This window comes from Micromonospora sp. NPDC051300, from assembly GCF_044455315.1.
Classification (GTDB): domain Bacteria; phylum Actinomycetota; class Actinomycetes; order Mycobacteriales; family Micromonosporaceae; genus Micromonospora; species Micromonospora robiginosa.
Genome location: NZ_JBITEP010000001.1, coordinates 110,658 through 223,043 on the forward strand (window position 1 = coordinate 110,658; position 112,386 = coordinate 223,043).

Genomic DNA, 112,386 nt, shown 5'->3' on the forward strand with positions numbered 1-112,386 from the left:
GCGGGCCCCGATCGCCGGTGTGGTGCAGCCGGGTGGCACCCGGTCGGCGGCGCCGACCGACCTGGCCGGGCTGTTCGGGGCGACCGGCGGTCAGGTGCCGCCGGGCCTCGACCCGTCGGCGTTGGGCGCGGCCGGGTCGGGCGGGCCGCCGGCCGGGGTCGACGACGCCGTGCCGGCCGGTGGCCGGGTCACCGCCGGCACGCCGGTGCTCACCGTGGTGGACACCGGCCGGCTCGGGCTGCTCGCCGAGGTGGACGAGACAGACGTGCTGCTGGTCCGCGCCGGGGTGCCCGCCTCGGTGGAGTTGGACGCGGTGACCGGCGCGACGTACGACGCGACGGTGCGCTCGGTCGACGTGCTGCCCACCAGTTCGGCCCGGGGCGGGGTCACCTACCGGGTCCGGCTGGACCTGGGCCGGGGGCGGTTCGGCGAGGCGGAGGCCGCCCCGGCGCCCCGCCCCGGCATGAACGCGGTGGTCCGGTTGCGGGTGCGCGAGGCGGCCGACGCGGTGGCCGTACCGGCCTCGGCGGTCTTCTCCGCCGACGGGCGGGACGCGGTCTGGGTGCTGCGCGACGGCCGCGCCGACCGGGTGCCGGTGACCGTCGGCGTGCAGGGTCAGGACCTGGTGCAGATCGTCGACGGGGTGCGGGCCGGCGACCGGGTGGTGGTGCGCGGGGCCGACCAGGTGCGCGACGGCCAGGAACTGCGGTGACCGTCGCCGCGATCGAGGCGGTCGACGTCTGGCGCACGTACGAGCTGGACGGGGTGTCGGTGTCCGCGCTGCGCGGGGTGTCGCTCACCGTCGCCCAGGGCGAGTACGTCGCGGTGATCGGCCCGTCCGGGTCGGGCAAGTCGACGCTGATGCACCTGCTCGGCGGGTTGGACCGGCCCAGTGACGGCCGGCTGGTGATCGGCGGCCGGGACGTGGCCTCGCTGACCGCCCCGGAGCTGGCGACGTTGCGCAACGAGACGATCGGCTTCGTCTTCCAGGCGTTCCACCTGCTGGCCCGGACGTCCGCCGTGGACAACGTGGCGTTGCCGCTGGTCTACCGGGGGGTCGGCGCGCGGCAGCGGCGGGAGCGGGCGGCGGCGATGCTCGGCCGGGTCGGGCTGGGGCACCGCCTGCACCACCGGCCCAACCAGCTCTCCGGCGGTGAGCAGCAGCGCGTGGCGATCGCCCGCGCGTTGGTCACCGAACCGGCGGTGCTGCTCGCCGACGAGCCCACCGGCAACCTGGACAGCGTCACCGGCGAGGCGGTGCTGGAGCTGCTGGAGCGGCTGAACGCCGAGTCCGGGGTGGCGTTGGTGATGGTGACGCACGACCAGGAGGTGGCGGCCCGCGCGCGCCGGCGCATCGCGGTCCGGGACGGGCTGATCCAGTCCGACACCACCCATGATCGACCGGGGTCGGGCGGCGGCGGCGGACCTGCGACACTGGAGCACGCTCCCAGCGCGGAGCCCCGGTCCGCGTCCGGAAGCGGGCCGGGGCGCCCGTCCGGTGGCTCCGGTGGCGCCACCGGAGCCACCGGACGCCTTCCGCACCCGGGCGGCGATGCCCGATGAGGGTGGCCGAGGCCTGGCGGGTGGCGCTGGACGCGCTGCGGGCCAACCGGATGCGCAGCCTGCTGACCATGCTCGGGGTGATCATCGGGGTCGCCTCGGTGGTCATCCTGGTGGCCATCGGCACCGGCACCAAGCAACAGGTCGAGCAGCAGGTCGAGGGGCTCGGCTCGAACCTGCTCCTGGTGGTGCCGGGGAAGATCGAGGTGGGCACCGCCCCGGTGGTGTCCCCGCTGGACCTCAAGGACGTCGACGCCGTCTCCCGGGTGGTCGGCGACCCCGGCCGGGTGGCCGTGACGGTGGCGTCCGGGGCGACCGCGCGGGCCGGCAAGCGGTCCGACTTCACCACCGTGCAGGGCGTGTTGGAGACCACCCCGTCGGTGTTCACCCGGTCGTTGCAGCGGGGCCGCTACCTGACCGGCGCCGACGTGGACACCAGCCGCCGGGTGGCGGTGCTCGGCGCCTCGGTGGCCCGGGCGCTCTTTCCCGACCGCGACCCGCTCGGTCAGCAGGTCACGCTGGCCGGCGTCCGGTTCCGGGTGATCGGGGTCTTCGCCCCGCTCGGGCAGAGCCTCGGCGTGGACCGGGACGACGAGGTGCACATCCCGGTGACCGCCGCGCAACGGCTGTGGGGCACCCAGCGGATCGACGGCATCGCGGTCAAGGCGCCCGACCGGGAACGGATCGACCAGCTCGGCGAGCGCATCGTGGCGGAGCTGTCCCGCCGGCACCCGGACACCGAGTTCAGCGCCGTCACCCAGCAGCAGATCCTCGGTGTGCTCGGCGACATCCTCGGTGTGCTCACCGGCGTGCTGGCCGCCATCGCCGGCATCTCGCTGCTGGTCGGCGGCGTCGGCGTCTCCAACATCATGCTGGTCTCGGTGCGCGAACGGACCCGCGAGATCGGCCTGCGCAAGGCGGTCGGCGCCCGGCCCCGGGACATCGGGGTGCAGTTCCTGCTGGAGGCGGTGCTGCTCACCTCGATCGGCGGCCTGACCGGGATGGCGCTCGGGGTGGGCACCGCGCTTCTCGTCGACGCGTTCTCGCCGATCCCGGCGGCGATCACCTGGTGGTCGCTGGCGCTCGCCTTCGGGGTGTCGGCGGCGGTCGGCATCGTGTTCGGGGTGGTGCCGGCGCAGCGGGCCGGGCGGCTGGACCCGGTGGTGGCGTTGCGCGCCGAGTAGGCGATCCGGACGCGCCACCCGTCCGGGCGAAAAAGCCCTGGCGGACGCCCGTCCTGCCATGATCAAAGGACGGAAGGGATCGCGCAGGTCACAGCCGTCCCGCTACCGTACTCATTACACGCGCGTCGCTCGTCGAGGCGGGAGCACCTGCCCGGTGACACGCGCCGGGCACGGGAATGGGTCGGTGAGCCATGGCCGGGTCGCAGTCCGACGCACGGCTGTCGGATGTCAGGTTCCTGACCGTCGCCGAGGTGGCGACGGTCATGCGGGTCTCCAAGATGACGGTCTACCGTCTCGTGCACAGCGGTGAGCTGACCGCGGTGCGGGTCGGTCGCTCGTTCCGGGTGCCCGAGCACGCCGTGCACGAATACCTCCGGGGCGCCTTCCAGGAGTCCGCCTGACCTCTCGGTGGCCGTCCGCCGAGTGCGACGAAAAGGGGCATCGACGGGGGCGCGTTGGTCCTGCTGACGCACTCCGGCTACCCTGGAGCCCGACCGAGATCGCACCCTGGTGTGCCCTGCCCACCTCGCTGGTCCGGTCCGTTGTCCGCAAGCGGGCACGGCGCCATCGTGCGGTGGCGCCTGCCGGTCCGCCCCGCACGTTGCATCGAAAGGCTTTCGTATGGGCTCGGTGGTCAAGAAGCGCCGCAAGCGCATGGCTAAGAAGAAGCACCGCAAGCTGCTGCGCAAGACCCGCGTCCAGCGTCGCCGTCTCGGCAAGTGACCGGGGCCGGGCGCTGACCCGGCACCGGCACCACTTGCCAACTGTCGACCCTCGGAGGCTCAGGTGATCAGGCCGCGGACGTCCCGGCTCGATCCTGCCTGCCGCGCAAGGCGCACGACATGACCCCCGGTGGCACCTCCGGTGCCCCGGGGGTCGTCGTCGTCACCGGGGTCGGCCGGTTCCTCGGCGCGAACGTCGCGGCCCGCCTCGCCGCCGACCCCCGCATCGAGCGCGTCATCGGCGTCGACCCGGCGCCACCCAACCCCGAGCTGGCCGACCTGCTCGCCGACGTCGAGCTGATCCGCCTCGACCTGGACTCGCTCGGCGGCCTGCTCGTCGACCTCGACGTCGACGCCGTGGTGCACCTCGCGCTCGTCACCGCCCCCGATCCGCAGCACGGCGGCCGGGCGGCGATGAAGGAGCAGAACGTCATCGGCACCATGCAGCTCCTCGCCGCCTGCCAACGCGCGCCCCGGCTACGCCGCCTCGTGGTCCGCTCGTCGACCGCCGCCTACGGGGTCTCGTTCCGCGACCCGGCCGTCTTCACCGAGGAGACCGAGCCGCGCGAGGTACCGCGCGGCGGTTTCGGCCGCGACATCCTCGACATCGAGGGGTACGTTCGCGGCTTCCGCCGCCGTCGCCCCGAGGTCACCGCGACCGTGCTGCGCTTCGCGCCGTTCATCGGCTACACCGCCGACACCACGCTCACCCGCTACTTCTCCCAGCCGGTCGTGCCCACCATCTTCGGTCGCGACCCGCGCCTGCAGTTCCTGCACATCGACGACGCGTTGACGGTGCTCTACCGGGCCGTCGCCGAGGAGCACCCGGGGACCTTCAACGTGGCCGGGCCGGGGGTGCTGTCGCTGTCGCAGGCCATCCGCCGGGCCGGCCGGGTGGCCGTGCCGGTGCTGGAGCCGGGCCTGGCCGGGGTGGCCGCCGTCGCCCGCACCATGGGCTTCGGCCGGTACGGCCTGGACCAGGTCGACCTCTTCGTGCACGGTCGGGTGGTGGACACCACCCGCCTGGAGCGCGAGTTCGGCTTCACCCCCCGCTCGACCGCGGCCGCCTTCGACGACTTCGTCCGCGCCCACCACGGCGGGGTGGTGGTGACCCGGGACCAGCTCGCCGCCGCCGAGCAACTGGTGCTGGAGAGCATCCGTCAGGTCCGCTCGACCGTCCAGGAGCGTTCGTGAGCAGCTCGCCGGAGCGGCGTGACGCGCGGTTCGACGTACCCCCGGCGGGGCCCGGGCCGGACGCGGAGCCGGCGCGGCGCAACGGGCACCGGCCGGTGACCGCGCCGGCCGCCCGCCCGGCGGCGCCGGCCGACGAGCCGGACACCTCCACCGACGAGCCCGTCGCCGCGAAGCCGGCGGCCGACCAGCGTGCGGTCGCGAAGCCGGCGGCCGACCAGGGCGCTGCCGCGAAGCCGGGCGCCGACGAGCCCGCCGCCCCGAAGCCGGTCGCGAAGAAGGCCGTCGCGAAGAAGACCGTTGCCAAGAAAGCGGTCGCGAAGAAGGCCGTGCCGGCGTCGGCCCGGGACAGGGCGGCCGACACCGCGACGGCCGGACCGCCGGCCGACACGGCGCCGGCGGTGACCGACCGTCCCGGGGACCACTGGGACCGCCGGGTCGCGCAGGGGCTCGCCTTCCTGCGGCGGCGGCTCTCCGGCGACTACGAGGTGGACGAGTTCGGCTTCGACCCCGACCTCACCGACGCGGTCTTCCACCCGCTGGTGCGGCTGCTCTACCGGGACTGGTTCCGCACCGAGGTCGGCGGCCTGGAACACGTGCCGGCCGACGGCGCCGGCCTGGTGGTGGGCAACCACTCCGGCACGGTGGCGCTGGACGCGTTGATCCTCTCCACCGCGCTGCACGACAGGCACCCCGGGCACCGCTACCTGCGGCTGCTCGGCGCCGACCTGGTCTTCCGGATGCCCGTCGTCTCCGAGCTGGCCCGCAAGACCGGCGGCACGGTCGCCTGCAACCCGGACGCGGAACGGCTGCTCGGCAACGGCGAGCTGGTCGGCGTGTTCCCGGAGGGCTTCAAGGGGGTCGGCAAGCTCTACTCCGACCGCTACAAGCTCCAGCGGTTCGGCCGGGGCGGGTTCGTCTCCGCCGCGCTGCGTACCGGCACGCCGATCGTGCCGGTGGCGATCGTCGGCGGCGAGGAGATCTATCCCATGCTCGCCGACATCAAGCCGCTCGCCAGGCTGCTCAAGCTGCCCTACTTCCCGGTGACGCCGACGTTCCCGTGGCTCGGGCCGCTGGGCATGGTGCCGCTGCCGAGCAAGTGGCTGATCGAGTTCTGCCCGCCGATCCCGACCGCGCACCTGCGCGACTCGGCGGACGACCCGCTCGTCGTCTTCAACCTCGCCGACCAGGTGCGGGAGACCATCCAGCAGACGCTGCACAAGTTGCTCGAACGCCGTCCGGACCCGTTCGGCCCCTGACCGGCGCGGCTCAGGCCCGCTGGCGGCGGCGGTGCAGCGCCAGGCCGGCGGTGACCGCGCCGGCGAGCAGGCCGGCGGCGGCGGTCGACGGCACGGCGATGCGGACGGCGCGGCGCCCGGTGCGGAAGTCGCGGACGTCCCAGCCCCGCTCGCGGGCCCGCCGCAGGAGCGCCGGATCGGGGTTGACCGCGACCGCACGTCCCACCGCGGACAGCATCGGCAGGTCGTTGGCGGAGTCGCTGTAGGCCGCGCACCGGGCCAGGTCCAGCCCTTCCACCGCGGCGAGCTGGGTGACCGCCTCGGCCTTCGCCGGCCCGTGCATCAGGTCGCCGACCAGCCGGCCGGTGTAGGCGCCGTCGACCACCTCGGCCACCGTGCCGATCGCGCCGGTCAGGCCGAGCCGGGCCGCGATCACCCGGCCGATCTCCACCGGAGCGGCGCTGACCAGCCACACCCGCTCGCCCGCGTCGAGGTGCCGCTGGGCCAGCCGACGGGTGCCGGCCCAGATGCGCGGCGCCATCAGCTCGTCGAAGATCTCCTCGGCGAGGCGCTCCACGTCGTCGACCCGCCAGCCCTGCACGAAGGCGAGCGCGGCCTCCTTCGCCTGCGACATGGTGCCCACGTGCTCGGTGGCGAGCAGCCGGAACCGGGCCTGCTGCCAGGCGAACCGGGCCAGGTCACCGGCGGTGAAGTAGTTGCGGGCGGCCAGCCCTCGGGCGAACCAGTAGATCGACGCGCCCTGCATCATCGTGTTGTCCACGTCGAAGAACGCGGCGGCGGTCGGGTCCGGCGCGACAGTGGTCGCCGGGGCCTCCGGGGTCTCCGCCCAGCCGGCGGTGTGTCCGTGGACGTCGGTGCTGACCGTCACCTTGTGGGACTCGGTCACGGGTGACCTCCCTCCCTCGACGGCCCCGTGCGGGCTCCGCGTCGAGCGTATCCGGCTCGCCGTGACGCCCGGGTGTCCGCCGGGAGAAGTGTGGCGGCGGGCTCAGCGGTCGCCGGGACAGCCCGTCGGCGTGGGCCCGAGCGAGTCGCTGCCCGCCGGCACGGGCAGCCCGCAGGCGATCGCCTCGCGCAGCGCGTCGGCACGCCGGCCGACTGCGTCGAGCAGCGCCAGGGAGCGTCGGGTGCGGTCCCGGTCGGCGTGGTCGGGCCGGTCGAGCAGGCCGCTGACCACCCGCCGCTGGCCGGCGAGGAAGGTGTCCACCGCGTCCAGCGCCGTCGGGTCGGAACGCTGCGCGGCCACCGTGGTCAGCAGGCGTACGCCCTGGCGGGTGTCCGCGTCCATGTCGTCCAGGACGGCGCTGAACCCGAGCCGGTCGTGGCGGACCGAGTCGGCCTCGTCGAGCCGGGTCCGGGCGAAGCCGAGGAAGAGCTGCCCCCGGCTGATGTCCGAGTTGGCCAGTGCGAGCTGGGCGCGTTCGGTGGAGCGCTTCATGCCGTAGAGCGCGTCGCCGGGCAGCGCGTTCTCGCTGGCGGCGGAGATGCCGGAGAGGGCGATGGCGCCGGCGGCCACGCCGACGAGGATCGCACCCCGGGCGCGCGCCCGGCGGCCGGTGATGGCGGGCAGCAGCGCGCCGCGGATGCCGGTGGCGGCGCCGGAGGCGGACGCGGACGCGGCGGTGGCGCTCTCGCGCTCGGCGGTGGCCACGAGCATCGCCCGCAGGCCGGTGCGGAACTCGCTGTCGACGTCGACGGTGGGCCGTTCGACGGTGAGCCGCCGGCCGATCTCGACGAGCCCGGTGAGCCCGCTGTCGGCGCGGGACCGGACGTGGTGTCGGCGTCCGCCGTTGGCCTCGTCGAGGAGTTGCGCGAAGCGCTCGGCTCGCCGACCGGAGAAGAGGTCGCTGTCCACCGCGGGCACCCCCTTCCGCTGGTCACGGCCGGGTGGCCGTCATCGTCACCAGCGACCGGTGGCAGCGTGCGGCCGAAGGGCCGACCGGGACGGCCGACCTGACCCGCCGGACCGGGTGGGCCCGGGGGACGCCGGGACAACCACTGGTCGCACCCGGAGAAACGGTTCGCGTGGGTCGCCGGTTACGGCCCGATCGGCGGCGAAATCACCGGGTGTGATCGGGGTCGCGGCGGGTGTCGGAGACACGCCGACCACCGGCGGGTGCGCCGGTGGTGCGGACGGGACGGGACGGGACCGGTCGGGTCAGCCGTGGAAGCCGTCGGGCAGCAGCCGGGCCAGGGCCCGTACCGCGCGGTACTGCAGGGCCTTGATGGCGCCCTCGTTCTTGCCCATGGCACGCGCCGTCTCGGCCACCGAGAAGCCCTGGAGGAACCGGAGCACGATGCACTCCTGCTGCTCCGGGTTGAGCTGCTTGACGGCGGTGAGCAGGGCGACGTTGGTGATGTGCTCGACCACCGCCGCCTCCGGGCTGCCCTCCGGGCCCCGGTCCTCCCGGTCGGCGTCGAGGACGTCGCCGGTGGTCACCTCCAGCCGGTAGCGGCCGGACTTGAAGTGGTCGGCGACCAGGTTGCGGGCGATGGTGACCAGCCAGGCGCCCAGGTCGCGCCCCTGCCAGGTGAAGCTGCCGATCCGCTTGAGCGCCCGCAGGAAGGTGTCCGAGGTGAGGTCCTCGGCGAGCTGGCGGTTGCCGACCCGGAAGTAGACGAACCGGAAGACGGTGTCGACGTACCGGTCGTAGATCAGGCCGAACGCCTCGGCCTCGCCGGCCTGCGCCCGCTCGACCAGCGCCCAGACCTCGGTGGCCGGGTCGGAGGGGTCGGGGCGGCTCGGGAAGCCGGTGGCGGGCGTGGCGGCCGGGACGGCCGGCAGCACCGCGGTGTCGCCGGCCGGGACCGCGGGCAGCACCGCGGTCTCGGCGGCGGACGGCTCGGCGCTCGTCGCCGCCTCGCCGCGCCGCACCTGGGGCGGTGGGCCGGGCCGGGGCGGGGCGCCGACCCGGCCGCCGGCCGGCTTCGCGTTGCCGCCGGGCAGCGCCGGGCGCAGCGGCGCCTCGTTGCCGTGGTGGGTGCGACTGCGCGTCCGCCCAGCGGCCTCGCTACGCGCGGTGAGCAGACCGTCGGCGCGTGGGGCCGGGTCGGCGCGTTCGTTGAGCGGGTTCCGCTGGGTCGGGCCGGTCAGCCCGGCCGGTCGGTCCGCGTAACCGAAGGTGGTCACCGTGCCTCCCCGATCAAGGTGGACAGCGACCGCGCCGGCGCCGCGGGTCCGGGTACGACCCGGTCGGGCACGGCCGGTCCGGGACGTGCCGGCGGGCGGCAGATCCCCTTGAGGTGCTGGTCCAATGCGCTCACGGGCACGGGGGCCTCCTCGGGCTGAGGGGTGTCGACTCACGGCAAATGGGGTGAGCCGACCCGAGTGATGATAGGCCCAACGTCACCCGCGCGTGGCAAGTCCGTTACACAGAGCGGAAGTATTTCCCGTGTGGTCGCACTACCGCCGGACCCGTTGTCCGTCGTGGGCGATTGACTTTCGCCGCGGAACCTGGTTGCGAATGGAAGTCCAGGTCGGAGCGGATTTTCTTTTCGCTCGGCGTGTCGCGGGGGCGACCCGGGGGGTCCGCCCGGACGACGCCTCCGCCGTCCGATGGAGATCCAGATCCCGCGCTCGGGAATCCCACGCTACCTCAATTGCGGTCCCGTGCGACGGACCCGGGCGGCGCTCCGGGGCATGGCCCGGCGGACCCGGCTGTGCCAGACTCAGCCACCGTGCCGGACCCCGCCGAAAGCCCCGCACCGAACCTCGCCGACCGGCTCCGCCGGGCGGCCGTCGACCACGGCGACCGGGCCGCGCTGCACTGGCGCGACCGGACGCTCCGCTGGTCCGATCTGGACACCGCGGTCACCGCCACCGCCCGCGCGCTGCGCGCCGCCGCCCCGCCGTCCGACCCGACGGGGCACCCGCCCCGGGTGGCGGTGGCGTTCGGCAACACCCCCGACTTCGTGGTCACCTACCTGGCCGTGCTCCGCGCCGGGCTGGTCGCCGTGCCGGTCAACCCCGGGCTGACCGGCCGGGAGCTGAGGCACGTCCTCGCCGACTCCGGCGCCGCCGTGCTGGTCGGCGCCGCCGAGGTGACCGCCCGGGTCGACCCGGCCGAGCTGCCCGCCCTGCGCGCGGTGCACACCACCCCGCCGGTCGCCGCCGGCGAGGACCCCGTCCGGTTCCCCGAGCGCGGCGGCGACGACCTGGCCGTCCTCCTCTACACCTCGGGCACCGAGGGGCGGCCCAAGGGCGCGATGCTGTCGCACCGGGCGCTGGCCGCCAACCACGACCAGGTCGGCCGGATCGACCCGCCTGTGGTCGGGCCGGACGACACCGTGCTGCTGGCGCTGCCGCTGTTCCACGCGTACGGGCTGAACTCCGGGCTCGGCGCCGTGGTGCACCACGGTGCGACCGGCGTGCTCGTCGACGAGCCCGGCCCGGACGGGACGCTCGACCAGATCGCCCGACACCGGGTCAGCGTGCTGCTCGGCGTACCGTCGATGTTCCTGACCTGGGCCGACGCGCCGGGCGACCCGGCCGCGGCGCTGACCGGCGTGCGACTCGCGGTGTGCGGCGCGGCACCGCTGCCGCCGGCGGCCGGCGCGCGCTTCACCGAGCTGACCGGGCACCCGGTGCACGTCGGCTACGGGCTCACCGAGACCGCGCCGGTGCTCACCTCCACGCTCGTCGGCGGTGAGCCGAAACCCGGCTCGATCGGCCGCCCGCTGCCCGGCGTCGAGCTGCGCCTGGTCGGGTCCGACGACGTCGAGCTGTGGCGCGACGGGGTGCCCGCCGCCGAGGCCGACGACGACGGGATGGACCTCTCCGACGACCCGACCGGCACCGACCCGGGGCAGATCGTGGCGCGCGGGGCGAACCTGTTCGACGGCTACTGGCCGGACGGGCGGGGCGGGCCCGGCCCGGACGGCTGGTGGGCCACCGGCGACGTGGCCTACGCCGACGGCGACGGCGACCTCTTCCTGGTCGACCGGCTCGGCGAGCTGATCCTGGTCAACGGCTTCAACGTCTACCCGCACGAGGTCGAGCTGGTGCTCCAGACGCACCCCGGGGTGGCCGAGTCGGCCGTCCTGGGGGTGCCGCACCCCCGGACCGGCGAGACTGTCCGGGCGTACGTGGTGCGGGCGGCCGAGGTGTCGGCGGCGGAGCTGCTCGCCTACTGCGCGCGTAACCTGGCCCGGTTCAAGTGCCCGACCGCCGTCGAGTTCGTCGACGCGCTGCCGTACTCGGCGATCGGGAAGGTCCGCAAGACCGAGATCCGCACGGAGGTATCCGATGTCCAGTGACCCGCGGCTCATCCTGATCACCCGGCCCGGCTGCCACCTGTGCGACGACGCGAAGGCGGCGCTCGACCGGGTGGTGGCGGTGACCGGGGACCGCTGGGTGGAGAAGGACGTGACAGGCGACGTCGAGCTGGAGCGCGACTACGGCGACCGGCTGCCGGTGGTGCTGCTCGACGGCAAGGAGCACGGCTACTGGCGGGTCGAGGAGGACCGGCTGCTGCGGGACCTGACCACCCCTCAGCTCTAGCTATCGTGTCCGGGTGACGGAGACACGGCGCCACCTGGTGTGGGACTGGAACGGAACCCTGCTCGACGACCTCGACTTGGTGGTGCGGGCCACGAACGTGGCTTTCGCCAGCGCCGGCGGCCCGGCGGTCAGCGCCGACGAGCACCGGGTGCGGTTCCGCCGGCCGATCGCCGACTACTACGCCGAGATGCTCGGCCGGGCCGTCGACACGGAGGCGTTCGGCGCGCTCGACCGGATCTTCCACGACGCGTACCGGGCCGGGTTGACCAGTTGCGCGCTGGCCGCCGACGCCACCGCCGCGATCGCCGCCTGGCCGGGCAGCCAGTCGCTGCTGTCCATGTGGTTCCACGACGAGCTGGTGCCCACCGTGCACACCTACGGCCTGACCCCGCACTTCCGCCGGGTCGACGGGCTGCGCGCGGCGGTCGGCGGCGGCCCGAAGGCCGAGTGGCTGGAGAAGCACCTGGCCGAGCTGGGGCTCGACGGCACCGACGTGGTGCTGATCGGCGACTCGCTCGACGACGCGGACGCGGCCCTCTCGGTCGGCGGCGCGGCAGTGCTCTACACCGGCGGCCTCTCCGACCCGGCCCGGCTGCGCGCCAGCGGCCACCCGGTCGCCGACACGCTCACCGAGGCGGTGACGCTGGCCCGCGCCCTGCCCTGAGACGCGCCGGTCAGGCGCGCAGGTGGGCCAGGACCGCGAGCACCCGCCGGTGGTGGGTGGTGGCGTCCGGCGGCAGGTCGAGCTTGGTGAAGATGTTCCGCACGTGCTTCTCCACCGCGCCGTCGCTCACCACCAGGATGCGGGCGATCGCGGTGTTGGAGCGGCCCTCGGCCATCAGCGCCAGCACCTCCCGCTCCCGCGGGGTCAGCGCCGACAGCGGGTCGTCGCGCCGGCGCCGCACCAGCAACTGGCTGATCACCTCCGGGTCGAGGACCGTGCCGCCGGCGGCCACCCGGGCCAGCCCGTCCAGGAACTCGTCGATCGCGGCCACCCGGTCCTTGAGCAGGTAGCCGATGCCGCCGCCGGCGCCGCCCGCGGTGTCCAGCAGGTCGTCGGCGTACGACACCTCGACGTACTGCGACAGCACCAGGATCGGCGTGCCCGGCACCCGGCGGCGGGCCTCCACCGCCGCGCGCAGCCCCTCGTCGGTGTGCGACGGCGGCATCCGCACGTCCACCACCGATACGTCCGGCCGGTGCGCCACCACCGCCTCGACCAGGGCGTCCCCGTCGCCGACGGCGGCCACCACCTCGTGCCCGGACTCGGTCAGCAGCCGGATCAGCCCCTCCCGGAGCAGTACGGCGTCGTCCGCGATCACCACCCGCATGGGTCCGGTGTCTATCACGTCCGGGTCCCACGGTGCGGCCTCCGCCGGGCCGGGAGCGTCGCCGGCGGACGTCACCGGGGCAGCTCGGCGTGGATCCGGGTCGGCCCGCCGGCCGGGCTGTCCACCGCCAGCGTGCCGCCGGCCGCCCGGACCCGGTCGGCGATGCCGCTGAGCCCGTGCCCCTTGGCCAGGTGGGCGCCGCCGACCCCGTCGTCGTCGACGCTGATCTCCAGCCGGCCCACCTTCCGGGTCACCTCCACCCGGCAGTCGGTGGCGTGGCTGTGCTTGGCCACGTTCGTCAGCGCCTCGGCCACCACGAAGTAGGCGGTGCTCTCCAGCCCCGGGTCGAGCCGGCCGCCGGCGGTGCCCAGCTCGTCGTCGACCACCAGCTCGGTCGGCACCAGGGCCCGGGCGGCGAGCGCGGCGAGCGCGCTGGGCAGGCCCCGGTCCACCAGGATCGGCGGGGCGATGCCCCGCGACAGGGCGCGCAGCTCGTCGAGCGTCTCCCGGGTCTGGGCGACCGCCTCGTCCAGCGTGCGTCGGGCCGCCTCCGGGTCGGCGGCGAGCTGCTGGCGGGCCCGGCCCAGGTCCATCGCGAGCCGGACCAGGCGCTGCTGCGGCCCGTCGTGGATGTCGCGCTCCAGCCGGCGCAGCGCGGACGCCTCGGCCGAGACCGCCGCCCGCTTCTGCTCCTCCAGCGTGGTGATCCGCTGCCGCATCTCGGCCACGCCGGTGAGCAGGGAGTACGCCACGGCGGCCTGGACCCGGGCCAGGCCCCGCGCCACCAGGGGGAGGGTGAGCAGGGCGAACAGCCCGATCGCGGTGTTCAGCGCGATCCGCGCCCCGGTCCCGTCGCCCATCCCGAGGAGTTCGCTGAGGTCCTGGTCGTCCGGCCCGCGCGGGATGGCCCAGTCGTACGCGCCGTAGAGCGTGCCGGTCAGCGCCAGCGCCCACCACACCAGCATCAGCACGAACGTGGGCAGGGTCACCACGAGCCGGACGAAGGCGTGCAGCAGGTCGAGCCAGGACTGCGGGTCGCGCATCGGGGTGAACACGCGACGCCAGAACCCGGCCCCGCGCGGGGGCGTCAGGTAGACCGGGCGGACCCGGGGGCGGCCGAGCACGCCGGGCAGCCGGAGCCGTTCCAGGTCGGCCAGCCCGCGCGCCGCGTAGAGGGTGCCGGCGAGGACCGGCAGGCCGAGCGTGGTGACCAGCAGCCCGGCGCTGAGTGAGATCCCGGCCACGGCGAGCACGAAGCCGATCAGCGCGAGCGGGAGGCTGAAGATCACGTAGCCGGTGTCGCGGGCGAGTCGGCTCAGGAGGCCCCGGGCGGGCGAGGCGGGGATCGGTACGGCGGTCATGGTTCGAGGCTATGGGCGGGAATCGGCCCGGCCCATCCCGCTCGCCGGCCTCTCCCAGGTGGGGTTCTCCCTACCGGGCGACGTGAGCCGCGCCTCGCCACGCCGATCACGGAGCGCTACCGGGCGCGCGCGATTGGTCAGAGAAGTCGGGATTGAGCAATAATCGCCACGCGCCGCCGAGGAGGCGCGGTTGATCGATCTTGTGGGAATGGAGGGGCAGGTGGAGCCGCGTCGCGAGTCATCAAGATCGCGATTTGTGCACCTCTTCACAAGCGCCTACTCTGTAGTTCCGACGCGCCCTGCTAGCACAGCCGGCAACATCGGTCGCCAGCGGGAGGCCCGAAACGGCCGGCCCCCGACGCCGGTCGAGGATCGCACCGCACGGAGTCTCATGAGTCAGCACCGTCCTTCTGGCGCGCCCGGCCGCACCGGTGCCGTACCGGCGCTACCGGAGCTGCCCGAGGCGACCGTGTCCCGGCTCCCGGAATACCTGCGCGCGCTGCACGCGCTCGCCGACTCCGGTCACGAGACCGTGTCCAGCGAGGGCCTGGCCAGCGCCGTCGGGGTCAACTCCGCCAAGCTCCGCAAGGACCTCTCCCACCTCGGCTCGTACGGCACCCGGGGTGTCGGCTACGACGTCGCGCTGCTGATCGACCAGATCGAGTCGGTGCTCGGGCTCACCCAGTGCCGGGCCGTCGCCCTGGTCGGCGTGGGTAATCTCGGTCACGCCCTGGCCGGCTACGACGGCTTCGCCAGCCGTGGCTTCCAGATCGCCGCGCTCCTCGACGCCGACCCCTCCCGCGTCGGCGAGGAGATCCACGGCCTGGTCGTGCGGCACGTCGACGAGCTGCCCCGGGTGGTCGCCGAGGAGTCGATCTCGATCGGCGTGATCGCCACCCCGGCGCCGGCCGCCCAGGCGGTCGCCGACCAGCTCGTCGCCGTCGGCGTGACGAGCATCCTCAACTTCGCGCCGTGCGTACTCTCGGTCCCGGAGGGGGTCGACGTGCGCAAGGTCGACCTCGCGATCGAGCTGCAGATCCTCTCCTTCCACGAGCACCGCAAGGCGTCGCTGACCGCGCTGCCCGCCACCGGCGGGACCGGCCTCACCGCCCTGCCCGGCGGGCTCGCCACCCCCGACACCCAGGAGGCGATCGGCACGTGAAACTGCTCGTCGTCGGCGCGTCCTACCGCACCGCCCCGGTCGCCGCCCTGGAACGGCTGGCCGTCCCGCCCGCGGACCTCACCCGCACGCTGGACCGCCTCGTCGCCCAGCCGTACGTCGCCGAGGCCGTCCTCGTCTCCACCTGCAACCGGGTGGAGGTCTACGCCGCCGTGTCCGGGTTCCACGGTGGCCTCGGCGACATCTGCGCGGTCCTCGCCGAGCAGGCCGGCTCCCCGCCGGCGGCGCTCGCCCCGCACCTCTACGTGCACTACGACGCCGCCGCCGTCGACCACGTCTTCCGGGTCGCCGCCGGGCTCGACTCGATGGTGGTCGGCGAGGCGCAGATCCTCGGGCAGCTCCGTGACGCCTACCACTTCGCCGGCGGCGCCGACTCGGCCGGGCGGCTGCTGCACGAGCTGATGCAGCAGGCGCTGCGCGTCGGCAAGCGCGCGCACGCCGAGACCGACATCGACCGCGCCGGGCAGAGCGTGGTCACCGCCGCGCTCGACCTCGCCGCCGACCTGCTCGACGGCGACCTGACCGGCCGGCCCGCCATGGTGGTCGGCGCCGGGGCGATGGGCTCGCTGGGCGTGGCCACCCTGTCCCGGCTGGGCGCCGGGCCGCTCACCGTCACCAACCGGGGCGCCGCCCGCGCCGTCCGGCTCGCCGAGTCGTACGGCGCGACCGCCGTGCCGATGACCGACCTGGTCGACGCGCTCGCCGCGGTGGACATCGTGGTCGCCGCCACCGCCGCAACCGAGGCCGTGCTCACCCGGGACGTGGTGACCCGGGCGCTGGCCCGCCGCGACGCCGACCGCGGCCCGCTGGTCCTGCTCGACCTGGCCGTCCCGCGCGACGTCGAGGCGGGCGTCGCCGAGCTGCCGGGCGTCGAGGTGATCGACATCGACCGGATGGCAGGCGTCCTCGCCGACGGGCCGGCCGCCGCCGACGCCGCCGAGGTCGGCCGGATCGTCGCCGGCGAGGTCGAGGCGTTCCTGAGCTGGCTGCGCGGCGCCGACGTCGCGCCGACCGTGGCCGCCCTGCGCGGCCGGGCCGACGACGTGGTGACCGCCGAGCTGCGCCGCCTCGGCCAGCGCCGCCCCGACCTCAGCGACGACCAGCGCGCCGAGGTCGCCCGCACCGTGCACCGGGTCGTGCAGCGCCTGCTGCACCAGCCGACCGTCCGGGTCCGCCAGCTCGCCGCCGAACCCGGCGGCGACCAGTACGCGGCCCTGCTGCGCGAGCTGTTCGACCTGGAGGTGCCGCAGACGTCCCCGGTCGACACCGTCCCCGACGTGGTCGCCACCGACACCGACGGCCGGTCGTCGTTCGACGCCGGCGAGGTCCCGTCCACCGGAGGTGCGCGATGACCGCCCCCCTGCGCCTCGGCACCCGGGGCAGCGTCCTCGCGTTGGCCCAGTCCGGCCACGTCGCCGAGGCCCTCACCGCGGCCACCGGCCGCCCGGTCGAGCTGGTCGAGGTGGTGACCGCCGGCGACCGGTCCACCGCGCCGGTGCAGCGGCTCGGCGTCGGCGTGTTCGTCTCCGCGCTGCGCGACGCGTTGACCGCCGGTGAGATCGACTTCGCCGTCCACTCGTACAAGGACCTGCCCACCGCGGCGGCGCCCGGCCTGCACATCGCGGCCGTACCGCCCCGGCAGGACCCGCGGGACGCGCTGATCGCCATCGGCGGCCGTACGCTCGCCGAGCTGCCGCCCGGCGCGCTGATCGGCACCGGCGCGCTGCGCCGGATCGCCCAGTTGCACGCACTGGGCATGCAGTTCGAGGTCACCCCGATCCGGGGCAACATCGACACCCGGCTCGGCCGGGTGCTCGGCCCGGACGCCGACCTCGACGCCGTCGTGCTCGCCCGGGCCGGGCTCACCCGGATCGGCCGCGCCGACGTCATCACCGAGACGCTCGACCCGATGCTCATGCTGCCCGCGCCCGCCCAGGGCGCGCTGGCCGTGGAGTGCCGGGCCGACGACCACGACCTGGTCGAGCTGCTCGCGCTGCTCGATCACGCGCCGTCCCGCGCCGCGGTCACCGCGGAACGGGCGCTGCTGGCCACCCTGGAGGCCGGGTGCAGCGCACCCGTGGCCGCCTACGGAGAACTCGCCGAGGGTGAGACCGGTGAGGAGATCTACCTGCGCGGTGCGGTGATCAGCCCGGACGGTTCCCGTGACCTCCGACTGTCCCGCACCGGAACGCCCGCCGACGCGGCGGAGATCGGCAAGGCACTCGCCGCCGAACTCCTCGAACTCGGCGCCGACTCGATCCTCGGCCAAGAAGGACACCCCGGCCCGGGGACCCAGCAACTTGGGAGCACAGAATGACCCGCACCCGTAAGCCCGTAGGCCAGATCGCTTTCGTCGGGGCCGGCCCCGGCGACCCGGGCCTGCTGACCCGCCGGGCGCTCGACGCCCTGGTCGAGGCCGACCACGTGGTGTACGACCGGGGAGTCCCCGAGTCGCTGCTCACCTACGTCCGCGCCCAGGCCAGTGCCGACGCCGAGTTCAGCCCCGCCGAGGGCGTACCGGGGGACGTGGCGAAGGTGCTGATCTCCGCGGCCCGCTCTGGCCAGAACGCCGTGCACCTGGTCGCCGGCGACCCGTTCGGCCACGACTCGGTGGTCAAGGAGGTGCAGGCGGTGGCGCGCACCGCCGCGCACTTCGAGGTGGTGCCGGGCGTCGGCCAGGCCGAGGGCGTCGCCACCTACGCGGGCGTCCCGCTGCCGGGCGTCCGGACCGCCGCCGACGTCGAGGACGTCACCGCGCTGGACTTCGACGCGCTCGCCGCGGCCGTGGGCCGGGGCTCGCTGGCGCTCGCGGTGGACGCCGGTGACCTGGCCGCCGTCCGGGACGGGCTGCTGGCCGCCGGCGTCGACGGCACCACCGCGGTCGGGGTGACCGGGGACGGCACCGGCGAGACGCAGTACACCACCACGTCGAGCGTGGACTCCTTCGTCGCGGCGGCGCTCGGCTTCACCGGCCGCGTCGTGCTCACCGTCGGCACGGGCGTCACCGACCGCGACAAGCTGAGCTGGTGGGAGAACCGCCCGCTGTACGGCTGGAAGGTGCTGGTGCCCCGCACCAAGGAGCAGGCCGGCGCGATGAGCGCGCGGCTGCGCGCGTACGGGGCGATCCCGTGCGAGGTGCCGACCATCGCGGTCGAGCCGCCGCGCACCCCGGCCCAGATGGAGCGCGCGGTCAAGGGCCTGGTCGACGGCCGGTACGCCTGGGTGATCTTCACCTCGGTGAACGCGGTCCGGGCGGTCTGGGAGAAGTTCGGCGAGCACGGCCTGGACGCCCGGCACTTCGGCGGCGTCAAGATCGCCTGCATCGGCGAGGCGACCGCGGACGCGGTCCGCGCGTTCGGCATCCAGCCGGAGCTGGTCCCCGCCGGGGAGCAGTCCTCGGAGGGCCTGCTGGCCGAGTTCTCGCCGCACGACGAGATCCTCGACCCGGTCGGCCGGGTGCTGCTGCCGCGCGCCGACATCGCCACCGAGACGCTCGCCGCCGGCCTCACCGAGCGCGGCTGGGAGGTCGACGACGTGACCGCGTACCGGACCGTGCGGGCGGCGCCGCCGCCGGCCGAGATCCGCGACGCGATCAAGTCGGGCGGGTTCGACGCGGTGCTGTTCACCTCGTCCTCCACGGTCCGGAACCTGGTCGGCATCGCCGGGAAGCCGCACGCGCGTACCGTTGTTGCCGTCATCGGGCCCAAGACGGCGGAGACCGCGACGGAGTTCGGCCTGCGGGTCGACGTGCAGCCGCCGCACGCCTCGGTGCCCGACCTGGTGGAGGCGCTCGCCGCCTACGCCGTCGAGCTGCGCGAGAAGCTCGCCGCCATGCCGGCGAAGCAGCGCCGCGGCTCGAAGGTGCAGGGGCCGACCGCCCTGAGGTTCCGCTGACAGGAGGCACCCCCATGCCGTACCCCGAGATCCGGCCCCGCCGGCTGCGCCGCAACGCGGCCGTGCGGCGGCTGGTCTCCGAGACCCGCGTCGCCCCGGCCGAGCTGGTCGTGCCGATGTTCGTCAAGGAGGGGCTGGCCGAGCCGCGGGCGGTCGCGTCGCTGCCCGGGGTGCTCCAGCACTCCCGGGACTCGCTGCGCAAGGCGGCCGTCGAGGCGGTCCAGGCCGGGGTCGGCGGGATCATGCTGTTCGGGGTGCCGGCCGAGCGGGACGAGACCGGCTCCGGCGGCCTCGACCCGGCCGGCATCCTCAACGTGGCCATCCGGGACGTGATCGCCGAGGTCGGTGACTCGACTGTGGTGATGAGCGACCTCTGCCTGGACGAGTTCACCTCGCACGGGCACTGCGGCCTGCTCACCCCGGACGGCGGCGTGGACAACGACGCCACGCTCGCCGCGTACGCCCAGATGGCGGTCGCCCAGGCCGACGCCGGGGTCCACGTGGTCGGGCCGTCCGGGATGATGGATGGCCAGGTCGGCGTGGTCCGCAAGGCGCTGGACGCCGCCGGGCACCAGGACGTCTCGGTGCTCGCGTACGCCGCCAAGTACGCCTCGGCGTTCTTCGGCCCGTTCCGCGACGCGGTGGAGTCGGCGCTGGACGGCGACCGGCGTGCCTACCAGCAGGACCCGGCGAACCTGCGGGAGTCGCTGCGCGAGGTCGAGCTGGACGTCGCCGAGGGCGCCGACATGGTGATGGTCAAGCCGGCGCTGCCCTACCTCGACGTGGTGTCGGCGGTCCGGGCCGCGGTGGACGTCCCGGTCGCCGCCTACCAGGTCTCCGGGGAGTACGCCATGGTCGAGGCCGCCGCCGCCAACGGCTGGATCGACCGGGAGCGAACGATGCTGGAGACGCTGACCTCGATCCGTCGGGCGGGCGCCCAGATCATCCTTACCTACTGGGCGGTCGAGGCGGCCCAGATGCTCCGCGAGCGCTACTGACCGTACGGCCTCCGCGCGCGGGCGGCGCGCAGCGCCTCGCCCCACCAGCTCAGCTCGTCGAGCGTCGCGTCGGCGGCCCGCTCCAGCGGGCCGTCGGCGACCAGCCGGCCCTGCCGGTCGAGGCGGTCCCACGGCGCGGTGAGCACGACGCCGCTGCGGGTGGTGGCGGCATGCAGTTCGGCGAAGACCAGCCGGAGCTGTTCGACCGCGCGGATCCCGCCGGAGCCGGCGCCGTAGGAGACGAACCCGACCGGCTTGGCCACCCATTCCCGGTGGTGCCAGTCGATGGCGTTCTTCAGGGCGGCCGGGAAGCTGTGGTTGTATTCCGGCGTGACCACGACGAACGCGTCCGCGGCGTCGAGTCGCCCGGCGATCGGGCTGGCCGGGTTGCCGCCGGGCGGGGTGTCGGCGAGCGGGAGCGGCACCTCGGCGAGGTCGACCAGGTCGGTGCGGAGGTCGTCGCGGCGGCCGGCGTGGTCGACGAACCAGTCGGCGATCATGCGGCCCATCCGGGGCCGGCGCACGCTGCCGACGAGCACGGCGAGAGTGAGCGGCGGTTCTTGCGTCGTCATGGGCTGGACGCTAAGACTTGAACAATTGTTGAAGTCAAGTCGTCGCGGGGTGGGCATGCTTTCAGTGGGCGAGGTGGCGCGCGAGGCGGGGGTCAGCGGCTCCGCCATCCGCTTCTACGAGCGCCAGGGCCTGATCGAGGCCGGTCGGACCAGCGGCAACCAGCGCCGGTTCGGTCCCGACGCCGCCTGCCGGGTGCGGGTCGCCCGGGTGGCGCAACGGGTCGGCCTCAGCGTCGGCGAGATCCGGGACCTGCTCGCCGCCCTGCCGCCGGATCCCGGGCTGGCGGACTGGCAGCGACTGCACGACCAGCTCACCGCCGAGGCGGAACGGCGCATCGCCGAGCTGCACGCCGCGCTGGGCGACATCCGCTCCGGCCGCCGGCTCTGCGACCTGTGATCCAGGGCTGAGCTCGTCCGGACCGTCCGCGCCGTGCCGCCTCGCCTGTTCACGCCTGGTCACGCACCGGGACGCCCGCCGCCACCGTTCGGTGCGGCTCTTCCGTCACTTCGCCTCGGGCGTACCCGCCGCCTCCCGTTCTCACGCCTTCGGGTCAACTGTTCTCGTAGCGGAGCGTCACATTCGTGCGGCCTGCGGACGTCACCACTCCGCGCCTTTGCTCTGCAGCCATCGGCGCAGCAGGCACGGTCAGTCACCGCTGCCTCGGTGGCTGCAGAGCAAAGGCGCCGTCGAGTGCGCCGGTCACCCGACGCAATAGGCGTGAACTATCCGTTTAGCGGCTTGTGCGGAGCGAAAGCGAGCTATTCGAGTGACGCTGCGCGTCACGCACCGTCAACATCACCGTCCGTGAGATGTCATTCCGGTGGGGCCGGGCCCCGAAGCGCAGGATCGCCGGTGACGTGGCGGGTGGAACGCGTGAGGAGTCCACGGCAGCCGGACACACCCATGGCGTTCCAGCGGTGCTCCGGCGGGCCGATGGGTGGAACGGTATGGGTGTCTGCGGGGGCGTGAGGCACCCCTGGCGTTCCAGTCATGCCCGGTGGGCGTGTGTCGAGGTGTCCGGTGCGACGGCTACGGAATCGAGGGCCGGCGGGTGGGCGCATCGAGGTCGCGGGAGCGGGCTACCCGCCGTACGCCGGGTTTTCCACAGCGTGGACGGGCGGGGTTGGCGAACCGGCGGGAAGGCACGAGGGTGACGGGATGACCGGTCCCACCGACGACGCCGCGATCGACGCGCCCGCCACACCCGACGAGGCCACTCCGGGCGCCGGGCGGGCGGACGACGAACCGCCCGCGCTGCTCACCGAGCCGCTCGACGTGCCCTTCCCGGCCGCCGGGATCGTCCGGGCGGTCCGCCGCCGCGCCGACGCCAGCCAGCGGGAACTGGCCCGGTTCGCCCGCGTGCACCCGGCCACGGTCGGGCGGATCGAGTCCGGTGCCCTGACGCCCAGTCTCGCCATGCTGTCGCGGATCGTCGGCACGGCAGGCTACCGGCTCGTCGTCGTCGACGAGTCCGGCGCGGTGCTCATGCCGATGCGGGACGGGGCCGACCTGCGCGACGGCGCGGAGCGGCGCTACCCGTCCCACCTCGACGTCGTCACCGACCCGCGGCCGGGGGAGTGGTGGGCCGACATCTACGGGCTGGCCCGGCCGCCGGAGACGTTCTACCGGAACCGGGACGTGCGGGACGCGCTGCGCCGGCGCAGCCAGTGGGAGGTGCGGGTGGCCAAGTACCGCACCGTCCCGCCCCCGCCCGACCCGCAACGGTGCGGATACCGCGGCGGCCCGCCGATCCGCTGGTGAGCGAATCGACGGGCCGCCGGACGGTCGACCGGTCAGTCGTCGTTCAGGATCGTCCCCACGCCGGACGGGTCGGCCAGCCGGAGCCCCGGCACGCCGGCCACGTACAGGGTGAGCCGCTCGTCCGCCTCCCGCTTGCGATCACCGCGCACGTTGACCGGGAAGGCCAGCGCCGTCCGGCCCGCGGCCAGCACCCGGCAGCCCACGTACGGGTCGTAGTCGGACCCGGCCTGCGCGGTGGTGCCGTAGGTGGCCGCGCAGAGCAGGGCCGGCTCGGAGAGCGGGCGGGACACGGTGACGGTGAACGTCATCGTGCTGGTGCCCTTGTCCCCCTCGGTCACCGAGGTGTCGGCCACCCGCAGCGCGGCGCGCGACCGGAACCGGGCCACCGTCGGATCGTGGTCGCTGGCGCCCCGATCGCCCAGTTCCGCGGCGTCGGTCGGATAGTCGGCGTTGATGTGCGCCGTCCGCACCTGCACCAGGTCCTCGTGCATCGGGTCGTTGACGAACATGTTGTCGAGCGTCTGCGCCTGCCCGCTGAACGTGTACGAGTACGCCGCCGCCGGCGCGTCCGCGACCAGGTCGTCCCAGAGGTTGTGCAGGCCCGCCTGGTAGAGCGGAGCGAGCTGGTCCGACGGGGTCGGGTTCTGCGCGGTCGCGATCGGGTCGTCGGGGCGGGGGAAGACGTTCAGGTCGCCGCCGTAGACCACCCGCGCGTTCGCGTCGGTCGCCTCCACCGCCCGCACCAGCGCGGCGCCGTACGCGGCCTGCTCCCGACGCTGCCCGACCCGGCTGTCCGGCCCGGACGAGAAGTGGTTGGCCACCGCCCAGAGGGTGAACTGCTCGCTCGAACCCGGGGCGGCCTTGACGGTGAACCGGGCGAGCTGGGCCGCCCGGGTGTAGACGTTGCTGCCGTCCACACCGGTCGACCGGTCCACGTCGGCCGGCAGCACCGCGTTGAACGCCTTCGGGTTCTGCACGTCCGCGTTGGACGGCAGCGCGGCCGAGCGGTAGTCGACCGTCGGCGCGGAGCCCAGCAGCGGGTCGGTGGCGGTCGCCTGGGCCAGCGTCAGCCGGTCGGTGCGGTAGAGGAAGGCCGAGGCGATGCCCCGGGCGTCCGCGCCGGTCCGGTCGTACGCGGCGGCGTAGGCCGGGCCGCCGGCTGCCGCGACGGCCAGCGCCAACTCCTGCACCGTGTCCGGCGCACCGTCGGCGTTGTCGGTGTCGCCGCAGGCCAGGCTGCCGTCGACCACCGAGCAGATGTCCTGGTCCTCGGCCTCCTGCACCAGGATCAGGTCCGGGCTGTGCAGCGAGTTGACGATCTGCCGCGCCTGCGTGGCCAGCTTGGCCGCGTACGCCTCCGGGCTGGCCGGCACGTAGTCGAACGGCGGGCTGACGCCGGGGCAGCCGGAGTTGCCGGCGAAGTCGCAGCCGTCGAACGGGTCGTCCCGGTAGTCGTAAAGGTTCTCCACGTTGTACGTGGCGACCGCTACCTCGCTGGTGCGGTCGGCCGGCAGCGGCGGGTGGTTCTCGGCCGGGTCCGCGCCGCCGGTCAGGGTGAGCTGCTCGGGCTGCACGCTGTACTTGCTGAACGCGTACGAGACGGAGCCGAAGGCGTCCTCGGTCAGCGTGTCGAAGGTGCGCGCCTCGGGCAGCAGCGCCGTGGAGTCACCCGCGGTCGCCTTCACGCCGCCGGCGCCGAGCAGGATCCGCTGGTTGTTGCCGTTGTCGAAGAGCGTGCCCGGGATGTCGTCGAGCGGATGCGCGTCCCGGAACACCCGGCGGGCGTACGGATCCGACCGCTTCATGATCGGGTCCTCGCGGTCCAGCACGTAGATCTCGGAGTCCGCGGTGGAGGCGTAGATGTGCCGGGGCGCGGAGACGCCGCTGCCGGCCCGGACCCGCATCCGCTCGCCCTCGTGCCGCTCCCAGAACCTGTCGGCGGCGTCCGCCTCGGCCGGCGGAACCGCGTCGTCGATGCGGACCGCGGTGTCCACGTCCAGCCCGGAGTCGAGCTTGCGGACCAGTGAGGCGCCGGAGAGCTGGGTCTGGTTGAAGTATTCCGACACCCGGCCGCGGAGCACGACCTCGTCACCGACGGTCGGGGCGTAGCCGCCGATCAGCGTGGTGAACGAGCCCATGAAGACGAAGAGGCCGTCCGAGGTGAGCGGGTCGCCGTCCTCGCTGCCGAGCCGGCTCTGCAGGTAGAAGCCCCACTGGTCGGCCCCGGCCGAGGTGCGGGTCAGCGACTTGCCGGTGATCACGCCGCGCACGTCGTAGAGCGTGGAACTGGTGCCGTTGCCGGTGGCCGGCGCGAACGGCGACCGGTCGGTGCGCCCGCTCTCGTCGTCGCCGGTGCGGCCCTGCACCTCGCCGACGGAGAGCACGCTCGTCGCCTGCACCGCGAGCGTGCAGGTGGCGGTGCCGCCGTCGGCGTCCGTCGAGGTCACGGTGACGGTGTAGCCGCCGGCCGGCAGCCCGGTCGCGGTCAGCGTGGCCTTGGCCGTGCCGCCGGCCGCGGCCGCCGGGGTGAACGCGGTACGGGTGATCGAGCCGCTCGCCGGCGCCGGCACGACCGAGGTGACCGCCAGGTCGGTGATCGTGTCGTCGGCGTCGGTCGCGGTCACTTCGCGGGTGGCGGTGGCGCCCGCCTCCAGGGTCAGCGCTCCGCCGCAGGTGAGCGTCGGCGGCTGGTCGACCGGGCCGCCGCCGTCGACGGTGTGGCTGCCCAACCCGTCGAACGTGTCGGTGGCGAAGCCGGCCCACTGGGCGGCCGGGTCGAACGCGTCCGTGGGGTCGGTGTCGCCGGCGGTCACCGAGGGCAGCCGGCGCAGCGTGTTGTCGGCGGTGCTGGTGAGCCCGGTGCCCCACTCGGAGCCCGGGTCGACGCCGACCTGGCCGAGGGAGTCGACAACCGTCTCGCCCTTGCGCAGCACGATCGCGTCGTCGCCGTTGAACAGCGCGCCGCCGTACGTCTGGTCGGCCTGGGCGAGGATCGCCGGCGCGGCCGACGCGGCGGCGAAGACGAACACGTCCCCGGCGGCGACGGTGCCGGTCAGCGCGACGGTGGTCGAGGTGGTGGCCCCGTTGAAGAAGAGTTGGAGCTGGTAGCCGCCGGCGGCCAGGTCGACCGGGGCGCCGGTGCCGTTGAACAGCTCGACGGCCTTGTTGTTCGACGATCCCTCGACATATTCGGAGATGAACAGGTCGGTGGGCGCGGCGCTGGCCGCGAGGGGTGCGACACCGATGGCCGTGACGGTGACGGCGGCGGTGGTCGCGAGCGCGGCCAGTGTGCGGCGCGGGCGCATGGAGCCTCCACGATGGGTGGGCGGGAACTAACGCACGTTAAGGGTCGTGGCCGTCCGTCGTCCATCCCCCGGGCAGCCGTTTGGTGAACAGGGGTCAGCGATGACTGTCCAGTCGGTGCACCAGCTCGCCGACGTCGACGCCGTATTCGCACCAGTCGCGGTCGGGCCGGTAGCCCAGCTCCGCGTTGACCTTGAGCATCGACTCGTTGACCTGCGCGTTCCAGGTCTGCACCTCGGCCACCTCGGGCTCGGCCGAGCGCAGCTCCAGAAGCATCCGGGCCTTGATGGCCCGGTCGATGCCGTAGCCGCGGTGCTCGCGGACCACGATGGTGTCGTACTGGTCGGCGCGGGTCGGGTGCTGTGCCGGCACCACCACCTCGGTCAACCCGGCCACCTCGCCGGTCTGTTCGTGCAGGGCCAGCACGATGTACGGCTTCATGCCCCGCCGGTGCAGCGTGGCGAGGCTGTCGCGGAGCCGCTCGGGGTCGTAGGAGCTGGGCCGCAGCTCGACGTCGTCCACGTCGCGCACCTCGGCCTTCGCCCGCGCGTACGCCTCGATCAGCTCGTCCGGCGGCCCGCCCGGCCAGAACTCGACGTGGTAGCCGGCGCCCACCTCGGTGGCCATCTCGGTCAGCGCCGGCCAGTCCACCGCGGCGAGGTCGAGCACGCTGCGCGTCTCCACGTATTCGCGGGTGAAGCCCAGCGCCTCGTAGAACCCGACGGCCGGGGTGTCGCCGACCACCTCGACGCCGATCGACTGGAAGCCCTCGTCCCAGACCCGACGGGCGGCCACCCGCACCAGCTCACGCCCGATCCCGGTGCGTCGCCGGGCCGGGTGCGTCAGCACCTCCAGCACGCCGATGCCGCCGAGCAGCAGCACGTGCACGTGCCCGATGAGCGCGCCGGGGGTGCCGTCCGGCGCCGGGTCGTCCTGGGCGACCCAGGAGATCCGTCGTTCGCCGGGCATCACCTCGGAGAGGTATTCCCGCAGGGAGTTCGCCCGCCAGGGAGGATCCTGCGGAAGATCAGCCGCCAGGACCGCGTTCAGCGTGTCCAGCAGCGACGCGATCTCGGCGGACGACGCGGTCCGAGGGTCCCACTCGCGCACCATCACCCGTCTAGCTTGCCGTCAACCGCAGCTCGGGGGAAGGGTTGAGTCCGCGAATGTACGCGCGCCGTCACGTCACGTGCCGCTCGTGCGTCCGTACTCGTCGGCCTTCGTGAAGACCTCCTGAGCGTAACGCCGCACATCGTTGTAGGAGAGGATCGCGCCCCACCAGTCTCCCGGGACGGTCAGGTCGCGGCCGCCCTTGCACAGGTATTCGCCCGCGGCCAGCGCCGCGTCGTCGATGTCGTGCGGGTTCTTCACCCCGTCGTTGTCGGCGTCCGCGCCGATCTCCTGCCAGGTGCTCGGGATGAACTGCATCGGACCGAGGGCCCGGTCGTAGGTCGTGTCGCCGTCGAGCCGGCCCTGGTCGGTGTCGAGGATCCGGGAGCGGCCGCCCTGCCCGTCGAGCGGCGACCCGAGGATCTCCTTCGAGGTGAGGCCACTGGGCAGCAGGGTGGCCCCGCCGAACGAGCCGTGCCGGGACTCCACGTAGCCGATCGCGGCGAGCGTGGTCCAGCTCAACCGGCAACCGCGCTGGCTCTGCGCGAGCACCAGTTCGGCGTAGCCGTACGCCTGCACCGCCACGGCCGGGATGCCGGTGGTGGCGGCGACCCGCTGCGCCCAGCCCGCCAGCGCGTCGGCCGGGCGTCCGGTCGGCAGGGCCGGGTTGGCGGTCGGCCGGCCGGCCGGCGGGGTGCCGGTCGGGCCGACGGTGGCGGGGAGCCCGCTCGGACCGGGCGCTCCGGTGAGCCCCGGCACGGCACCGGTCTGCGGCACGGTCTGGACGGGCGCGGCGCTGGTGGCCTCGACGGCGACCGGCTCCGGCTTGCGCACGGCGGCCGGCACCAGCACCGCGCCGGCCGCGACGGCGGCACCGACCAGGACCAGCAGGAACAGCGCCGGCACGGTGGTGCGCCCGCTCGGTCGCCGGGACCAGGCGCGGGTGGCCCGGGCCGCGCCCACGGCGAGCTGTCGCGGCCGCACCGGGCCGGCGTGCGCGAACGGCACCCGCCGCCGCCGGCCGGCCGCCGGCCCGCCGCCGACCACAGCGGGTTTCGCGTCCGTGCCGTCGCCCGCCGTCGCCTCGCTGTCGTCCTCCGTCTTCGGCTCGCGCTTCGCGGCGGCGTCGTCCTTCGGCTCGCGCTTCGCGGTGGTGTCGTCGTCCTTCGGCTCGCGCTCCGCGGTGGAGTCGTCCTTCGGCTCGCGCTCCGCGGTGGCGCCGTCCTCCGGTTCACGCTTCGCGGTGGCGGCGGCGTCGTCGTCCGGCTCCGCGGCGGCGTCGGTGCTCGCCCCAGCCCGCCTCGCGCCGCTCGGCTCTGCGGTCGGTCGGCCGTCTCCCGCGTTGCCGGCGGTCGCGCCGGGCGGCGGCTCCGCGTCCGCTCCGGGGCGGGCGTTCGCCCCGGCCGTCGCGGCCGGTTCGGGGGCGGGCTCCGGAGTGGACCCCGGTGCGGGATCGGTGGACCTGCCTCGTCGGGGGCGGGGGACCGGCCCGGCGCCGCCGTCGGGCGGCGCGGCGGGTCGCAGGGGCCGGACCGTCGGTCGCCGTTCGCCGTCCACCACCCGACGAGTATCACCCATCCGTGCGACGGCGTCAGGCCCGGCCGTACGCTGGCGGCATGCCCCGGTACGAGTTCCGTTGCCGCGCCTGCGGTGACACCTTCGAGGTCAACCGCCCGATGGCCGAGGCCGGCCGGCCCGCCACCTGCCCGCAGGGCCACGCCGACACGGTGAAGCTGCTCTCCACGGTGGCCTTCACCGGTGGGCGGGGCGGTGCCGGACCGGTCGGCGGCCCGCCCGCCCCGGCCGGTGGCGGCGGCTGCTGTGGTGGCGCCTGCGGCTGCTGACCGGGCTGCGGGGCGCGCGCCGTTCGTGGGAACGTTTGGTCGGAATCTGCCCGACCGTTCTCACGATGCGTGACGAGGCGATCATAGGGCAGCATGAAACCCGACGTCAGCGGGCGGAGGTTCGACGTATGTCGCAACGGATCCACCTCCCCAGCGGGTGGGTGACCTTCGTGTTCACCGACATCGAGGGTTCGACGCGGCTGGCCCGCATGCTCGGCCCGGTCTACCGGCCGGTGCTGACGGAACACCGCCGGCTGCTGCGCGACACGCTCACCGGCACCGACGGCGCGGAGTTGCTGACCGAGGGCGACTCGTTCTTCCTCGCCTTTCCGGACGCGGCCGCCGCGGTGCGCGCCTGCCTGACCGCGCAGCGCGCGCTCGCCGCGCACGACTGGCCGAATCCCGATGCCACCCCCCGGGTCCGGATGGGCCTGCACACCGGTTACGCGGAGCCGCGCGACGGGGAGTACGCCAGCCCTGAGGTGCACCGGGCGGCCCGGGTGGCCGCCGCCGCGCACGGTGGCCAGGTGCTCTGCTCGGCCGCCACCGCCCGGCACGCCGATCCGCTGCCCGACGGCGCGTCCCTGCTCGACCTGGGCCTGCACCGGCTGCGCGGGTTCGACGACCGGGAGCGGCTGTTCCAGCTCGTCGCGCCCGGCCTGGAGCGGCGGTTCCCGCGTCCGCGCACCGCCGACGCGGCGGCGCACAACCTGCCCACCCAGGTCACCTCGTTCGTCGGCCGGCACTTCGAGCGGGCCGAGCTGGGTCGGCTGGTGGAGGCCTACCGGCTGGTGACGGTGCTGGGCGCGGGCGGCGCGGGGAAGACCCGGCTGGCGGTGGAGCTGGCATCCGGGATCGTCGAGAACTATCCGGACGGGGTGTGGTTCGTCGACATCGCCGCGGTCACCGACCCGGGCCTGGTCGCGTTCGAGATCGCCGCCGTGCTCGGGCTCCGCCCGGAGCCGGGCCGACCGATGGTCGACACCCTGGTCGAGTACGCGGGTCCGCGCCGGATGCTCGTCGTGCTGGACACCTGTGACGCCCAGCCGGCCGCCTCGGCCGAGGTGATCAGCCGCCTGCTGGCCGGCGGCCGGGGGGTGCGGGTGCTGGCGACCAGCCGGGAGTCGTTCGGGGTGCCGGGCGAGGTGGTGTGGCGGATCCCGCCGCTGTCGGTGGACGAGGGCCCGGGGGTCGGCGGCAGCGACGCGGTGGCCCTGCTGCTGGACCGCACCGCCGCGGCCCGGGGCGGCCGGCCGCCGGAGGTGACCGAGCAGGAGGACCTGCGTCGGGTGGTGCGGCGGCTGGACGGGTTGCCGCTCGCCATCGAGCTGGCCGCGGCGCGGCTGCGGGTGCTCTCCGCCGGGCAGTTGGCGGAGCGGCTCGACGACATGCTGGGCACCCTGGACGCGGGGCGCGACTCGGCCGAGCCGCCGCCGGTGGAGGCCGGCTGGAGCGGCAACCAGCAGGACACGGTCGACCTGGTGGCCGCCGCGACCGGGTCCGCCCCGCCGACCCCGGCGTCGCGGGCGGTGCAGCGCTCGGCAAGCGAGCGCCACCTGACCATCCAGGCCACGGTGACCTGGTCCTACCGGACGCTCGGCGCCCGCTCGTCCCGGCTGCTGCGGTGGATGGCGGTCTTCGCCGGCCCGGTGGACCTGCCGACCGTGCAGTGGTTGCTGGACGAGGATCCGCTGGATCCGCTGTCGGTGCTCGTGGACAAGTCGATGGTGCTGGCCGAGCCGCACGCCTCGGGCAGCACCTACCGGATGCTGGACCCGATCCGGGCGTACGCGGCCCGCCGGCTGATCTCCGCCGGCGAGGAGCAGACCGCCCGGGACCGGCACGTGGCCTGGTCCCGGCACGCGCTGGACCGGGCGCACCTGGGTCCGGACGGCCGGCCGGTGACACTGTCGCTCTACGCGCTGGACCCGCTGGCCGGTGAGCTGCGGGCCGCGTTGCGGTGGTGCGCCACCGGCGGCAGCGCCCGGTCGGGGCTGTACCTGGCCGGCGGGTTGGACCAGTGGTGGCGCGAGCGCGGGCTGGCCCGGGAGGGCCGGCTCTGGCTGTTCCGGCTCTACGGTCGGATCGCCGAGACCGGCGAGGAGATCCCGGAGGCCGAGCTGGCCGCCGCCTACCACATGCATTCGCTGCACGCGGGCGCGGACGGGGAGTTCGCCGAGGAGTTGCGCTACTCGCAGCGGGCCGAGGCGGCCGCCCGGCAGGCGGGTGACCTGGGGTTGCTGGCCCGGGTGTTGGCGGGGCGCGCCGCGCCGCTCGTCGACATGGGTCAGTTCGCGGAGGCGGAGCGGGTCTGCCGTGAGGTGCTCGACTGGGCGTACGCGCAGGACGTGGTGGACGACGCGCTGCTCGCCGTCTACAACCTGGCCGAGTTGCTCTGGCGGCGGGGCGCGCTGGACGAGGCGGCCGAGGTGCTCGGCGCGGCCCGTCCGGTGGAGGCGGGCCGTCCGGTGGAGCGGGGTCGCCGGTCGGTGGACATGCTGCTGGGCATGGTGGCGCTGGGCCGGGGTGACCTGGTCGCGGCGCACGAGCACCTGCTGGTGGCGTTGCGGTCCCGGATGAGCCACGGTTATCTGGGTCGGGCCTGCGACACGATCAACGCGATCGCGGTGCGCTGCGCGCTGGCCGGCGACGCGGTGGCCGCGGCCCGGCTCTTCGGCGCCGCGCAGGCCACCCGGGCGAGCCTGCGGGCGACGCCGGGCATCTTCGAGCCGTACTGGCTGGCCCGGCAGGCGGAGCTGCGTCGGGCCCTGGGCGACGACGCGTTCGACGCGGCGTACGGCGCGGGGGCGGGGCTGCGGCTGGACGAGGCGGCGGCGATGGCGTTGCACGTCGAGCATCCGGATCTGACGGCGGACTCGTTCTGGTTCGGCCCGTCCGGTTCGCGGCCGGCGGCGGAACCGCGCAGCACCGCGGGCTGAGCCGGAACCGCGGCCGGGGAGCCCGACGGGCGAACTCCCCGGCGGCGGGTCAGCTCCGGGCGGCGGCGCGACGTTCGGCGTCGGCCTTCATCCGCGCGGCGCGGTCGATGTCGGACTGCTGCACGGCCGCGACCGAGCCGAAGACGCTCACCGCCTGGTAGTAGGTCCAGGCGAGGCTGTAGCAGGCGGGCCGGACGACGGCGTTGTAGGTGGCGCAGACCCGCTTGAGGTCCGCGTAGAACGCGCTGTCCAGCCGCGACTTGTTGGCCGAGAAGATGCCCATGGCCTTGTGGTTGCGGTAGCCGAAGTCGTGCCGGTAGCAGGAGAGGTTGAACGAGAAGCCGAGCGGGTTGTCCGGACTGGACGAGCAGTAGTCGGTGGACCAGTCGAAGCCGTACTCGACCCAGGGCGTCCGGTTGAGCCGGGCGCTGTTCCAGGCGTTGTAGCTGCTGGCGCTGGTCTGGGTCCAACTGGACAGCACCGAGAGTTTCTGTTGGGTGCTCACCGCGGCGGCGGCCGGTGAGGCCAGGCCGAGCATGGTGAGCAGGGCGATCATGCCGGCGGCGAGGGTGGTGGCGAGGCGTCGGGACATGGGGGGACCTCCGCGTGGTCGGCGTCGGGTCGGCCGCTCCGGGATCTCCGGATTTCGAAGATTGTCGATCAATGCGGTGACGTCGGGGGATGGTGGGGGCAGCCACTTGCTGACATCCGCCCAAACAGACGAATGACTCCCGGCGAGAGGCCGCATATGCTCGCCTACGAGTAATCGGATGCGAGGAGTCGGCCGTGCCGAAGCGACGCCGGGTCGGCAACCTGCTGGCGCTCGCCGTGCTCTCCGTGCTTGTCGAGCGCCCGCGCCACCCGTACGAGATCGCCACCGTGCTCCGCGCGCGCGGCAAGGACCAGGACATGCCGATCAAGTGGGGCTCGCTCTACACGGTGGTGGCGAACCTGGAGCGGCACGGTCTGGTCGAGTCGGTGGAGAGCGGCCGGCAGGGGCGGCGTCCGGAGCGGACCGTCTACCGGATCACCGACGCCGGGCGGACCGAGCTCGTGGACTGGACCCGGGAGCTGGTCGCCGTGCCGGAGCGGGAGCAGCCGCGGTTCGAGGCGGGCCTGTCGGTGCTCGGCGCGCTCCACCCGGCCGAGGCGACCGAGTTGCTGCGCCGGCGCCTCGACCGGCTGACCGAGCAGCTCGACGCGCAGCGGGCGGAGCTGGCCCGGCACGCCCGTGAGGTGCCCCGGCTCTTCCTCGTCGAGGCCGAGTACGACCTGGCCGTCCGGGAGGCCGAGGCGACCTGGGTGCGCGGGCTGCTCGACGAGTTGACCACCGGTTCGTTGCCCGGGTTGGCCGCCTGGCGGGCCTGGCACGAGACCGGCGCCATGCCGCCCGAGTGGGCGGAACCGGCGGAGAGGGGGACCGAGGAGCACTGACCCACGGACCCCGGCGGGGTGCGGTAACACCGCCGCCGGGGCCCTGACCTGCGAACCGATACCGCGGGAACGGCGACCCGGCCGCAAGGTGGCAACCGCAACGATAACCGGGCGTCCGTCCCCGGGTCGGTTCGTGTCCGCACGAATCGAGACGGAGGAAGAGATGGGTACGAAGGATCTGCGCGCGCCCAAGCGCAAGGTGATGCCCGAGATGGAGGGGGCGGCGGCCCGCTGGTACGCCCGCAACCGCGGCTCGGCGGCCCAGGTGGCCGGGTACCGCCGGCAGGCCGCCGCGCTGGCCGACGGGCTGCCCGAGGGGGCGGCGGTGCTGGAGGTGGCACCCGGCCCGGGTTACCTGGCGATCGAGGTGGCCCGGCTCGGGGCGTACCGGATCACCGGGTTGGACGTCAGTCGGACGTTCGTGGCGCTGGCCGACGAGGCCGCCCGGCGGGCGGGCGTGGCGGTGGACTTCCGCCAGGGCGACGTCCACGACCTGCCGTTCCCGGCGGGCACGTTCGACCTGGTGGTCTGCCAGGCGGCGTTCAAGAACTTCGTCCGCCCGGTGCGGGCGTTGGACGAGATGCACCGGGTGCTGCGGCCTGGCGGCCGGGCGGTGATCCACGACCTGCGGGCCGACGCGTCGGCGGCGGACATCGCGCGGGAGGTGGCCGGGATGGGGGTGGGCCGGCTGGACGCCTTCTGGACCCGTGCGGCGCTGCGGATGCTGCGCCGGCGGGCGGTCACCGCCGACGCCTTCGTCCGGCTCGCCGAGGCGAGCGCGTTCGGCGGCGCCGAGGTGCACCGGGACGGGGAGATCGGTCTGGAGGTGCGGCTCATCCGGGCCGGCTGAGACCGCGCGGGAACGCCCGGGGCTCCCCGACGGGAGCCCCGGGCGTCACCGGTCAGCGGACGAAGCGCGGCGGGCTCGCCGGGCTCTCGTTCGCCAGTCGGTCCAGCGCGGTCACGTAGTAGGTGTAGCGCGTGCCCTCGGCCGCCGTGGTGTCCACCCAGGACTGGGTGGCGCCGTCGGTGGCCCGGACGGTGCCGACCAGGTGGGACGCGTCGGCGAAGTCGCACCGACCGGCCAGGCCGGTGCCGTCGAACCGGTAGATCGCGTACGAGGTGGCGGTGCCGAGCGGGCCCTTGCCGTCGGCGGGCTGCCGCCAGCTCAGCCGTACCCCGTCCGCCTCCCGCCGGGCCTTGGTGACCACCGGGAAGAGCAGCGGCTTGTGCGGCAGGTGCGTCATGCTCGGCACCAGCGCCGGCCGGGAGTAGTGCTCGGCGGCGTAGATGTCGGTGGCGCCGAGCCGGTTGGCCCGGACCTGCACCGCCGAGAAGTGCACGTTGCCGAGCACCTCCGGGTACGACCGGTTGAGCGTCAGGTGGTTCGACAGCTCCTGCGGGTTCATCCAGAACGACCCGTACGCCGGGTCGCCGCTCTTGTAGTCGGCCTGGCCGATGTAGAGCTGGACGTGGGTGCCGCGCACCTGCTCCGCCCACCACGGCACGAGCCGGGCGTAGTCGGCGGCCGGGTACTGGCCGATGTACCAGTAGAGCTGCGGCACCACGTAGTCGATCCACTCCTCCTTGATCCACTTACGGGTGTCGGCGGAGATGATGTCGTAGGACTGCGAGCCGGTGGTGTCCGAGCCGTTCGGGTCGGCCGACGCGTTGCGCCAGATGCCGAACGGGCTGACCCCGAACTTCACCCACGGCTTGGCCGCCTTGATCTTGGCGTTCATCTCCCGCACGAGCAGGTTGATGTTGTCCCGCCGCCAGTCGGCCTTGTCCGTGAACCCGCGGTTGTACTGCGCGAACGTGGCGTCGTCGGGCACCTGGTAGGTCCCGCTCGGGTAGGGGTAGAAGTAGTCGTCGAAGTGCACGCCGTCGACGTCGTACCGGTTGACCGCGTCCATCATCGCGGTCTGGACGAACTCGCGGACCGCCGGGATGCCGGGGTTGTAGTAGAGCCGGCTGCCGGCGACGCCGGCCGGCGGGTAGGCGAAGACCCAGTCCGGGTGCGCCCGGGCCGGGCTGTCCGGTGCGAGTTGCGACACGTCGGCGCCGGCGCCGCCGGGGGCCGGCATGGAGACGCGGTACGGGTTGAACCAGGCGTGGAACTCCAGGTTCCGCTTGTGCGACTCGTCGACCAGGAAGGCCAGCGGGTCCCAGCCGGGGTTCTTGCCGCGCACGCCGGTCAGGTATTCCGACCACGGCTCGTACGGCGAGGGCCAGAACGCGTCAGCGGTGGGGCGGACCTGAACCACGACGGCGTTGTGGTTGAGCTTCTGGGCCAGGTCGAGCCAGCCCAGGTATTCCGCCTTCTGCTTGGCCACCTGGTCCGGCGCGGTCCAGGAGTCCTTGCTCGGCCAGTCGATGTTGGTCACCGAGGCGATCCACATGGCCCGGAACTGCCGCTTGGGAGTCGCCGGGTTCGTCACGCAGTCGGTGGAGTTGGTGGATGTCGTCTCGTTCGGTGCGGCCTGCGCCGGAACGCCTGCCACCAGCGCGCCGAGCAGCGCCACGGCGAGCGCGGCAGCCCTGAGCGGAGTTGCCTTCATGCGGTGTGCGGTCCCTTCGTCGGGTCCGGGGGGCGGACGGCGGCCCACGGCAACATCTGCCGCAAAGTTCAAGCCACCGGTAGGAAACTTTCATCTATCCCGACCTGGCGCAAGACCCCGGCCCGGATCGATGCGCCAGGTCCGTCGCCCGGCGCGCGGTGAGCGGGGTCACCTCGCGGATCGTGACCATTCCGACACCCGAGGTACGGGATTGGGTGGCGGAACGGCTGGGTAGCTTGGCCGGTCACGGGCCGCCGACCCTGGCGGTTCGCCACCGTTGGGGGAGGTGATCCATGTCAGTCCTGCGGACCAAGCCGATCAAGGACGTGCTCGCCCAGGGCGACGCCGACGGCGAGGACGGCAAGCCCGGACTCAAGCGCCGCCTCGGCGCGTTCGACCTGATGGGCTTCGGCATCGGGATCGTGATCGGCACCGGGATCTTCACGCTGACCGGCGTCGAGGCGAAGAACAGCGCGGGACCCGGCGTGGTGATCTCCTTCGGCATCGCCGGCGTGGTCGCGCTGCTCGCCGCGCTCTGCTACGCCGAGCTGGCGGCCAGCGTGCCGACCGCCGGCAGCGCCTACACCTACGCGTACGCCACCATGGGCGAGATCGTCGCCTGGATCATCGGCTGGGACCTGCTGCTGGAGTTCGCGCTCGGCGCGGCGGTGGTGGCCCGCGGCTGGTCCGGCTACCTCGCCGACCTGTTCGGCCTGCCCAGCGCCTGGTTCGCCGAGGAGGGCAGCATCGTCAACCTCGGCGCGATCGGCATCGTGCTGCTGCTCGGCGTGGTCGCCATCGTCGGCATCCGCGAGTCCGCCCGGGTCACCAACGTGCTGGTGCTGGTGAAGGTGGCGATCTGCGCCTTCGTGGTCATCGCCGGGCTGTTCTTCGTGAAGGCGGCGAACCTCACCCCGTTCATCCCGTCCAGCGAGCCGGCCGGCGCCGGTGACGACGGCATCAAGCAGCCGGTCACCCAGGCCCTCTTCGGGCTGGAGCCGTCCGTCTTCGGCTTCGTCGGGGTGCTCACCGCCGCCGCGGTGGTCTTCTTCGCGTACACCGGCTTCGAGGCCGTGGCGAACCTGGGTGAGGAGACCCGCAAGCCCAAGCGCGACCTGCCGCTGGGCCTGCTCGGCACGCTGGTCATCTCCACCGTGCTCTACATCGGCGTCTCGCTTGTCGTGGTCGGCATGGTCAAGTACACCGAGATCGACGAGGGCGCGCCGATCGCGTCCGCGTTCCGGGCGGTAGGCGCCGGCTGGGCCGCCACGCTCGTCTCCATCGCCGCCGTCGCCGGCCTGACCAGCGTGATCCTGGTCGACCTGGTGGCCATGGGCCGGATCGGCTTCGCCATCGCCCGGGACGGGCTCATCCCGCCGTCGATCGCCAAGGTGCACCCGCGCTGGGGCACGCCCTACCGGATCGCCGCGATCATGACGGTGGCGGTCGCGCTGCTGGCCGGCTTCCTGCCGCTGTCCGCGCTGGCCGACCTGGTGAGCATCGGCGCGCTCTGCGCGTTCATGCTTGTCGCGATCGCGGTGCCGATCCTGCGCAAGCGGCGCCCCGACCTGGACCGGCCGTTCAAGGTGCCGTTCTCGCCGGTGCTGCCGATCGTCACGGCGGCGGCCTGCCTCTACCTCAGCCTCAACCTGTCGGTGGAGACCTGGGTGCGGTTCCTGATCTGGATGGCGCTCGGCGCGATCATCTACTTCGGCTACGGGCACCGCAAGAACCGGCTGGCCCGCCGCGAGCACGCCGACGACACTCCCGAACCCGCCGAGGTGTAAGGAGGGGCCCCCTCTTAACGCCTCCTGTATAGAAGGGGCCCCCTCTCACACCAGAGTGTTAAGAGGGGGCCCCGCCTTACCGCTGGACCTCGCGGAGCGGGCCGCGGACCGAGGGCCTGCCGTCGGTCCAGACCAGCTCGTTCAGCCAGACCTGCCGGCCCGGGTCGGTGGTGCCCTCCTGGCCCGGCGGCCAGGCGTGGTAGAGCAGCCAGGTGCGGCCGTCCTGCTCGACGATGGAGGCGTGCCCCGGCCCGGTCGCCACGTCGTTGCTCTTCAGGATTGGGTTCTCCGGCGCCTTCACGCACGGACCGGTCAGGCCCTCGCACACCGCGTAACCCTCGGCGTACGTCTCCTTGTCGTAGGCGTTGGCGGCGAAGAACAGGAACAGCTTTCCGTCGTGCCGGTGGAAGAACGGCCCCTCGATCAGGGTGCCCTCCCACGGCTCGGTCTGCTTGAGCAGCTTCGTCGCCGGGCCGGTCAGCGTCAGCCCGTCCGGCGAGAGCCGCTGCGACCAGAGCCAGGTGTCCACCCCGATCGCGTTGCCGTCGTTCTTCCACAGCAGCCACAGGCTGCCGTCGGTGTCCCGGAACGGGCTGGCGTCGATCGAGCCGCCCAGGTCCGGCTGGCAGACCAGCGGCTTGTCGGAGTCGTCCGCGTACGGCCCGAGCGGCGTCTCGGCCACCGCCCGGCCCAGGCACTGCCGGCCCGAGGCCCGGTCGGCCACCGTGTAGTAGAGGACGAACCGGTCCGGGGCGAGCTGGATCGCCTCCGGCGCCCACGTCTTGCCCGCGTCCGCCCAGTCCGGCAGCTCCGGCAGCGCGTCACCGGCCGGGGTCCACTCGACCAGGTCGGGCGAGGTGAGCACCGGGACGTTCCGGCCGCCGGCGTTGGTGTGGAACAGGTACCAGGTGTCGCCCACCCGGATCGCCTGCGGGTCGGGAGCGTCGGTCCGGACGACCGGGTTGGTGAACACGTTCGCGTCCTTCGGCGTACTCGATTCGGTGGTGGACCCGCTGCCGCAGCCGGCGGCGAGCAGCGCGGCGGCCACGGCCGCCGCGCCGCGCCGGAGAAGTCGCCCGGTCATCCCTTCAGGCCGCTGCGGGAGACGCCCTGGATGATGTGCCGCTGGGCGAGCACGAACAGGATCAGCACCGGCACACTGGCCAGCATCGCCCCCGCCATGATCACCGGATAGTCGGTCACGTACGCGCCCTGGAGCAGGCCCAGGCCCGCCGGCAGGGTCAGCCGCTCCGGGCTGAACAGCACGTACACCGGCCAGAGGAAGTCGTTCCAGTTGGTCAGGAACGACAGCACCGCCAGCGTGGCCAGAGCCGGCTTCGACAGCGGCAGCAGCACCTGGCGGAAGATCTGCCACTGGTTCGCCCCGTCCAGCACCGCCGCCTCCTCCAGTTCGGCCGGGATGGAGAGGAAGAACTGGCGCAGGAAGAACACCCCGAACGCGCTCGCCGCGCCGGGCACGATCACCACGGTCAGCGTGTCGATCCAGTTGATCCGCTCGGCGATGATGAAGTTCGGGATGATCAGCGAGGTGGGCGGCAGGAACAGCGTGCCCACGATCAGCGCGAACAGCAGGCCGCGTCCGCGGAACCGCATCCGGGCCAGGGCGTACGCGGCCATCGACGCGGTCACCAGCACCAGCAGCGTGTGCAGGGTGGCCGCCAGCATGCTGTTGAGGAACCAGCGCAGCACCGGGTTGGCGGTGCTGTTCAGGATCTGGTCGTAGCCGTAGGTGGAGAACGGGTTCGGCAACCAACTCGGGGGGACCTGTTGCGCGGCGTCGTAGGTCTTCACCGACGTCAGCAGCATCCAGACCAGGGGCGTCACGAAGATCGCGGTGATCAGGAGCAGGACGGCGTAGCGCGCCACCGGGCGCAGTTTCGACATGGTCAGCCCCTCAGTCTTCCCGGTAGCGGAACAGCCGGAAGTTGACGATGCTCACCACGGCCAGCATCAGCGCGAAGAACACGCTCATCGCGGCGGCCCGACCGGCGTCGTAGTCGCGTAGGCCCTCGTCCACGATCCGCCAGACCACGGTCCGGGTCTGCTCGCCCGGCGCGCCCTGGGTGATCAGGAATGCCTGCCCGAAGACGTTCGCCGAGGCGAGGATCGTGGTGGTGAAGACGAAGAGCATGACCGGGCGCAGGCCGGGGATCGTCACGTGGCGGAACCGGTCCCACCCGCCGGCGCCGTCGACCTTCGCCGCCTCGTACAGCTCGGCCGGGATGTCCTGGAGGCCGGCCAGGTAGATCACCGCGTTGAAGCCGCAGGTCCACCAGACGGTCACGCCGACAAGCGAGACCCAGGCCCACGGCACGTCGGTGACCCACGGCGTGTCCGAGGGCAGGCCGACGGCGCCGAGCAGCCGGTTGACCAGGCCCAGGTTGGCGTCCAGCAGGAACCGCCAGAGCAGGCCGATCACCGCCACGCCCAGCACGTACGGGGCGAAGAACGCGGCCCGGAAGAACGTACGGCCGGGGAACGAACGGTTGAGCAGCAGCGCCAGCCCCAGCGGGATGACCACCAGCAGCGGCACCGAGAACAGCGTGAAGATCCCGGTCGCCCGGACACTGGACCACCAGTCCCCGTAGATGGCCGAGTCGCTGGAGAACAGGTCCTTGTAGTTGTCCAGCCCGATGAACGTCCGGTTGGGCAGTTGCAGGTCCCACTGGTGCAGGCTGATCCAGAGCCCGAACAGGATCGGCGCCAGACCGAAGACGCCGAACAGGATCAGGTAGGGCGCGAGGAAGAGGTAGGGCGTCGCCCGGTTGCCGCGCTGCGTCGCGCCCCGGCGACGGGTCGGCCCCGCCGGGGGCGGCGCGCCGTCACGCGCCGCCCCGACCTCGATCACGTCGGCCACGACGGATCAGTTCCCGTACTTCTTGCGGTTGTCCTCGAGCTGCTTGTTGGCCTTGGCCACGCCGTCGTCGAGCGCCTGCTTCGGCGACTTCTTGTTCAGCGCCGCCTCGTTGAAGGCGTTGTAGAAGGTCAGGACGACCTCACCGAGGCCGGGGACGGCCGGCGGGAACGCCGCGTACTCCAGCTCCGGGGCGAGCGCGTTGACCTCGGTGAGCGCCTTGAACTCGGCGCTGTCCCGGACCTCCTTGCGGGCCGGCACCTGGCCGCCCTTGGCCCAGTCCAGCGAGTGCTCGCTGAGCCAGTTGATGAAGACCTTCGCGCCGGAGACCTTGTTCTCGTTGGCCGAGCGCTGCTTGACGATGGTGAAGTTGTGCGAGTTGGCCCAGGCGGCCTGCTGGGTGCCGATCTGCGGCAGCGGCGCGATGCCCCACTCCACGTTCGCGCTCTTCTTCAGGTCGTTGATCTGCCAGATGCCGTTCCAGTTGAAGGCGTTCTTGCCGCTCTTGAACGCCAGGTAGTCGGCGTCCTGGCCGACGTTGGCCGGCGAGTGGCCCTGCTTGATCAGGTCGACCAGCCAGGTGCACGCCTCGACCGCCGGGTCGGAGTTGAAGGTCGCCTTCGCCACCTCGTCGTCGAAGAGCTTCCCGCCCCACTGGTGCAGCAGGCTGTAGAACGTCATGCCGCCGGTGAACTGGAACGGGCTGACCCAGAAGCCCTGCACGCCCGACTTCTTCAGCTCGGTCAGCGCGGCGGTGTACTCGTCCTTCGTCGCCGGCGGCTTGTTCGGGTCCAGGCCGGCCTTCTGCATGACGGCCTTGTTGTAGTAGAAGCCCAGCGGGTGCATGTCCAGCGGGATGCCGAACCGCTTGGAGTTGTAGAGGCCGCCCTTCCACACGGTGGGGGCGAAGTCGCCCTCGTTGAGGTCCAGGTTCTTGGCCACGTCGTCCAGCTCGCTGATCGTGCCGCGGGCGGCGAACGTGGCGAGCTGGTCCATGTGCATGACCGCGATGTCCGGGCCGTTGCCGCTGGAGACCGCGCCGGGCAGCTTGCTGTAGTAGTCCTCCCACTGGTAGGTGACCACGCTGACCGCGATGTTCTGGTGCTCGGTGTTGAACTGCTGCACCAGCGACTTGAAGATGTCGCCGTCGCCGCCGGTGAAGCCGTTCCACAGCTTCAGGTCGACCTTCGGACCGGTGTAGTCCTTGCCGCCGTTACCCGCCGAGCCCGCACGGTCGGGGCTGCTGCTGCCGCCACCGCACCCGGCGAGGGTCAGCGAGGCCGCCGTGCCGAGGCCGACGCCGAGGCCGAGCAGGCGCCGCCGGCTCATCTCGTTCTGGATCATGCGAACTCCTTGGGGGACGGAATTGGAGTATTGCCCGGTCACGACTGCGGGACGAAACGCAGCAGGTTCCAGGAGGTGGCGGGCAGCGCCACGGTGCAGCGGCCGCCGTCGAGGGTGGGGGTGGTGAGGTCCCGGGGCGTGACCCGCTCGGGGTCGGTCTCGGTGTTCGTGGCGGCCGGGTCGTCGCCGGCCGCGATCGTGGTGTGCGCCTCGCCGCGCAGCCCGGGCAGGCCACGCAGGTCCACCTCGAGCGGCAGGGCGTCCGGGCCCCGGTTGACCGCGAAGACGGCCAGGCCGCCGGTCTCCTCGTCGTGCACGGCGACGGTGTCCAGCACCGGCACGTCGCCGTACCGCTTGGTCGGGTACGTCGGGCCGACCGGCTCGGTGCGCAGCACGGTGCCGCGCGCGTGGCGGGCGGTGAGGGCGAACGGGTGGAAGATGCTCTGCCGCCAGGCGGGGCCGCCGTGACGGGTGCGGATCGGGGCGATCACGTTGGCGAGCTGCGCCTGGCAGGCCACCCCGACCCGGTCGGCGTGCCGGAGCAGGGTGATCAGCAGGTCGCCGACCACCACCGCGTCGTCGGCGGTGTAGTCGTCCTCGATCAGCGCCGGCGCCTCGACCCAGCCGCGCCGGTCCAGGTCGGCCTGGAGGCGGGACTGGTACCAGACGTTCCACTCGTCGAAGGAGACCTTCAGCTTGCGCTTCTGCCGCAGCTTGGCGCCGACGTGATCCGCGGTGGCGGTCACCTCGGTGATGAAGGCGTCCATGTCGACCGCGGAGGCCAGGATGCTGGCCCGGTCGCCGTCGGAGGGGTCGTAGTAGGTGTGGGCGGAGATGTAGTCGACGTGCTCGTAGGTGTGCTCCAGCACGGTCGCCTCCCACCCGGCGAACGTGGGCATGCCCCGGTTGGAGCTGCCGCAGGCGACCAGGCTGATCGAGGGGTCGATCATCTTCATGGCCCGAGCGGTCTCGGCGGCCAGCCGGCCGTACTCGTCGGCGGTCTTGTGCCCGACCTGCCACGGCCCGTCCATCTCGTTGCCGAGGCACCACAGCCGCACGCCGTAGGGCTCCTTCGCACCGTGCTCGCGACGCAGGTCGGAGAGCCGGGTGCCGCCCGGGTGGTTGGCGTACTCCAGCAGGTCGCAGGCCTCGGGCATGCCGCGCGTGCCGAGGTTGACCGCCATCATCGGCTCGACCCCGGCCTCGGCGGCCCAGGTCATGAACTCGTCCAGCCCGAACGCGTTCGTCTCGATCGTCTTCCAGGCCAGGTCGAGCCGGCGCGGGCGGTCGCCGACCGGGCCGACACCGTCCTCCCAGCGGTAGCCGGAGACGAAGTTGCCCCCGGGGTAGCGGACCACCGAGACGCCCATCTCGCGGGTCAGGTCCAGCACGTCGCGGCGGTAGCCGCGCGGGTCGGCGTCCGGGTGCCCGGGTTCGTAGATGCCGCCGTAGACGCATCGCCCCATGTGCTCGACGAAGGAGCCGAAGATCCGCCGGTCGGCCTCGCCGACCCGGAACGCCGGGTCGACCGTGAGCTGCGCGTTCGGCACGGATGCCACCTTTCCCTCGGAGCTGCTTCCTGGGTGACCACGGTCACCGTGTCCCTGGTTTCTACAACGTTGTAACCCGTGGTGTAAAGAGGTCGTTACGACGTCGTGACGCGGTAGAGTGCGCCCGGAGTGCTCGGCGGGGAGGAAGTTCAGTGCGGCACAGGCTCAAGGACGTGGCGGAGCGGGCCGGCGTGTCGGTGAAGACCGTCTCGAACGTCGTCAACGGCTACCAGCACGTACGCGCCGACACCCGGGCCCGGGTCGAGGAGGCCATCGCCGAGCTGCACTACCGGCCCAACCTCTCGGCCCGCAACCTGCGCAAGGGGCGCACCGGCGTGATCGCGCTGGCCGTCCCCGAACTCGACATCCCCTACTTCGCCGAGCTGGCCCGCCACGTCGTCGCCGCCGCCGCCGAGCACGGCTGGACGGTGCTGATCGACCAGACCGGCGGCGGCCCGGAGCAGGAGCGCAAGGCCGCCAGCGGGATCGGCGACCACATGATCGACGGCCTGATCCTCAGCCCGCTCGCGCTCACCGCCGACGACCTCGCCGGCCTCGACGGCCTGCCCATGGTGCTGCTCGGCGAACGGGTCGACCACGGCCCCGCCGACCACGTCATGATCGACAATGTGGCCGCCGCCCGGGAGATCACTGCCCACCTGGTCGGCCTCGGCCGCCGCCGGATCGCCGCGATCGGCTCGCAACGCACCCCCGAGGGCGCGAGCGCCCGACTCCGCCTGGAGGGCTACGCCGCCGCGCTGGCCGAGGCCGGCATCGGGTACGACGACAGCCTGGTGGCGCCCGCGCCGGCCTGGCACCGCGCGGACGGCGCGGCGGCCATGCGGCACCTGCTCACCTCCGGGGTACGCCCCGACGCCGTCTTCTGCTTCAACGACACGCTCGCCCTCGGCGCGCTGCGAGCGCTGCACGAGGCCGGCCTGCGCGTGCCGGAGGACGTCGCGGTCGCCGGCTTCGACGACATCGAGGACGGCCGCTTCTCGATCCCCACGCTGAGCACCGTCGCCCCGGACAAGGAGCGCATCGCCCGCCTGGCGGTGGAGCTGCTGGCGGGTCGCCTCACCGCCGACCGGGACGCCCCACCCCGAGAACTGGTCGCCCCTCACCGCCTCTCCCTGCGCGAATCCGCCCCCCGCTCCTGACCGCTCCCTCCTCGGCGATCTTGCAGTTGGTGCCCCGGCATTCGGGACGAATGCCTCGTCCGTGGGGCACAAAGTGCAAGATCAGCGAGGAGGGTGGCGGGTGGGCGGCGGGGTCAGTCGAAGAAGCGGGCCAGGTGGGACGGGGGTGGGGCGGGGGCGTCGGCGGGGAGCGGGGTGAGGTCGGCGAAGATGGACGCGCCGTCGCAGCCCACGTGCAGCGGATACCAGCGCGGGGCGCCCGGTGGGCGCTGACCGCAGATGCCCTTGAAGGTCTGCACGTCGAGGAGGCGGACGTGCGTCGGGTCGGCCACCGCGTTGACGTGCCGCCACCACGGGCTCATCACGTGCAGCACCCCGCCCGGCCGCAGCACCCGGTGACACTCGTCGAACAGCGGCAGGAAGTCGATCAGGTGCTCGACGATGTGCACGGCGAAGAACACGTCCACCGAGTCGTCCCGCAGCGGCAGCGAGCCGGAGAGGTTGGCGACCGCGTCCACCCCCGCCGCCGGATAGATGTCCAGCCCCAGGTTCCCCGGCCACTGCTTGGTCGCGCCGCAGCCCAGGTCCACCACCACCGGCGCCCGCCCGGCCACGCCCACCCGGCACCAGACCCCGAGCACCCCGTCCAGGCGGCCGATCAGATCCCGGACCAGCCGTAGCTCGGCCGGGTCGGCGACCTCACCGGTCAGGTGTGCCACCCCCCGGTCGAAGCGCACCTCGACGGTCGTGCCACGTAGTCGCTCGTCGTGCCGCGCCAGGTCGGCCCACGCCTCGGCGAGGAACCCGTCGGCCTGCCGGAGCCGCTCACCCGAGAGCGCGGCCTGCCCCATCGCCACCATGCGCCACCTCCGGCCGCGCGTTACCCCCATTCCACCCCGATACACATCCCCCACCCTTGTGCGCCCGGCCCGCGCCGGCCAGTGATCAAGGAGTTCGTGTCGCCGGACGCGCCCGCGCCCGACACGAACTCCTTGATCAACCCCGAGCCCAGCCGGGGCGCCGACCCCAACTGCCCCGAGAGGGGGTGTCGACCATGAGGTTGGCGGTGACAAATCGGGCACGCACTGCCGTCAACTTCATAATCGACGCGCAGGAAGAAGGATGTCAGGGGGAGAGGGTTCGGCGGGAGGGGCGCATGCGCTGGCGGGGCTGGGGGGCGGCCGGCTTCGGGCGCTTGAGGTGGTAGCGGTGCAGCTCGTTGTTGCCCGGCAGGGACGGGTCCTCGCTCATCGCGACCAGTTCCCAGCCCTGGTCACCGGCCCGGTTCAGGTGGGCCAGCGCGGTGTCGCCGTAGGGCGTGACGTCGACCATGGAGCCGTCCGGGCCGTACCAGATGAAGACGATCTCCCACCCGGCGTCGGTGGCGGCGGCCTGGCGACGGCGGACCAGCAACGCGTACTCCCACTTGGGCATGGGGTCATTGTGGCCCCGGACCGGCCGGTCGGCACGGATCAGTCCTCGGCGATCCGTCCGTCCGTCACCCGCAGCCGCCGGTTCACGCTCACCGCGTCGAGCATCCGCCGGTCGTGGGTCACCAGCAGCAGCGTGCCGGGGTAGCTCGCCAGCGCCGACTCCAACTGCTCGATCGCGGCCAGGTCGAGGTGGTTGGTCGGCTCGTCGAGCACCAGCAGGTTGACCCCGCGACCCTGGAGCAGGGCCAGCGCGGCCCGGGTCCGCTCGCCGGGGGACAGCGTCGCCGCCGGGCGCAGCACGTGGTCGGCGCGCAGGCCGAACTTGGCCAGCAGCGTCCGCACGTCCGCCGGGTTGAGTTCGGGTACGGCGGCGGCGAACGCGTCGAGCAGCGGCTGGTCGCCGAGGAACAGCCCGCGGGCCTGGTCGACCTCGCCCACCACGACTCCGGGGCCGAGCGCGGCGTGCCCCTCGTCCAGCGGCAGCCGGCCCAGCAGCGCGGCCAGCAGGGTGCTCTTGCCGGAGCCGTTCGCCCCGGTGATCGCCACCCGGTCCGCCCAGTCGACCTGGAGGTCCACCGGGCCGAGCGTGAAGCCGCCCCGGCGTACCACCGCTGCGCGGAGCGAGGCCACGACGGCGCCGGCGCGGGGCGCGGCGGCGATCTCCATCCGCAGCTCCCACTCCTTGCGCGGCTCCTCGACCACCTCCAGCCGCTCGATCAGCCGGGCGGTCTGCTTGGCCTTTGCGGCCTGCTTCTCGGTCGACTCGGCCCGGAACTTGCGGCCGATCTTGTCGTTGTCGGTGGCCTTGCGCCGGGCGTTCTTCACGCCCTTCTCCATCCAGGCCCGCTGGGTCCGGGCGCGCGCCTCCAGGCCGGCCTTCGTGTCGGCGTACTCCTCGAACTCCTCGCGGGCGTGCCGGCGCGCCACGGCACGCTCCTCCAGGTAGGCCGCGTAGCCGCCGCCGTAGTGGTTGACCTGCCGCTGGTGCAGGTCCAGCTCCACGATCCGGTTCACCGTGCGGGTGAGGAACTCGCGGTCGTGGCTGACCAGCACGGTGCCGGCGCGCAGCCCGGTGACGAAGCGTTCCAGCCGGTCCAGCCCGGCCAGGTCGAGGTCGTTCGTGGGCTCGTCCAACAGGAAGATGTCGTAGCGGCTGAGCAGCAGCGACGCCAGCCCGGCGCGGGCCGCCTGGCCGCCGGAGAGCCCGACCGTGGGATGGTCCAGGCCGACGTCGAGGCCCAGCTCCGCGGCGACCTGCTCGGCCCGTTCGTCCAGGTCCGCACCGCCCAGGTCCAACCACCGTTCCAGAGCGGTCGCGTACGCGTCGTCGGCGCCGGCCGCCCCGGCGGTCAGCGCCTCGGTGGCGGCGTCCAGCGCGGCCTGCGCGGCGGTCACCCCGGTGCGCCGGGACAGGAAGTCGCGGACCGTCTCACCCGGCCGGCGTTCCGGCTCCTGCGGCAGGTAGCCGACCGTGGCGCCGGGCGGGCTCAACGCCACCGAACCCTGCTCGCGCGGCTGGAGCCCGGCGAGCGTGCGCAGCAGCGTGGACTTGCCGGCGCCGTTCACCCCGACCAGGCCGACCACGTCGCCGGGCGCGACGACCAGGCTCAGGTCGGAGAAGAGGAGACGGTCACCGTGGCCGGCGGTGAGATCCTTGGCGATCAACGTGGCGCTCATCAGGTCACCGAGCCTACCGGCGGGCGCATCCGGATTACCGTGACCCGCGCTCGGGGCGACGCCGGTCTGAGGGAGACTCACAGCCGTGGCGACCACACTGGCGATCGACTGCGGGGGCGGCGGGATCAAGGCCTCCGTGCTGGACGCCGCCGGCACCATGCGGGCCCGCCCGTTGCGCGTGCCCACGCCGTACCCCCTGCCCCCGGCCTTGTTCGTGGAGACGCTGCGGGATCTCGGCGCCCGGCTGCCCGCCGCGGACCGGCTCACCGTCGGCATGCCCGGCATGATCCGGCACGGCGTGGTGGTGGCCACCCCGCACTACGTGACCCGCGCCGGGCCGCGCAGCCGCGTGGACCCGGACCTGGTCGCGGAGTGGTCCGGGTACGACGCGCGGGGCGCGCTGGCCGAGGCGTTCGGCGTGCCCGCGCTGGTCCTCAACGACGCCGAGGTGCACGGCGCCGGCGTGGTCGCCGGGACTGGCTGCGAGCTGGTGCTGACGCTCGGCACCGGGCTGGGCAGCGCGCTCTTCGACGGCGGGACGATCGCCCCGCACCTGGAGCTGTCGCACGCGCCGGTGCGGTGGAACACCACCTACGACACGTACGTCGGGGAGCCGGAACGGCGGCGGCTGGGCGACGCGTTCTGGTCGCGGCGGATCCGGCAGGTGGTGGACGGCCTGCGGCCGGTGTTCCGCTGGGACCGGCTCTACCTCGGCGGCGGCAACTCGCGGCTGATCCGGCCCGAACAGGTGGCCAGGATGGGAGACGATGTCGTGGTCGTCCCGAACACGGCGGGAATCGTGGGTGGTGTCCGGGCTTGGGAGCTGGTGGGCGACAGGTACGACCCCACGCCCTGATCGTCACCGGATGGAACACTCGCGGTTCCGCCGGTGTTGTGCCAGCGTCGGACAAAGGGCTGACGCGACACGAGGAGGTGGGTCGAGTGGACCTTCTGGCGGAGTACCGGCGGGCAACCATGTTCTTCGACTCGGGGGACCCGACCGGGGCGGCCCGGCTGCTCGAGCCGATCATCGAGGCGGAGCCCGACAACTCCTCGGTGCGGCAGTTGCTGGCCCGTGCCTACTTCCAGTCGGCCCAGCTCAACCGGGCCGAGGAGCACCTGCGTGAGCTGGTCGACCGGGACCCGAGCGACCACTACGCGCACCACGTGCTCGGTCGCACGCTGGAGCGGATGAACCGGCCGGCGGACGCGCTGCGGCACCTGCGCATCGCGGCGGCCATGCACTCCACCAACACCGACTACGCCACCGCCCTTCGCCGGGTCGAGGGGCGAGTGGGTCGTTAGTTCTGGCGAGGGGCAGCCCGGGTGGGCTGCCCCTCGACATACCTAGGATGGACGCGTGAAGCTCAAGCTCGACCTCCACGACATCTACAACAAGGGCCACGACATCGACCGCGCGCTGCGCGGGATCATGGAAGAGGCGGTGGCGAAGAAGGCCACGCTCGTGGAGATCATCCCGGGTAAGGGCTCCGGCGCGCTGAAGAAGAAGGTGCTGCGCTTCCTCGACCAGAAGGACGTCAAGCAGCTCTACCACCGGGTCGAGAAGGACTCGAAGAACTTCGGCCGGCTGTTCGTGCACTTCCGCTGGAAGTAGCGCCCGCTCGTCGGATCAGACGCAGACCCAGCAGTAGAGCCGTTCGCCGCGGGCCGCGGCGCGCCGGGCCAGACCAGCCAGCTCGACCAGGACCCCGGCCAGGATCGACGGCTCGGCCCGCCCTCGGAACTCCTCGGTCGCCGACCACTGCACCGCCACCTCGTGGAGGCGGCTCTCCGGCGCGTCGGCCAGCGCGGCGCACAGCTCGTCGGTCAGCGAGACGACAAGCACCTCCCCGTCGCGCCGGACCGCGACGGCGTGGCCCTGCCTCGGATTCTCCGCCACCACGTCGTAGTCGACGCCGGTCAGGATCGTCTCCAGCGTGCCGAGCTGCACGACGGGTTCGATCCCCTTCAGCTCGACGACCTCGAAACCGGGATCGGACGCGGCGCGCGGACCACCCGGGACGTCGGCGGCCGTGGCTGCCGCCTCGTCGGTGGGGTCGGAGAAGTAGTCACAGAGGATGCCCACGGCGCGGATCATGCCAGCCCGGGCCGACACGGGACCGGTCTACAGGTCCCGGACGGCGACGGTCTGGCCGCCGCTCTGCTCGCCGGTCGGCCGGAAGCCCAGCTTCAGGTAGAACTCCGCCGGGCCGCCGGGCCGGGGCTCCCAGGTGACGTACGCCCGGTCGCCGCCCCGGGCGCGGATCTCCTCGCACACCGCCTCGACCGCGAACCGGCCGTAGCCCCGGCCCTGGGCGTCGGCGGCGACGTTCAGCCGCCAGAGGCCGGCGCGCACGTCGTCCGGGTCGTCGTTCCACGGAATGTCGAAGAACGCCATGAGGAAGCCGACCAGCCGGTGCTCGTCGTAGACCAGCCGGGGCCAGGCGTGCTCCGGGAAGACGTACGCCTCGGCCAGCGACTTGACCACCGGCGCCACCAGGTCGTCCTGGTCGGGGTGCACCGACAGGCCGAGTGCCGCCTCGTAGTTGTCCGGGGTGACCTTCTCCAGCCGCATGCGGCGCAGCGTAGCGAGCGGGGTTCGCCCCGGCCAGGAGGTTACCGCCGCTTCTGCGGCGCGACGGCGACTCGATGGTACCGCGTGGTACGGTTCGGTACATGACGAGGATGACGCTGCGGGAGTTTCGCGACGGCGCAGGCCGGGTGCTGGAGGCGGTCGAGCGCACCGGCGAGCCCGTCATCATCACCAAGTACGAACGACCCGTCGCCGTGCTGATCGGCATCGACGAGTGGGAAGAGATCGAGTCGTATCGAGACCGGCGAGATGCCGCGGTGATCGCCCGTTCCCGCGCTGACGGCCAGTTCGTGCCGCTGTCGGCGGCCCTGGAGTCGCTTGGCGTCGATCCGAAGGAGGTGGAGGCCCTGCTGGCCGACCGCGCCAACGGTGAGGCGGCGTGAAGGTCCAGATCGACCGGGATGTGCTGGTCTGGCTGCACAAGCAGCCGCGCAACGTCTTCCTCGCCGTCCTGAGCGCCATCCTCGGCCTCGTTTCCGACCCCGCGCCGCAGAACTCCACCGAGATGCGCGACGGAAACGGGCGTCGGTTGCGTGTCGGTGACTACCGGGTGCTCTATTGCCTTGACGGCGACGAGTTGACCATCCACGACGTCGGGCATCGGAAAGACGTCTACCGCTGAACTGTTCGCGCCGGTCTGGATGATCTTGTGGCCGCCAGTCCTCGCCGGTGACGATCCGACGGCAGCGCGCCGCGCCGCATCCGCACGTCATCGCGAAGTCGGCGGTCCCGGTGCTGGTGGCGTAGTCGTTCGTCAGCTCCTCGCCGGCCGCGACGTCCCGGCGGGTGACCAGGGTGAACGGGCCGCCCCACCACAGGTTCGGGTCGCAACCGTGGTTGCCCTTGCCGTTGCGACTCCCGGGCGGCAGCACGAGGTGCAGATCGTCCGCCACGGTGATGGTGTCGACGTAGGGGCGGTCCGGTCGGGCGAGCAGGTCGCCCAGTTCCGCGTCGGTGACGAGCCGGGACACCGCCGTCCCGGCCGGGATGGGCGCGCGGGCGAACAGGCCCACACCCGAGATCCCGGACGGGCGGACCTCGACGTCGGGGAGAGCGGATCAGGCGGAGCGCGGCACCCGGTAGGCCAGGTGGGTGACGCCGACCCCCTCGACCACCCGGAACGGCCCCTCCAACCGCACCGGCGCGATGCCCAGCCCGGAGAAGAACGGGATCCCGTCACCGAGCAGCACCGGCACCAGGTCCACGTGCACCTCGTCCAGCAGCCCGGCCTCCAGCACCTGCCGGGCGATCGTCCCGCCGTTCACCCCGACCTCCTTGCCGCCGGCGAGGGCGCGGGCGCGTTCGACGGCCCGCTCGATGCCGTCGGTGACGAACACGAACGACTCGCCCTCGGCGTCCCAGCCGTCCGGCACCCGGTGGGTCACCACGACCACCGGCTTGTCCATCGGGTGCCGGCCGCCCCAGCCGTTGGTGATGTCGAACAGCGTGCGGCCGACCACGAGCGCCCCGGTGCGTTCGACCAGCGCGCGGATGTGTGCGGCGCTGGCCGCCGAGGTCCGGAACGTCATGTCGGCATGGGCCGTCGGCACCTCCACGTCACCGTTGCCGTACCACTGGAAGAGGTGCTCGAACCCGCCGTGCTTCGGGTCCGCCACGTAGCCGTCCAGGGACATGGTCGCGCCGGTGGTCACCTTGCTCATCGTCTGCTCCTCGGGTCGCATGGCCAGCTTCCACCCGGGGGTAGAAGCTGGCCGGCCCTCCTCGACATCCGGTGCAGTAAATCTAGAGCGAGTACGTCTGCGCCACCGCCAGCAACTCCGAGCTGTGCGAGCCGACCACGCCCACATTCGCCGGCCGAGGCCGGAAGCCGGGCAGCCCGGACAACCCGTCGCTGGCGTCCATCGCCCGCACCGACACCGTCTCGCCCCGAGGAACCAGCGTCAGCGTCACCTCGACGCCCTCCGGCGGCGGGGCGTGGAATACGATGCCGAAGCCCCACCGGCCGTCGCGCGCCTTCAACGGCACGTTCCGCCCGGCCGCCGAGGCGGCCCGCACGGTGGCGGTGCGGGTGTCGACGTGCAGCGTCAGCAGCCGCACCTGCCGCTGCGGCGTCACCCGCAGCCGCAGCACCCGCTGCCCGCCGTTGCGACTGTCGTCGAGCGTCTCCACCTTCGGCGCCGGCAACGGGGCCGCGGCAGCCGGGCCGGCCCGCAGTTCGTCGTCGCCGAGTCCGGGGAAGTCGTCGGCCACCGATATGGTCCGGTCGACGTAGCGGTCGGTCCAGGGCTGCGGCTTGTCCTCGTGGCTGAGCCAGGCGGCCTTCTTCGTGCCGGCGTCCAGCGCGTACATCAGGTGGGTGGGCACGGGGTGGTCGGCGTCGAAGCGGTCGACGGCCAGGCCGACCCCGGCGAGCACCGCCGCCGCGACGAACGCCGCGCCGGCCGGCAGCGCGCCGAGCCGGCGGGCACGCAACGCCAGCAGGCCGCGCTGGCCGCCGGCGCGCGGGTGCAGCAGGTCCACCACCGGCAGCAGGGCCAGCCCGACCAGCACCGCGACAAGCGCTGCCACCGCGCCCATGCCCATGCCGAGCGCCGGGAAGAGCAGCACCACCGGGGGCAGCAGCACCACCACGGCCACCGCGCCGGCCAGCGTCACCGCGACCACCGGCCACGGGCCGTCCAGACGGGTGGCCAGCGCCGTGAGGCCGGCGACGGCGCCGGCCAGCGCCGGCAGGGTGGTGAGGTACGCGCCGCCGGGCACCAGCACCGCGAGCAGCACGCCGAACAGGGCCAGCCAGAGCAGGCCGCCGAAGGCCAGCGCGGCCGGGCCGACCCGGCGGCGGAGCAGGGCGTACCAGCAGAGCAGCACGGTCGCGGCGAGCGCCACCACGGCGAGGCGGTACCAGACCGGACGGTACGGGTCGAGCAGCTCGGCGTACCCGGGACGGATCGTGGTGATCGCGGCCCAGAGCAGCCATGCGCCCAGCGGGGCCACCACGACCGGTGCCAAGGCCAGGCCGACGCCTGCGGCGAGCGTGCCGACGGTGGCCCGGCCGCGGCGGCGCAGCAGCCAGCCCAGCGCGCCGACGGCGAGCAGCGCGGCGACCGCCAGCGGCAGGGTCAGCCAGCCGGGATAGCGGACCAGCCCGCCGAGCACCGGGAAGTAGGTGTCGTCGTGGCCGGAGCGCAGGTCGCCCAGGTCGGTGCGGCCGAACTCGCGGGCCAGGCCGAGCGCGTTGTCGCCGTGCATCTGGAGGCTGCCCCGGTCCATCCGGGCCGGCACGTCCAGCGGGGTGTGGTAGATCGCGCCGCCGTCGATGTAGGCGGAGTTGAGGCCGACGAACTTCTGGTCGAGAAACGCGGTGAAGTCGGTGTCGTTGGGCAGCGCGCGGTAGATCTCCACCGCGAACGAGGTGCCCACCGGGTGCGGCGCGGCCCGGCCGAACACGTCCACCAGCTTCGCGTTGTTCCGCGACGTCTCGAACATGATCACCGGTCCGGTCGAGCCGCGCGCCTCCAGGTTGAGCACCACCCCGCCGTCCGCGGCGAGCGGGTGGTCGGCGGCGAAGCCGGCCGCGCCGCACAGGCACGCCTCCTCCGCGTCGGTGAGCACGAAGACCACGTCGTTGCGGGGACGCGGGCCGGCACTCAGCGCCCGGGCCACCTCCAGGATGGCGGCGGTGCCGGCGGCGTCGTCGTTGCCGCCCGGCCCGGTCTGCACCGAGTCGTAGTGCGAGACCAGGAAGACCTTGCCGGTCGGGTCGGTGCCGGGCAGCCGGGCCACCACGTTGCGGACCCGGGCCAGCGTCGCCCCGCCGGCCGCGCTGCTGAGCTGACCGGCCTCCGGCGCGACCGCGTCCTGCACCTCGGTCTGCAGGCCCAGCCCGCGCAGCGTGCCGACCAGGTGCTCGCGTACCCGGTCGTTGGCGGCGCTGCCGGCCACGTGCGGCCGGGCCGCGATCACCTCGACGTTCCGGTACGCCCGGGCGGCGCTGAACTCGCCGGCCGGCGCGTCCGCCGGGCGTGGCGTCGGGGTGGCGAGGCCGACCAGGACGCCCGCCCCGACGGCGAGCAGCGCCACCGGCGCGGCGACGGCGGCGAGCAGCCGGCGGCGGGGCTTGGCGAAGGCCCGGTCGGCGGGGCGGGTGGGGGGTGCGCCCACGGGAACTCCTCGGGGTGGATCTACGGGGGTGGGCATCATCCTGCACCCCGCCCGCGCGGCGGCACTCCCCGGTCGGTGCGTTGCCGGGCTGGCAGCGCTCCCGCGTAACATCGTGGGTCAACCGCGTCGCTGTCCGGGTGGACGGGTCACCCACCCGCCGCCACGGCGGGGTTCGTGTTGTGTGCGACCGTTGTTCCCGCCAGGATCTGCAAGGGCACTCGGAAGGAGCCCGCCATCACCAGCGAACTCCCGCGTCTCGCGGCGGTGGCCCGGCCGCACCGGGGGACCACCGCGCCGGGCGCTCCCGTCGTGCCGCGTGCCGGCGCCGGGCTGCACGGCGGCCTCCCACCGGGCGAACGGCTGCGGGTGCTGCTGGTCGAGGACGACGAGGGCGACGCCTTCCTGGTCGGCGAGCTGCTCGCCGAGACCAACTCGATGATCGACCTGCTGGTCGCCACCAGCCTCAGCGAGGCCCGCCAGCGGGTGATGGGCGTCGACTGCGTCCTGCTCGACCTGGGCCTGCCGGACGCGCAGGGCCTGGACGGGCTGCGCCGGGTGCTGGAGATGGCCAGCGGCGCCGCGGTCTGCGTGCTGACCGGCCGTTCCGACGAGCACCTCGGCATCGTCGCGGTCGCCGAGGGCGCGCAGGACTACCTGGTCAAGGGACAGGTCGACGGCGTCCTGCTGACCCGGGCGCTGCGCTACGCGGTGGAACGCAAGCGCGCCGACGAGAACGCTCGCCGGCTGCGCGAGGTGGAGCTGCGCCAGGCCGAGTCGGCCCGCCTGGAACGCGGCCTGCTGCCGCAGCCGCTGATGACCACCGACGAGGTGTCGGTGCACACGTTCTACCGGCCCGGCCGGCACGCCGCGCTGATCGGCGGCGACTTCTACGACGTGGTGCAGACCCGGCCGGACCGGATCGACCTGATCGTCGGCGACGTCTGCGGTCACGGCGTGGACGAGGCGGCGCTCGGGGTGGAGCTGCGGGTCGCCTGGCGGGCGCTGGTGCTGGCCGGGGTGCCCGACGACGAGGTGCTGCCGGCCCTGGAGCAGGTGCTGATGAGCGAGCGCCGGCTCCAGGAGATCTTCGCGACGGTGGCCACCGCCCGGCTCGACCTGGCGTCCGCCCGGGCCACCGTACGGCTCGCCGGTCACCCGCCGCCGCTGCTGCTCAGCGGCGGTAAGGTCGCCCCGGTGCCGGCCAAGGGCGGGCTGCTGCTCGGCGTCCGGCCCCGTCGCCCCGTTGCCTTCGATCTGGAGTTCGACACCGATGACTGGTCCCTGCTGATGTACACCGACGGCCTCATCGAGGGTCGGGTCGATGGCGGCGACGAACGGCTCGACGTGCCGGGGCTGACCGGTCTGCTGGCCGACCCGGCCAACCGCGCGGTGCCGCTCTCCGAGCTGCCCGCCTGGCTGGTCGGCCGGGCCGAGCAGATCAACGGCGGCCCGCTCGCCGACGACGTGGCGATGTTGCTGGTGACCAGGGGTGGGGGGCGCTGATGAAGGCGTACCGGCAGGGGTGGACGCTGCGGCGGCGGGTGGTCGCGCTGCTCGGCGTGGTCCTCGCGCTGCTGCTCGGGCTGGCCGCCGCGGAGGCGGCGGTCGCCGCGAAGAACCGGCAGAACATCGACGCGGTGCTGCTCAAGACCGGCCCGCTGCGGGTCCAGGCGCAGGAGCTGATGAGCGTCCTGCTGGACCAGGAGACCGCGGTACGCGGCTACGCGGTGAACGGTGACCGCAACGACCTGGCCCCCTACCGGGACGGCGTCCAGCGCGAGCAGGCGCTGATCGGCTCGATCCGCGGGCTCTCCGCCGACTACCCGGACGTGCGCCGGGAGCTGGACGCGGTCGAGCGGCAGACCACCCGGTGGCGGGCCCAGGTGGCCGAGCCGGTGATCGCGGCGACGGACCGGGGCGGCCCGACGGCGGGCCAGGCGCTGATCACCGACCAGACCCGGCAGCAGTTCGACGGGATAAGGGGTTCGATCACCACGCTCCAGGACGAGGTCCTCACCGTCCGGAAGGAGACCGCCGACCGGGTCAACTCGACGAGCAACGCGCTCGTCGTGCTGTTGATCATCGCGGCCCTCGTGGTGGCGGTGGCCGGCGCGGTCATGCTGCTCTCGCTGGACCGGATCCTGATCCGCCCGCTGGCCGGCCTGGTCGGCCAGGTGCGGGAGGTCGCCGCGGGCGACTACCAGCACCACATCGAGGGGTCGGGCCCGCCGGAGTTCCGTCGGCTGGCCGACGACATCGACCTGATGCGGCAGAAGATCGCCCAGGAACTGGACGAGGTACGCCAGGCGCGGGAGCGGATCGAGTGGGTCAACGACCAGCTCCAGAAGCAGGCCGAGGAGCTGACCCGGTCCAACCGTGACCTGGAGCAGTTCGCGTACGTCGCCTCGCACGACCTGCAGGAGCCGCTGCGCAAGGTGGCCAGTTTCTGCCAGCTCCTCCAGCGCCGCTACGCCGGGCAGCTCGACGAGCGGGCCGACCAGTACATCGCGTTCGCGGTGGACGGCGCGCAGCGGATGCAGCGGCTCATCAACGACCTGCTGGCGTTCTCCCGGATCGGTCGGCTCACCACCGGGTTCACCGAGGTCGACCTGAACCGGGTGATGGGCGAGGTGGCCGGTCAGACCGAGGCGGCCCGGCAGTACGCCGACGCGGAGCTGACCTGGGACGAGATGCCGACCATCCGCGGCGAGGAGCCGCTGCTGACCAATCTGCTGGTCAACCTGGTCAGCAACTCGGTGAAGTTCCGCCGCCCCGACGTGCCGTCGAAGGTGCACGTCTCGGCCCGGCTGGTCGACGGCGAGTGGGAGATCAGCTGCCGGGACAACGGCATCGGCATCGAGCCGGAGTTCGCCGACAAGATCTTCGTGATCTTCCAGCGGCTGCACTCCAAGGACGCGTACCCGGGCACCGGCATCGGGCTCGCGATCGTGAAGAAGATCGTGGAATACCACGGCGGCCGGGTCTGGGTGGACACCGAGGCCGAGGAGGGCACCGCGATCCGGTTCACGCTGCCGGCGTCGGAGGCCGACATCGAGGCGGCCCGGGCCGCCGAGCAGGCCGACGCGGACGCGGTCGAGCCGGACGGGACGCCCGCCGAGGACACGCCGGTGGACGTCGCGGAGCAGCCGGACGGCGCGGCACGCGAAGAGTCGCACCCGGGGACGGACCGACAGGATACAAACGGTGGCATGAAGGAGACGGTGGGATGACCGCGCCGGCGGACGGCAAGAGCCCGATCGAGGTCCTGCTCGTCGAGGACGACCCCGGCGACGTGCTGATGACCCAGGAGGCGTTCGAGGAGCACAAGCTCCGCAACCGCCTGACGGTCGTCTCCGACGGCGCCGAGGCGCTGGCCTACCTGCGCCGCGAGGGCCCGTACGAGGACGCGGTCACGCCGGACCTGATCCTGCTCGACCTGAACCTGCCGCGCCGGGACGGCCGGGAGGTGCTGGAGGAGATCAAGAACGACGAGCACCTGCGCCGGATCCCGGTCGTGGTGCTCACCACCTCGCAGGCCGACGAGGACATCCTGCGCAGCTACCAATTGCACGCCAACGCCTACGTGACCAAGCCGGTGGACTTCGAGCGGTTCATCTCGGTGGTCCGCCAGATCGACGAGTTCTTCGTCAGCGTGGTCAAGCTGCCGCCGCGTGGCTGACCCGCTGCTGGACGACGTCGCCGCGCTGCTGCGGGAGGCCGCGGCCGAGGTCGTCGTGCCGCTGTTCCGCCGGCTCGACCCGTCCGACATCTCCGAGAAGGCGCCCGGCGAGGTGGTCACCGTCGCCGACCGGGAGGCCGAGAAGCTGATCTCCGAAGGGCTGCGGCGGTTGCGCCCCGGCTCGGTGGTGGTCGGCGAGGAGGCCGTCGCCGAGGACCCGGACCTGCTGCGGCACCTGCGCGGCACCGGTGACGTCTGGCTCGTCGACCCGGTCGACGGCACCTCCAACTTCGCCGCCGGCAAGCGGCCGTTCGCGCTGATGGCGGCGCTGCTCACCGACGGCGTGCCGGTGGCCTCCTGGGTCTACGACCCACTGGCCGACACGATGGCCGCCGGCCGGCTCGACGCGGGCGCCACGCTCGACGGGACGCCGGTGCGGACCGACCGGCCGACGCCCGACGCGCTGCGCGGCACCGCGATGACGAAGTTCCTGCCCGGTGACGTCCGCCGCGACGTCGAAGCAGGTGGCCGCCGGATCGGCGAGCTGCTGCCCGGCCAGCACTGCGCCGGCCGGGAATACCTGGACGTGCTCACCGGCGCGCAGCAGTTCGTGCTGTTCTGGCGCACGCTGCCGTGGGACCACACCCCCGGCACGCTGCTGGTCCGGGAGGCCGGCGGGGTGGCCCGGCGCTTCGACGGCACCGACTACCACCCGGCCGACGAGGGTCGGGGCCTGCTGGTCGCGGCCAGCCCGGAGATCTGGGACGACGTGTACGCGGCGCTGCTGGCCCGCTGAGCAGCGCTGCGCGACACCCGCGACACGCTGCGTCGACGATCCGCGTCGTCGGCGGTCACGGAACTGGCGCGGCGCGCCTGGTCCGGTATCGTGACCGCGGTTGACGGAAGGACCATCACGTGCCCAGGACCAGGCTCACCGGCCGGCGCGTCCGCCGGTCACTGCTGGCGCTGCTCGCCGCGACCGCCGTGCTGCTCGGCGCCGGCCTCGCCCCCGCCGGCCCGGCCGCCGCCGCGCCCAGCCCGAACGCCCCCGACGAGGGCGACAGCAAGCAGCTCCGGGCGGCGCTGGAGGCCGCGGCGAAGGGGCACATCGACGCCCGGAACAAGCTGGACAACTCCAAGCGTCGCCAGGCCGAGCTGGCCGTCCAGCTCAAGGACATCGAGGCGCGCCTGGTCGGGTTGACCGCCCAGGCCGGCGAGGTCGCGGTCCAGTCCTACCGGCAGGGTCGGCTGACCCCGGTGTCGATGCTGCTGGCCAGCTCCGGGCCGAACGACTTCCTGCACCGGGCGGCCGAGCTGGACATGATGGCGCAGCGGGACAGCAAGCGCCTGGGTGACCTGGCCACCGCGAAGGCGCAGGCCGCCGAGTCGAAGCTGGCCCTCGACGCCGAGGTGCGGGAGCAGGCCAAGCAGGTCGCCGTGCTGGCCCGGAAGAAGAAGGACGCCGAGGTGGCGCTGGCGAAGGTCAGCTCCGGCGCCGGCTCCGGATTCAGCGGCGGATCCTCGTCGGCCAAGCCGGCCCCGCGCAACTCGGACGGCTCGTGGCCGTCGGAGTCCTGTTCGGTGGACGACCCGACGCCGGCCAGCGGCTGTATCACGCCGCGCACGCTGCACATGCTCCAGCAGGCCAAGTCGGCCGGCTACACGCGCTACGCCTCCTGCCACCGCAGCGGCGGCGGCGGAGAGCACCCCAAGGGTCGGGCCTGCGACTTCTCCGCCGCCAGCGGCGGGTTCGAGGACAAGACCGCCACCGGCGGCGACAAGACGTACGGCGACCGGCTCGCGAGCTGGGCGAAGAACAACGCCAACCGGCTCGGCATCATGTACGTGATCTGGTACCGGCAGATCTGGATGCCGAACACCGGCTGGCGGGCGTACAGCGGCGGTGGCAGCCCGGCCGCCGACCACACAAACCATGTTCACATCTCGATGTACTGACCCGGACGACCAGGAACGCCGCGTACCCTCGCGACGGTGAGCAGCACATCGTCCGACATCGTCATCGAGCCGGCGACGGACGCGCCGGCCCCGCCGCGCGCCCTGCCCAACGGGCTCGCCGCCTTCCTGGTCTTCCTGTCCAGCGGGGCGGTGCTGGTGCTGGAGACCGTCTCGCTGCGCCTGGTCGGCCCGTACGTCGGGGTGACGCTCCAGGTGACCAGCTCGGTCATCGGCATGGCGCTGGCCGCCATCGCGTACGGGGCGTGGATGGGCGGGTGGCTCGCCGACCGGCGGGACCCGCGCGCCCTGCTCGCCCCGGCCCTGGTGCTGGCCGGCATCGCCACCGCGGTCACGCTGCCGATCGTCAGGTACGCCGGTGAGGCGTTGCGCGGCGGCGCGGCGAGCGCGGTGCTCCTGCTGACCGCGTTGACCGTGCTGCTGCCCGCCGCGCTGCTGGCCGGGATCACCCCGCTGGTGGTGAAGCTCCAGCTCGCCGACCTGCGCCGCACCGGCCAGGTGGTCGGCAAGCTCTCCAGCATCGGCACGCTCGGCGGCATCACCGCCACGCTGGGCACCGGCTTCATCCTGGTGGCCGCGCTGCCCAGCTCGGTGATCGTGCTGGCGCTCGCCGCGGTGCTGGGCGTGACCGGGCTGGCGCTCGGCTTCTGGCTGCGGCGGCGGTCCGGCGCCGGCCTGTCGACGCCGGGGCGGGCCAAGGCGGCGTTGGCGCTGCTCGGGCTCGCCGCCGCCGGGCTCACCGCGGCGGCGCCGAACCCGTGCGACGTGGAGACCGCCTACCACTGCGCCCGGGTGGAGGTGGACCCGAGTTCGCCCGACGGCCGCACGCTCTACCTCAACTCGGCCGAGCACTCCTACGTCGACCTGACCGATCCGACCCACCTGAAATACTCGTACGCCCAGTGGATCGGCCTGGTCGCGGACCTGGCGCGGCCGGCCGGGCAGCCGATGGACGCGCTGCACCTGGGCGGTGGCGGCTTCACCGTCCCCGCCTACCTGGCGGCGACCCGGCCCGGCAGCGACAACCTGGTGTTCGAGGTCGACGGCGGGCTGGTCGACCTGGACCGGCGGGAGATGGGCCTGCGCACCGGGCCGAAGCTGCGCGCCGAGGTCGGCGACGCGCGGGTGCTGCTCGGCGGCGAGCCGACCGACAGCCGGGACTTCGTCGTCGGCGACGCGTTCGGCCACCTGGTGGTGCCGTGGCACCTGGCCACCCGGGAGATGGCCGCGGACATCCGGCGGGTGCTCCGGCCGGACGGGATCTACGCGCAGAACGTCATCGACTATCCGCCGGACCGGTTCATCCGGGCCGAGCTGGCCACCGTCTCGGCCGTGTTCGACCACGTCGCGCTGATCGCCCCGCCGGGCGCGATCGCCGGGCGGCACGGCGCGAACTTCGTCATCGTCGCCTCGGACGTCCCGCTGCCGCTGGCCGGGATCCCCGCCCGGCTGCGAGGTCTCCCCGAGCCGGCCGAACTGCTCGACGAGGCCCGGACGGCCGCCTGGGTCGGCGACGCGCGGGTGCTCACCGACGACTTCGCCCCGGTGGACCAACTCCTGGCGACCGCCTGAACGGGTGACTTTCCTGACCGATTCCGACCGGACAGGTGTACCGGAGGCCACTTCGGGCAACTGCACCGACCATGGGTGCAGCGAGCAGGAACGGCGTGCAGCTGCTGGGTGAGCGCTACCGCCTGGTCGAGCAGTTGGGCGCCGGCGGCATGTCGGTGGTCTGGCGCGGCTACGACGAGGTGCTCGGCCGGCAGGTGGCGGTCAAGGTGCTCGCCTCCCGGCTGGCCGCCGACAAGGCGTTCCGGCACCGGATCCGCGTCGAGGCGCAGGCCGCCGCGCGGCTCTGCCACCCCAACATCACCAACGTGTACGACTACGGCGAGTCGGTCCAGGTGGGGCTGACCGTGCCGTACGTGGTCATGGAACTGGTCGACGGCGGCCCGCTGAGTGGCCGGCTCGGCCGCGACGGGCAACTGCCCTGGCGGGAGGCGCTGACCATCGGCGCGGAGGTCGCCTCGGCGCTGGCCACCGCGCACGCCCGCGGCGTGGTGCACCGGGACGTGACCCCGGGCAACGTGATGCTCACCCCGACCGGCGTGAAGGTCGTCGACTTCGGCATCTCGGCGCTGGTGGGGGAGAGCGACAAGGGCCCGGACGGCGCGCTGCTCGGCACGCCCGCCTACCTCGCCCCGGAGCGGCTGGACAACGGCCACGTCTCGCCGGCCACCGACGTCTACGCGGTGGGCCTGCTGCTCTACCGGATGCTCACCGGCCGACTGCCGTGGCAGGCCAGCACCACGACCGAGATGCTGCGCGCGCACATGTACCGCGACCCGGACCCGATGCCGCCGGTGCCGGAGCTGCCGGCGCCGGTCGCCCACCTGGTGCAGCGGTGCCTGGCGAAGCGCCCCGAGGACCGCCCGCTCACCACCGAGGTGGCCCGTACGCTCGCCGAGGCGGTCGGGATCGCGTCGATCGTGCCGGTGTCCCCGGCGTTCGGTGGCGTCGACCCGGCGCTGACCGAGAACGTCGGCACCACGATCCTGCCCTGGTCGGCGGCGACCGACGCGCTGCCGTACTCGGTGATCCGCACCCGGACCCGGCGGGCGGCGGCGCGCCGTCGGAAGGTGGAGGCCGGGGTGGCCGCCGCCGGCCTGATCGCGGTCACCGCCGCGATGTGGGGGGTGACGTCGAGGAGCCCGGCCAGCGGCGGGGTGGAGCCGACCGAGGCGCGGATGGGGCTGCCGGAGCCGGCGCCCTGCGCGGTCGACTACTCGCTGCGCCGCGACACCGGCAGGGACTTCTCCGCCGAGCTGACGCTCACCAACACCAGCGGCCGGGAACTGCGCGACTGGACGATGAGCTTCAGCTTCCCCGGCAAGCAGGCGGTCACCACGGCCCAGCCGCCGGCCCGGCAGGTCGGGCGGACCGTGTCGGTGGCGGCCCCGGCGGCCACGCCGGCGCTGGCGCCTGGCGCGTCGACGAAGCTCACGCTGGCCGGGCGCTACACCGGGAGCAACACGCTGCCGGTGGAGTTCGAGGTCGGCGGCCGGGCGTGCGGGGTGCAGGTGTCCGGCATCGCCGGTTCGGTGCCGATCACCACCGCGCCGAGGACGAAGGCGCCGGCCAAGCCGACCGCGAAGACCACGAAGACCACCACCCGGAGCGCGCCGACGAAGGCGAAGCCGGCGCCGAAACCCAAGGCGGAGCCGCCGAAGCCGGGCAAGAAGGGCAAGGACGGTGGCAAGGGAAAAGGGTAGGTGAGCAGCCGAAGGGGGGTGGACCCGGCAAGGGCGGGAAGGGCGGCAAGGGCCCGAAGGGCTGACGGTCAGGTCAGCGCCGCGAAGCGCTGCACCTGCGTGATGCCGCCCTCCACGATGAGCACGCTCTCCGGCGCGAGGACCATGTCCGGCCCGGCGTAGCGGAACGGTTCGCCGGGCAGCTTCGCGCCGACCACCATCACGCCGTACCGCTCGCGCGGGGCCAGCTCGCGCAGGGCGCGCCCGACCAGCGGCGCCGGCACCCGGACCTTGGCGATGGCGAAGTCGTCGCCGAACTCGATGAAGTCGAGCATCCGGCTGACGATCAGGTGCGCGACCCGTTCGCCGGTCTCCGCCTCCGGGAACACCACGTGGTGCGCGCCGACCGAGTGCAGGATCTTGGCGTGCTTCGCCGAGGTGGCCCGCGCCCAGATCTGCGGTACGCCCAGCTCGGTCAGCGCCAGCACGGTCAGCACGCTGGCCTCGACCGACGCGCCGATGGCGACCACCACCCGGTCGAAGTCACCCACGCCGAGCTGGCGCAACGCCGCCTCCTCGGTGGCGTCGGCCTGCACCACCCGGTCCAGTTCGGCGGACCACCGCTGGACCACCGCCGGGTCCCGGTCGACGGCGAGCACCTCGTGGTCGAGGCGCGTCAGCGCGCCGGCCAGGTGGTAGCCGAACCGTCCCAGGCCGATGACCACGACGCCGGTGTCGTCCGAGTGTCTAGCCGACAATGGGTTGCTCCTCCGGATAGCGGTACAGCCGTCGTCGGGTGTTCAACGCGATCGCCGAGCCGAGGGTGAGCGGTCCGATCCGGCCGACGTACATGAGCGCGGTCAGCAGGTAGACGCCGGGCGCGGGCAGCCGTTGGGCGAGACCGACGGTGAGGCCGGTGGTGCTGAACGCGGAGGTGACCTCGAACAGCGCGGCGTAGTAGCGCACCTCGTCGGTCATCGCGATCAGCACGACCGTGCCGCCGGCCACCAGCGCCACGCTCAGCAGGGCGACCGTCAGGGCCTGCCGCTGGCTCGCCGGGGACACCCGGCGGCGGCCGACCGTGGTGTCCGGCTCGCCGCGCAGCTCCGCCCAGATGGCGAAGCCGAGCAGGAAGAACGTGGAGACCTTGATGCCGCCGGCGGTGCTCGCGCTGCCGCCGCCGACGAACATCAGGCCGATCAACATCGGGTAGCTCTCCTCGGTGAGCCGCCCGACGTGGATCACGTCGAACCCGCCGGTGCGGCTCAACGCGATCTGGGTGAACGCGGCGAGCACCTTCCCCGGCGCGTCGAACGTGCCCAGCGTGTACGGGTTCCGCCACTCGGAGACCAGCAGGTAGCCGAGGCCGAAGGCGGTGAGCGCCACGCTGCCCCAGACGGTCAGCTTGGTGGCGACCGCCCACCGGCGGGGTTGCCGCCACTCCCGCACCGCCTCGAACAGCGCCGGGAAGCCGAGCCCGCCGATGATCGCGCCGAAGCTGAGCGGCAACGCCACCCACGGGTCCCGGGAGAACGCGACAAGCCCGTCGGTGTAGAGCGTGAAGCCGCCGTTGTTGAACGCCTGGACCGAGTGGAACACGGCCGACCAGAGCGCCCGCCCGGGCGGGTAGTCGTAGACCAGCCAGAACCGCCCGCTGATCAGGGCGGTCATCAGCGCCTCGGTGACGAACACGGTGACCGCGATGCGCAGCAGCAGCCGGCGTACGTCGCCGAGGCCGAACTCGGCGGTCTCGGCCTGCACGAGCAGCCGGTTGCGCAGGCCGAGCTGCCGGGACACCGCGAGGATCACCAGTGCCGCGCCGGTCAGGATGCCGAGGCCGCCGAGCTGGGTCAGCACGGTGATCATCACGAGGCCGAAGTCGTTCCAGTAGTTCGGCGTGTCGGTGATCGCCAGGCCGGTCACCGAGACCGCCGAGGTGGAGGTGAACAGCGCGGTCAGGAACGGCGTCCAGCGCTGCTGGCTGGTGGCCCAGGGCAGCATGAGCAGCCCGGTGCCGATCAGGATCACCGCCAGGAACCCGAGCGGCACCAGCCGTACCGGCTTCCGGAGCAGACGGCGCACCACGTCATCTTCCGTCCGGAGATTCACCGGCAGGTCAGGAACCGACCAACTGGGCGTCAACCGCGCCGGGTCTGCTGTGCGTACCCATCGACGACAGGAGACGGCCTTGCGACGTACCCTTTCCGCTCTCGGCCTGGCCGGCGCGCTGCTCGCGGCGGCGGCCGTGGTGGCGCCGACCGTGGCCGCCCAGGCCGACCCGGACCGCGCCGAGCGACCCCGCGCGGCCCAGCGGCCGCTGGTGATCGGCCACCGGGGCGCCAGCGGCTACCGCCCGGAGCACACCCTGGAGTCCTACCGGCTGGCCATCCGGCAGGGCGCCGACTTCATCGAGCCGGACCTGGTCTCGACGAAGGACGGCGTCCTGGTGGCCCGGCACGAGAACGAGATCTCGGGTACCACGGACGTGGCCGCCCACCCCGAGTTCGCCGCCCGCAGGGCCACCAAGACCATCGACGGCGTGGCGGTGACCGGCTGGTTCACCGAGGACTTCACGCTCGCCGAGCTGAGGACGCTGCGGGCCAAGGAGCGGCTGCCGCAGGTGCGGCCGACCAACACCGCGTTCGACGGGCGCTTCGAGATCCCCACCTTCCAGGAGGTCGTCGACCTGGCCCGGACCGAGTCGAAGGCCCGGGGCCGGACCATCGGCGTCTACCCGGAGACGAAGCACCCCACCTACTTCGCGTCGATCGGGCTCGCGCTGGAGGAGCCGCTGGTCGCGGCGCTCCGCAAGAACCGGCTGACCCATCGGAACGACCCGGTCTTCGTGCAGAGCTTCGAGACCGCCAACCTGCGCAAGCTGGACAAGATGATCGACGTGCGGCTGGTCCAGCTCATGGACGCGACGGGCGCGCCCTACGACTTCACCGCGGCCGGCGACCGCCGGACCTACGCCGATCTGGCCACCGCCGCCGGCCTGGCCTGGGTCTCCCGGTACGCGGACGGCGTCGGCCTGAACAAGAACCTGATCGTGCCCCGCGACGCCGCCGGACGGCTGCTCGCGCCGACCTCGGTGATCCGGGACGCGCACCGGCTCGGCCTGGTGGTGCACGCCTGGACGTTCCGTGCCGAGAACCAGTTCCTGCCGCTCGACTTCCGCCTCGGCGCCGACCCGAACGCGCGCGGCGACATCACGTCCGAGTACGAGCTCTTCTTCGGGTTGGGCCTGGACGGTGCGTTCGCCGACCAGCCCGACACCGCCGTGGCGGCCCGCGCCGGCCGCTGACCACCTTGCTCGCCTCGGGGTGCCCGGGTTCGCGCGGGCACCTCGACGGCGGCCCGCCACCGGGCCGTTGAGGAATCGTTCAGACAATGAAGGCGAGAGATCGGTCGGAAAGCGGCCTCACCCTTCCCATGCGTACGGATGTTCGACAAGATGGGCACTTCGCGATCGGAAGGAGGGGCGCATGGCCGACAAGAGCGCCATCGAATGGACGGAAGCAACCTGGAATCCCACCACCGGTTGTGACCGCATCTCCGCCGGTTGCGACAACTGCTACGCGTTGACTCTGGCGAAGCGCCTCAAGGCCATGGGCTCGACGAAATACCAGACCGATGGCGACCCGCGCACCTCTGGCCCGGGCTTCGGTGTCGCCCTGCACACCGATGCCCTGGACATTCCTCGCCGCTGGCGTGACCCGCGTACTGTTTTCGTCAATTCCATGTCGGACCTCTTTCATGCCCGCGTTCCCCTCGACTACGTCCAACAGGTGTTCACGGTGATGCGCGAGACGCCGCGGCATACCTACCAGGTACTCACCAAGCGAGCCGCGCGTTTGGCGAAGGTCGCTCACCACCTCGACTGGCCGGCGAATGTCTGGATCGGCGTGAGCGTTGAGGACGGAACGCAACGAGAGCGGGTCGAGCAACTGCGCGGGGTGCCGGCCGCAGTGCGCTTTATTTCGGCGGAGCCGCTGCTCGGCCCACTGGCTGCGCTCGATCTCGACGGCATCGACTGGCTGATTGCAGGAGGAGAGTCGGGGCGTGGCTGCCGCTCGATGGATCCGGCGTGGGTCCGTGACCTACGGGATCAGTGCACCTCTGCCGGCACCGCCTTCTTCTTCAAGCAGTGGGGCGGGCGCACGCCGAAGGTCGGTGGTCGGCTGCTGGACGGCCGGACCTGGGATGAGATGCCACTGCCCCGCGCGCTCGCGTCGGCCTAGGGTGCCGGGGTCTGGCGATCCCGTCACGGGCGCCAGACAACCTCTTTCCAGAAGTCGCCCGTGCCGGGGCAGCTGATCTGTCCCTGCCGGTACAGCGCCTTGACGGCCTGCCGCACGTGCGGGGCCCATGCCTGTCCGAGCGCCTCACCGTAGACCTCGGGAACGCGATCCACGATCTTGAAAGATGCATGCTGTTCCAGCGTCTTCACGAGGTTCCGCTCGATCGTCCGCGACCAGCGCGGGGCGTTCTCGGCCTTGTACTGCTCGGCATCGAAGACAGGACCGTCGCCGAACAACGTGTCACCTAGGTGATCGCCGCGGCGAAGCTGTTCCCTCACCCACGCCTCCTCCCATTCGACACCGGCCTTACCCAGGGTGTCGGCAAAGTGCCAGGCTCCTTCGCCGTGCCTGGTGAACAGAGTGAGGACGTACTTCGGCGCGAGGCCGGGCCGTGGCCGCACGGGCATGCGCACCGCCTGGTAGTCCGATCCCTCGGTGAGGTTCCGGGCGTACCTGTCCGCGACCCGCAGTGCGACGTCGGTCGCACGCTCGTCGTCCTGCGCGTCCGACACCTTGGCGAAATAGTCGCGCCACCATGCCCCACCGAGGAACCGGTCCAGTCGAGCGGCGGCTTTCTGTTCGCTCCCCGACAGGCCGCCGGGGCGCTGGCCGGCGACGTGGACGGCGCGGCCCATCCGGGCCACGGTGGAGACGCTGAAGTGCAGCAACACCTCGGTGGGTGGCCAACTGGGCCGACCGAGCAGCCGGGCGCGGATCAGGTCGAAGTCGAGGGCCGGGCCGAACGGATCGAGGAAGGCGAACAGCGAGGAGCCCTTGGCCCGAGCCAACAACTCGGGGAGGTGCTGGTCGAGGCTGCCCTGGCGCAATTCACGTTGGACCGGGCCGCCCTTCTCGCGGAGGACCTGTTCCAGGTTCGCGTAGCTGTCCGGATCCTGTTCAACGAAGAACGCCAGCACGTCGCGGAAGCCCTGAACGAACTCGGCGCACCGGGACAGGAGCAGCGGTGAACCCGGCTCCCCGCCGTCGTACTCGCCCCGTCCGGCGTAACCGTCCAGGAAGACGATCGGGTTGCCCTGACCCGTCTTGGACGCGAACACCACCGGATAGCGCTTGAGGATGCCGTGCTTGAGCACGGCGGCTGCCTTCTTGGAGCGGAAGAATTCGTCGTTCGCGGGCAAGAGTCCTCCCCACATCATTCACTTTTCGTGATGCGAAGATAGCCCTCCGTAACGGTCGGTGCTGGCCGCAGTTCGGCTGCTGGTTGGTGCTCGAACCGCCGGGGGGTGCTCGGTGAGCAGCGGTGATGCCCTTCGTGCGGAGGTGCGAAGGGGGCAGGGGAGTCCATGATCTGACAACAATCGCACCCAAAGCTGAGGTCGGTCGCGCGCTCGGCCCGGCCGGTGTCGGCTCAGTGCCTTGTTGCGCCGGCTGCTGGCGCTCGGGGCTGCCGCCAGCACCATCCGGGGCGGCCCCTCGCTCTGGTGCCTACAAACTTGATGGCGAGAATGGATCGGTCCGCGCTCGGTCCGCGTCACGGCAGGGCGGCACGGGGGCTGGCCCGGCGTGGCGGTGTGGACCGGCGGGCGGGTGCGTGGGTGTAGCGGTGTGGGCCAGCGTGGCGGTACTGGTGGCCTGTGCGCGGGCCGGCTTGGCGTCGGCGGGACTCGCGGCCTGGTGTCGGTTTATGTGTGATGGGCGTGAGTCGTCTACGCCATCAAGTTTCTAGGGAGTCGAAGGCTATCGGGCCGGAGGCTTGGCGACATAGGTGCCGCGGCCGGGCTGGCCGGTGATCAGCTCGCGATCGTGCAGCAGGGGCATCGCGCGGTAGGCCGTGTTGATGTGAGGTCGTTGGCGATCCGGCGGAATGGAGCTTCGGCTGTGGGCATGGTGAGGACTCCGGTTGGTTCGGCAAATCACGGGAGTCGGGCCCGGAATGGGCTCCGAGGTCGTGCCGCCGCTCTGGGCTGCGGTCTCGGGGCCGGCGACCCACCCGCGTCCCCTATCCGTGGGTGGGTCGCCTCCATGGCTGGTGAGGAGGCCCTGTGGAGAACGCGCGAATCGAGCGGGCGGTCAGGAGTTGGCTCGCGTTGGGGGCGTCCCGGTGAGCCGGGAGCGGTTCGTCGTGCACCTGCCGGTGCTCGCGGCCGACCTCGACCGCGCGTGCGGTCTCACCCGGGCGATCTGCCGTGTGCTCGGGTTCCTGACCGAGGTGGAGCGGGCCGGGACAACCGTGTCGAGGGAGGATGGGCAGTCCGTACGCCACTGGGTCTGGTGCGACCGGTTGCTCGACGGTGGGCGGCGTTGCCGGCGGGCGGCGGAGCACGACGGCGAGTGCGGGCCGGGGGTCCCTGGCCGATCGTGACGACCATTCGCGATCGGTAAAGCCTTCATAGAAACGGACATTTGCCCCAATACTGACTTCGCCGCCTGCGGCAAGGGCAGGCGCTGTACGGGGGTTGTGAATGTCCATTTCTAAGATGACACGAGCGCGGCGCCGGTGGTGCGCGGCCGCCGCCCTGACCCTGGTGGGCGGCCTGCTGCCGCTCGTCGGCCCGCAGGCGGCGACGCCGGCCCGGGCCGCCGACGCCACCCACGCGACGCTCGTCGTCAACAAGGGCGGTGACCGCACCGGCGAACAGACCGTCGGGCCGCTGGCCGGCGCCACCTTCGACTTCTACGCGGGCGTCAGCGGGACGCGGCCCGTACCGGGCGCCACCCCGGACGCGTCCTGCACCACCGACGCCACCGGCAGGTGTGCCGTCGACGTGCCGGGACGCACCGGCACGAACCAGGGCTACTGGATCATCGAGCGCGGCGCGCCCAGCGGCTGGCGCGTCGTCGACAGCCTGGTCACCGGCAACGGCGGCAGCGCGCCCTACCAGTCCACGCCGTACAACGGGGTGTTCACCGGGGCGGTGGCCAACAACCGGACGTACACCTTCCCGGCGGTGACCACCGGGAACACGAATCGGACCGCGCGCGGCGCGGTCTGGGCCGACGAGCGGGACAACCCGGAGCTGCCCGCCTCGTGCGGTCTGCGCGTCGCGTTGCTGATCGACGTGTCCGGGTCGATCCGGCCGGACCTGCCGGTGGTGAAGAACGCCGCCAACGGCTTCGTCGACGCGTTGACCGGCACCCCGTCGGAGATCGGGCTCTACACGTTCGCCACGAACGCCAGCGCGGTGCTGAACCCGGTCCCGGTCTCCGACCAGAGCGGCGCGAACACGGTCAAGGCGGCGATCAACGGCCTCACCGCCAGCGGCTCCACCAACTGGGACCAGGGCCTGTGGCAGATCGCCGCCGCGCCCTACGACTACGACGCGGTGATCGTCCTGACCGACGGCAACCCCACCGTGTACGGCCCGCCGCCCGCCCAGGGATCCGGCAGCTTCACCAGGTTCGTGGAGGTGGAGAACGGCATCTTCTCCGCCAACGCGGTCAAGGCCAAGGGCACCCGCGTGGTCGCGGTCGGCGTGGGGGCGGGCGTCTCCGGCGCACCGGACAACCTGATCGCCATCTCCGGCCCGGCGGCCGACTCGGACTACTACCAGACCGACTACGACCAGCTCGCCGCCGTCTTCCGGGAACTCGCCCTGGAGAACTGCCGGGCCACCGTCAGCGTGGTCAAGATGGTGATCCCGCCCGGCGGCGGCGACCCGCTGCCGACCGGCGGTTGGACGATCTCGTCCAGCAGCACCGGCGTGACCCCGCCGAGCGCCGTCACCGAAACGTCCACCGGCGCGGTGAACCTCGCCGTCGACCTCGGCGGTCAGCCGAGCCGGGCGGTGGCGATCGCGGAGACGCCGCAGGCCGGGTACGCCCTGGTCCAGCAGGACGGGCTCAACGCCACCTGCACGGCCGGTGGCCAACCGGTGCTGGTGGCCAACATCGGCGCCGCCGGGTTCAGCGTGGACGCGCTCGCCAACGACGCGGTGACCTGCGTGATGATCAACCAGGCCGAGCCCGAGCCGGCCTCGGTGGTGGTGAACAAGACCTGGGTGGTCAACGGACAGACCGTTCCGGACCCGCAGCAGGACGCCTCCATCCAGGCCGGGCTGCTGCTGCCCGGCGTCGACCAGCCGGCCTGGGGCGTGGAGTACCACACCTTCCAGGCGGGGCAGTCGATAGTCGTCGACGAGGAGATCACCGCGTTGCCGCCCGGGTGCAGCAACACGGCCAGCGGCGACCTCGGTGAGCAGACACTCGCCGCCGGCACCAACACCTACCAGGTCACCAACACGGTGACCTGCGAGACGCGGCTGATCCTGGCCAAGTCCGTGCAGAACCCGTACGGCCCACCGGCGCCGCCGGCGACGGCCTGGGACCTGACCGCGTACGGGCCGAACGGGTTCACCGTGAAGAGCGGCGACCCGGCCCGACCGGTCGTCGCGGAAGCGATCTACTCCCTCGGGGAGAGCACCGTCCCCGGCTTCACCCAGACCGTCGTGCCGGGCGCGACAATCGTGCCGCCGGCCACCGGTAGCTGGAGCTGCGGCGTCCGGGACCGTACCGGGCCGGGGGTCAACCCGGAATTCGGCGGCGAGAACGGCCAGGTGGCCGTGCAGATCGGCCAGACCGTCGTCTGCATCGCGGTCAACCAGGCGCAGCCGGCGCTGTTGACGCTTGTCAAGGAGGTGCGCAACACCCACGGCGGCACCGCCGTGCCCACCGACTGGGTGCTCGACGCCACCCCGCCGGCCGGTTCCGCCACGCCTGTCACCGGTCGCAGCGGGGAACCCGCGGTGACGAAGGCGACGGTGAACCCGAACCTGGCCTACACGCTCGCCGAGAGCGACGGCCCGGCCGGATACGAGCAGGTCGGCGCGCCCACCTGCGTGCTCACCGGCACGTCCACCCCGGTCGAGACGCCGGACAACGTGCTGACGCCGACGTTCGGGCAGGACATCACCTGCACGTTCGTCAACGCCGACGTGGCGCCCCCGCCGCCGACCACCGGCCGGGTCACCCTGGTCAAGGAGGTGCGGAACACCTACGGCGGCACCGCCGTGCCGACCGACTGGGTGCTGAGCGCCACCCCGCCGCAGGGATCCGGGGCGAACCCGGTCAGCGGGCGCAGCGGTGAGCCGGCGGTGACCGACGCCGAGGTGACGGCCGGCGTGCCGTACGGGCTCAGCGAGAGCGGCGGCCCGTCCGGGTACGAGCTGACCGAGCTGCGCTGCGTCTTCAACGACACCGGCGAGCCGGCGCCCACCCCGGGCAACGTGCTCACCCCGGCCGCGGGGCGCGCGTACACCTGCACCTGGCGCAACGGGCAGCTCGACCCGAACGGGGCGCACCTGACCCTGGTCAAGAAGGTCTGGGGCAAGGCCGCCCCGACCGACTGGACGCTCACCGCGGCGCCGGCGAACGCGGCGACGCCGATCAGCGGCCCGTCCGGCAGCCCGCAGGTGACAGCGGTGCCGGTGCAGGCCGGCGTCGGCTACCGGCTCGGCGAGTCGGGCGGCCCGAAGGGCTACCAGCAGGTCGGACCGCCGGAGTGCGTGCTCACCGGCACCGACACCCGGGTGTCGGTGGTCGACGCGGTGGTCACCCCGGCGCGGGGGCAGGACATCACCTGCACCTTCACCAACCGGATGGCGGAGAAGCCGTTCCCGCCGTTCCATCCCGGCAAGCACCTGCCGGTCACCGGCCTGAAGTTGACCGGGCTGATCGGTGGCGGCGCGCTGGCGATGACCGCCGGCGTGGTGCTGACCGTGCTCGGCTGGCGGCGACGCCGGACGACGTGAGGGACAACTGTCGGCCGGTGACCGGCTGACCGGGGGCGGCCCGGCGGGACTTCCCGCCGGGCCGCCGCGCGTCGGCGTCCGCGATGGTCCGGGTCGACATTGCGGCCGGGCTCCGCGTGGGGGGCCCGGCCATTCCGGGTCGGTGGGGTTACGAGGTGGTGTCCCACGTTGTAACGTGCGGCCATCCCGCTCCGGAGACTTGTGTGCGCCGACCACATAGCCCGTGGGTGACGTCACTTCTAGCGTGAGCCGACAACTGACATTCCCCTGTCCTCACCTGGAGTCGCAATGACGATCCGGCACACGCGACGGGTGTTCCTTTCCGCCGCCACGATGATGGCGGCCGCGCTGGCCGCCACGGCCTGTGGCAGCCCGCAGGACACCGCCTCCGGCGGCGGCGACGCCGCGCCGGTCAAGGTCGGTCTGGTCTACTCCCAGTCCGGGCCGCTGGCCAGCTACGGCAAGCAGTACATCGAAGGGTTCAAGGCCGGCCTCGACTTCGCCACCAAGGGCACCGGCAAGGTCGGTGACCGGAAGATCGAGGTGACCGAGGCCGACGACGCGGGCGACCCGGCCAAGGCGGTGTCCGCCGCCAAGGACCTGATCGGCAAGGGCACGAAGATCATCGCGGGGTCCACCTCCTCCGGGGTGGCGCTCCAGGTGGCCCCGATCGCCGCGCAGAACAAGGTGCTGTTCGTCTCCGGTCCGGCCGCCACCGACGCGGTGACCGGCGCGAACAAGTACACCTTCCGCTCCGGCCGGCAGTCCTGGCAGGACGTGGTGACCGCCAAGTCGTTCATCGGCGACGCAGCAGGCAAGAAGGTCGTCGTCTTCGCCCAGGACGGCGCGTTCGGCGACGCCAACGAGGCCGCCGTCAAGGCCGTGATCGGCGGTGCCGGCGCGAGCGTGAGCAGCGTCCGCGCGCCGGCCAGCGCCACCGAGTTCACCCCGTTCGCCAGCCAGATCAAGGCCGCCAAGCCGGACCTGCTCTTCGTCGCCTGGGCCGGCACCACGGCCGGCGCCATGTGGCAGACGCTCGACCAGCAGGGCGTGCTCGCCGCCACCACTGTCGTCACCGGCCTGGACATCCGCGCCTCCTGGCCGACGTTCGGCGCGGCCGGCAGCAAGATCTCCTTCCTGTCGCACTACTTCGACGGCGCCAGCGACACCGAGGCGGCCAAGGCCGCCAAGGCGAAGATCCCCGGCGGCACGCTCGACTTGTTCCACCCGGACGGCTTCGCCGCCGCGCAGATGGTCGTGCGCGCGGTGCAGGAGGGCGGCGACGACGTGGACAAGATGGTGAAGGCGCTGGAGGGCTGGGAGTTCGAGGGCGTCAAGGGCACCATGAAGATCCGCGCCGAGGACCACGCGCTGCTCCAGCCGATGTACCAGGCCAAGCTGACCGGCAGCGGCACCACGTTCACGGCGACCGCGCAGAAGACGCTGACCGGTGACGAGAGCGCGCCGCCTGTCGCGCAGATGAAGGGCTGAGGACGTGCTCGCCACCCGCGGTCTGACCTGGCGGATCGGTGAGGTCGCCATCGTCGACTCCGTCTACCTCGACCTTCAGCCAGGGGAGTTCCTCGGCGTGATCGGGCCCAACGGCGCCGGCAAGACCTCCCTGTTCAACCTGATCACCGGCCTGCGCCGGCCCACCGAGGGCAGGGTCCTGGTGGACGGGTCGGACGTCACCACGCTGCCCCCGCACCGGCGGGCCCGGCTCGGCCTGGGGCGTACCTTCCAGGCGTCCTCGGTCTTCGGTTCGCTGACGGTGCGGGAGAACGTCCGGCTCGCCGTACAGGCACACCGGGGTGGCTCGATGAAGCTGTGGCGGCGGGCGGCGGCCGACCGGGAGGTGGCCGCCGCCGCCGACGCGGCGCTCGACCGGGTCGGCCTGCACCACCGGGGTACGGCGCTGGCCGGCACGCTCGCCCACGGCGAGAAACGCAAGCTGGAGATCGCCCTGCTGCTCGCCGGGGAACCCCGGGTGATGCTGCTGGACGAGCCGATGGCCGGGGTGAGCGCCGAGGACGTGCCCGAACTGGTCCGCGTGATCAAGTCGCTGACCGGGGAGAGCGGCCGGGCGGTGCTCATGGTGGAGCACCACATGGACGTGATCCTGGAGTTGGCCGACCGGATCGCCGTGATGCACCACGGCGCGCTGCTGGCCTGCGACACCCCGGACACGGTGATGGCCAACGCCACCGTGCAGGAGGCGTACCTGGGGGAATCCCTATGAATGAGCCTGTGCTGTCGGTGGAGGACCTGTCCGTGCGGATCGCCGGGCTGCACATCCTCCAGGGCGTGTCGTTCGAGGTGGCGCCGACCGGCGTCACCGTGCTGCTCGGGCGCAACGGCGTCGGCAAGACCACCACGTTGCGGGCGATCGTCGGGCTCACGCCGCGCGGCGGCGAGGTGCGCGGCACCGTGCGGATGGGCGCGCGGAGCCTGCTCGCCCGCCCCACCCACCGGCTGGTCCGCGGCGGCCTCGGCTACGTGCCGGAGGACCGCTGCGTCTTCGCCGGGCTCACCGTCGCGGAGAACCTGCGACTGGCCGAACGGCGGGGCACGACCCCGGCGTACGACAAGGTCTTCGCGCTCTTCCCGGAGCTGGACCGGCGCGGACGGCAACGGGCCGGCTCGCTTTCCGGCGGGCAGCAGCAGATGCTCGCCATCGGCCGGGTGCTGCTCAACGACAACCGGCTGCTGCTGGTCGACGAGCCGACCAAGGGGTTGGCGCCGAAGGTGGTGACCGAGGTGGCCGAGGTGCTGGAACGGGTCGCGGAATCCGTGCCGGTGCTGCTCGTCGAGCAGAACCTGGCGGTGGTGCGGCGGCTGGCGTCCGACGCGGTGGTGCTCTCCGCCGGCCGGGTCGCCTGGACCGGCGACGCCCGCGAGCTGCTGCTGGAGACCGCGCTGACCAAGTCGCTGCTCGGTGTGGGCGCCGGTTCCGGGGAGGTGCACGCCTGATGGACACGGTGGTCCTGCTGACGTTGACCGGGCTGGGCCTGGCGGCGCTCTACTTCCTCGTCGCCTCCGGCCTGTCCCTGGTCTTCGGCCTCGCCGACGTGCTCAACTTCGCGCACGGCCTGTTCCTCGGCGTCGGCGCGTACGCGACCTGGTGGGCGGCGGGCAACCTGCCCGGCGCCGGGCCGGACGGCGTCGGCTTCGTGGTGGCGGTGCTCTTCGGGGTGCTGGCCGGCTCGCTGGTCGCGGTGCTCGTCGAGCTGGTGCTGATCCGGCCGCTCTACTCCCGCACCATCGAACAGGTGCTGGTCACCGTCGGCCTGTCGCTGGCCGGGGTGGCGTTGCTCCAGGCCACCTGGGGCGCGGACCCGCGGACGTTCCCGCGCCCGGACTGGAGCCGCGAGGTGACAGCGGTGTTCGGCGCGCAGGTGCCGAACGCCGGGCTGCTGCTGATCGTCGCGGCGGTGGTGGTGCTCGGCGCGCTGCTGGCGTTCCTGCGCTGGACCCGGTACGGCCTGATCATCCGGGCCGGGGTGGAGAACCGGGAGATGGTGACCGCGCTCGGCATCGACGTCCGCAAGGCGTTCACGCTCGTCTTCGCGATCGGCGGGGCCGCCGCCGCGCTGGCCGGTGCGCTCGGCGGCGTCTACTTCGGCACCGTCTCACCGGGCCAGGGCGGCTCGCTGCTGATCTTCGCCTTCATCGTGGTGGTGATCGGCGGGATGGGCTCGGTGGTCGGCTCCGCGTACGCGGCGGTCGCGGTGGGGCTGCTGCAACAGTTCGTCAACTACTACGGCACGTCCGGGCTGGGTGACCTCTGCGTGGTCGGTCTGCTCGCCGTGGTGCTGCTGCTGCGCCCGCAGGGCCTGGCCGGAAAGGTGGCTCACGCATGACCAACTCGGTGGTCGACGCGCCCCCGGCGCAGGTGCCCGACGAACTGACCCCCGGGCGTCCCCGCTGGCACGGCCTCCGCCCGTACCTGCCGTTGGTGGCCCTGGTGGTGGCGGCCGTGCTGCCGTACTCGACGCTGAACCTGCCGGGGATCTTCGAGGGACCGCTGAACTCGCCCGGCACGTTGCAACTGCTCGCCATCTGCCTGGTCTTCGGCGGTCTCGCCGCCGGCTACGACCTGTTGTTCGGGCGCACCGGCATGCTCTCCTTCGGGCACGCGCTCTATTTCGCCGCCGGCGTCTACGGCACCGACGTGCTTGTCACCAAGGCCGGGCTGCCGCTGTGGCAGGCCGCGGTGCTGACCGTGCTCGGCGGCACCACGCTCGCCGCGCTGCTCGGCGCGGTGGCGCTGCGCACCGTGGGCATCGCGTTCGCCATGGTGACGCTGGCGTTCGCGCAGGTCGGGGCGATCCTCGTGGCCCGGGACTTCGGCGGGTTGACCGGCGGCGAGGAGGGGTTGCCGCTTGACGTGTCCGGGCTGCCGGCCGCGCTTGTCGGCGTCACCAACACGGTAAACCTCTACTGGCTGGCGTTGGCCTACCTGGCGCTTGTGGTCCTGGTGGTGCACCGGGTCAGCGGTTCGCCGACCGGGCGGGTGCTGGCCGGGCTCCGCGACGACGAGCGGCGGATCGGGGTGCTCGGGCTCGACCCGTACCGGTTCAAGCTCGTCGCGTTCACCCTGGCCGGCGGCCTGGCGAGCGCCGGCGGCGTGGTCTACGTGCTGATCGTGGGCGGCGCCAGCCCGCACATCACGAGCAGTGAGCTGACCCTGTCGCTGCTGGTCATGGTGGTGCTCGGCGGCCCGGGCACCCGGTGGGGCCCGGTGCTGGGCGGCATCCTCTACATGTACCTGGACCACCGCCTGACGGCGTTCGGCAGCAGCGACGCGGTGAACAGTCTCCCCGCGTTCCTCAGCCACCCGCTGAGTCAGCCCCTCTTCGTCCTGGGCACCGTCTTCATCCTGGCCGTCTACTTCTTCCCCGGCGGCCTGGCCAGCCTCCGCTCCCGCCTGACCCCCCTCCGCGCCGCCCTCCGCCCCCGCCGCTGAACCCGGCCCCCGGCCGTCTCCGGCCACCGCTCCGTTGATCAAGGAGTTCGTGTCGGGCTCACCGGCCTAAAATGACGCGAACTCCTTGATCGACGAGGTCGGGGTAGGACCGGGGGGAGGAACGGTGACGGAGGAGCGGCAACGGCTGGCGGTGGTCAGCGGGGGTGGGACCGGGATCGGGGCCGCGGTGGCGCGGGGGCTCGTGGCGGACGGGTTCGACGTGCTGGTCGTGGGGCGGCGGGGGGACGTGCTCGCGGCGGCCGCCCGGGACATCACCGCCGAGAGTGGACGGGCGGACGCCGTCGTGCCGGTGGTCGCGGACCTGACCGATCCGGGGCAGGTGTCGGCGGTCGCCGACGCGGTCGGGGAGCGGACCGTGGACGCGATCGTCAACAACGCCGGGGGCTACCTCGGCGGGCCGACCGGCACCCTCGACGAGGTGGCCGCCTGGTGGCGCGCCAACCTCGACGCCAACGTGCTCACCGCGGTCCTGCTCACCGAGGCGCTGCTACCCGCGCTGCGCCGCCCCGGCGGGCGGGTGGTCCTGCTCAGCTCGATCGCCGCCCAGCGCGGCGGGGGCGGGCCCTACTCGGCGGCCAAGGCGGCGCTGCACGGCTGGGCGTACGACCTGGCCGGGCAGCTCGGCCCGGACCGGATCACGGTCAACGTGGTCAGCCCCGGTTACGTCGCCGAGACCGAGTTCTTCGGCGACCGGATGACGCCGGAGGGCCACGCCAAGCGGGTGGCGGCCACCCTGGTCGGTCGGGCCGGCGTGCCGGACGACATCGCCGCCGCGGTGCGCTACCTGGTCGGCCCGTCGGCCGGCTACGTCACCGGTCAGGTTCTCGGCGTCAACGGCGGCTCCGTCCTCGGCCGCTGACGCGACGGGCGGCGGCCCCCCGTGTGGCCGCCGCCCGTCGAAGCGCGTCGCGGGTCAGCCGTTGAGCATCTCGTACGCCGAGGACGGTGCCTTCTGCACCTGGTCACCGGTGGGCGCGGCGATCTTCGGCGCCTTGCCGTAGTCGTAGTACTTGATGATCATCTTCATCGCCTTCTGCTTGCCGGCCGCCGGCACGTCAAGGGTCAGCGAGGCCAGGTTGCCGTCCGGGCCGACCACGGCGGTGAACGGCACCTTCTTGCCCGCCTCGGCCAGCGCCTTCAGGTCCACGTTCTCGAACGTGGACTGCACGTCGGCGTTGTCGGTCAGGTCCGCCAGCCCGGTGTACGTACCGTTGCCCTTGTCCGTCACCGTGTCCGAGGTGCGGATGACCGCGGCCGCGTTGCCCGGATCGGCGCCCTGGTAGGCCGGGATGCTGGCCTCGTCCGTGAGCTTGTCCCGGTCCATCGCCATCCAGCGCTTCGGCAGCTCGAGCATCTCGTGCAGGCCGGGCAGGCCGGTCAGCTTGACCCGCATCCACAGATCCTTGTCGATCCAGCGGAACGTCATGGCCATGGTGAACTTCGGGTCGTCGTTCTGCTGCTTGAGGGCGAGATCCATCGCCTCGGCGGTCGGGTCCAGCACGCCTGTGTACTTGTCGGCGCCGTCCTGGAGCAGGAACCGGAAGCCCGGGTCCTGCTCCGTCGGCACGGCGGCCAGCAGGGCGGCCTTCGGGTCGGCCGACGGCGTCGGCGCGGGCCCGGCGCCCTCGGAGGCGTCCCCGGCGCCGCACCCGGCGGCCAGGGCGGTGCTGGTCAGCACGGCGGCCGCGCGGAGCACGATCCGCCGGACGGTGACGGCGGTGCCGTTTCGCTGCGTCATCTTGTTCGACTCGCTTTCCCAGATCGGTTGTCGCCGCGGAAGCATCGCAGACCACCACCGCCGTGCCGCTGCCGATATGCTGCCGTCCGACTGCCGTCGGCCACGGCGGTCGACGGTCGGGGGTACGGGGGCGGAAACTCGCATGTCAGAGGCGCTGCGCTTCGAGCTCCTCGGTCCACAGCGGGCCTGGCACGCCGACCGTCCGATCGACCTGGGCCCGGCCAAACAGCGCGCCGTGCTGGCCGTGCTGCTGCTCTCCGCCGGCCGTCCGGTCCGCACCGGCCAGATCGTCGAGGCGGTGTGGCCGGAGGAGGCACCGGTCAACGGCGCCAACGTGGTGCAGAAGCACGTCGCCGGCCTGCGCCGGGTGCTGGAGCCCGACCGGTCACCGCGTACCCCGGCCCGGGTGCTCACCCTGACCGACGCCGGTTACGTGCTGCGGGTGACGCCCGAGGCGGTCGACGCGGCGCGCTTCGAGCGCGGCGTCCAGCGCGCCCGGCAGGCGCAGGCCGCCGGGCGTACGGCGGAGGCGCTGACCGATCTGGACGCCGCGCTGGAGCTGTGGCAGGGCGAGCCGTTCACCGGCTTCACCGGCCCCTGGTTCGACGCCGCCCGGCACCGGCTGGTCGAGCTGCGGGCGGTCGCGTTGGAGACGCGTACCGAGCTGGAACTGGCCGCCGGCCGGCACGACGAGGCGGTCGGCCGGCTGGTCGAGCTGACCGCCGAGTTCCCGGTCCGGGAGCGGCTGCGTCTCCAGCTCATGCTGGCGCTGCACCGCAGCGGCCGGCAGGCCGAGGCGCTGGCCGCCTACCGGGACTTCGCCGCGCTGCTGCGCGACGACTACGGCATCGAGCCCGGCGAGCCCCTCCAGGACCTGCACCGGCGCATCCTCCGCTCCGACCCGGGCCTGCTGCCGCCCCCGCGCGCGGCGGCCGAGCCGGGTGCCCCCGTCGCGCCGACGCGCGGCGGCACGGACCGGGACGCGTCGCCCCCGCCGGTCCCGAGCCACCCGGCCCCGAGCCACCCGACCACGCCGGCCGACTCCGCGATCCCGGTCCTGTCCGCGACGCCGATCGGCCCGGCCCCGCCGGGCAGCCCGGTCCACCCGCTCAGCCCGGCCCAGCCCGCCGGCCCGGTGCACCTCGCGCCGGCGTACCCCGGCTGGCCGTCGGTCGGGCCGCACCGGGACTGGCCGCCGGTCCCGCCGGCCGCCCGCCCGCACCGGGGCGTGCCGGGCTGGATCAGCATCGGCGTCACCGTGCTCGGCGCGCTGGTCGCCGTGTTCTCCTTCGGCCTGCTCACCTGGCTGGTGGTGGGTGGCTACGCGATCTGGCGGCGGAGCTGGGGCAACGCCGTCGCGGCGGGGTACTACCTGATCCTCGGCGTGGCGTTCGTGGTGATCATCGGCTCCAGCGAGACCGAGGAGGTGAGCGATGCCGAAGGGGTCCTGATCTTCTGCTGGCTGATCACCTGGGTGGCCGGCGTGCTGCACGTGGTGCTGCTCAACGGCCGATTCCTCGCCTGGGTCGGCACCTACCGGCGGCGCGGGCCCGCCCCGGCCGGCCGGTTGCGCCGGGAGCACGCCCGCTACCTGCTCTACCACTACCCGACGGCGCGCGGTGAGCTGCGGATCGGCCGCCCCGACCTGCCCCGCGGATACGACGACGGCGGGCTGGTCGACGTCAACTCGGTGGCGGACGAGACGCTTGTCGGGCTGCCCGGTCTCAGCCCGGGTCAGGCGCAGCACCTGGTGCTGGACCGGCGCGTGCGCGGCCCGTACACCTCGATGGAGGAACTGGCGGCGCGGTGCCTGCTGCCGCCCGCGGTGAGCGACCCGCTGCGCGAGGTGCTGCTCTTCCTGCCGCCCGAGCCGCCGCCCGGTCCGCCGGCCACCCCCGCCGCCCCTGGTAGAAATGCCTGATGAGTCAGGACCGGATGGCCGTGCGGGACCGAGCCGAGGCGGTGCTGCGGCGGCTCGCGGGTGACCACGCCCGGCTGCGTGAGGACCAGTGGCGGGCCATCGAGGCGCTCGTGGTCGACCGGCGGCGGGTGCTCTGCGTCCAGCGGACCGGCTGGGGCAAGTCGGCTGTCTACTTCGTGGCCACCGCGCTGCTGCGCGAGCACGGCGAGCACGGGCCCACGGTGATCGTGTCGCCGCTGCTCGCGTTGATGCGCAACCAGGTCGACTCGGCCGCCCGGGCCGGCATTCGGGCCCGCACCATCAACTCGGCGAACCTCGACGAGTGGGACCAGATCACCGCCGAGATCAACGCCGGTGCCGTCGACGTGCTGCTGATCAGCCCGGAGCGGCTGAACAACCCGGACTTCCGGGACGGCGTGCTGCCGAAGCTCGCCGCCACCACCGGGCTGCTGGTGGTGGACGAGGCGCACTGCGTCTCCGACTGGGGACACGACTTCCGCCCCGACTACCGGCGGCTGCGGACGTTCCTGGCGAACCTGCCGGAACGCACGCCGGTGCTCGCCACCACCGCCACCGCCAACGCCCGGGTCACCCGCGACGTGGCGGAGCAGTTGGGGGACGCGCTGGTGCTGCGCGGCACGCTGGACCGGGAGTCGCTGCGCCTCGGTGTCCTGGAGCTGCCCAGCCCGGCGCACCGCCTGGCCTGGCTGGCCGACCACCTGGACCGGCTCCCCGGCTCGGGGATCGTCTACACGCTCACCGTGGCCGCGGCCACCGAGACGGCGGACTTCCTGCGCGGCCGGGGCTGGTCGGTGGCGTCGTACACCGGGCAGGCCGAGGACGCCGACCGTCGGGCCGCCGAACAGGACCTGCTGGACAACAAGATCAAGGCGCTGGTGGCCACAAGCGCCCTCGGCATGGGTTTCGACAAGCCCGACCTCGGCTTCGTGGTGCACCTCGGCGCGCCACCGTCGCCGATCGCCTACTACCAGCAGGTCGGCCGCGCCGGCCGCGCCGTCGACCAGGCCGAGGTGCTGCTCCTGCCGGGCGTCGAGGACGCGGCCATCTGGCGCTACTTCGCCTCGCTCGCGTTCCCGCCCGAGGAACAGGTGCGCGCCGTGCTTGCCGCGCTGGACACCGACCGGCCGATCTCCACCCAGGCCCTCGAACCGGTCGTCGACCTGCGCCGGGCCCGGCTGGAGCTGATGCTCAAGGTGCTCGACGTGGACGGCGCGGTCCGCCGGGTGCGCGGCGGCTGGCTCGCCACCGGTGAGCCGTGGGTCTACGACGAGGCCCGGTTGCGGCGCGTCGCCGACGCGCGCGCCGCCGAGCAGCGGGCCATGCGGGAGTACGCGTCCACCGCCGGCTGCCGGATGCGCTACCTGCGGGAGGGGCTGGACGACACCGGGGCGGCGGACTGCGGCCGGTGCGACAACTGTGCCGGTCCGCTGTTCGACGCCGAGGTGTCCGCCGAGGCGTTGACCGCCGCGCAGACCTTCCTCGGCCGACCTGGCGTGCAGATCGCGCCGAAGAAGCTCTGGCCGACCGGGATGGACGCGGTAGGCGTACCGCTGAAGGGCCGGATCGCCCCGGCGGAGCAGGCGCTGGCCGGGCGGGCCGTGGGCCGCCTCTCCGACCTGGGGTGGGGCGGGCGGTTGCGGAGCCTGGTCGGGCCGGAGTCGCCGGACGGCCCGGTGCCCGACGACGTGGCGGCGGCCGTGGTCGAGGTGCTGAAGGCGTGGGCGCACGGCGACGACAGGTGGCCCCGCCGCCCGGCCGCCGTGGTCGCGGTCGGCTCCCGCACCCGCCCCCGGCTGGTCGGTTCGCTTGCGGAGCGGATCGCCACGGTCGGCCGGCTGCCGCTGCTCGGCACCGTCGTCCCCACCGGCCCGGCCGGCGCCGACGGGCCGCGTGGCAACAGCGCGCAGCGGGTCCGCGCGCTGCACGACGCCTTCCACCTGCCGGACGAGTTGACCGACGCGCTGCCCGCGCTGGACGGGCCGGTGCTGCTCGTCGACGACCTGGTCGACTCCGGCTGGACGATGGCCATGGTGGCGCGCCTGCTGCGCCGCGCCGGCGCGCCGGACGTGCTGCCGCTCGCGCTCGCGACGGTGTAAGGAGGGGCCCCTTGTTAACGGCTCCGGTAGAGAAGGGGACCCCTCTCACACGCCGCCGGGTGCGAGCGGCACCACGGGGCGCGCGGGCGTCGGGGGCGGGCGGTCCGGCCGGCGGTACCGTGGGGCCATGACCGAGCGCCGACCCGTCGTCCAGACGTACACCGTGACCGGGATGACCTGCGAACACTGCGTCCGGGCGGTGACCGGGGAACTGTCCGCCCTGCCGGGCGTCGACGAGGTCCGGATCGACCTGGCGGCCGGCACGGCCACGGTCACCAGCGACGGCCCGCTGCCGGTGGAGTCGGTCCGCGCGGCCGTCGACGAGGCGGGTTACGAACTGGTCGGCGGCGTTGCCTGAGTCGGAGGCGGCGGCGGGACCGGTCGCGGTCGACCGGGAGACGCTGCGGTTGGCCCTGGTCGTCGGCGGCCTGGTGCTGGCCGTGCTGCTCGGCTTCGGGCTCGGCCGGCTCAACCCGCCGGCGAACCCGGCGCGGGCCGGCGCGGCCGCCGCCGGCGCCGCCGACAGCGCCGGCGGCGACCACGCCCACGCGCCCGGGACCGGCGCGCACTCGCACGACGGCGCCACCGTCACCCAGGGCGGAGGCGACGGCGCGACCGGCATGTCGATCAGTTCGGCCGGCTACACGCTCGTCCCGACCGGCCCGGCGCTGACCGCCGGCCGCGCCGGTGAACTGCGGTTCCAGATCCGTGACGACGGGCGGCGGGCGGTCACCCGGTTCGCCGTCGTGCACGACAAGCCGATGCACGTGATCGTGGTGCGCCGCGACCTAACCGGTTACCGGCACCTGCACCCCACGATGTCCGCCGACGGCACCTGGTCGGTGCCGCTGACGCCGTCCGACCCGGGCACCTGGCGGATGTACGCGGACTTCACCGCGGTCGCCGACGACGGCCGGCAGGTCGCCGCCGTGCTCGGCGCCGATCTGTCGGTGCCCGGCGGGTACGCGCCCCGCCCGCTGCCCGCGCCGGCGACGTCGGCCACGGTCGACGGGTTCACCGCCGCGTACACCGGCACGCCCGAGGTGGGCCGCTCGGCGCCGCTGAAGTTCCGGGTCACCGCCCCGGGCGGCGGCGCCGCGCCGCTGGAACCCTACCTGGGGGCGTACGGGCATCTGGTCGCGCTGCGCGAGGGTGATCTCGGGTATCTGCACGTGCACCCGGAGCCGGTGCGCGACGGCGACGCGGTGACGTTCTGGTTGACCGCGCCCGGGCCGGGTCGCTACCGGATGTTCCTGGACTTCCAGGTCGGCGGCGTGGTGCGGACCGCCGCGTTCACCCTGACGGTCGCCTGAACCGGGGCCGGGGGCGGGTGGGTCAGCCGGCCCGGCGGACCGGGCGGCGGGCCAGGTAGCGGAGCAGGTCGCGGATGTGGTGCTTCTCCTCGGCGGGGACGTTCGGGTCGGCGAGCCGATCCAGGATCACCCGCACGTCGGCCTCGACCGGACCGTCCTCGGCGCCCCGGCGACGGGGCACCGACCCGGCGTCGGGCAGGCCCAGGGCCCGGAACGCGGCGGCGACCGGCAGGTCGAGGGCGGCGCAGAAGCCGCGCACCTTGGCGAGTTCGGGGTAGTCCTGCCAGTCGCCGGCCAGCCAGCGGAAGACGGTGGAGCGGCCGACGCCGGTGTGGGTCGCGAGGTCGGTCACCGTCCAGCCGCGCTCCTCGCGCGCGTCGTCGATGGCCCGTCGCACGAAGCGTGCGAAGGCCATCTGCGGTGACACGTCGGCGGAGCCCATTGCGTCCCGAGCCTAGTACGCCCGCGCGACAAAACAACTGACTGATCGGTCGGAAGGTCCCGTGGGTGGGACCCACACCGCGTGAACACTTGCGAACTGTCAACTAAGCTGGACGAAACCCTCGCCGGCACCGAGTTCGAAGGAGCAGCATGGCCGAGCCGGACCGTCCCGTCCCGCACCGCCCGGGCGCGGTGAGCCTCTTCTTCGTGGCCAAGGCCGGTGTCTTCGCGCTCGGCTTCTGGATCTGGCTGCTGGTGCTGGCCGTGCGGGGGGATCCGGCGGAGGGCCTGCACCTGATCGCCGCGACCGGCGCGGTGTGCACCACGCTCGTCGGCGTGGTGCTGGGCGCGCGGATGGCGCTCCAGCGCAACGCCGCCGCCCGGCACGCCGAGCTGAAGCGGCTGCTCGTCGACATCTCCTGGAACGCGTTCGCCGCCGCCGGCAACTCCGACCAGGCGGCGAAGGTGGTGCCGTTCCCGAGCCCGCCGCTGGACACCGAGCGATCCACCAACCGGGGCCCCGGAGAGCGGGTCGCGGCGTTCGACCGGGGCGACCGTAACCGGGGCGAGCGGCGCCGCTAGCGCGTCGTCCGGTCCGCGTCCGCGAGCAGCGTCTCCAGTCGGGGCGTGACGCCCCAGCGGTCCACCAGCTCGCGATATTCGGATCGGTTGCCGTCGGTCGGCGCGCCCGCGGTCCGGCGTGCCCGGATCAGCAGGTTGCGCGGGGTGTGCCGGGAGTCGACGAACTCCACCACCTCGGCGCGGTAGCCGTGCAGCCGAAGCAGCCCGGCGCGCAGCGCGTCGGTGAGCACGTCGGCGAAGCGCTCGCGCAGGATGCCCTGCCGGGTGAGCAGCTCGTCCGGCCCGGCCACCGGGTGGGCCCGCAGTTGCGCGGCCAGGTCGTGGTGGCAGCAGGGGGCGGCGAGCACCCAGCGGGCGCCCCAGCGCACCGCGCGGGCCAGCGCCTCGTCGGTCGCCGTGTCACAGGCGTGCAGCGCCAGCACCAGGTCCGGGGCCGGTTCGACGGGCGCCTCGGCGATGGTGCCGGCCACGAAGCCGACCCGGTCGGCCCAGCCCAGCCGCCCGGCCAGCTCGGTGTTGCGGCGACGCTGGTCCTCCCGGACGTCCACGCCGACGAGCGTCACGTCCAGGCCGCGCCGGCTCAGGTAGCGGTACGCGGCGAACGTGAGGTAGGCGTTCCCGCAGCCCAGGTCCACGACGCGCAGCGGCCCGGCGAGGTCGTCCGGCAGGGTGGCGGCGAGCGCCCGGAGGAACGCGTCGACCTGGCGGCGCTTGGCCGCCGACCCGCCGATCGCGTCGAAGAGCGGGTCGGCGGGGTCGAGCAGCCAGTCCTTCGCCCGGTCGTGCCCGGCCGGCGCGGCGGCGGGGCGGCTGGCCGCGGCCCGGTGCACCTGCGCCTCGCCGGACTTGGTCACCCGGAGCTGGACCGTGGTGTCGGCGGTCTCCACGTGCCAGTTGCCGAACGGCTCGGCGAGCAGTTCGTCGACGGCCGTGCCCGCCTCCGCGCCGGGGGCGACGTTGCGGGTGTGCGGCCGGGCGCCGTCCGAGGTGGCGATCTGGAGGCGGGGTCCGGCCTTCAGGGCGACCGGACGCAGTTCCGCGCGGACCACCGAGGGGCGCTGTCCGCGCCGGCGGCCGGCGGCCACCGCCCGGGTCAGGCCCGGGTCCAGCAGCAGCGCCCGGACCTCCCGCAGCGCCGCGTCCAACGGTTCCGCCATGCCGTACCCCTTTCTGCTGCCCCGGGGCCCGGCCAGGCGGCCGGCCGACCTCGTGATCGGCGCCGTCGGCGTCGGGCAGGGAGCGGCCCCCGGAACTGGTGGGTCCGGGGGCCGTGTGCGTGTGTGGTCAGTCGGTGGTGGTGCTGGCGGCCTCGGCGGCGGGAGCGCCGGAGCTGCCGGCACGGCGACGCCGGCGACGGCGCGGCCTGGCGGAGGTCTCGCCCTCGGCGGTGGCCGCCACGGCCGGTTCGTTGCCGCCCTCGGCGCCGGTCACGCCGGTCGGCTGCTCGCCGGCCACCGTCTCGCCGGCCCGGCGGCGACGCCGGCGGCGCGGGGTACGCGTGCCCTCGTCCGACCCGGCCTCGGTCGCCTCGACCCCGGCGGCGGGTGCGTCACCGGACTCGCCCCCGCGACCGCGCCGGCGGTCCCGGTCGCGGCCCCGGCTGTCGCCGCCCCGGCCCCGGCTGTCGCCGCTGCGACCACGGCTGTCGCCGCGTCGCGACCGGCCGCCGCCCAGGTCCTCCTCGACCTCGGCCGACAGGCCGGCGCGGGTGCGCTCGGCGGTCGGCAGGGTGCCGCTGACGTCCCGGGAGATGTCCAGGTCGGTGTAGAGGTGCGGGGAGGTGTGGTAGGTCTCCGGCGGCTCGGGCATGTCCAGCCCGAGGGTCTTGTCGATGATCCGCCAGCGGGGCACGTCGTCCCAGTCGACGAACGTGACCGCGACACCGGTGGCCCCGGCCCGGCCGGTGCGGCCGATCCGGTGGGTGTAGGTGTCCTGGTCCTCGGGGCAGTCGTAGTTGATCACGTGGGTGACGCCCGTGACGTCGATGCCCCGGGCCGCCACGTCGGTGGCGACGAGCGTGTCGATCTTGCCGGCGCGGAACGCCCGCAGGGCCCGCTCCCGGGCGCCCTGGCCCAGGTCGCCGTGCACCGCCGCGACGGCGAAGCCGCGGAAGTCGAGATCCTCGGCGACCCGGTCGGCGGCCCGCTTGGTGCGGGTGAAGATCATCGTCAGCCCGCGCCCCTCGGCCTGGAGGATCCGCGCCACGATCTCGACCTTGTTCATCGAGTGGGTGCGGTAGGCGAGCTGCTGGGTCTGCGGCGACGGGCCGGTCTCGGCGGTGTGCCCGGCGTGGATCGTCACCGGCCGGCGCAGGAAGCGCCGGGACAGCGCGACGATCGGGTCGGGCATGGTGGCCGAGAAGAGCATCGTCTGCCGGTCCTCCGGCAGCATCGCGAGGATCTTCTCGACGTCGTCGAGGAAGCCCAGGTCGAGCATCCGGTCGGCCTCGTCGAGGACGAGCGCGCGAACCCGGTCGAGCCGCAGGTGCTTCTGCTTCTGCAGGTCGAGCAGGCGGCCGGGCGTGCCGACCAGGATCTCGACGCCCTTGCGCAGCGCCTCGATCTGCGGCTCGTACGCCACGCCGCCGTAGATCGGCAGCACCCGGACGCCCCGGGTGCGGCCCGCGGCGTCGAGGTCCTTGGCGACCTGGATGCCCAGCTCGCGGGTGGGAACGACGACAAGCGCCTGGGGGACGCCGTCGCTTCCCTCGGACGGGGCGAAGACGCGCTCGAGCAGCGGGATGCCGAAGCCGAGCGTCTTGCCGGTGCCGGTCGGGGCCTGGCCGATCAGGTCGACGCCGCGCAGCCCGATCGGCAGCGCGTATTCCTGGATGGCGAAGGCGCGGGTGATGCCCGCGGCGGCGAGCGCCTCGACGGTCTCCTGACGGGCGCCGAGCGCGGCGAACGTGGGTGCCTCCGGCGGGACCGGAGCTGTGGGGGCCAGTGGCTGGCCGCTGGTCTGCTCACTCATGTGGATGTGGGGGTGCCCTCTCGTGGTGCGCCCCTCATGTCCTCAGGGCGCGAACGGTTTGGCGCGGGCCACGCGATCGGCGGCGGTTTCGCCGAGCCGGACCGGGCCGCACGCGCTCCGGGGGACCGGCGCTGATCAGCGAAGCTGACCTGTTCGGTGCCCACGGCAACTGTCTCATCCTACCTGAACAGCCTCTCAGCCGTCCCGATTCCGGGTGGCGGCCGCGCATCCAGGGGTGCTTCGTGTGACCTGGACCACACTGTGCGCGGGCGGTAGCCTGCGCTCGTGTCCGCCCCCGACCCCGCCGCCGCCGACCTGTTCGGCCTCGTCGCGTACGGCGAACTGCTCGCCTTCGACAGGCTCGCCGCCGACGCCCGGCTCGCCCCCGACCTGCGTCGCCGGGCGGCGCTCAGCGAGATGGCCGCGGCCGAGATCGCGCACTACCGGTGGCTCGCCGACCGCCTCGGCGCGCTCGGCGTGGCCCCCGAGGAGGCGATGGCCCCCTACGTCGAGGCGTTACGGGCGTACCACGACTCGACCGAGCCGAGGGACTGGGCCGAGGCGGTGACCAAGGCGTACGTGGGCGACGCGATCACCGACGACTTCCTGCGCCGGATCGCCGACGGTCTGACCGGGCCGGACCGGGCGCTGCTGCTCGACGTCCTGCACGACTCCCGGTACGTCGAGTTCGCCGCGACCGAGATCCGGGCCGCGATCGAGGCCGACCCGAGCACGGCCGGCCGGCTGTCGATGTGGGCGCGACGGCTGCTCGGCGAGGCGCTCTCGCAGGCGGGCCGGGTCGCCGCCGCGGACCGGGGCGCGCTCGTCGCGTTGACCGGCCGGGCCGGGGTGGACGTGCCGGCGCTGCTGCGCGAGCTGACCGAGGCGCACGCCGCGCGGATGTCGGCAGCCGGCCTGAACAACTGAACCGGCCCGGACGGCTGAGTCGCCGCGGCGGGTCACCCCGCCACGGCGACCGGTGCGACGCGGATCAGCGGACGGTGAACCCGACGGCGCGGGGCGACGCCTCCGCGATCTCGACGTAGGCGACCTTGCCGACCGGCACGATGACCCGCCGGCCCTTCTCGTCGGTCAGGGAGAGCGTGCCCTCGCTCTTGGCGAAGGCGTCGGTCACGATCTGCTCGATCTCGGCCGGCGACTGCGCGCTCTCCAGGACCAGCTCCCGCGGCGCGTACTGCACGCCGATCTTGACCTCCACTGTGCCTCCTCAACTGGGGCGAAAAAGCCACCGTGGGAAGGCTATCCGATCAGGCGGCGCGATGTTCAGGCTGACTCACCTTGCAGCGGGAAGCTGGCGATGCCGCGCCAGGACAGCGCCGCCACCAGCGCCTCCGCCTCGGGCTTGGCCACCTGCCGGCCGCCGGCCAGCCAGAACTGGGCGGCCGTCTCGGCGGCGCCGACCAGCCCGGACGCGAGCAGCTCGGCGTGCGCCCGGCTGGAGCCGGTGTCCGAGATGATGGTGTCGGTGATCGCGGCGATGCAGCCCTGCTCGACCCGCTCCACCCGCTGCCGCACGGCCGGGTCGTTGCGCAGGTCGGACTCGAAGACCAGCCGGAACGCCTCGCTCTCGTGGTCGACGAAGTCGAAGTAGGCCCGGACCGCCGCGCCGACCCGCTCCTTGTTGTCCTGCGTGCCGCGCATCGCGTCGTGCACCTTGGCGACGATGGCGTCACAGTGCGTGTCCAACAGCGCCAGGTAGAGCTCCATCTTCCCGGGGAAGTGTTGGTAGAGAACCGGCTTGGAGACGCCGGCCCGCTCGGCGATGTCGTCCATCGCCGCGGCGTGGTAGCCGTGCGCGACGAACACCTCCTGGGCAGCGGCGAGCAGCTGCTTACGGCGCGCCGAGCGGGGCAGGCGGGTGGGCCGGCCGGCGGTCTGAGCACCGTTCCCCACTGCGGTCATGGGAACCTCCGAGAATCTGCGTCGAGCCGGCACGTATCACCCGAACCGGGCCGGGTTCGTGAACCCGTCGCGGAATTGGCCCGCCGCTGTAACTTATCGCCACTGTCACCACACGGTAGCCTCAGCGGGGGCGACCAAGGAGCGCGCGGTGAGTGAAACAGGGCAACCCGGAGCCGCCACCCCGGGAGAGTACGGCGACGGGACGGGTCAGCAGGACGACCCGGCCCGCACCGGCGGCGGATGGGCGCCCCCGGCGAACGGCTGGTCCCGAGGCGCCCCGGCGCCCGGTGGCTGGCCCTACGGCGACCTGGGCGGTGGCTGGGCCGCCTCCTCGCCCCGACACGGCGACCTGCCGGCCCCGCTGCCCGGTCACCCGGCCGAGGAGTCGCCGCCCCCCGTCAACGGCCGCCACGTCAACGGCGTGCGTCACGCCGGGGAGGAGTCGCCCGTGACCCGCCAGGCGCCGGTGAGTGCCCCGCCCGTGGGCGAGCCGCCCCGGGAGACCGACGGCGACCGGCTGGCCGTGCCGGCCCCGCGGCCCGCGCCCGCGATCGAACAGCAGCCCACCGCCGACGCCGCCGGTTCCCGGCACGCCTCGGACGACACCGCCGCCGGGCGGATCCCCCGCTGGGCGGAGAGCGGGCCGACCTCCGCGCCCCCCGCGCTCCAGGTGCCGCCGGTCGGCGCCGCCGCCTCCGGTTTCGAGGTGCCGCCGGGCTTCCACGCGCCGACCGTCGACCCCGCCGCGCCGTCGCCGCACCGGGGCTGGGCCGACCGGAGTGAGCCGGCCGGCCACGCCGAGCCGTCCCCGGCCGAGCCGCCGGCGCACCACCAGGCCGACAGGCGCCCGACCGACGGCCCCCGGGGGGCCGAGCCGAGAGGGGCCGCCGACCCGACGGCCGGCGCACGAGGCGCCGACCCGACCGACCCGGGCGCCGGGCCGACCGGTGAGCCGGACTGGTCCGGCCCGTCCTGGAACCGCCCGAGCTGGGGTGACGGCTGGGCCCCGCCCTGGGCCCGCACGGACGAGCCGGCCGGGCGCCGGGCTGCCCACGACGAGGGTCGCCGCGTCGCCCGCGAGGACGAGCCCGCCGACCGGGCGCCCGGGGAGGACGAGCCGACCGGCCGTCGCGCCGCCCGTGCGGACCGCACCGTCGAGTGGGCGCCCGAACCGGTGCGGCCGTACGAACCGGCCCGGGTCGAGCCGCCCGCCGGATACGAGCCGCCCCGGCCCGAGCCGGTCCGGCCCTACGAGCCGTTGCGGGCGGAGTCGGCCGCCGGGCACGAGTCGCCGCACCCCGAGGCGAGCCGACCGTTCCGGCTGCCCCGGGACGACGCCGAGCCGCGCCCGGCGCACGAGCCGGCCGCCCCGCGGCCCTCCTGGGCCGGTCCGCCGGTGCCGGTGACCCCGTTCGGCGCGCGCCCCGAGGCGACCGGCGCGCCGGTGCCGCCCCGCGAGGCGCCGGCCGGCCCGCCACCGACCGCGTACGCTCCCGCGCCGGCCGCACGTGCCGCCGGTGAGCCGGCCGACGAGCCCCACCGCGTGCCGGACCAGTCGCCCGGCGCGCCGGCCGGTGTGCCGCCGGTCTCCGCCGCCCCGGCGCCGGCCGCGCCGTTCGACAGCTACCGGTCGCCCCGGCCGACGAGCGCCCCGCCCTACGCGGCCCGCCGGTCCGCCCCCGAGCCGCCGTCCACCCCCGAGCCGGCCGCCGAGTCCCTGCCGGCGGAGCCGGCGCCGGCGGTCCTGCCGCAGCGCGTCCCCGCCGAGCCGGACGTGCCGGTCGTGCCGGAGCCGCCCGCGGTGGAACCGTCCGCCGAGACTCCCGAGCTGGCCCGCATCGCCACCCACCTGCGCCGGGACGACGAGCCCGCGCCGCTGCGCGAGCGGCCGGAGGGCTTCGACGTCAACGCCATCCTGGACGCGGTCCGCGAGGTGGCCGGCGTCCGCGACGCCGCGCTCCGCCGCACCCCGGCCGGCGCGCACAGCCTCCGGCTGGACCTGGCCGACGGCGCCGACCCGGCCGACGTGAGCCGGCTGGTGGCACGCCTGCTCCAGGAGCGGATGGGCCTGGCCGCCGCCCCGCAGAACCTGCCCGGCGCGCCGGCCGTGCCACCGCCGCCGGTCCGCCGCCGATCCGCCGCCGCGCGCGCCGACCGGCTCGCCGAGCTGCCGGCCGAACCCCGGTCCGGTACGCCCCAGCCGCGCGCCGACGAGCCGCCGGCCGCGACCGGTCCGGCCGGGGACGACACGTCCACCCGGACCGGTGTGGTGCGTCCGGCGAACCGGCCGGCCGAGAACCGCTCCGGCGAGGGCCGGTTCGGTGGGGTGGAGTCGCGCGCCGGCCGGTCGGCCGAGGCGCCGGCCGAGGGCGCCGAGCCGGGTGGCGAGCCGCCGCGCCGGCGCCGGCAGTCCACCCACCGGGGTCGGGCCACGGTGGACGAGACGTCGCTGGCCGCGGCGCCGGTCGGCATGTCCACCGGCAGCCCGGTCACGCTCGGCACCTCGTACTCCGGTGGGCAGATGACCACGACGGAGACCGCGCCGTCGCGACCGCTGGACCCGGGTGCCACGCCGGGCCCCCGGGTGGTGATCGACCACGTCCTGGTGAGCACGTTCGGGCTGGACGCCACCACCGAGGTCCGGCTGCTCGCCGGCGACCGGGCGGCCGACGGGCACGCGACCGGTCCGGCGGTCGACGGCTACGTGCTGCGGCTCTGCGCGGTGGCCGCGGCCGCCGCGGTGGACGAACTGCTCGCCGGCGAGGACGATCCGGCGGGTGAGCGGGGCCGGTGCTTCGTGGAGCACGCCGCCGTGGTGCCGTTCGGCAACTGCGAGGTGGCGACCGTGGTGGTGCTGCTGGTCTGCGAGGGGTGGGTGGAGCAGTTGGCCGGCTCGGCCCTGGTCGCCGGGGACCCCCGGCAGGCGGTCGTCCGGGCCACCCTGGCCGCGGTGAACCGTCGCCTGGAGGCGTTGCTCACCTGAGGGGAGCTGTTCGGCAGGGGCCGGCGCGGGGAAGACTGGAGACATGAAGCGTGCCGCACTCTGGCCGGATCATCTCCTTCCCGCACACCACGTCCCGCCGCCCTGGCCCGGGCGGCACGTCGAGCTCGACGGCACGCTCGTGCACGTCCGGGACACCCCGGCGACCGCGCCCGGCGCCGAGCCGGCGCTCTACGTGCACGGTCTCGGTGGCTCCGCGCAGAACTGGACCGACCTGGCCGGCCTGCTCGCGGGTCGGCTCGACGGGCAGGCTATCGACCTGCCGGGTTTCGGGCGCAGCGAGCCCGGCCGGCGCTACACCGTCCCGGCCTTCGCCGACCGGGTGGTGCGCTGGATCGAGCACAGCGACCGGGGGCCGGTGCACCTGTTCGGCAACTCGCTGGGCGGCGCGGTCGCGGTCCGGGTGGCGGCGTCGCGGCCGGAGCTGGTCCGCACGCTCACGCTGATCTCGCCGGCCCTGCCGTTCCTGGACTTCCGGCGGTCGTTGCAGGGGCGGATGCTGCCGGTGCTGGTGATCCCCCGGGGTGAGCGGCTGGCCGCCCGGCGGCTGGCGCAGCTCGCCCCGGAGGTGATGGCGCAGCAGGTGATGGAGTCGTGCGTGGCGGACCTGACCCGGATCAGCGAGCAGCGCCGACAGGAGGCGATCGACGAGATCCGGATCCGGTACGAGGCGGCGCACTACGCCGCCGCGTACGTGCGGACGTTCCGGGGGCTGGTGGGCAGCTTCCTGCGCTCGTACCTGCCGGGGGAGGGCGCGCTGTGGCGGCAGGCCGCGTCGGTGCGGGTGCCCACGCTTGTGGTGGGCGGGCGGCAGGACCGCCTGGTCGACGTGCGGGTCGCTCCGCAGACCGCCCGGGTGGTCCCGGACAGTCGGCTGCTGATGCTCGACGGCGTCGGGCACGTGGCCCAGTTGGAGGTGCCCCGGGTGGTGGCGCGGGCGGTGCTGGCGCTGCTCGACGAGGCGCGGACGGTCGCCACGCCGGGGCCGGTCGAGCGGAATTCGCAGGCCACGGCGCTGGTCACCGGAACGGGGGAGAGCGGAGGCGGGCACGACGTGGCAGGCTGAGCCGGATGCCCAGCTCACCCCGTCCGCGTGCCGCGCGACCCTCGTCCCTTGCCCGCCGCTGGCGTGCCGCCGTGGTGGTCTGCGCGTTCCTCGCCGCCGCCGGGGTGGGGGTCGGTGTCGCCCTGCGGCTGCCGCCGGCCGGCGCGAACGAGCTGGTCGCGGAGCGGTTCGCCGCGCCGCCGCCGGAGCCCGCGCCGAGCGTCTCCCCGTCGTCGGCCGCGCCGTCGTCCGCCGCGCCCGTCGCGCCGGTGGGGCCGGTGCTGGCGCTGCCCGGTCCGGTGCCCGCGCACGGCCGGGGCGGTTTCTCCTACGACGACAGGTCCAGCGGTGTGCTGGGCCGGGCCGGGGTGCTGCGCCGGTTCCGGGTGGCGGTGGAGGACGGCTCGGGCGAGCGGGCGCGGGCGTTCGGCGACGTGGTGCAGCGGGCCCTGGCCGGGCCGGGGAGCTGGGTGGACGGTGGCCGGTTGCGGTTGCAGCGGGTGGCGCCCGGCGGCCGGTACGACTTCACGATCTACCTGGCCACCCGGGACACCGCAGGCCGGTTGTGCGGGGCGGGTGGGATCGACATCCGCAAGGGTGGTGTGCCGTACACGTCGTGTCGGGTGCCGGGCAAGGTGGTGATCAACCTGGACCGGTGGCGCACCTCGGCGCCGCACCTGGTGGCCGCGCGGATGCCGTTGGACACCTACCGGCTCTACGTGGTCAACCACGAGGTGGGGCACCAGTTGGGGCACCACCACGAGGCGTGCCCGGGGGCGGGCCGGGCCGCGCCGGTGATGCAGCAGCAGACGTTGTTCCTGGACGGCTGCCGGCCGAACCCGTGGCCGTACCTGGCCGGGAAGCGGTACACCGGCCCGTCGCGGTGAGCGGATCACGAAAGTTATTCGCGGCATAAGCGGTAAAAGCAGCTAAATGCCCGAATTGCGTGTCACGCTGATGGCATGACGTCGTCGTCCCCGTACGACCCGCCCGACCATCCCGAACGTCCCGGGCTGCGCCGGATGCGGCGCCGCCGTCGGCGGGCGGTACTGCTGCTGGCAATGCTCGTCGCGGCCACCGGTGGCGCGGTGGGGATCACCCGGCTGAGCGAACCGCCGCGACCGGCGCGCGTCCCGCTCGCCGCCGAGCCCACGCTGATGCCGGACGCCGACACCGAACCGGCGACGTCGCCGACCGGCTACCCCACCGCCGGCCCGGGCACCTTCGCGGTGGCCGGCGGCCGGTCGCCGGTACGCGGCCACGCCGGCCCGCTGCGCCGCTACCGGGTCGAGGTCGAGCAGGGCACGGGGCAGGGCGTCGACGCGTTCGCGGCCACCGTCGACACGGTGCTCGGCGACCCGCGGAGCTGGATCGCCTCCGGCGAGCTGCGGGTGCAGCGGGTGCCCGAGGCGGCCGCCGCCGACTTCACCGTCTACCTGGCCACCCCGGTCACCTCGGAGCGGATGTGCGCCGAGGGTGGCCTGCACACCGAGCGGTACACGTCGTGCCGGCTGCCCGGCCGGGTCGTGCTCAACCTGGCGCGCTGGATGACGGCGGTGCCCGACTACGGCGCCCCGCTGGACGTCTACCGGACCTATGTGATCAACCACGAGGTCGGGCACGAGTTCGGCGAGCTGCACCAGGCCTGCCCCCACCCCGGCGCGCCCGCCCCGGTGATGCAGCAGCAGACGTACGGGCTGGACGGCTGCGTGCCGAACGCCTGGCCGTACGTCGACGGGGTGCGGTACGAAGGGGAGCCCACCGACGGCGTCTGAGTTATTCCCGGTCCCGCAGTTCGGGCCGGGTGTCCCTCGTCATGGCCGATCGCCGGTGCGGCGAGCGACAATGGCGCGGTCCCACCGCCGATCCCGGGGAGTCCACCGTGTCGTTGCCCCCGCTCGTCGAGCCCGCCGCCGAGCTGACCGTTGACGAGATCCGCCGCTACTCGCGCCACCTGATCATCCCGGACGTCGGGGTCGAGGGGCAGAAGCGGCTGAAGAACGCCCGGGTGCTCTGCGTCGGCGCCGGCGGCCTCGGCTCGCCCGCCCTGATGTACCTCGCCGCCGCCGGTGTCGGCACGCTCGGCATCATCGACTTCGACACCGTCGACGAGTCCAACCTCCAGCGCCAGATCATCCACGGCGTCTCCGACGTCGGCCGGTCCAAGGCCGAGTCCGCCGCCGCCACGATCCGCGAGATCAACCCGCTGGTGCACGTGGAGATCCACAACACCGCGCTGGACCGGGAGAACGTCAAGGACATCTTCTCCCGGTACGACCTGATCGTCGACGGCACCGACAACTTCGCCACCCGCTACATGGTCAACGACGCGGCCGTGCTGCTCGGCAAGCCGTACGTCTGGGGTTCGATCTACCGCTTCGACGGCCAGGCCTCGGTCTTCTGGGCCGAGCACGGCCCCTGCTACCGCTGCCTCTACCCGGAGCCCCCGCCGCCCGGCATGGTCCCGTCCTGCGCCGAGGGCGGCGTGCTCGGCGTGCTCTGCGCGTCGATCGGGTCGATCCAGGTCAACGAGGCGATCAAGCTGCTCGCCGGCATCGGCGAACCGCTGGTGGGTCGACTGATGGTCTACGACGCCCTGGAGATGAGCTACCGCAAGATCAAGGTCCGCAAGGACCCGAACTGCGCGCTCTGCGGCGAGAACCCGACGGTCACCGACCTGCTGGAGGACTACGAGGACTTCTGCGGCGCGGTCTCCGAGGAGGCGCAGGAGGCGGTGGTCGACTCCACCATCACCGCGCTGGAGTTGAAGGAGTGGCAGGACGCCGGCAAGGACATCTTCCTGGTCGACGTCCGCGAGCCCGCCGAGTACGAGATCGTCCGGATCCCCGGTGCGACGCTGATCCCCAAGGGCGAGATCCTCTCCGGTGAGGCGCTGGCGAAGTTCCCGCAGGACCGGCAGATCGTGCTGCACTGCAAGTCCGGTGTGCGGTCGGCCGAGGCGCTCGCCGCGCTGAAGGCGGCCGGTTTCAAGGACTCGGTGCACGTGCAGGGCGGCGTGCTGTCCTGGGTCAAGCAGGTCGACCCGGCGCTGCCCTCCTACTGAGCCACCCCTCGCCCGGCGGCCCCGTCACTCGCGTGGACATTCATGCCCGTGAGTGATGGGGCTTTCGCGCCTTGTGTCCCCGGTCCTCGGCGGTCCGCCTCAAACCCTGGCCGAGCTACCGAGGCGTAACCACGTCCGCGCAGGTAGCGTCACCGGCGTGGTCGATCTGGAAGCGGCGATCGGGTTCGTCGTGGCACACGGGGACGCGGTGGACCGCGCCCGCCTGTCCCGGCTGCGCTCCGGCGCTGCGGCGTCGCCGGACCTGCTCGACGCGGCGGAGTCCGGGCAGACCCTGAGCGGCGGCTGGCCCGCCGTGCTCGGCGGCGAGGTCGCCTCGGTCGACGCGACCTGCTTCCGCCTGTCCGAGCTGGACGACCTCGGCGCGCTGGGCCGCCCCGCCGCCCGGCACGCGCTCGACTGGCTGGCCAGCGGCCAACTCGCCGACGGCGGCTGGGACGAGCACCCGTCGCTGGCCGGGTTCGCGCCGGAGTGGGCCACCCCCGGTGACCCGGAGGCACGGTTCTACCTGACCGCCGACGCCGGGTTCTGGCTCACCGTGGCCGGGCTGGACGCCCGCGCCGCCGGCCCGCTCGACCACCGGGTCGGCGGGGCGTACGCCGGGGTGGTGCAGGCGGCGGCGCACACGCTCGCCGCGCGGCTCGCGCCGGACGGGACCTGGCCGTCCTTCCTGCCGGCCGGGTGGTTGGCCGCGGCCGTGCTGCACCGCCAGCAGATGTTCTACGAGTCGGCGCGGATCCAGGCGGTGCTCGCCGACCGGATCCCGGAGATGTCCCCGGCCGACGTGGCCTGGCTCGCCGCCACGCTGCGGCGGGTGGAGGTGGGCGAGGAGCAGTGGCTGCTGGTCGCGGCGCGGCGGCGGCTCGCCGAGACGCAGCGCAGCGACGGCGGCTGGGACAGCGACGACGGCCACCAGTTCGACGTGCACACCACGCTGCGCGCGATCCGGGCCTGCCGTCCGAACGCCCCGGAGGCCCCGCGCACCGGCGCGCAGTTCGTGGTGCCGCCCACCGTCGCGCTGCCCGCGCCACCGTCCCCACGCTCCGGTCCCGACCGGCCGTCGCTTCGATCCGCGGATCCCGCCCCCGACCGGTCCTCGGGCTCCGTTCCCGGTCCGGCCTCGGGTCCCACCCCCGACCGGTCCTCGGGCCCGTTTCCCGGGCTGGCACTGCCTCCCGTCTCGGCCCTGCCGACGGCCGGCGCCGGCTGGCCCGGGCCACCCCCAAGTGGTCCGCCGTCGATCGATCCACCCGCGACGTCCGCCGGAGACCCCCTCCAGGTGGCGTAGCCGGGGATCCCGGAGATCTTGGAAGCTGCCGGCCCTCCTGGGGGCCATTTCCTTCCAAGGTCTCAAGCGCGGCGCGGCGCGGCGGGCGAGGGGCATCCGCGAGCCGGATGTGGCCAATCCACCGAGCCGGCGGGAAGGCCGGGCCGTCAGCGCAGGTGGCCGTCGCCTGTCACCACGTACTTCGTGCTGGTCAGCTCCGGCAGGCCCATCGGGCCGCGGGCGTGCAGCTTCTGGGTGGAGATGCCGATCTCGGCGCCGAAGCCGAACTCGCCGCCGTCGGTGAACCGGGTCGACGCGTTCACCATGACCGCGGCGGCGTCCACCCGGGCCACGAACTCCCGGGCCGCCCGCTGCGAGTCGGTGACGATCGCCTCGGTGTGCCCGGTGCCGTACCGCCGGACGTGCGCGACGGCCGCGTCGAGCGAGTCGACCACGGCGACCGAGATGTCGGCGCTCAGGTATTCGGTGGCGAAGTCCTCCTCGGTCGCCGGCACCACGGCGGCGGAGTGCGCGGCGACCTCGGCGGTGCCGTGCACGGTCACCCCGGCCTCGGCGAACGCGGCGAGCACGGCCGGCAGGAACGCGTCCGCCACGTCCCGGTGCACCAGCAGCGACTCGGCGGTGTTGCAGGTGGACAGGCGCTGCGTCTTGGCGTTCAACGTGATGGCCAGCGCCTTGCCGAGGTCGGCGGCGGCGTCCACGTACACGTGGCAGTTGCCCACCCCGGTCTCGATCACCGGCACCGTCGACTCCTCGACCACGGTGCGGATCAGCGACGCGCCGCCGCGCGGGATCAGCACGTCGACCAGGCCCCGGGCGCGCATCAGCTCCTTGACCGAGTCGCGCGAGGAGGAGTCGAGCAACTGCACCGCGTCGGCCGGCAGGCCGGCTCCGGCGACCGCGTCGCGCAGCACCGCGACCAGCGCGGCGTTCGAGTGCGCCGCCGAGGACGAGCCGCGCAGCAGCGCCGCGTTGCCGGACTTCAGGCAGATCCCGGCCGCGTCGACCGTCACGTTCGGCCGGCCCTCGTAGACGATGCCGACCACGCCGAACGGCACTCGCACCTGGCGCAGCTCCAGCCCGTTCGGCAGGGTGGACCCGCGTACCACCTCGCCGACCGGGTCGGGCAGCGCGGCCATCTCGCGCAGCGCGTCGGCGATCGCGGCGACCCGGCCCTCGTCGAGGGCGAGCCGGTCAAGCACGGCCGCGCTGAGCCCGGCGTCGCGCCCGGCCGCCAGGTCCGTCGCGTTCCCGGCCAGAACCTCCGGGGTACGCGCGACAAGCGCGTCGGCCATCGCGTGCAGCGCGGCGTCCTTGACGGTACGGGTGGCCGTGGCGAGATCCTCCGCCGCGTCCCGGGCCCGGCGGGCCTGCTCGACGACGCTCATCGTGCGCTCCTTCGCAGAAATGTTAGGAGGGGCCCCCTGTTATGCAGAATGCGTTAACAGGGGGCCCCTCCTTACAACAAAACGAGGTCGTCTCGGTGGACGACCTCTCGTTCGTAGGCCGGGCCCAGGGCCGCGGCGAGTTCCGAGGTGGAGCGGCCGAGCAGGCCGGGCAGCTCCACCGCGTCGTAGTTGACCAGCCCCCGGGCCACCGGCGCGCCGGCGGTGTCGACCAGGTCCACCGGGTCCCCGGCGGTGAACGCGCCGTCGACCGCGGTGATCCCGGCCGGCAGCAGCGACTTGCGCCGGCCCACCACGGCCTGCACCGCGCCCGGGTCGAGGTGCAGCCGGCCGCGCGGCGCGGTGGCGTGCGCCAGCCAGAACAGCCGGGCGGCCGGGCGGCGGCTGCTGGCGTGGAAGTACGTGCCGACCGGGTCGCCGGCCAGCGCCTCGCCGGCCAGCGGCGCGGCGGTGAGCACCACCGGGATGCCGAAGCCGGTGGCGATCCGGGCCGCCTCCACCTTGGTCACCATGCCGCCGGTGCCCACCCCGGCCCGGCCGGCCCCGCCGACGTCGACGCCGGCCAGGTCGCCCTCGCCGTGCACCTCGGTGATCCGGGTGCTGCCCGGGCGGGCCGGGTCGCCGGTCCAGAGCGCGTCCACGTCGGAGAGCAGCACCAGCAGGTCGGCGTCGACGAGCGCGGCCACCAGCGCGGCGAGCCGGTCGTTGTCGCCGAAGCGGATCTCCTCGGTGGCCACCGTGTCGTTCTCGTTGACGATCGGCACGGCCCGCAGGTCGAGCAGCTTGCGCAGGGTCCGGTACGCGTTGCGGTAGTGCGCCCGCCGGGTCACGTCGTCGACGGTGAGCAGCACCTGCCCGACGGTGCGCCCGTGCCTGGCGAACGCGGTCGCGTACCGCCCGATGAGCAGGCCCTGGCCGACGCTGGCGGCGGCCTGCTGGGTGGCCAGGTCACGCGGGCGCCGGGGGAGCCGGAGCGGGGCGAGGCCGGCGGCGATCGCGCCGGAGGAGACCAGCACCACCTCGCGGCCCTGCGCGGCCAACGCGCCGAGCGTGTCGACGAGCGCGTCGACCCGGGCGTCGTCCAGGCCGCCCGTCGCGGTGGTCAGCGAGGACGATCCGATCTTGACCACGATCCGGCGGGCCGAGGTGACTGCGTCGCGCACCCGACCATTCTGCGGGTTGCGATCCGCCACATCGTAGCGCGTTCCCATATCGTGGCAGCTCGTGACACCTGACGAGTACGTCGAGGCGGTGCTGGCGCTGGTCGAGCGGATCCCGCCGGGACGGGCGATGTCCTACGGGGCGGTGGCCGACGCGCTGGCGGAGCGGTCCGGGCGGGCGTCGGCGCGGCTGGTCGGCTCGATCATGGCCCGGCACGGGGGCGGGGTGCCGTGGCACCGGGTGGTGAACGCAACCGGTCGGCTGCCGCCGGGGCACGAGCGGGAGGCGCGGGCCCGGTTGCTCGCCGAGGGGTGCCCGCTGCGCGGTGACCGGGTGGACCTGGCGGTGGCCGCGTGGTCGCCGGAGCAGGGGATGTGACCGCGACCATAACGTGAGTAGCATTCGGCTCCATGACAGCTTCGGGCCTGCCCCGCCGGGTGCACCTCGGGTACGCGTCGGGCTCGCTTGTCACCGGCGCGTTCGGGACCGTGCCCGGGCTGCTCCTGCTCCCCTACCTCACCGACACGCTCGGTGTCGCGGCCGGGCTGGCCGCGCTGCTGGTGCTCCTGCCCAAGGCGTGGGACGTGCTGGTCAACCCGGTGGCCGGGCGGATCTCCGACCGGACCCGCTCCCGCTGGGGCGCCCGCCGGCCCTACCTGCTCGGCGGCGGGCTGGCGCTGGCGGCGCTGTTCGCCTCGATCTTCGCCGCGCCGTTCGCGCGCGGGCCGGCCGCGGCCGCGTACGTGACGCTCGCGTTCCTGGCCACCGCGACCGCGTTCGCGTTCTTCCAGGTGCCCTACGTGGCCATGCCGGCCGAGCTGACCGCCGACCCGGCGGAGCGTACCCGGATGATGACCTGGCGGATCGCGGTGCTCGCGCTGGCCATCCTGGTCTCCGGCGCGGTGGCCCCGGCGGTGGTGGCCGCCGGCGGTGACGGCGTGCCCGGGCACCGCTGGATGGGGCTGTTCGTCGCGGCGCTGATCGTCGTCGGCACGCTCGGCGTGTTCCTCGGCACCCGGACCACCCCGGCCGGGACGGTGGCGGAGAGCGAACCGAGCCTGCGGGCCCAGCTCGCGGTCGCCGGCCGCAACCGGTCGTTCCGGCTGCTGCTGCTCTGCTTCGTGGTCCAGTCCGCCGGGGTGGCCACCGTGCTGGCCGGTGTCAAGTACTTCGCCGACCAGGTGCTGCGCGCCCCGGACAGCGGCCCCACGCTGCTGTTCGCCTGCTTCGTCGCGCCGGCCCTGCTGGTCATGCCGCTGTGGAGCCGGGCCGGCGCCCGGCTGGGCAAGCGCACCTCGCTCGTCGCCGCGTCACTGCTCTTCGCGGCCGGCGCGCTCGCCCTGGTCGCCGCGCCCGCGCTGCCCGCCGCCGGGGTGTACGCGCTTGTCGCGCTGATCGGCGTCGGATACGCCGGCCAGCAGGTCTTCGCGCTGGCCATGCTGCCCGACTGCATCGCCGAGGACACCGCGCGCACCGGCCGCCGGCAGGCCGGCGTGTTCACCGGGCTGTGGACCGCCGGGGAGACGTTCGGCCTGGCCCTGGGCCCGGGCATCTACGGCCTGGTGCTCCAGCTCTCCGGCTACGTCTCCTCGTCGACCGGGTCCGCCGCCGCCCAGCCGGACGGCGCCCGGCTCGGCGTGCTGCTCGGCTTCACCGTGCTGCCGGCCCTGCTGGTGGCCGCCCCGGTGGTGCTGCTGCGCGGCTACACGCTCGGCCCGACCGCACCGGCGGTCGGGACCCGTCACGAGGAGAGGACCACCCGATGACCGACCCGGCCGGGGCGGGCGCGCTGCCCGCCGAGGGGCTGCCCGCCACCCGGGTGCTGGACGAGATCCGGGCGTTGCGGGCGGCCGACCGGCCGACGCACGGCGGCCGGCTGTTCGCCTACGTCTACGACCCCGGCGTGGCCGGGTTGGACGAGCTGGCCCAGGCCGCGTACGCGCAGAGCGCGCACGTCAACGGCCTCGACCCGACGGCCTTCCCGTCGCTGCTGGCGATGGAGAACGCGCTCGTCGCCGCCGCCGCCCGGCTGCTCGGCGGCGGCCCCGGCACGAGCGCGCCGGATGTGGTCGGCAGCGTCACCGGCGGCGGCACCGAGTCGCTGCTGCTCGCCGTCAAGGCCGCCCGCGACGCCCGGCCCGACCTCGCCGAACCGCGGATCGTGGTGCCGGCCAGCGCGCACGCCGCGTTCGCCAAGGCGGCGCACTACCTGCGGGTGGCGCTGGACCGGGTGCCTGTCGACCCGGTGACGCTGCGTCCGACCGTCGACGCGATGGCCGCCGCGATCCGGCCGGAGACCGTGCTGGTGGTCGCGTCCGCCCCGTCGTACGCGCACGGCGTCGTCGACCCGGTCGCCGGGATCGCCGCCGCCGCGGCCGACGCCGGGGTGCGCTGTCACGTGGACGCCTGCTTCGGCGGCTGGGCGCTGCCCTGGCTGCGCCGGCTCGGCGCACCGGTGCCCGCATTCGACTTCGCCGTGGACGGGGTCACCTCGATCTCGGTGGACCTGCACAAGTACGCGTACGCGCCGAAGGGGGTGTCGGTGCTGCTGCACCGGGACGCCGCGTGCCGCGCCCCGCAGTTCTTCGCGTACGCGGACTGGCCCGGCTACACGATGGTCAACCCGGTGATCGCCTCGACCCGCTCCGGCGGACCGATCGCCGCCGCGTACGCCACGCTGCGCCACCTGGGTGAGGACGGCTACCTGCGGCTGGCCGCGTCGACCCGGGACGCGGTCGCCGGGTTGGCCGACGCGGTGCGGGCGACCGACGGGCTGCGCCTGATGGCCGAGCCGGAGTCGACCGTGGTCTGCTTCACCGCCGACGACCCTGAGCTGGACCTGTTCGTGCTGTTGGACGAGCTGACCGCGCGCGGCTGGCACACCCAGCCCCAGCTCCGGTACGCCGACCTGCCGGCCAGCGTGCACCTCACGGTGACCGCCGCGGTGGCGCCCCGGGTGGCCGAGTTCTCCCCGGCGCTTGCCGACGCGGTCGCGGCCGCCCGCGCCGCCGGCCCGGTCGCGCTGCCGCCGGAGCTGACCGCGCTGGCCGGCGGCCTCGACCCGGAGGCGCTCACCCCCGAGCTGGTGGCCGGGCTGGCCGAGGGGCTGGGCCTGGGCGGTGGTGCCGGGGCGCCGGATCGGATGGCGGTGGTCAACACGCTGCTCGACGCCGCGCCGGCGCCGGTGCGCGAGCGGTTGCTGGCGGAGGTCGTCGGGCTGCTCCAGCGCCCGGCCTGGTGACCGGGCCCGACCGGGCGGTCATCGGGACGTCACCGGGATGCCGGCCTTCGTGACGGTGCCGGGCACCGCCGTCGTGTCGTCCCCCCGCTCCGCCCAGACGGTTAGCTGGTGGTCCGGTCCGGTCGTGCGACGCATGAAGTGCAGCACCACGACGGCCTGCCCGCCCGGGTCGAGCGGGCCGGGGAAGCAGTGGAAGAAGCTGCCCCGGTGGGCGGCCGTGGGGCAGCCCTCGACGAGCGTGTGCTCGTGGACGTCCTCGTCGTCGTCCGGCAGGGTCACCCGGACGTCGGTCAGCCGCTGGTCGCCGACGTTGGTGACCGTGACCGTCGTCGTGCCCCGCCGCCACCCGTCGGGGTCCGGCGGCCCGTAGACGACCGGGGTCGTGGTGACGGCGAACAACGGCGACACCGGCGTCGGCCCGGTGGCCGAGGTGGACGGCGACGGCGGCGGCTCGGCCGGGAAGGCTCTCGGCCCGCCGGTCTGGGTGAACCGACCGTCCGCCCAACGGAAGAGCCGGGTCTGCCGGTGTGCCGCGTCCGGCTCGGCGCCGTCGCGCCCGGCCCGGTCGGTGACCTCGACCCGGACCGCGCCGTCCGGCCGCGCGTCGAACGCGAGCAGATACTCCGGCCGCCGCGGGTCGGACCGGAAGACGCGCCCGAGCGCCACCGGTGTGCCGTCCGCGGCCCGGTCGAAGACCACCACCTGCTCCGGGTACGGGGTCCCACCACGCAGGCAGCGCAGGAGCGCCACCGGTTCCGGCACGCCGTCGCCGTCGACGTCGACGTAGGCGTACCCCGCGGTGGACAGCAGCACGTCGCCGTTGCCGCCGGCCCGCTCCACCAGCCCGACCCCCCGGGTCCGACAGCCGGCGCCGACCGGCCAGGCCGGCAGGTCGACGGTGGCCGCGAGCAGTTCCGCCCGCTCGATCCGGCCGGTCGGCGCGCTCGGCGTGGCCGACGGGCCGACATCCGGCGACGCAGTCGCCGGGACCGACCGGGTCGGATCCGGCGACGTCACCGGGGCCGGTGCGGGTCGGCGGTCCAGGGCGGCCCAGGCGGTCACCGGCGCGGCGACGGCGACCGCCACGACCACGGCCACGGTGGCCACCCGGCGCCGCCGCCGGCGTCGCACGGTGCGCCGCACCGCGTCCGGCCCGGCCGGCACGACGGCGTCGAGGGCCAGTGCGCGGTACGCCTCGAACTCGCCGCTCAGGCGCGTGTTCCGGGGCTCAGGCATGATCGGTCACCTCGTTCGTGGTGGTGAGCTGAGCCGCCAGCGCGGCCCGCCCCCGGTGCAGCCAGGACTTGACCGTGCCCTCCGGCACGCCCTCCTGCTCCGCGATCTGGCCGACACTGAGGTCGGCCAGGTGGTGCAGCACCACGGCGCGGCGCTGCGTGGACGGCAACTGGGCGAGCGCGGCGGTCAGCGCCACCCGGTCCGGCCCGGGACCCGGCACGTGTTCCTCGCGCTGCCGGCGGAGCCAGGACTCCGCGGTCCGCAGCTTCCGCCAGCGGCTGGTGGCCAGGTTCCAGGCGACCCGGCGGACCCAGGCGACCGGGTCGTCGTAGCGGGAGACCCGGGACCAGCGGGCGAAGGCCCGGCAGAACGCCTCCTGCACCAGGTCCTGCGCCTGGGACAGGTCGCCGCAGTACGCGGCGAGCTGCACGGTCAGCGACCGGAAGTGCGCGTGGTAGAGCCCGTCGAAGTCGACCGCCTGGCGTACGTCCGGCCCGTCCGTCGTCCTGTCGGGTGACGGCTCGCCGCGCCGCGCCTCCTCCGTCACCGTCATCCGTTCCTCCCCGTACGTGCCGCCGGCGCGGTCACACACCTCACACGTGTGGACGCCCTACCCGGTTGCGTCGATCGCCCGGTCGGGCGCTGTGGTTGACTGTCGGTTCACGGACAGCGGAGGAGGCCCGAGGTGCAGTTGCCGGCCGTGCTCGGCGAGCCGATCCGGTTCGTGCTGAACTGGGGCCGCCGCTACTCCCTCTGGGTGTTCAACTTCGGCCTGGCCTGCTGCGCCATCGAGTTCATCGCGACCAGCATGGGCCGGCACGACTTCATGCGGCTCGGCGTGATCCCGTTCGCCCACGGCCCCCGGCAGGCCGACCTCATGGTGGTCAGCGGCACGGTCACCGACAAGATGGCCCCGGCGGTCAAGCGGCTCTACGACCAGATGCCCGAACCGAAGTACGTGATCTCGTTCGGCGCCTGCTCCAACTGCGGCGGCCCGTACTGGGACTCCTACTCGGTGACCAAGGGCGTCGACCAGCTCATCCCGGTCGATGTCTACGTGCCTGGCTGCCCGCCCCGGCCGGAGGCGCTGCTGCACGGCATCCTCCGTCTCCAGGAGAAGATCGCCGCCGAGCAGTCCGGCCTCGGCGGCGTGTCCCGCCCGGACCGGCTCGCCGCCCCGGCGGACGTGGTTCCCCGCCCGGTGGAGGCGCTGACCGCGCCGCCGGTGCGTCCGCCGGCCGGCTGATCCGCACGGTGGCGTGGCGGCGCTAGCCTGCGGACCATGACCGACTCCCCGGAGAAGCGTTCCGCCTTCATCGTCGACGTGCTGACCGAGGAGTTCGGCGCGTCCATGGCGATCGACCCGGCGGCGTTCCGCCGGAAGTTCCGCAAGATGGCCGCCTCACCGTTCGCCTTCTACCGGGGCAGCGCCTCGCTCTTCTACGCCGACCAGCGCGGCGACTTCGTCAGCGACCGCTTCCTCGACGACCGGACCAGCCGGGTGTGGATCCACGGCGACCTGCACGCGGAGAACTTCGGCACCTACATGAACGCCTCCGGCCGGCTGGTGTTCAACGTCAACGACTTCGACGAGGCGTACGTCGGGCCGTTCACCTGGGACCTGAAGCGCTTCGCCGCCTCCGTCGCCCTGCTCGGCTACGCCAAGGCGCTCTCCGACCGGGTGATCGGCGAGCTGGTGACCGGCTTCGCCCGGTCCTACCTGGCGGAGCTGCGGGCGATCGCGGCCGGCGGGGACGACGCGATCGGCTCGATCACGCTGGAGAACGCGGACGGCGTGCTGCGCAGAGTGCTCCAGCAGGCGCGGCTGAGCACCCGGGTGGACCTGCTCGCCGCCCAGACCACCGTGGACAACTACGAGCGCCGGTTCTCCCTCGGCGACGGCGTGCACGAGATCGACGCGGCGACCCGGGAGCGGGTCTGCGGTGCGTTCGGCGACTACCTCGACACCCTGCCCTCCTCGAGCGCAGGGCTGCGCCCGGTGGCGGCCACCATCAAGGACGTGGTGCTGCGCAAGGGCGTCGGCATCGGTTCGGCCGGGCTGCCGTCCTACAACCTCCTGTTAGAGGGGCACACCGAGGCGCTGGAGAACGACGTCCTCATCTACATGAAGCAGGCCCAGGTGCCGGCGGTGGCGCGGCACATCGACGACGAGCGGGTCCGGTCGTACTTCCGGCACCAGGGGCACCGCACCGCGGAGTCGCAGCGGGCGTTGCAGGCGCACGCGGACCCGTGGTTGGGCTTCACCGAGCTGGACGGCGTCGGCCAGCTCGTCGCCGAGGTCTCCCCGTACGCGGCGGACCTCGACTGGGCCGACGTGAACGAGCCCGAGGACCTGGCCGGCGTGCTCACCGACCTGGGCCGGGCGGTGGCCCGGATGCACTCGGTGGCCGACGACGAGTCCAGCCACGACCTGGTCGACTACTCGACCGAGGAGTCGATCGTCGCGGCGGTGGACGCCGACGCCGACGGGTTCACCGACTACCTGGTCGACTTCGCCCACCGGTACGGCATCCGGGCCCGGGAGGACCACCAGCTCTTCGTGGACCTGTTCCGCAACGGTCGGCTGCCGGGCATCTGAGCCGGCTCACTGGGCGAAGTCCAGCACCACCTTGATGTCGTCGCCTGTCGACGCGTACGCCTCGCGGTAGGCGGAGACCGGCACCCGTCGGGTGATCAGCGCGTTCAGCCAGGACTGGTCGGCGCGGGCGAGCGCCTCGCCGGCCAGCTCCCAGTGCCGGCGGCCGGCGTTGACCGAGCCGAACACCACGTTGTTCTCCAGCACCAGCTCCCGGTTGAGCGCGCCGGCGTCGAAGTCGATGGTCCGGCCGCCGCTGGACACGCCGGTGAGGCAGACGATGCCGTTCGGGGCGGCCTTGCACATGGCGTCCAGCACCACCGGCGGCGCGCCGGTGCACTCGACCACCACGTCCGGTGCGAGGTCCAGCTCGGCGACGGAGGTGGTGTGGTAGGTCGCGCCGAGCGCGCGGACCAGGTCCGGCTTCGGGCCGGTGGTGTTGCGGTCCAGCACGTGCACGGACAGCTCGCGCTGGCTGGCCAGCAGCGCGGCCAGCAGCCCGATCGGCCCGGCGCCGGTGATCAGCGCGGTCTTCGGCTTCCACTCGGCGCGGCGGCCGATCCGCTCGATGTGGTCCCACGCCTTCGCCACCACGCTCGTCGGCTCCAGCAGCATGCCCACCGACTCGAGCGCCGGGTCGAGGCCGACGGCGAACTTGGGTTGCAGCCGCCAGCGGTCCCGGGCGAAGCCGTTCAACCCCTTGATGCCGTGCTCGGTGTACTGCCCGTTGCGGCACATGTCCCACTCGTCCACCGCGCAGTTGGCGCAGGGCACCGGGTCGGGGCGGCGGACCACGCCGGCCACCAGGTCGCCGGGGTGCAACGTGCCGGTCGGGTCCTCCAGCACCCGGCCCAGCGACTCGTGGCCGAGCACCAGCCGCTCCTGGCCGGGCGGCGCGTCGCCGTACTCCCCGGCGATGATCTCCTGGTCGGTGCCGCAGACGCCCACCGCCAGCGCCTCGACCAGGATCGCGCCCTCCTCGGGCGCCGGCTCCGGCCAGTCCTCGGTGAGCCGGAGCGAGTCAGGGACACCGGGGGTCACAGTCACAGCGCGCACGAGCCTCATCTTTCCCCGCCGGCCGCCCACCCGCTCGGCAAAGCGACGATCCGGGCCCGGACGGCCCGACCCGGGCGGAAGCCGTCCGCCATAGGATCAGCTCATGACTCCGGAAGAGGTCGGCCGGCGGGTGGTCGAGCTGCTCGCGCCCGTCGGGGCCACCGCGTCGGTCTCCGGCGGTCAGGGGTACGCCCGCGCCACCGTCGACATACCGACGGCGAGCTGGGCGGACGCGGTGCGCGCGGCACGCGACGACGCCGGGCTGGGGTGCGACTTCCTCGACTGGCTGTCGGCGGTGGACGAGCTGGCCGACGGCTTCGACGTGGTCGCGCACCTCTGGTCGGTCCGGCACCGGCACGGGCTGCTGCTGCGCACCCGGGTCTCCCGGGACGCGCCAGTCGTCGCGTCGGTGGTCGACGTCTTCCCGGGCGCGGCGTGGCACGAGCGGGAGACCCACGAGATGTTCGGCATCGACTTCGCCGGCCACGGCGAGCTGCGGCCGCTGCTGCTGCCGCCGGAGTTCGAGGGGCACCCGCTGCGCAAGGAGTTCGTGCTGGCCTCCCGGGTGGCGAAGCCGTGGCCGGGCGCGAAGGAACCGGGCGAGTCGGAGGCGGGCGGCGGTCGCCGGCCGATCCGGCCGCCGGGCGTGCCCGCGCCGGGGGAGTGGGGGACGACGCCCACGCCGGCCGGCGCGGCAGGTGTCGGCGAGGGCCCCCGCGGGGGTACGCCGGCCCGCCCGGCCCGCGAACGCCCGGCGCGTCGGGTCCCGGGCGCGTCCCGGCCGACCGGTCCGGCCCGCCGGGAACCCGCCCCGCCGCCGGCCGAGCCCGGCCCGCTCGGGCGTCCGGTGCCCGGCGAGCGGCCGACCGGCCCCGCGCGGCAGGAACCGGCGGCCGACCGGCCCGTCGACCAGACCCGGCCGGAGCCCGGTGGCGGAGCCGAGGCGGGGGAGGACTGATGCCGGACTGGTTGGAGCTGGTCCTGCGGGTGGCCGGCGTGCTGGTCGCGTTCCTCACCCTGCCGCTGATCGTGGGCCAGGCCGAGCACAAGGTGATGGCCCACATGCAGGGTCGGCTGGGCCCGATGTACGCGGGCGGCTTCCACGGCTGGGCGCAACTCGTGGCCGACGGGGTGAAGTTCGTGCAGAAGGAGGACGTCACCCCGCGCGACGCGGACCGGCAGGTGTTCCGGCTGGCCCCGGCCGTGGCGCTGGTGCCCTATCTGCTGGTGCTGCTGGTCATCCCACTCGGTCCGGGTGACCTGGTCGCCCAGCCGCTCGACATCGGCCTGTTCTTCGTGCTCGCCGTGGTGGGCGTCGGGGTGCTGGCGGTGCTCATGTCGGCGTGGGCGTCGGCAAACAAGTACAGCCTGCTCGGTGGGCTGCGCGGCGCGGCCCAGTTGCTCGGGTACGAGTTGCCGCTGGTGCTGGCCGCCGCTTCGGTGGCGATGGCGGCGGGCACGCTCAGCCTGAGCGGGATCGTCGAGGCGTGGCGGCCGTGGTGGCTGCTCTGGCAGGCGCCGGCCATGGTCATCTTCTTCGTGGCCGGGCTGGCCGAGATCCGCCGCCCGCCGTTCGACATGCCGATCGCCGACTCCGAGCTGGTGTTCGGCTACATGACCGAGTACACCGGCCTGCGGTTCGCGTTCTTCCTGCTCGCCGAGTACGTCGGCATCGTGGTGATCGCGGCGCTGACCACGGTGCTCTTCCTCGGCGGCTGGCAGGGCCCGTTCGCCGACGCCCAGCTCGGCTGGCTGTGGACGCTGCTCAAGGTGTTCGCGGTGGCGTTCGTGATCATCTGGCTGCGGGTGAGCTATCCCCGGCTGCGCGAGGACCAGCTCCAGCGCCTCTGCTGGCTGGTCCTGGTGCCGCTGGCCCTGGCCCAGCTCGTGCTCACTGTCGCGGTCCGCCTCGCCCTCTAGGCCCGGTCCGCGCCTCGCCCGCCGACTACCGTGCGTGTTGGCAGCGAAGGAGCAGCCGCACTCGAGCGGTATACCTGAGAGGCATAATTATGCCTCTCAGGTATACCGGCCTGAGTACCTCCCATGCCACCGGGCACGACACACCCGGCACCCGGCGCCGCGGCCCGAACCCCTTTCTCGCCGATCTTGCGGTGGTGGCTCCGGCACGAAGGACGGAACACGCG

At 73.7% G+C, this 112,386-nt stretch carries 100 protein-coding genes and 2 pseudogenes (1 of these 102 cut by a window edge); 64 read left to right on the forward strand and 38 right to left on the reverse strand.

The window, feature by feature from the left end:
• The 7 genes from ACIA5A_RS00565 to ACIA5A_RS00595 all read left to right on the forward strand — a co-directional run.
• On the forward strand, nt 1-712 hold the 3' portion of the coding sequence (locus tag ACIA5A_RS00565) for an efflux RND transporter periplasmic adaptor subunit (protein WP_396755027.1). Its footprint begins 686 nt before the window's first position; only the last 712 of its 1,398 coding nucleotides appear in the window; its start codon lies beyond the left edge, outside the window; it ends in the stop codon at nt 710-712.
• Entirely contained in the window at nt 709-1,563 is an 855-nt protein-coding gene (locus tag ACIA5A_RS00570) for an ABC transporter ATP-binding protein (protein ID WP_396755029.1), read from the forward strand. The genes ACIA5A_RS00565 and ACIA5A_RS00570 overlap by 4 nt, the downstream gene beginning before the upstream one ends.
• Nucleotides 1,560-2,744 carry an ABC transporter permease gene (locus ACIA5A_RS00575; RefSeq protein WP_396755031.1) on the forward strand — a complete coding sequence of 395 codons (1,185 nt, stop codon included), beginning with the start codon at nt 1,560-1,562 and terminating at the stop codon, nt 2,742-2,744. Before ACIA5A_RS00570 ends, ACIA5A_RS00575 begins: the two co-directional genes overlap by 4 nt.
• Before the next feature lie 191 nt (nt 2,745-2,935).
• The gene (locus tag ACIA5A_RS00580; protein ID WP_013288759.1) at nt 2,936-3,145 is read left to right on the forward strand and encodes a helix-turn-helix domain-containing protein; all 210 of its coding nucleotides are present in this window, start codon (nt 2,936-2,938) and stop codon (nt 3,143-3,145) included.
• Nucleotides 3,146-3,365: 220 nt separating this feature from the next.
• Nucleotides 3,366-3,467, forward strand: a complete 102-nt coding sequence (locus tag ACIA5A_RS00585) for a 30S ribosomal protein bS22 (RefSeq protein ID WP_007465623.1) — start codon at nt 3,366-3,368, stop codon at nt 3,465-3,467.
• A gap of 119 nt (nt 3,468-3,586) precedes the next feature.
• Nucleotides 3,587-4,660 (forward strand): NAD-dependent epimerase/dehydratase family protein, encoded by a 1,074-nt coding sequence (locus ACIA5A_RS00590; protein WP_396755033.1) that lies wholly within the window; start codon nt 3,587-3,589, stop codon nt 4,658-4,660.
• 398 nt (nt 4,661-5,058) lie between these two features.
• On the forward strand, nt 5,059-5,916 hold the full coding sequence (locus ACIA5A_RS00595) for a lysophospholipid acyltransferase family protein (protein ID WP_396755817.1): 858 nt from the start codon (nt 5,059-5,061) through the stop codon (nt 5,914-5,916).
• A gap of 10 nt (nt 5,917-5,926) precedes the next feature.
• Here ACIA5A_RS00595 and ACIA5A_RS00600 read toward each other — a convergent pair whose 3' ends face one another.
• From ACIA5A_RS00600 to ACIA5A_RS00610, 3 genes are all read right to left on the reverse strand, one after another.
• Complete coding sequence (locus ACIA5A_RS00600; RefSeq protein WP_396755035.1) at nt 5,927-6,802, reverse strand: HAD family hydrolase; 876 nt, start codon at nt 6,800-6,802, stop codon at nt 5,927-5,929.
• A 102-nt stretch (nt 6,803-6,904) separates the two neighbouring features.
• Complete coding sequence (locus ACIA5A_RS00605) at nt 6,905-7,771, reverse strand: DUF5667 domain-containing protein (RefSeq protein WP_396755037.1); 867 nt, start codon at nt 7,769-7,771, stop codon at nt 6,905-6,907.
• Between the two features lie 303 nt (nt 7,772-8,074).
• Nucleotides 8,075-9,046, reverse strand: a complete 972-nt coding sequence (locus ACIA5A_RS00610; protein WP_396755039.1) for an ECF subfamily RNA polymerase sigma factor, BldN family — start codon at nt 9,044-9,046, stop codon at nt 8,075-8,077.
• A gap of 548 nt (nt 9,047-9,594) precedes the next feature.
• Here ACIA5A_RS00610 and ACIA5A_RS00615 point away from each other — a divergent pair.
• From ACIA5A_RS00615 to ACIA5A_RS00625, 3 genes are read left to right on the forward strand one after another with little or no spacing between them, the layout of a single operon-like run.
• The gene (locus ACIA5A_RS00615) at nt 9,595-11,172 is read left to right on the forward strand and encodes an AMP-binding protein (protein WP_396755041.1); all 1,578 of its coding nucleotides are present in this window, start codon (nt 9,595-9,597) and stop codon (nt 11,170-11,172) included.
• A complete protein-coding gene (locus tag ACIA5A_RS00620; RefSeq protein WP_091065377.1) occupies nt 11,162-11,416 on the forward strand; it encodes a glutaredoxin family protein in 255 nt (84 codons plus the stop codon). Before ACIA5A_RS00615 ends, ACIA5A_RS00620 begins: the two co-directional genes overlap by 11 nt.
• Before the next feature lie 13 nt (nt 11,417-11,429).
• On the forward strand, nt 11,430-12,080 hold the full coding sequence (locus tag ACIA5A_RS00625) for an HAD family hydrolase (protein WP_396755043.1): 651 nt from the start codon (nt 11,430-11,432) through the stop codon (nt 12,078-12,080).
• 10 nt (nt 12,081-12,090) lie between these two features.
• On the opposite strand, the gene ACIA5A_RS00630 is transcribed toward ACIA5A_RS00625, so the two are convergent.
• Both ACIA5A_RS00630 and ACIA5A_RS00635 read right to left on the reverse strand, forming a co-directional pair.
• Nucleotides 12,091-12,747, reverse strand: a complete 657-nt coding sequence (locus tag ACIA5A_RS00630; RefSeq protein WP_396755819.1) for a LuxR C-terminal-related transcriptional regulator — start codon at nt 12,745-12,747, stop codon at nt 12,091-12,093.
• Nucleotides 12,748-12,818: 71 nt separating this feature from the next.
• Nucleotides 12,819-14,108 (reverse strand): sensor histidine kinase, encoded by a 1,290-nt coding sequence (locus ACIA5A_RS00635; RefSeq protein ID WP_396755045.1) that lies wholly within the window; start codon nt 14,106-14,108, stop codon nt 12,819-12,821.
• A 391-nt stretch (nt 14,109-14,499) separates the two neighbouring features.
• Here ACIA5A_RS00635 and ACIA5A_RS00640 point away from each other — a divergent pair, with 391 nt between their 5' ends.
• From ACIA5A_RS00640 to hemB, 5 genes are read left to right on the forward strand one after another with little or no spacing between them, the layout of a single operon-like run.
• Entirely contained in the window at nt 14,500-15,270 is a 771-nt protein-coding gene (locus ACIA5A_RS00640) for a redox-sensing transcriptional repressor Rex (RefSeq protein WP_396755047.1), read from the forward strand.
• Complete coding sequence (locus ACIA5A_RS00645) at nt 15,267-16,640, forward strand: glutamyl-tRNA reductase (protein ID WP_396755049.1); 1,374 nt, start codon at nt 15,267-15,269, stop codon at nt 16,638-16,640. The genes ACIA5A_RS00640 and ACIA5A_RS00645 overlap by 4 nt, the downstream gene beginning before the upstream one ends.
• On the forward strand, nt 16,637-17,605 hold the full coding sequence (hemC, locus tag ACIA5A_RS00650; protein WP_396755051.1) for a hydroxymethylbilane synthase: 969 nt from the start codon (nt 16,637-16,639) through the stop codon (nt 17,603-17,605). The genes ACIA5A_RS00645 and hemC overlap by 4 nt, the downstream gene beginning before the upstream one ends.
• Complete coding sequence (locus ACIA5A_RS00655; RefSeq protein WP_396755053.1) at nt 17,602-19,182, forward strand: uroporphyrinogen-III synthase; 1,581 nt, start codon at nt 17,602-17,604, stop codon at nt 19,180-19,182. Before hemC ends, ACIA5A_RS00655 begins: the two co-directional genes overlap by 4 nt.
• 14 nt (nt 19,183-19,196) lie before the next feature.
• Entirely contained in the window at nt 19,197-20,180 is a 984-nt protein-coding gene (gene hemB / locus ACIA5A_RS00660) for a porphobilinogen synthase (protein WP_396755055.1), read from the forward strand.
• Here hemB and ACIA5A_RS00665 read toward each other — a convergent pair.
• Nucleotides 20,174-20,752 carry an NADPH-dependent FMN reductase gene (locus ACIA5A_RS00665; RefSeq protein ID WP_396755057.1) on the reverse strand — a complete coding sequence of 193 codons (579 nt, stop codon included), beginning with the start codon at nt 20,750-20,752 and terminating at the stop codon, nt 20,174-20,176. The genes hemB and ACIA5A_RS00665 overlap by 7 nt on opposite strands.
• 55 nt (nt 20,753-20,807) lie before the next feature.
• Here ACIA5A_RS00665 and ACIA5A_RS00670 point away from each other — a divergent pair, with 55 nt between their 5' ends.
• On the forward strand, nt 20,808-21,149 hold the full coding sequence (locus tag ACIA5A_RS00670; RefSeq protein WP_396755059.1) for a MerR family transcriptional regulator: 342 nt from the start codon (nt 20,808-20,810) through the stop codon (nt 21,147-21,149).
• A 762-nt stretch (nt 21,150-21,911) separates the two neighbouring features.
• Entirely contained in the window at nt 21,912-22,514 is a 603-nt protein-coding gene (locus ACIA5A_RS00675; RefSeq protein ID WP_396755061.1) for a helix-turn-helix transcriptional regulator, read from the forward strand.
• A gap of 32 nt (nt 22,515-22,546) precedes the next feature.
• On the opposite strand, the gene ACIA5A_RS00680 is transcribed toward ACIA5A_RS00675, so the two are convergent.
• From ACIA5A_RS00680 to ACIA5A_RS00690, 3 genes are all read right to left on the reverse strand, one after another.
• Nucleotides 22,547-25,819, reverse strand: coding sequence for a lamin tail domain-containing protein (locus ACIA5A_RS00680; protein WP_396755063.1), 3,273 nt, complete (start codon nt 25,817-25,819; stop codon nt 22,547-22,549).
• Between the two features lie 94 nt (nt 25,820-25,913).
• Nucleotides 25,914-26,930 carry a GNAT family N-acetyltransferase gene (locus ACIA5A_RS00685; RefSeq protein WP_396755821.1) on the reverse strand — a complete coding sequence of 339 codons (1,017 nt, stop codon included), beginning with the start codon at nt 26,928-26,930 and terminating at the stop codon, nt 25,914-25,916.
• A gap of 72 nt (nt 26,931-27,002) precedes the next feature.
• Nucleotides 27,003-28,505, reverse strand: a complete 1,503-nt coding sequence (locus ACIA5A_RS00690; RefSeq protein WP_396755065.1) for a lytic murein transglycosylase — start codon at nt 28,503-28,505, stop codon at nt 27,003-27,005.
• A gap of 38 nt (nt 28,506-28,543) precedes the next feature.
• Between ACIA5A_RS00690 and ACIA5A_RS00695 the strand changes: the two genes are divergently transcribed.
• A complete protein-coding gene (locus ACIA5A_RS00695) occupies nt 28,544-28,771 on the forward strand; it encodes a zinc ribbon domain-containing protein (RefSeq protein WP_396755067.1) in 228 nt (75 codons plus the stop codon).
• 128 nt (nt 28,772-28,899) lie between these two features.
• On the forward strand, nt 28,900-31,710 hold the full coding sequence (locus ACIA5A_RS00700) for an ATP-binding protein (protein ID WP_396755069.1): 2,811 nt from the start codon (nt 28,900-28,902) through the stop codon (nt 31,708-31,710).
• Between the two features lie 49 nt (nt 31,711-31,759).
• Here the strand turns inward: ACIA5A_RS00700 and ACIA5A_RS00705 are convergent, their stop codons facing one another.
• A complete protein-coding gene (locus ACIA5A_RS00705; protein ID WP_396755071.1) occupies nt 31,760-32,302 on the reverse strand; it encodes a phospholipase in 543 nt (180 codons plus the stop codon).
• Nucleotides 32,303-32,496: 194 nt separating this feature from the next.
• On the opposite strand from ACIA5A_RS00705, the gene ACIA5A_RS00710 reads away from it, so the two are divergent.
• Nucleotides 32,497-33,144 carry a PadR family transcriptional regulator gene (locus ACIA5A_RS00710; RefSeq protein ID WP_396755073.1) on the forward strand — a complete coding sequence of 216 codons (648 nt, stop codon included), beginning with the start codon at nt 32,497-32,499 and terminating at the stop codon, nt 33,142-33,144.
• Nucleotides 33,145-33,307: 163 nt separating this feature from the next.
• Nucleotides 33,308-33,994: a class I SAM-dependent methyltransferase gene (locus tag ACIA5A_RS00715; RefSeq protein ID WP_396755075.1), complete on the forward strand. Its 687-nt coding sequence runs from the start codon at nt 33,308-33,310 to the stop codon at nt 33,992-33,994.
• 52 nt (nt 33,995-34,046) lie between these two features.
• Here the strand turns inward: ACIA5A_RS00715 and ACIA5A_RS00720 are convergent, their stop codons facing one another.
• Nucleotides 34,047-35,705, reverse strand: coding sequence for a family 10 glycosylhydrolase (locus ACIA5A_RS00720; protein WP_396755077.1), 1,659 nt, complete (start codon nt 35,703-35,705; stop codon nt 34,047-34,049).
• Nucleotides 35,706-35,998: 293 nt separating this feature from the next.
• On the opposite strand from ACIA5A_RS00720, the gene ACIA5A_RS00725 reads away from it, so the two are divergent.
• A complete protein-coding gene (locus ACIA5A_RS00725) occupies nt 35,999-37,492 on the forward strand; it encodes an amino acid permease (RefSeq protein WP_396755079.1) in 1,494 nt (497 codons plus the stop codon).
• Nucleotides 37,493-37,568: 76 nt separating this feature from the next.
• On the opposite strand, the gene ACIA5A_RS00730 is transcribed toward ACIA5A_RS00725, so the two are convergent.
• Genes ACIA5A_RS00730 through ACIA5A_RS00750 form a run of 5 tightly spaced genes read right to left on the reverse strand, consistent with a single transcriptional unit; the run spans nt 37,569 to nt 43,261 of the window.
• A complete protein-coding gene (locus ACIA5A_RS00730) occupies nt 37,569-38,576 on the reverse strand; it encodes a glycoside hydrolase family 43 protein (protein ID WP_396755081.1) in 1,008 nt (335 codons plus the stop codon).
• A complete protein-coding gene (locus ACIA5A_RS00735) occupies nt 38,573-39,397 on the reverse strand; it encodes a carbohydrate ABC transporter permease (RefSeq protein WP_396755083.1) in 825 nt (274 codons plus the stop codon). The genes ACIA5A_RS00730 and ACIA5A_RS00735 overlap by 4 nt, the downstream gene beginning before the upstream one ends.
• 10 nt (nt 39,398-39,407) lie before the next feature.
• Entirely contained in the window at nt 39,408-40,370 is a 963-nt protein-coding gene (locus ACIA5A_RS00740) for a carbohydrate ABC transporter permease (protein WP_396755085.1), read from the reverse strand.
• Between the two features lie 6 nt (nt 40,371-40,376).
• Nucleotides 40,377-41,711, reverse strand: coding sequence for an ABC transporter substrate-binding protein (locus ACIA5A_RS00745; protein WP_396755087.1), 1,335 nt, complete (start codon nt 41,709-41,711; stop codon nt 40,377-40,379).
• A 38-nt stretch (nt 41,712-41,749) separates the two neighbouring features.
• On the reverse strand, nt 41,750-43,261 hold the full coding sequence (locus ACIA5A_RS00750; RefSeq protein ID WP_396755089.1) for an alpha-N-arabinofuranosidase: 1,512 nt from the start codon (nt 43,259-43,261) through the stop codon (nt 41,750-41,752).
• Between the two features lie 152 nt (nt 43,262-43,413).
• Between ACIA5A_RS00750 and ACIA5A_RS00755 the strand changes: the two genes are divergently transcribed.
• Nucleotides 43,414-44,421, forward strand: a complete 1,008-nt coding sequence (locus tag ACIA5A_RS00755) for a LacI family DNA-binding transcriptional regulator (protein ID WP_396755091.1) — start codon at nt 43,414-43,416, stop codon at nt 44,419-44,421.
• Nucleotides 44,422-44,534: 113 nt separating this feature from the next.
• Here the strand turns inward: ACIA5A_RS00755 and ACIA5A_RS00760 are convergent, their stop codons facing one another.
• The 3 genes from ACIA5A_RS00760 to ACIA5A_RS00770 form a co-directional block, all read right to left on the reverse strand.
• Entirely contained in the window at nt 44,535-45,260 is a 726-nt protein-coding gene (locus ACIA5A_RS00760) for a methyltransferase domain-containing protein (RefSeq protein ID WP_396755093.1), read from the reverse strand.
• A 265-nt stretch (nt 45,261-45,525) separates the two neighbouring features.
• The gene (locus ACIA5A_RS00765; protein ID WP_396755095.1) at nt 45,526-45,834 is read right to left on the reverse strand and encodes a hypothetical protein; all 309 of its coding nucleotides are present in this window, start codon (nt 45,832-45,834) and stop codon (nt 45,526-45,528) included.
• Between the two features lie 38 nt (nt 45,835-45,872).
• Nucleotides 45,873-47,510 carry an ABC-F family ATP-binding cassette domain-containing protein gene (locus tag ACIA5A_RS00770; RefSeq protein ID WP_396755097.1) on the reverse strand — a complete coding sequence of 546 codons (1,638 nt, stop codon included), beginning with the start codon at nt 47,508-47,510 and terminating at the stop codon, nt 45,873-45,875.
• Between the two features lie 85 nt (nt 47,511-47,595).
• Between ACIA5A_RS00770 and ACIA5A_RS00775 the strand changes: the two genes are divergently transcribed.
• From ACIA5A_RS00775 to ACIA5A_RS00785, 3 genes are all read left to right on the forward strand, one after another.
• Complete coding sequence (locus ACIA5A_RS00775) at nt 47,596-48,366, forward strand: ROK family protein (protein WP_396755098.1); 771 nt, start codon at nt 47,596-47,598, stop codon at nt 48,364-48,366.
• Between the two features lie 86 nt (nt 48,367-48,452).
• Nucleotides 48,453-48,815, forward strand: a complete 363-nt coding sequence (locus ACIA5A_RS00780; protein ID WP_181570501.1) for a M48 family metallopeptidase — start codon at nt 48,453-48,455, stop codon at nt 48,813-48,815.
• Between the two features lie 55 nt (nt 48,816-48,870).
• Nucleotides 48,871-49,125, forward strand: a complete 255-nt coding sequence (locus ACIA5A_RS00785) for a Smr/MutS family protein (protein WP_396755100.1) — start codon at nt 48,871-48,873, stop codon at nt 49,123-49,125.
• A gap of 15 nt (nt 49,126-49,140) precedes the next feature.
• Here the strand turns inward: ACIA5A_RS00785 and ACIA5A_RS00790 are convergent, their stop codons facing one another.
• Together ACIA5A_RS00790 and ACIA5A_RS00795 are read right to left on the reverse strand one after the other, a co-directional pair.
• Nucleotides 49,141-49,596, reverse strand: a complete 456-nt coding sequence (locus ACIA5A_RS00790) for a hypothetical protein (protein ID WP_396755102.1) — start codon at nt 49,594-49,596, stop codon at nt 49,141-49,143.
• Between the two features lie 39 nt (nt 49,597-49,635).
• Nucleotides 49,636-50,085, reverse strand: a complete 450-nt coding sequence (locus ACIA5A_RS00795) for a GNAT family N-acetyltransferase (RefSeq protein ID WP_396755104.1) — start codon at nt 50,083-50,085, stop codon at nt 49,636-49,638.
• 101 nt (nt 50,086-50,186) lie between these two features.
• Between ACIA5A_RS00795 and ACIA5A_RS00800 the strand changes: the two genes are divergently transcribed.
• Nucleotides 50,187-50,486 carry a type II toxin-antitoxin system Phd/YefM family antitoxin gene (locus ACIA5A_RS00800; RefSeq protein WP_396755106.1) on the forward strand — a complete coding sequence of 100 codons (300 nt, stop codon included), beginning with the start codon at nt 50,187-50,189 and terminating at the stop codon, nt 50,484-50,486.
• Nucleotides 50,483-50,725, forward strand: a complete 243-nt coding sequence (locus ACIA5A_RS00805) for a type II toxin-antitoxin system RelE/ParE family toxin (protein ID WP_396755108.1) — start codon at nt 50,483-50,485, stop codon at nt 50,723-50,725. Before ACIA5A_RS00800 ends, ACIA5A_RS00805 begins: the two co-directional genes overlap by 4 nt.
• 133 nt (nt 50,726-50,858) lie before the next feature.
• Here ACIA5A_RS00805 and ACIA5A_RS00810 read toward each other — a convergent pair.
• The 3 genes and pseudogenes from ACIA5A_RS00810 to ACIA5A_RS00820 all read right to left on the reverse strand — a co-directional run.
• Nucleotides 50,859-51,116: pseudogene (locus tag ACIA5A_RS00810) on the reverse strand (SET domain-containing protein-lysine N-methyltransferase); the annotation flags it as partial.
• 45 nt (nt 51,117-51,161) lie between these two features.
• Complete coding sequence (locus ACIA5A_RS00815) at nt 51,162-51,764, reverse strand: dihydrofolate reductase family protein (RefSeq protein ID WP_396755110.1); 603 nt, start codon at nt 51,762-51,764, stop codon at nt 51,162-51,164.
• Between the two features lie 82 nt (nt 51,765-51,846).
• Nucleotides 51,847-54,225: a M28 family peptidase gene (locus tag ACIA5A_RS00820; protein ID WP_396755112.1), complete on the reverse strand. Its 2,379-nt coding sequence runs from the start codon at nt 54,223-54,225 to the stop codon at nt 51,847-51,849.
• Nucleotides 54,226-54,489: 264 nt separating this feature from the next.
• On the opposite strand from ACIA5A_RS00820, the gene ACIA5A_RS00825 reads away from it, so the two are divergent.
• The 7 genes from ACIA5A_RS00825 (at nt 54,490) to ACIA5A_RS00855 (ending at nt 63,150) form a co-directional block, all read left to right on the forward strand.
• The gene (locus ACIA5A_RS00825; RefSeq protein ID WP_396755114.1) at nt 54,490-55,728 is read left to right on the forward strand and encodes a PP2C family protein-serine/threonine phosphatase; all 1,239 of its coding nucleotides are present in this window, start codon (nt 54,490-54,492) and stop codon (nt 55,726-55,728) included.
• Complete coding sequence (locus ACIA5A_RS00830; protein ID WP_396755116.1) at nt 55,728-57,455, forward strand: ATP-binding protein; 1,728 nt, start codon at nt 55,728-55,730, stop codon at nt 57,453-57,455. Before ACIA5A_RS00825 ends, ACIA5A_RS00830 begins: the two co-directional genes overlap by 1 nt.
• A complete protein-coding gene (locus tag ACIA5A_RS00835) occupies nt 57,452-57,904 on the forward strand; it encodes a response regulator (RefSeq protein ID WP_181570494.1) in 453 nt (150 codons plus the stop codon). Before ACIA5A_RS00830 ends, ACIA5A_RS00835 begins: the two co-directional genes overlap by 4 nt.
• Nucleotides 57,897-58,700, forward strand: coding sequence for an inositol monophosphatase family protein (locus tag ACIA5A_RS00840; protein ID WP_396755118.1), 804 nt, complete (start codon nt 57,897-57,899; stop codon nt 58,698-58,700). Before ACIA5A_RS00835 ends, ACIA5A_RS00840 begins: the two co-directional genes overlap by 8 nt.
• Before the next feature lie 119 nt (nt 58,701-58,819).
• Entirely contained in the window at nt 58,820-59,860 is a 1,041-nt protein-coding gene (locus ACIA5A_RS00845) for a coiled-coil domain-containing protein (protein WP_396755120.1), read from the forward strand.
• Between the two features lie 36 nt (nt 59,861-59,896).
• Nucleotides 59,897-61,450, forward strand: a complete 1,554-nt coding sequence (locus ACIA5A_RS00850; RefSeq protein ID WP_396755122.1) for a fused MFS/spermidine synthase — start codon at nt 59,897-59,899, stop codon at nt 61,448-61,450.
• A 71-nt stretch (nt 61,451-61,521) separates the two neighbouring features.
• A complete protein-coding gene (locus ACIA5A_RS00855) occupies nt 61,522-63,150 on the forward strand; it encodes a protein kinase (RefSeq protein ID WP_396755124.1) in 1,629 nt (542 codons plus the stop codon).
• Nucleotides 63,151-63,218: 68 nt separating this feature from the next.
• On the opposite strand, the gene ACIA5A_RS00860 is transcribed toward ACIA5A_RS00855, so the two are convergent.
• Both ACIA5A_RS00860 and ACIA5A_RS00865 read right to left on the reverse strand, forming a co-directional pair.
• Entirely contained in the window at nt 63,219-63,887 is a 669-nt protein-coding gene (locus tag ACIA5A_RS00860) for a potassium channel family protein (protein WP_396755126.1), read from the reverse strand.
• Nucleotides 63,877-65,211: a TrkH family potassium uptake protein gene (locus ACIA5A_RS00865; protein ID WP_396755128.1), complete on the reverse strand. Its 1,335-nt coding sequence runs from the start codon at nt 65,209-65,211 to the stop codon at nt 63,877-63,879. The genes ACIA5A_RS00860 and ACIA5A_RS00865 overlap by 11 nt, the downstream gene beginning before the upstream one ends.
• Before the next feature lie 106 nt (nt 65,212-65,317).
• Between ACIA5A_RS00865 and ACIA5A_RS00870 the strand changes: the two genes are divergently transcribed.
• Both ACIA5A_RS00870 and ACIA5A_RS00875 read left to right on the forward strand, forming a co-directional pair.
• Nucleotides 65,318-66,433 carry a glycerophosphodiester phosphodiesterase gene (locus ACIA5A_RS00870; protein WP_396755130.1) on the forward strand — a complete coding sequence of 372 codons (1,116 nt, stop codon included), beginning with the start codon at nt 65,318-65,320 and terminating at the stop codon, nt 66,431-66,433.
• 181 nt (nt 66,434-66,614) lie between these two features.
• The gene (locus ACIA5A_RS00875; RefSeq protein ID WP_396755132.1) at nt 66,615-67,370 is read left to right on the forward strand and encodes a DUF5131 family protein; all 756 of its coding nucleotides are present in this window, start codon (nt 66,615-66,617) and stop codon (nt 67,368-67,370) included.
• Between the two features lie 23 nt (nt 67,371-67,393).
• Here ACIA5A_RS00875 and tcmP read toward each other — a convergent pair whose 3' ends face one another.
• Nucleotides 67,394-68,569 carry a three-Cys-motif partner protein TcmP gene (gene tcmP, locus ACIA5A_RS00880; RefSeq protein ID WP_396755134.1) on the reverse strand — a complete coding sequence of 392 codons (1,176 nt, stop codon included), beginning with the start codon at nt 68,567-68,569 and terminating at the stop codon, nt 67,394-67,396.
• Nucleotides 68,570-69,492: 923 nt separating this feature from the next.
• Between tcmP and ACIA5A_RS00885 the strand changes: the two genes are divergently transcribed.
• From ACIA5A_RS00885 to ACIA5A_RS00920, 8 genes are all read left to right on the forward strand, one after another.
• Nucleotides 69,493-69,753, forward strand: a complete 261-nt coding sequence (locus ACIA5A_RS00885; RefSeq protein ID WP_396755136.1) for a hypothetical protein — start codon at nt 69,493-69,495, stop codon at nt 69,751-69,753.
• Nucleotides 69,754-69,868: 115 nt separating this feature from the next.
• A complete protein-coding gene (locus ACIA5A_RS00890; RefSeq protein WP_396755138.1) occupies nt 69,869-73,138 on the forward strand; it encodes a VWA domain-containing protein in 3,270 nt (1,089 codons plus the stop codon).
• Between the two features lie 288 nt (nt 73,139-73,426).
• On the forward strand, nt 73,427-74,629 hold the full coding sequence (locus ACIA5A_RS00895) for a substrate-binding domain-containing protein (RefSeq protein WP_396755140.1): 1,203 nt from the start codon (nt 73,427-73,429) through the stop codon (nt 74,627-74,629).
• 4 nt (nt 74,630-74,633) lie between these two features.
• Complete coding sequence (locus tag ACIA5A_RS00900; RefSeq protein ID WP_396755142.1) at nt 74,634-75,377, forward strand: ABC transporter ATP-binding protein; 744 nt, start codon at nt 74,634-74,636, stop codon at nt 75,375-75,377.
• On the forward strand, nt 75,374-76,108 hold the full coding sequence (locus ACIA5A_RS00905) for an ABC transporter ATP-binding protein (RefSeq protein WP_396755144.1): 735 nt from the start codon (nt 75,374-75,376) through the stop codon (nt 76,106-76,108). Before ACIA5A_RS00900 ends, ACIA5A_RS00905 begins: the two co-directional genes overlap by 4 nt.
• Nucleotides 76,108-76,998 (forward strand): branched-chain amino acid ABC transporter permease, encoded by an 891-nt coding sequence (locus ACIA5A_RS00910; RefSeq protein WP_396755146.1) that lies wholly within the window; start codon nt 76,108-76,110, stop codon nt 76,996-76,998. Before ACIA5A_RS00905 ends, ACIA5A_RS00910 begins: the two co-directional genes overlap by 1 nt.
• Nucleotides 76,995-78,104: a branched-chain amino acid ABC transporter permease gene (locus ACIA5A_RS00915; protein ID WP_396755148.1), complete on the forward strand. Its 1,110-nt coding sequence runs from the start codon at nt 76,995-76,997 to the stop codon at nt 78,102-78,104. Before ACIA5A_RS00910 ends, ACIA5A_RS00915 begins: the two co-directional genes overlap by 4 nt.
• Before the next feature lie 124 nt (nt 78,105-78,228).
• Nucleotides 78,229-78,984: an SDR family NAD(P)-dependent oxidoreductase gene (locus ACIA5A_RS00920; RefSeq protein ID WP_396755150.1), complete on the forward strand. Its 756-nt coding sequence runs from the start codon at nt 78,229-78,231 to the stop codon at nt 78,982-78,984.
• Between the two features lie 54 nt (nt 78,985-79,038).
• Here the strand turns inward: ACIA5A_RS00920 and ACIA5A_RS00925 are convergent, their stop codons facing one another.
• Nucleotides 79,039-79,863 (reverse strand): hypothetical protein, encoded by an 825-nt coding sequence (locus ACIA5A_RS00925; RefSeq protein WP_396755152.1) that lies wholly within the window; start codon nt 79,861-79,863, stop codon nt 79,039-79,041.
• A gap of 142 nt (nt 79,864-80,005) precedes the next feature.
• Between ACIA5A_RS00925 and ACIA5A_RS00930 the strand changes: the two genes are divergently transcribed.
• The 4 genes from ACIA5A_RS00930 (at nt 80,006) to ACIA5A_RS00945 (ending at nt 85,214) form a co-directional block, all read left to right on the forward strand.
• Nucleotides 80,006-81,784, forward strand: coding sequence for a BTAD domain-containing putative transcriptional regulator (locus ACIA5A_RS00930; protein WP_396755154.1), 1,779 nt, complete (start codon nt 80,006-80,008; stop codon nt 81,782-81,784).
• The gene (locus ACIA5A_RS00935; protein WP_396755156.1) at nt 81,784-83,901 is read left to right on the forward strand and encodes a DEAD/DEAH box helicase; all 2,118 of its coding nucleotides are present in this window, start codon (nt 81,784-81,786) and stop codon (nt 83,899-83,901) included. The genes ACIA5A_RS00930 and ACIA5A_RS00935 overlap by 1 nt, the downstream gene beginning before the upstream one ends.
• A gap of 127 nt (nt 83,902-84,028) precedes the next feature.
• Nucleotides 84,029-84,259 (forward strand): heavy-metal-associated domain-containing protein, encoded by a 231-nt coding sequence (locus ACIA5A_RS00940; RefSeq protein ID WP_396755158.1) that lies wholly within the window; start codon nt 84,029-84,031, stop codon nt 84,257-84,259.
• Nucleotides 84,252-85,214, forward strand: a complete 963-nt coding sequence (locus ACIA5A_RS00945) for a hypothetical protein (RefSeq protein WP_396755160.1) — start codon at nt 84,252-84,254, stop codon at nt 85,212-85,214. The genes ACIA5A_RS00940 and ACIA5A_RS00945 overlap by 8 nt, the downstream gene beginning before the upstream one ends.
• Before the next feature lie 22 nt (nt 85,215-85,236).
• Here ACIA5A_RS00945 and ACIA5A_RS00950 read toward each other — a convergent pair whose 3' ends face one another.
• Nucleotides 85,237-85,656: a helix-turn-helix domain-containing protein gene (locus ACIA5A_RS00950; protein ID WP_396755162.1), complete on the reverse strand. Its 420-nt coding sequence runs from the start codon at nt 85,654-85,656 to the stop codon at nt 85,237-85,239.
• 149 nt (nt 85,657-85,805) lie between these two features.
• On the opposite strand from ACIA5A_RS00950, the gene ACIA5A_RS00955 reads away from it, so the two are divergent.
• A complete protein-coding gene (locus ACIA5A_RS00955) occupies nt 85,806-86,237 on the forward strand; it encodes a hypothetical protein (protein ID WP_396755164.1) in 432 nt (143 codons plus the stop codon).
• Here the strand turns inward: ACIA5A_RS00955 and ACIA5A_RS00960 are convergent.
• Nucleotides 86,234-87,394, reverse strand: a complete 1,161-nt coding sequence (locus ACIA5A_RS00960; RefSeq protein WP_396755166.1) for a class I SAM-dependent methyltransferase — start codon at nt 87,392-87,394, stop codon at nt 86,234-86,236. The genes ACIA5A_RS00955 and ACIA5A_RS00960 overlap by 4 nt on opposite strands.
• Before the next feature lie 127 nt (nt 87,395-87,521).
• Nucleotides 87,522-89,207, reverse strand: a complete 1,686-nt coding sequence (locus ACIA5A_RS00965) for a DEAD/DEAH box helicase (RefSeq protein ID WP_396755168.1) — start codon at nt 89,205-89,207, stop codon at nt 87,522-87,524.
• A gap of 285 nt (nt 89,208-89,492) precedes the next feature.
• Between ACIA5A_RS00965 and ACIA5A_RS00970 the strand changes: the two genes are divergently transcribed.
• A complete protein-coding gene (locus ACIA5A_RS00970; RefSeq protein WP_396755170.1) occupies nt 89,493-90,134 on the forward strand; it encodes a ferritin-like fold-containing protein in 642 nt (213 codons plus the stop codon).
• Nucleotides 90,135-90,198: 64 nt separating this feature from the next.
• On the opposite strand, the gene ACIA5A_RS00975 is transcribed toward ACIA5A_RS00970, so the two are convergent.
• The gene (locus tag ACIA5A_RS00975; protein WP_013288692.1) at nt 90,199-90,426 is read right to left on the reverse strand and encodes a DUF3107 domain-containing protein; all 228 of its coding nucleotides are present in this window, start codon (nt 90,424-90,426) and stop codon (nt 90,199-90,201) included.
• Nucleotides 90,427-90,491: 65 nt separating this feature from the next.
• Nucleotides 90,492-91,130 (reverse strand): TetR/AcrR family transcriptional regulator, encoded by a 639-nt coding sequence (locus ACIA5A_RS00980; RefSeq protein WP_091065616.1) that lies wholly within the window; start codon nt 91,128-91,130, stop codon nt 90,492-90,494.
• A 148-nt stretch (nt 91,131-91,278) separates the two neighbouring features.
• Here ACIA5A_RS00980 and ACIA5A_RS00985 point away from each other — a divergent pair, with 148 nt between their 5' ends.
• The 6 genes and pseudogenes from ACIA5A_RS00985 to ACIA5A_RS01010 all read left to right on the forward strand — a co-directional run.
• Nucleotides 91,279-94,113 carry a hypothetical protein gene (locus ACIA5A_RS00985; RefSeq protein WP_396755172.1) on the forward strand — a complete coding sequence of 945 codons (2,835 nt, stop codon included), beginning with the start codon at nt 91,279-91,281 and terminating at the stop codon, nt 94,111-94,113.
• Between the two features lie 43 nt (nt 94,114-94,156).
• Entirely contained in the window at nt 94,157-95,197 is a 1,041-nt protein-coding gene (locus tag ACIA5A_RS00990; RefSeq protein ID WP_396755174.1) for an alpha/beta fold hydrolase, read from the forward strand.
• Between the two features lie 5 nt (nt 95,198-95,202).
• A complete protein-coding gene (locus ACIA5A_RS00995) occupies nt 95,203-96,063 on the forward strand; it encodes a DUF3152 domain-containing protein (RefSeq protein WP_396755176.1) in 861 nt (286 codons plus the stop codon).
• A 75-nt stretch (nt 96,064-96,138) separates the two neighbouring features.
• Nucleotides 96,139-96,951 (forward strand): DUF3152 domain-containing protein, encoded by an 813-nt coding sequence (locus ACIA5A_RS01000; protein ID WP_396755178.1) that lies wholly within the window; start codon nt 96,139-96,141, stop codon nt 96,949-96,951.
• Nucleotides 96,952-96,992: 41 nt separating this feature from the next.
• Entirely contained in the window at nt 96,993-98,240 is a 1,248-nt protein-coding gene (gene moeZ, locus ACIA5A_RS01005) for an adenylyltransferase/sulfurtransferase MoeZ (RefSeq protein WP_396755180.1), read from the forward strand.
• Between the two features lie 106 nt (nt 98,241-98,346).
• A pseudogene (locus tag ACIA5A_RS01010) lies at nt 98,347-99,216 on the forward strand (hypothetical protein); the annotation flags it as partial.
• A gap of 476 nt (nt 99,217-99,692) precedes the next feature.
• Here ACIA5A_RS01010 and ACIA5A_RS01015 read toward each other — a convergent pair.
• Nucleotides 99,693-100,934, reverse strand: a complete 1,242-nt coding sequence (locus ACIA5A_RS01015) for a glutamate-5-semialdehyde dehydrogenase (RefSeq protein WP_396755182.1) — start codon at nt 100,932-100,934, stop codon at nt 99,693-99,695.
• 71 nt (nt 100,935-101,005) lie between these two features.
• Nucleotides 101,006-102,115 carry a glutamate 5-kinase gene (proB, locus tag ACIA5A_RS01020; protein ID WP_396755184.1) on the reverse strand — a complete coding sequence of 370 codons (1,110 nt, stop codon included), beginning with the start codon at nt 102,113-102,115 and terminating at the stop codon, nt 101,006-101,008.
• Nucleotides 102,116-102,176: 61 nt separating this feature from the next.
• On the opposite strand from proB, the gene ACIA5A_RS01025 reads away from it, so the two are divergent.
• Genes ACIA5A_RS01025 through ACIA5A_RS01035 form a run of 3 tightly spaced genes read left to right on the forward strand, consistent with a single transcriptional unit; the run spans nt 102,177 to nt 105,354 of the window.
• The gene (locus tag ACIA5A_RS01025; protein ID WP_396755186.1) at nt 102,177-102,491 is read left to right on the forward strand and encodes an MGMT family protein; all 315 of its coding nucleotides are present in this window, start codon (nt 102,177-102,179) and stop codon (nt 102,489-102,491) included.
• 32 nt (nt 102,492-102,523) lie between these two features.
• Nucleotides 102,524-103,879 (forward strand): MFS transporter, encoded by a 1,356-nt coding sequence (locus ACIA5A_RS01030; RefSeq protein WP_396755188.1) that lies wholly within the window; start codon nt 102,524-102,526, stop codon nt 103,877-103,879.
• Nucleotides 103,876-105,354: a pyridoxal phosphate-dependent decarboxylase family protein gene (locus ACIA5A_RS01035; RefSeq protein ID WP_396755190.1), complete on the forward strand. Its 1,479-nt coding sequence runs from the start codon at nt 103,876-103,878 to the stop codon at nt 105,352-105,354. Before ACIA5A_RS01030 ends, ACIA5A_RS01035 begins: the two co-directional genes overlap by 4 nt.
• A gap of 18 nt (nt 105,355-105,372) precedes the next feature.
• Here the strand turns inward: ACIA5A_RS01035 and ACIA5A_RS01040 are convergent, their stop codons facing one another.
• Both ACIA5A_RS01040 and ACIA5A_RS01045 read right to left on the reverse strand, forming a co-directional pair.
• Nucleotides 105,373-106,590, reverse strand: coding sequence for a hypothetical protein (locus ACIA5A_RS01040; RefSeq protein WP_396755192.1), 1,218 nt, complete (start codon nt 106,588-106,590; stop codon nt 105,373-105,375).
• Complete coding sequence (locus tag ACIA5A_RS01045) at nt 106,583-107,143, reverse strand: SigE family RNA polymerase sigma factor (protein ID WP_396755194.1); 561 nt, start codon at nt 107,141-107,143, stop codon at nt 106,583-106,585. The genes ACIA5A_RS01040 and ACIA5A_RS01045 overlap by 8 nt, the downstream gene beginning before the upstream one ends.
• Nucleotides 107,144-107,275: 132 nt before the next feature.
• Here ACIA5A_RS01045 and ACIA5A_RS01050 point away from each other — a divergent pair, with 132 nt between their 5' ends.
• Together ACIA5A_RS01050 and ACIA5A_RS01055 are read left to right on the forward strand one after the other, a co-directional pair.
• Complete coding sequence (locus ACIA5A_RS01050) at nt 107,276-107,836, forward strand: NADH-quinone oxidoreductase subunit B (RefSeq protein WP_396755196.1); 561 nt, start codon at nt 107,276-107,278, stop codon at nt 107,834-107,836.
• A gap of 36 nt (nt 107,837-107,872) precedes the next feature.
• A complete protein-coding gene (locus ACIA5A_RS01055; protein WP_396755198.1) occupies nt 107,873-109,189 on the forward strand; it encodes a DUF2252 domain-containing protein in 1,317 nt (438 codons plus the stop codon).
• Between the two features lie 6 nt (nt 109,190-109,195).
• On the opposite strand, the gene ACIA5A_RS01060 is transcribed toward ACIA5A_RS01055, so the two are convergent.
• A complete protein-coding gene (locus ACIA5A_RS01060; protein ID WP_396755200.1) occupies nt 109,196-110,242 on the reverse strand; it encodes a glucose 1-dehydrogenase in 1,047 nt (348 codons plus the stop codon).
• A gap of 103 nt (nt 110,243-110,345) precedes the next feature.
• Between ACIA5A_RS01060 and ACIA5A_RS01065 the strand changes: the two genes are divergently transcribed.
• Nucleotides 110,346-111,200, forward strand: a complete 855-nt coding sequence (locus ACIA5A_RS01065) for an NADH-quinone oxidoreductase subunit C (protein WP_396755202.1) — start codon at nt 110,346-110,348, stop codon at nt 111,198-111,200.
• Nucleotides 111,200-112,162 (forward strand): complex I subunit 1 family protein, encoded by a 963-nt coding sequence (locus ACIA5A_RS01070; RefSeq protein ID WP_269689871.1) that lies wholly within the window; start codon nt 111,200-111,202, stop codon nt 112,160-112,162. Before ACIA5A_RS01065 ends, ACIA5A_RS01070 begins: the two co-directional genes overlap by 1 nt.
• Nucleotides 112,163-112,386 lie beyond the last annotated feature (224 nt).

What these genes read in the sequence shown, in the direction of transcription:
- ACIA5A_RS00935 (WP_396755156.1), top strand. Translation starts at nt 81,784, where the DNA reads ATGAGTCAGGACCGGATGGCCGTGCGGGACCGAGCCGAGGCGGTGCTG.
- ACIA5A_RS00630 (WP_396755819.1), bottom strand. Translation starts at nt 12,747, where the DNA reads ATGCGGGTGGTGATCGCGGACGACGCCGTACTGCTCCGGGAGGGGCTG.
- ACIA5A_RS01055 (WP_396755198.1), top strand. Translation starts at nt 107,873, where the DNA reads ATGACCGACTCCCCGGAGAAGCGTTCCGCCTTCATCGTCGACGTGCTG.
- ACIA5A_RS00915 (WP_396755148.1), top strand. Translation starts at nt 76,995, where the DNA reads ATGACCAACTCGGTGGTCGACGCGCCCCCGGCGCAGGTGCCCGACGAA.
- ACIA5A_RS00725 (WP_396755079.1), top strand. Translation starts at nt 35,999, where the DNA reads ATGTCAGTCCTGCGGACCAAGCCGATCAAGGACGTGCTCGCCCAGGGC.
- ACIA5A_RS00705 (WP_396755071.1), bottom strand. Translation starts at nt 32,302, where the DNA reads ATGTCCCGACGCCTCGCCACCACCCTCGCCGCCGGCATGATCGCCCTG.
- ACIA5A_RS01030 (WP_396755188.1), top strand. Translation starts at nt 102,524, where the DNA reads ATGACAGCTTCGGGCCTGCCCCGCCGGGTGCACCTCGGGTACGCGTCG.
- ACIA5A_RS00895 (WP_396755140.1), top strand. Translation starts at nt 73,427, where the DNA reads ATGACGATCCGGCACACGCGACGGGTGTTCCTTTCCGCCGCCACGATG.
- ACIA5A_RS00575 (WP_396755031.1), top strand. Translation starts at nt 1,560, where the DNA reads ATGAGGGTGGCCGAGGCCTGGCGGGTGGCGCTGGACGCGCTGCGGGCC.
- ACIA5A_RS00995 (WP_396755176.1), top strand. Translation starts at nt 95,203, where the DNA reads ATGCCCAGCTCACCCCGTCCGCGTGCCGCGCGACCCTCGTCCCTTGCC.
- ACIA5A_RS00730 (WP_396755081.1), bottom strand. Translation starts at nt 38,576, where the DNA reads ATGACCGGGCGACTTCTCCGGCGCGGCGCGGCGGCCGTGGCCGCCGCG.
- ACIA5A_RS00835 (WP_181570494.1), top strand. Translation starts at nt 57,452, where the DNA reads ATGACCGCGCCGGCGGACGGCAAGAGCCCGATCGAGGTCCTGCTCGTC.
- ACIA5A_RS00830 (WP_396755116.1), top strand. Translation starts at nt 55,728, where the DNA reads ATGAAGGCGTACCGGCAGGGGTGGACGCTGCGGCGGCGGGTGGTCGCG.
- ACIA5A_RS00680 (WP_396755063.1), bottom strand. Translation starts at nt 25,819, where the DNA reads ATGCGCCCGCGCCGCACACTGGCCGCGCTCGCGACCACCGCCGCCGTC.
- ACIA5A_RS00940 (WP_396755158.1), top strand. Translation starts at nt 84,029, where the DNA reads ATGACCGAGCGCCGACCCGTCGTCCAGACGTACACCGTGACCGGGATG.
- ACIA5A_RS00685 (WP_396755821.1), bottom strand. Translation starts at nt 26,930, where the DNA reads ATGGTGCGCGAGTGGGACCCTCGGACCGCGTCGTCCGCCGAGATCGCG.
- ACIA5A_RS00590 (WP_396755033.1), top strand. Translation starts at nt 3,587, where the DNA reads ATGACCCCCGGTGGCACCTCCGGTGCCCCGGGGGTCGTCGTCGTCACC.
- ACIA5A_RS00700 (WP_396755069.1), top strand. Translation starts at nt 28,900, where the DNA reads ATGTCGCAACGGATCCACCTCCCCAGCGGGTGGGTGACCTTCGTGTTC.
- ACIA5A_RS00635 (WP_396755045.1), bottom strand. Translation starts at nt 14,108, where the DNA reads ATGACCGCCGTACCGATCCCCGCCTCGCCCGCCCGGGGCCTCCTGAGC.
- ACIA5A_RS00905 (WP_396755144.1), top strand. Translation starts at nt 75,374, where the DNA reads ATGAATGAGCCTGTGCTGTCGGTGGAGGACCTGTCCGTGCGGATCGCC.
- ACIA5A_RS00930 (WP_396755154.1), top strand. Translation starts at nt 80,006, where the DNA reads ATGTCAGAGGCGCTGCGCTTCGAGCTCCTCGGTCCACAGCGGGCCTGG.
- ACIA5A_RS01040 (WP_396755192.1), bottom strand. Translation starts at nt 106,590, where the DNA reads ATGCCTGAGCCCCGGAACACGCGCCTGAGCGGCGAGTTCGAGGCGTAC.
- ACIA5A_RS00665 (WP_396755057.1), bottom strand. Translation starts at nt 20,752, where the DNA reads ATGACGACGCAAGAACCGCCGCTCACTCTCGCCGTGCTCGTCGGCAGC.
- ACIA5A_RS00890 (WP_396755138.1), top strand. Translation starts at nt 69,869, where the DNA reads ATGACACGAGCGCGGCGCCGGTGGTGCGCGGCCGCCGCCCTGACCCTG.
- ACIA5A_RS00745 (WP_396755087.1), bottom strand. Translation starts at nt 41,711, where the DNA reads ATGATCCAGAACGAGATGAGCCGGCGGCGCCTGCTCGGCCTCGGCGTC.
- ACIA5A_RS00670 (WP_396755059.1), top strand. Translation starts at nt 20,808, where the DNA reads ATGCTTTCAGTGGGCGAGGTGGCGCGCGAGGCGGGGGTCAGCGGCTCC.
- ACIA5A_RS00855 (WP_396755124.1), top strand. Translation starts at nt 61,522, where the DNA reads ATGGGTGCAGCGAGCAGGAACGGCGTGCAGCTGCTGGGTGAGCGCTAC.
- ACIA5A_RS00980 (WP_091065616.1), bottom strand. Translation starts at nt 91,130, where the DNA reads ATGACCGCAGTGGGGAACGGTGCTCAGACCGCCGGCCGGCCCACCCGC.
- ACIA5A_RS01015 (WP_396755182.1), bottom strand. Translation starts at nt 100,934, where the DNA reads ATGAGCGTCGTCGAGCAGGCCCGCCGGGCCCGGGACGCGGCGGAGGAT.
- ACIA5A_RS00800 (WP_396755106.1), top strand. Translation starts at nt 50,187, where the DNA reads ATGACGAGGATGACGCTGCGGGAGTTTCGCGACGGCGCAGGCCGGGTG.
- ACIA5A_RS00765 (WP_396755095.1), bottom strand. Translation starts at nt 45,834, where the DNA reads ATGCCCAAGTGGGAGTACGCGTTGCTGGTCCGCCGTCGCCAGGCCGCC.
- ACIA5A_RS00770 (WP_396755097.1), bottom strand. Translation starts at nt 47,510, where the DNA reads ATGAGCGCCACGTTGATCGCCAAGGATCTCACCGCCGGCCACGGTGAC.
- ACIA5A_RS00875 (WP_396755132.1), top strand. Translation starts at nt 66,615, where the DNA reads ATGGCCGACAAGAGCGCCATCGAATGGACGGAAGCAACCTGGAATCCC.
- hemC (WP_396755051.1), top strand. Translation starts at nt 16,637, where the DNA reads ATGACCGCCCCCCTGCGCCTCGGCACCCGGGGCAGCGTCCTCGCGTTG.
- ACIA5A_RS01035 (WP_396755190.1), top strand. Translation starts at nt 103,876, where the DNA reads ATGACCGACCCGGCCGGGGCGGGCGCGCTGCCCGCCGAGGGGCTGCCC.
- ACIA5A_RS01070 (WP_269689871.1), top strand. Translation starts at nt 111,200, where the DNA reads ATGCCGGACTGGTTGGAGCTGGTCCTGCGGGTGGCCGGCGTGCTGGTC.
- ACIA5A_RS00990 (WP_396755174.1), top strand. Translation starts at nt 94,157, where the DNA reads ATGAAGCGTGCCGCACTCTGGCCGGATCATCTCCTTCCCGCACACCAC.
- ACIA5A_RS00720 (WP_396755077.1), bottom strand. Translation starts at nt 35,705, where the DNA reads ATGAAGGCAACTCCGCTCAGGGCTGCCGCGCTCGCCGTGGCGCTGCTC.
- ACIA5A_RS00795 (WP_396755104.1), bottom strand. Translation starts at nt 50,085, where the DNA reads ATGCGGCTGGAGAAGGTCACCCCGGACAACTACGAGGCGGCACTCGGC.
- ACIA5A_RS00965 (WP_396755168.1), bottom strand. Translation starts at nt 89,207, where the DNA reads ATGAGTGAGCAGACCAGCGGCCAGCCACTGGCCCCCACAGCTCCGGTC.
- ACIA5A_RS00950 (WP_396755162.1), bottom strand. Translation starts at nt 85,656, where the DNA reads ATGGGCTCCGCCGACGTGTCACCGCAGATGGCCTTCGCACGCTTCGTG.
- ACIA5A_RS01065 (WP_396755202.1), top strand. Translation starts at nt 110,346, where the DNA reads ATGACTCCGGAAGAGGTCGGCCGGCGGGTGGTCGAGCTGCTCGCGCCC.
- ACIA5A_RS00955 (WP_396755164.1), top strand. Translation starts at nt 85,806, where the DNA reads ATGGCCGAGCCGGACCGTCCCGTCCCGCACCGCCCGGGCGCGGTGAGC.
- ACIA5A_RS00655 (WP_396755053.1), top strand. Translation starts at nt 17,602, where the DNA reads ATGACCCGCACCCGTAAGCCCGTAGGCCAGATCGCTTTCGTCGGGGCC.
- ACIA5A_RS00695 (WP_396755067.1), top strand. Translation starts at nt 28,544, where the DNA reads ATGCCCCGGTACGAGTTCCGTTGCCGCGCCTGCGGTGACACCTTCGAG.
- ACIA5A_RS00715 (WP_396755075.1), top strand. Translation starts at nt 33,308, where the DNA reads ATGGGTACGAAGGATCTGCGCGCGCCCAAGCGCAAGGTGATGCCCGAG.
- ACIA5A_RS00620 (WP_091065377.1), top strand. Translation starts at nt 11,162, where the DNA reads ATGTCCAGTGACCCGCGGCTCATCCTGATCACCCGGCCCGGCTGCCAC.
- ACIA5A_RS00760 (WP_396755093.1), bottom strand. Translation starts at nt 45,260, where the DNA reads ATGGTGGCGATGGGGCAGGCCGCGCTCTCGGGTGAGCGGCTCCGGCAG.
- ACIA5A_RS00910 (WP_396755146.1), top strand. Translation starts at nt 76,108, where the DNA reads ATGGACACGGTGGTCCTGCTGACGTTGACCGGGCTGGGCCTGGCGGCG.
- hemB (WP_396755055.1), top strand. Translation starts at nt 19,197, where the DNA reads ATGCCGTACCCCGAGATCCGGCCCCGCCGGCTGCGCCGCAACGCGGCC.
- ACIA5A_RS00815 (WP_396755110.1), bottom strand. Translation starts at nt 51,764, where the DNA reads ATGAGCAAGGTGACCACCGGCGCGACCATGTCCCTGGACGGCTACGTG.
- ACIA5A_RS01000 (WP_396755178.1), top strand. Translation starts at nt 96,139, where the DNA reads ATGACGTCGTCGTCCCCGTACGACCCGCCCGACCATCCCGAACGTCCC.
- ACIA5A_RS00580 (WP_013288759.1), top strand. Translation starts at nt 2,936, where the DNA reads ATGGCCGGGTCGCAGTCCGACGCACGGCTGTCGGATGTCAGGTTCCTG.
- moeZ (WP_396755180.1), top strand. Translation starts at nt 96,993, where the DNA reads ATGGCCGATCGCCGGTGCGGCGAGCGACAATGGCGCGGTCCCACCGCC.
- ACIA5A_RS00585 (WP_007465623.1), top strand. Translation starts at nt 3,366, where the DNA reads ATGGGCTCGGTGGTCAAGAAGCGCCGCAAGCGCATGGCTAAGAAGAAG.
- ACIA5A_RS01045 (WP_396755194.1), bottom strand. Translation starts at nt 107,143, where the DNA reads ATGACGGTGACGGAGGAGGCGCGGCGCGGCGAGCCGTCACCCGACAGG.
- ACIA5A_RS00735 (WP_396755083.1), bottom strand. Translation starts at nt 39,397, where the DNA reads ATGTCGAAACTGCGCCCGGTGGCGCGCTACGCCGTCCTGCTCCTGATC.
- ACIA5A_RS00675 (WP_396755061.1), top strand. Translation starts at nt 21,912, where the DNA reads ATGACCGGTCCCACCGACGACGCCGCGATCGACGCGCCCGCCACACCC.
- ACIA5A_RS00925 (WP_396755152.1), bottom strand. Translation starts at nt 79,863, where the DNA reads ATGACGCAGCGAAACGGCACCGCCGTCACCGTCCGGCGGATCGTGCTC.
- ACIA5A_RS00960 (WP_396755166.1), bottom strand. Translation starts at nt 87,394, where the DNA reads ATGGCGGAACCGTTGGACGCGGCGCTGCGGGAGGTCCGGGCGCTGCTG.
- ACIA5A_RS00690 (WP_396755065.1), bottom strand. Translation starts at nt 28,505, where the DNA reads ATGGGTGATACTCGTCGGGTGGTGGACGGCGAACGGCGACCGACGGTC.
- ACIA5A_RS00640 (WP_396755047.1), top strand. Translation starts at nt 14,500, where the DNA reads ATGAGTCAGCACCGTCCTTCTGGCGCGCCCGGCCGCACCGGTGCCGTA.